Source organism: Streptomyces canus (assembly GCF_030816965.1).
In the GTDB taxonomy this organism is placed as follows: domain Bacteria; phylum Actinomycetota; class Actinomycetes; order Streptomycetales; family Streptomycetaceae; genus Streptomyces; species Streptomyces canus_E.
The window spans coordinates 3,121,532-3,236,612 of the sequence record NZ_JAUSYQ010000002.1 but is presented as its reverse complement, the minus strand read 5'-3'; the positions used below and the strand labels follow the sequence as shown (position 1 = coordinate 3,236,612).

At 70.3% G+C, this 115,081-nt stretch carries 102 protein-coding genes and 3 pseudogenes (2 of these 105 cut by a window edge); 50 read left to right on the top strand and 55 right to left on the bottom strand.

Annotated features, from left to right (window positions below; all coding sequences use genetic code 11):
• On the top strand, positions 1-81 hold the final stretch of the coding sequence (locus QF027_RS15845; protein WP_307075200.1) for a MerR family transcriptional regulator. It extends 987 nt beyond the left edge of the window; only the last 81 of its 1,068 coding nucleotides appear in the window; the start codon falls outside the window, past its left edge; it ends in the stop codon at positions 79-81.
• A gap of 190 nt (positions 82-271) precedes the next feature.
• Positions 272-700: an O-methyltransferase gene (locus QF027_RS15840; protein WP_307075198.1), complete on the top strand. Its 429-nt coding sequence runs from the start codon at positions 272-274 to the stop codon at positions 698-700.
• Between the two features lie 7 nt (positions 701-707).
• Here the strand turns inward: QF027_RS15840 and QF027_RS15835 are convergent, their stop codons facing one another.
• The 10 genes from QF027_RS15835 to QF027_RS15790 form a co-directional block, all read right to left on the bottom strand.
• Positions 708-1,346 (bottom strand): hypothetical protein, encoded by a 639-nt coding sequence (locus QF027_RS15835; protein ID WP_306981776.1) that lies wholly within the window; start codon positions 1,344-1,346, stop codon positions 708-710.
• Positions 1,312-2,145 (bottom strand): FkbM family methyltransferase, encoded by an 834-nt coding sequence (locus QF027_RS15830; RefSeq protein WP_307075195.1) that lies wholly within the window; start codon positions 2,143-2,145, stop codon positions 1,312-1,314. Before QF027_RS15830 ends, QF027_RS15835 begins: the two co-directional genes overlap by 35 nt.
• Entirely contained in the window at positions 2,142-2,351 is a 210-nt protein-coding gene (locus tag QF027_RS15825) for a Trm112 family protein (protein WP_306981780.1), read from the bottom strand. Before QF027_RS15825 ends, QF027_RS15830 begins: the two co-directional genes overlap by 4 nt.
• On the bottom strand, positions 2,348-3,253 hold the full coding sequence (locus tag QF027_RS15820; RefSeq protein WP_307082377.1) for a hypothetical protein: 906 nt from the start codon (positions 3,251-3,253) through the stop codon (positions 2,348-2,350). Before QF027_RS15820 ends, QF027_RS15825 begins: the two co-directional genes overlap by 4 nt.
• 23 nt (positions 3,254-3,276) lie before the next feature.
• Positions 3,277-4,014 carry a class I SAM-dependent methyltransferase gene (locus QF027_RS15815; RefSeq protein WP_307075193.1) on the bottom strand — a complete coding sequence of 246 codons (738 nt, stop codon included), beginning with the start codon at positions 4,012-4,014 and terminating at the stop codon, positions 3,277-3,279.
• Positions 4,011-5,399 carry a condensation protein gene (locus QF027_RS15810; protein WP_307075191.1) on the bottom strand — a complete coding sequence of 463 codons (1,389 nt, stop codon included), beginning with the start codon at positions 5,397-5,399 and terminating at the stop codon, positions 4,011-4,013. The genes QF027_RS15815 and QF027_RS15810 overlap by 4 nt, the downstream gene beginning before the upstream one ends.
• Entirely contained in the window at positions 5,396-9,589 is a 4,194-nt protein-coding gene (locus QF027_RS15805; protein WP_307082376.1) for an alpha-(1->3)-arabinofuranosyltransferase domain-containing protein, read from the bottom strand. Before QF027_RS15805 ends, QF027_RS15810 begins: the two co-directional genes overlap by 4 nt.
• The gene (locus QF027_RS15800) at positions 9,586-10,326 is read right to left on the bottom strand and encodes a class I SAM-dependent methyltransferase (RefSeq protein ID WP_306981786.1); all 741 of its coding nucleotides are present in this window, start codon (positions 10,324-10,326) and stop codon (positions 9,586-9,588) included. Before QF027_RS15800 ends, QF027_RS15805 begins: the two co-directional genes overlap by 4 nt.
• Positions 10,323-11,504 (bottom strand): glycosyltransferase family 4 protein, encoded by a 1,182-nt coding sequence (locus QF027_RS15795; protein ID WP_307075189.1) that lies wholly within the window; start codon positions 11,502-11,504, stop codon positions 10,323-10,325. Before QF027_RS15795 ends, QF027_RS15800 begins: the two co-directional genes overlap by 4 nt.
• A gap of 193 nt (positions 11,505-11,697) precedes the next feature.
• A complete protein-coding gene (locus QF027_RS15790) occupies positions 11,698-12,687 on the bottom strand; it encodes a DUF3068 domain-containing protein (RefSeq protein ID WP_306981791.1) in 990 nt (329 codons plus the stop codon).
• A 204-nt stretch (positions 12,688-12,891) separates the two neighbouring features.
• On the opposite strand from QF027_RS15790, the gene QF027_RS15785 reads away from it, so the two are divergent.
• The 4 genes from QF027_RS15785 to QF027_RS15770 all read left to right on the top strand — a co-directional run bounded on the left by QF027_RS15785 (position 12,892) and on the right by QF027_RS15770 (position 16,130).
• Positions 12,892-13,044, top strand: coding sequence for a hypothetical protein (locus QF027_RS15785; RefSeq protein WP_306981792.1), 153 nt, complete (start codon positions 12,892-12,894; stop codon positions 13,042-13,044).
• A 3-nt stretch (positions 13,045-13,047) separates the two neighbouring features.
• Positions 13,048-14,271: a PucR family transcriptional regulator gene (locus QF027_RS15780; RefSeq protein ID WP_306981795.1), complete on the top strand. Its 1,224-nt coding sequence runs from the start codon at positions 13,048-13,050 to the stop codon at positions 14,269-14,271.
• Between the two features lie 240 nt (positions 14,272-14,511).
• Complete coding sequence (locus QF027_RS15775) at positions 14,512-15,285, top strand: IclR family transcriptional regulator (RefSeq protein WP_306981797.1); 774 nt, start codon at positions 14,512-14,514, stop codon at positions 15,283-15,285.
• The gene (locus tag QF027_RS15770) at positions 15,282-16,130 is read left to right on the top strand and encodes an SMP-30/gluconolactonase/LRE family protein (protein ID WP_306981799.1); all 849 of its coding nucleotides are present in this window, start codon (positions 15,282-15,284) and stop codon (positions 16,128-16,130) included. Before QF027_RS15775 ends, QF027_RS15770 begins: the two co-directional genes overlap by 4 nt.
• On the opposite strand, the gene QF027_RS15765 is transcribed toward QF027_RS15770, so the two are convergent.
• The 3 genes from QF027_RS15765 to QF027_RS15755 are packed head-to-tail and all read right to left on the bottom strand — an operon-like array spanning position 16,131 to position 19,439.
• The gene (locus QF027_RS15765) at positions 16,131-17,534 is read right to left on the bottom strand and encodes an NAD(P)/FAD-dependent oxidoreductase (protein WP_307082374.1); all 1,404 of its coding nucleotides are present in this window, start codon (positions 17,532-17,534) and stop codon (positions 16,131-16,133) included.
• A 25-nt stretch (positions 17,535-17,559) separates the two neighbouring features.
• The gene (locus tag QF027_RS15760; protein ID WP_306981802.1) at positions 17,560-18,852 is read right to left on the bottom strand and encodes an MAB_1171c family putative transporter; all 1,293 of its coding nucleotides are present in this window, start codon (positions 18,850-18,852) and stop codon (positions 17,560-17,562) included.
• Positions 18,849-19,439: a toxin-antitoxin system, toxin component family protein gene (locus QF027_RS15755; protein WP_307075186.1), complete on the bottom strand. Its 591-nt coding sequence runs from the start codon at positions 19,437-19,439 to the stop codon at positions 18,849-18,851. The genes QF027_RS15760 and QF027_RS15755 overlap by 4 nt, the downstream gene beginning before the upstream one ends.
• Before the next feature lie 179 nt (positions 19,440-19,618).
• Here QF027_RS15755 and QF027_RS15750 point away from each other — a divergent pair, with 179 nt between their 5' ends.
• The 5 genes from QF027_RS15750 (at position 19,619) to arfA (ending at position 25,725) form a co-directional block, all read left to right on the top strand.
• The gene (locus QF027_RS15750) at positions 19,619-20,968 is read left to right on the top strand and encodes an extracellular solute-binding protein (RefSeq protein ID WP_307075184.1); all 1,350 of its coding nucleotides are present in this window, start codon (positions 19,619-19,621) and stop codon (positions 20,966-20,968) included.
• Positions 20,965-21,915, top strand: coding sequence for a carbohydrate ABC transporter permease (locus tag QF027_RS15745; RefSeq protein ID WP_306981807.1), 951 nt, complete (start codon positions 20,965-20,967; stop codon positions 21,913-21,915). The genes QF027_RS15750 and QF027_RS15745 overlap by 4 nt, the downstream gene beginning before the upstream one ends.
• Positions 21,912-22,772 (top strand): carbohydrate ABC transporter permease, encoded by an 861-nt coding sequence (locus tag QF027_RS15740; protein WP_306981809.1) that lies wholly within the window; start codon positions 21,912-21,914, stop codon positions 22,770-22,772. Before QF027_RS15745 ends, QF027_RS15740 begins: the two co-directional genes overlap by 4 nt.
• A gap of 448 nt (positions 22,773-23,220) precedes the next feature.
• The gene (locus tag QF027_RS15735) at positions 23,221-24,186 is read left to right on the top strand and encodes an arabinan endo-1,5-alpha-L-arabinosidase (protein ID WP_307075182.1); all 966 of its coding nucleotides are present in this window, start codon (positions 23,221-23,223) and stop codon (positions 24,184-24,186) included.
• A gap of 21 nt (positions 24,187-24,207) precedes the next feature.
• A complete protein-coding gene (arfA, locus tag QF027_RS15730) occupies positions 24,208-25,725 on the top strand; it encodes an arabinosylfuranosidase ArfA (RefSeq protein ID WP_307075180.1) in 1,518 nt (505 codons plus the stop codon).
• Between the two features lie 4 nt (positions 25,726-25,729).
• On the opposite strand, the gene QF027_RS15725 is transcribed toward arfA, so the two are convergent.
• Positions 25,730-28,717: a glycoside hydrolase family 35 protein gene (locus QF027_RS15725; protein ID WP_307075178.1), complete on the bottom strand. Its 2,988-nt coding sequence runs from the start codon at positions 28,715-28,717 to the stop codon at positions 25,730-25,732.
• 112 nt (positions 28,718-28,829) lie between these two features.
• On the opposite strand from QF027_RS15725, the gene QF027_RS15720 reads away from it, so the two are divergent.
• Positions 28,830-29,288 (top strand): RrF2 family transcriptional regulator, encoded by a 459-nt coding sequence (locus tag QF027_RS15720; protein ID WP_306981818.1) that lies wholly within the window; start codon positions 28,830-28,832, stop codon positions 29,286-29,288.
• 172 nt (positions 29,289-29,460) lie between these two features.
• Entirely contained in the window at positions 29,461-30,111 is a 651-nt protein-coding gene (locus tag QF027_RS15715; protein WP_306981820.1) for a DUF4360 domain-containing protein, read from the top strand.
• Between the two features lie 44 nt (positions 30,112-30,155).
• On the opposite strand, the gene QF027_RS15710 is transcribed toward QF027_RS15715, so the two are convergent.
• The gene (locus QF027_RS15710; RefSeq protein ID WP_307075176.1) at positions 30,156-30,956 is read right to left on the bottom strand and encodes an intradiol ring-cleavage dioxygenase; all 801 of its coding nucleotides are present in this window, start codon (positions 30,954-30,956) and stop codon (positions 30,156-30,158) included.
• A 176-nt stretch (positions 30,957-31,132) separates the two neighbouring features.
• On the opposite strand from QF027_RS15710, the gene QF027_RS15705 reads away from it, so the two are divergent.
• Positions 31,133-31,438: a hypothetical protein gene (locus QF027_RS15705; RefSeq protein ID WP_057615412.1), complete on the top strand. Its 306-nt coding sequence runs from the start codon at positions 31,133-31,135 to the stop codon at positions 31,436-31,438.
• A 518-nt stretch (positions 31,439-31,956) separates the two neighbouring features.
• Positions 31,957-35,301: an AfsR/SARP family transcriptional regulator gene (locus QF027_RS15700; RefSeq protein ID WP_307075174.1), complete on the top strand. Its 3,345-nt coding sequence runs from the start codon at positions 31,957-31,959 to the stop codon at positions 35,299-35,301.
• Between the two features lie 35 nt (positions 35,302-35,336).
• Here QF027_RS15700 and QF027_RS15695 read toward each other — a convergent pair whose 3' ends face one another.
• From QF027_RS15695 to QF027_RS15685, 3 genes are read right to left on the bottom strand one after another with little or no spacing between them, the layout of a single operon-like run.
• Positions 35,337-38,084, bottom strand: coding sequence for a M48 family metalloprotease (locus tag QF027_RS15695; protein ID WP_307075171.1), 2,748 nt, complete (start codon positions 38,082-38,084; stop codon positions 35,337-35,339).
• Entirely contained in the window at positions 38,081-38,605 is a 525-nt protein-coding gene (locus tag QF027_RS15690; RefSeq protein WP_306981828.1) for a hypothetical protein, read from the bottom strand. Before QF027_RS15690 ends, QF027_RS15695 begins: the two co-directional genes overlap by 4 nt.
• Positions 38,606-38,620: 15 nt before the next feature.
• Positions 38,621-40,738 (bottom strand): serine/threonine-protein kinase, encoded by a 2,118-nt coding sequence (locus QF027_RS15685; protein WP_307075170.1) that lies wholly within the window; start codon positions 40,736-40,738, stop codon positions 38,621-38,623.
• Between the two features lie 211 nt (positions 40,739-40,949).
• Here QF027_RS15685 and QF027_RS15680 point away from each other — a divergent pair.
• Positions 40,950-41,360 (top strand): annotated as a pseudogene (locus tag QF027_RS15680) (putative immunity protein); the annotation flags it as partial.
• 62 nt (positions 41,361-41,422) lie between these two features.
• Here the strand turns inward: QF027_RS15680 and QF027_RS15675 are convergent.
• From QF027_RS15675 to QF027_RS15660, 4 genes are read right to left on the bottom strand one after another with little or no spacing between them, the layout of a single operon-like run.
• Entirely contained in the window at positions 41,423-41,836 is a 414-nt protein-coding gene (locus tag QF027_RS15675) for a PIN domain-containing protein (RefSeq protein ID WP_307075168.1), read from the bottom strand.
• Entirely contained in the window at positions 41,833-42,096 is a 264-nt protein-coding gene (locus QF027_RS15670) for a CopG family transcriptional regulator (protein ID WP_307075166.1), read from the bottom strand. Before QF027_RS15670 ends, QF027_RS15675 begins: the two co-directional genes overlap by 4 nt.
• A 5-nt stretch (positions 42,097-42,101) precedes the next feature.
• Positions 42,102-42,308 (bottom strand): DUF397 domain-containing protein, encoded by a 207-nt coding sequence (locus QF027_RS15665; protein ID WP_307075164.1) that lies wholly within the window; start codon positions 42,306-42,308, stop codon positions 42,102-42,104.
• Positions 42,305-43,090, bottom strand: coding sequence for a helix-turn-helix domain-containing protein (locus tag QF027_RS15660; RefSeq protein ID WP_307075162.1), 786 nt, complete (start codon positions 43,088-43,090; stop codon positions 42,305-42,307). The genes QF027_RS15665 and QF027_RS15660 overlap by 4 nt, the downstream gene beginning before the upstream one ends.
• 169 nt (positions 43,091-43,259) lie before the next feature.
• On the opposite strand from QF027_RS15660, the gene QF027_RS15655 reads away from it, so the two are divergent.
• Positions 43,260-43,733, top strand: a complete 474-nt coding sequence (locus QF027_RS15655) for an ATP-binding protein (protein WP_307075160.1) — start codon at positions 43,260-43,262, stop codon at positions 43,731-43,733.
• Between the two features lie 147 nt (positions 43,734-43,880).
• On the opposite strand, the gene QF027_RS15650 is transcribed toward QF027_RS15655, so the two are convergent.
• The 3 genes from QF027_RS15650 to QF027_RS15640 are packed head-to-tail and all read right to left on the bottom strand — an operon-like array spanning position 43,881 to position 46,249.
• Complete coding sequence (locus QF027_RS15650; protein WP_307075158.1) at positions 43,881-44,861, bottom strand: aldo/keto reductase; 981 nt, start codon at positions 44,859-44,861, stop codon at positions 43,881-43,883.
• A 49-nt stretch (positions 44,862-44,910) separates the two neighbouring features.
• Positions 44,911-45,393, bottom strand: coding sequence for a nitroreductase family deazaflavin-dependent oxidoreductase (locus tag QF027_RS15645; RefSeq protein ID WP_307075156.1), 483 nt, complete (start codon positions 45,391-45,393; stop codon positions 44,911-44,913).
• Between the two features lie 10 nt (positions 45,394-45,403).
• The gene (locus QF027_RS15640; RefSeq protein WP_307075154.1) at positions 45,404-46,249 is read right to left on the bottom strand and encodes an SDR family oxidoreductase; all 846 of its coding nucleotides are present in this window, start codon (positions 46,247-46,249) and stop codon (positions 45,404-45,406) included.
• A 155-nt stretch (positions 46,250-46,404) separates the two neighbouring features.
• Between QF027_RS15640 and QF027_RS15635 the strand changes: the two genes are divergently transcribed.
• From QF027_RS15635 to QF027_RS15615, 5 genes are all read left to right on the top strand, one after another.
• Positions 46,405-47,364: a helix-turn-helix domain-containing protein gene (locus QF027_RS15635; RefSeq protein WP_307075152.1), complete on the top strand. Its 960-nt coding sequence runs from the start codon at positions 46,405-46,407 to the stop codon at positions 47,362-47,364.
• 152 nt (positions 47,365-47,516) lie between these two features.
• Complete coding sequence (locus tag QF027_RS15630) at positions 47,517-47,861, top strand: DUF1330 domain-containing protein (protein WP_306981855.1); 345 nt, start codon at positions 47,517-47,519, stop codon at positions 47,859-47,861.
• A 76-nt stretch (positions 47,862-47,937) separates the two neighbouring features.
• On the top strand, positions 47,938-48,099 hold the full coding sequence (locus QF027_RS15625) for a hypothetical protein (protein ID WP_307075150.1): 162 nt from the start codon (positions 47,938-47,940) through the stop codon (positions 48,097-48,099).
• A 332-nt stretch (positions 48,100-48,431) separates the two neighbouring features.
• Positions 48,432-48,986 carry a hypothetical protein gene (locus QF027_RS15620; protein ID WP_306981859.1) on the top strand — a complete coding sequence of 185 codons (555 nt, stop codon included), beginning with the start codon at positions 48,432-48,434 and terminating at the stop codon, positions 48,984-48,986.
• Positions 48,987-49,014: 28 nt separating this feature from the next.
• Positions 49,015-49,350, top strand: a complete 336-nt coding sequence (locus QF027_RS15615) for an SUKH-4 family immunity protein (RefSeq protein WP_307075148.1) — start codon at positions 49,015-49,017, stop codon at positions 49,348-49,350.
• Positions 49,351-49,413: 63 nt separating this feature from the next.
• Here the strand turns inward: QF027_RS15615 and QF027_RS15610 are convergent, their stop codons facing one another.
• Complete coding sequence (locus tag QF027_RS15610) at positions 49,414-49,629, bottom strand: hypothetical protein (protein ID WP_307075145.1); 216 nt, start codon at positions 49,627-49,629, stop codon at positions 49,414-49,416.
• 313 nt (positions 49,630-49,942) lie between these two features.
• On the opposite strand from QF027_RS15610, the gene QF027_RS15605 reads away from it, so the two are divergent.
• Both QF027_RS15605 and QF027_RS15600 read left to right on the top strand, forming a co-directional pair.
• Positions 49,943-50,932: an arabinan endo-1,5-alpha-L-arabinosidase gene (locus tag QF027_RS15605; protein ID WP_307075144.1), complete on the top strand. Its 990-nt coding sequence runs from the start codon at positions 49,943-49,945 to the stop codon at positions 50,930-50,932.
• Positions 50,914-52,350 carry a family 43 glycosylhydrolase gene (locus tag QF027_RS15600; RefSeq protein WP_307075142.1) on the top strand — a complete coding sequence of 479 codons (1,437 nt, stop codon included), beginning with the start codon at positions 50,914-50,916 and terminating at the stop codon, positions 52,348-52,350. Before QF027_RS15605 ends, QF027_RS15600 begins: the two co-directional genes overlap by 19 nt.
• Positions 52,351-52,380: 30 nt before the next feature.
• Here QF027_RS15600 and QF027_RS15595 read toward each other — a convergent pair whose 3' ends face one another.
• The 8 genes and pseudogenes from QF027_RS15595 to QF027_RS15560 form a co-directional block, all read right to left on the bottom strand.
• Entirely contained in the window at positions 52,381-54,015 is a 1,635-nt protein-coding gene (locus QF027_RS15595) for a pyridoxal phosphate-dependent aminotransferase (RefSeq protein WP_306981869.1), read from the bottom strand.
• A 175-nt stretch (positions 54,016-54,190) separates the two neighbouring features.
• Positions 54,191-55,252, bottom strand: a pseudogene (locus QF027_RS15590) (aldose epimerase family protein); the annotation flags it as partial.
• 70 nt (positions 55,253-55,322) lie between these two features.
• A complete protein-coding gene (mmsB, locus tag QF027_RS15585; RefSeq protein WP_306981872.1) occupies positions 55,323-56,567 on the bottom strand; it encodes a multiple monosaccharide ABC transporter permease in 1,245 nt (414 codons plus the stop codon).
• Positions 56,564-58,114, bottom strand: coding sequence for a multiple monosaccharide ABC transporter ATP-binding protein (gene mmsA, locus QF027_RS15580; protein WP_306981873.1), 1,551 nt, complete (start codon positions 58,112-58,114; stop codon positions 56,564-56,566). Before mmsA ends, mmsB begins: the two co-directional genes overlap by 4 nt.
• 58 nt (positions 58,115-58,172) lie before the next feature.
• On the bottom strand, positions 58,173-59,279 hold the full coding sequence (chvE, locus tag QF027_RS15575; RefSeq protein WP_306981874.1) for a multiple monosaccharide ABC transporter substrate-binding protein: 1,107 nt from the start codon (positions 59,277-59,279) through the stop codon (positions 58,173-58,175).
• Positions 59,280-59,421: 142 nt separating this feature from the next.
• Positions 59,422-60,390 (bottom strand): hypothetical protein, encoded by a 969-nt coding sequence (locus QF027_RS15570; protein ID WP_307075139.1) that lies wholly within the window; start codon positions 60,388-60,390, stop codon positions 59,422-59,424.
• Positions 60,391-60,526: 136 nt separating this feature from the next.
• Positions 60,527-61,531 carry a zinc-dependent alcohol dehydrogenase gene (locus tag QF027_RS15565; protein ID WP_306981878.1) on the bottom strand — a complete coding sequence of 335 codons (1,005 nt, stop codon included), beginning with the start codon at positions 61,529-61,531 and terminating at the stop codon, positions 60,527-60,529.
• Positions 61,528-62,688: a mandelate racemase/muconate lactonizing enzyme family protein gene (locus QF027_RS15560; protein ID WP_307075137.1), complete on the bottom strand. Its 1,161-nt coding sequence runs from the start codon at positions 62,686-62,688 to the stop codon at positions 61,528-61,530. The genes QF027_RS15565 and QF027_RS15560 overlap by 4 nt, the downstream gene beginning before the upstream one ends.
• Positions 62,689-63,487: 799 nt before the next feature.
• Between QF027_RS15560 and QF027_RS15555 the strand changes: the two genes are divergently transcribed.
• From QF027_RS15555 to QF027_RS15530, 6 genes are all read left to right on the top strand, one after another.
• Entirely contained in the window at positions 63,488-64,534 is a 1,047-nt protein-coding gene (locus QF027_RS15555) for a LacI family DNA-binding transcriptional regulator (protein ID WP_306981881.1), read from the top strand.
• 171 nt (positions 64,535-64,705) lie between these two features.
• Positions 64,706-65,710, top strand: coding sequence for an ABC transporter substrate-binding protein (locus tag QF027_RS15550; protein WP_306981883.1), 1,005 nt, complete (start codon positions 64,706-64,708; stop codon positions 65,708-65,710).
• Between the two features lie 115 nt (positions 65,711-65,825).
• A complete protein-coding gene (locus QF027_RS15545; protein WP_307075135.1) occupies positions 65,826-67,364 on the top strand; it encodes a sugar ABC transporter ATP-binding protein in 1,539 nt (512 codons plus the stop codon).
• The gene (locus tag QF027_RS15540; protein WP_306981888.1) at positions 67,361-68,446 is read left to right on the top strand and encodes an ABC transporter permease; all 1,086 of its coding nucleotides are present in this window, start codon (positions 67,361-67,363) and stop codon (positions 68,444-68,446) included. The genes QF027_RS15545 and QF027_RS15540 overlap by 4 nt, the downstream gene beginning before the upstream one ends.
• The gene (yjfF, locus tag QF027_RS15535; protein WP_307075132.1) at positions 68,446-69,468 is read left to right on the top strand and encodes a galactofuranose ABC transporter, permease protein YjfF; all 1,023 of its coding nucleotides are present in this window, start codon (positions 68,446-68,448) and stop codon (positions 69,466-69,468) included. Before QF027_RS15540 ends, yjfF begins: the two co-directional genes overlap by 1 nt.
• A gap of 161 nt (positions 69,469-69,629) precedes the next feature.
• Positions 69,630-70,748 (top strand): SCO2400 family protein, encoded by a 1,119-nt coding sequence (locus tag QF027_RS15530; RefSeq protein ID WP_307075130.1) that lies wholly within the window; start codon positions 69,630-69,632, stop codon positions 70,746-70,748.
• A 61-nt stretch (positions 70,749-70,809) separates the two neighbouring features.
• Here QF027_RS15530 and QF027_RS15525 read toward each other — a convergent pair whose 3' ends face one another.
• Complete coding sequence (locus tag QF027_RS15525; RefSeq protein WP_307075127.1) at positions 70,810-75,201, bottom strand: CHAT domain-containing tetratricopeptide repeat protein; 4,392 nt, start codon at positions 75,199-75,201, stop codon at positions 70,810-70,812.
• Between the two features lie 43 nt (positions 75,202-75,244).
• Here QF027_RS15525 and QF027_RS15520 point away from each other — a divergent pair, with 43 nt between their 5' ends.
• Entirely contained in the window at positions 75,245-75,589 is a 345-nt protein-coding gene (locus QF027_RS15520) for a hypothetical protein (RefSeq protein WP_306981897.1), read from the top strand.
• 5 nt (positions 75,590-75,594) lie between these two features.
• Positions 75,595-76,506 (top strand): hypothetical protein, encoded by a 912-nt coding sequence (locus QF027_RS15515; RefSeq protein ID WP_307075125.1) that lies wholly within the window; start codon positions 75,595-75,597, stop codon positions 76,504-76,506.
• Positions 76,507-76,599: 93 nt separating this feature from the next.
• Here QF027_RS15515 and QF027_RS15510 read toward each other — a convergent pair whose 3' ends face one another.
• Positions 76,600-77,034 carry a MarR family winged helix-turn-helix transcriptional regulator gene (locus QF027_RS15510; protein WP_306981902.1) on the bottom strand — a complete coding sequence of 145 codons (435 nt, stop codon included), beginning with the start codon at positions 77,032-77,034 and terminating at the stop codon, positions 76,600-76,602.
• Positions 77,035-77,125: 91 nt separating this feature from the next.
• Here QF027_RS15510 and QF027_RS15505 point away from each other — a divergent pair, with 91 nt between their 5' ends.
• Positions 77,126-78,124, top strand: coding sequence for an NADP-dependent oxidoreductase (locus tag QF027_RS15505; RefSeq protein ID WP_306981904.1), 999 nt, complete (start codon positions 77,126-77,128; stop codon positions 78,122-78,124).
• A gap of 102 nt (positions 78,125-78,226) precedes the next feature.
• Positions 78,227-78,616 (top strand): annotated as a pseudogene (locus QF027_RS15500) (organic hydroperoxide resistance protein); the annotation flags it as partial.
• Positions 78,617-78,691: 75 nt separating this feature from the next.
• Here the strand turns inward: QF027_RS15500 and QF027_RS15495 are convergent.
• A complete protein-coding gene (locus QF027_RS15495; RefSeq protein ID WP_306981906.1) occupies positions 78,692-79,843 on the bottom strand; it encodes a serine hydrolase domain-containing protein in 1,152 nt (383 codons plus the stop codon).
• 15 nt (positions 79,844-79,858) lie between these two features.
• A complete protein-coding gene (locus tag QF027_RS15490; protein WP_307075123.1) occupies positions 79,859-82,384 on the bottom strand; it encodes a M14 family zinc carboxypeptidase in 2,526 nt (841 codons plus the stop codon).
• Between the two features lie 175 nt (positions 82,385-82,559).
• On the opposite strand from QF027_RS15490, the gene QF027_RS15485 reads away from it, so the two are divergent.
• Genes QF027_RS15485 through QF027_RS15475 form a run of 3 tightly spaced genes read left to right on the top strand, consistent with a single transcriptional unit; the run spans position 82,560 to position 84,726 of the window.
• Complete coding sequence (locus QF027_RS15485) at positions 82,560-83,423, top strand: hypothetical protein (RefSeq protein WP_307075121.1); 864 nt, start codon at positions 82,560-82,562, stop codon at positions 83,421-83,423.
• A gap of 24 nt (positions 83,424-83,447) precedes the next feature.
• Positions 83,448-84,260, top strand: a complete 813-nt coding sequence (locus tag QF027_RS15480) for an EI24 domain-containing protein (protein ID WP_306981914.1) — start codon at positions 83,448-83,450, stop codon at positions 84,258-84,260.
• Positions 84,244-84,726, top strand: a complete 483-nt coding sequence (locus QF027_RS15475; RefSeq protein WP_306981916.1) for a GNAT family N-acetyltransferase — start codon at positions 84,244-84,246, stop codon at positions 84,724-84,726. The genes QF027_RS15480 and QF027_RS15475 overlap by 17 nt, the downstream gene beginning before the upstream one ends.
• Here QF027_RS15475 and QF027_RS15470 read toward each other — a convergent pair.
• Positions 84,674-85,921, bottom strand: a complete 1,248-nt coding sequence (locus QF027_RS15470) for a pyroglutamyl peptidase (protein ID WP_307075120.1) — start codon at positions 85,919-85,921, stop codon at positions 84,674-84,676. The two genes, QF027_RS15475 and QF027_RS15470, sit on opposite strands and share 53 nt — an antisense overlap.
• A gap of 147 nt (positions 85,922-86,068) precedes the next feature.
• Positions 86,069-86,650, bottom strand: coding sequence for a TetR/AcrR family transcriptional regulator (locus QF027_RS15465; protein WP_307075118.1), 582 nt, complete (start codon positions 86,648-86,650; stop codon positions 86,069-86,071).
• A 104-nt stretch (positions 86,651-86,754) separates the two neighbouring features.
• Between QF027_RS15465 and QF027_RS15460 the strand changes: the two genes are divergently transcribed.
• A complete protein-coding gene (locus QF027_RS15460) occupies positions 86,755-89,184 on the top strand; it encodes a beta-glucosidase (protein WP_307075116.1) in 2,430 nt (809 codons plus the stop codon).
• A 73-nt stretch (positions 89,185-89,257) separates the two neighbouring features.
• Here the strand turns inward: QF027_RS15460 and QF027_RS15455 are convergent, their stop codons facing one another.
• Together QF027_RS15455 and QF027_RS15450 are read right to left on the bottom strand one after the other, a co-directional pair.
• Entirely contained in the window at positions 89,258-90,229 is a 972-nt protein-coding gene (locus QF027_RS15455) for an aldose epimerase family protein (RefSeq protein ID WP_307075115.1), read from the bottom strand.
• 10 nt (positions 90,230-90,239) lie between these two features.
• The gene (locus tag QF027_RS15450; RefSeq protein ID WP_306981928.1) at positions 90,240-91,124 is read right to left on the bottom strand and encodes an SGNH/GDSL hydrolase family protein; all 885 of its coding nucleotides are present in this window, start codon (positions 91,122-91,124) and stop codon (positions 90,240-90,242) included.
• A 251-nt stretch (positions 91,125-91,375) separates the two neighbouring features.
• Here QF027_RS15450 and QF027_RS15445 point away from each other — a divergent pair, with 251 nt between their 5' ends.
• A complete protein-coding gene (locus QF027_RS15445) occupies positions 91,376-91,870 on the top strand; it encodes a DUF3145 domain-containing protein (protein ID WP_037721013.1) in 495 nt (164 codons plus the stop codon).
• Between the two features lie 65 nt (positions 91,871-91,935).
• Here the strand turns inward: QF027_RS15445 and fabF are convergent, their stop codons facing one another.
• From fabF to QF027_RS15420, 5 genes are all read right to left on the bottom strand, one after another.
• The gene (fabF, locus tag QF027_RS15440) at positions 91,936-93,207 is read right to left on the bottom strand and encodes a beta-ketoacyl-ACP synthase II (RefSeq protein WP_306981931.1); all 1,272 of its coding nucleotides are present in this window, start codon (positions 93,205-93,207) and stop codon (positions 91,936-91,938) included.
• 101 nt (positions 93,208-93,308) lie between these two features.
• A complete protein-coding gene (locus QF027_RS15435) occupies positions 93,309-93,557 on the bottom strand; it encodes an acyl carrier protein (protein WP_159767134.1) in 249 nt (82 codons plus the stop codon).
• Positions 93,558-93,634: 77 nt separating this feature from the next.
• The gene (locus QF027_RS15430; protein ID WP_306981934.1) at positions 93,635-94,630 is read right to left on the bottom strand and encodes a ketoacyl-ACP synthase III; all 996 of its coding nucleotides are present in this window, start codon (positions 94,628-94,630) and stop codon (positions 93,635-93,637) included.
• Between the two features lie 16 nt (positions 94,631-94,646).
• The gene (locus QF027_RS15425) at positions 94,647-95,570 is read right to left on the bottom strand and encodes an ACP S-malonyltransferase (RefSeq protein WP_306981935.1); all 924 of its coding nucleotides are present in this window, start codon (positions 95,568-95,570) and stop codon (positions 94,647-94,649) included.
• Between the two features lie 89 nt (positions 95,571-95,659).
• Positions 95,660-96,865, bottom strand: a complete 1,206-nt coding sequence (locus QF027_RS15420; RefSeq protein WP_306981937.1) for a PucR family transcriptional regulator — start codon at positions 96,863-96,865, stop codon at positions 95,660-95,662.
• A gap of 81 nt (positions 96,866-96,946) precedes the next feature.
• Here QF027_RS15420 and QF027_RS15415 point away from each other — a divergent pair, with 81 nt between their 5' ends.
• Positions 96,947-97,600, top strand: a complete 654-nt coding sequence (locus tag QF027_RS15415; protein ID WP_307075113.1) for a pirin family protein — start codon at positions 96,947-96,949, stop codon at positions 97,598-97,600.
• Here QF027_RS15415 and QF027_RS15410 read toward each other — a convergent pair.
• Both QF027_RS15410 and QF027_RS15405 read right to left on the bottom strand, forming a co-directional pair.
• Entirely contained in the window at positions 97,597-98,412 is an 816-nt protein-coding gene (locus QF027_RS15410) for a serine hydrolase domain-containing protein (protein ID WP_307075111.1), read from the bottom strand. The genes QF027_RS15415 and QF027_RS15410 overlap by 4 nt on opposite strands.
• A 19-nt stretch (positions 98,413-98,431) precedes the next feature.
• On the bottom strand, positions 98,432-98,902 hold the full coding sequence (locus QF027_RS15405; RefSeq protein ID WP_307075109.1) for a GNAT family N-acetyltransferase: 471 nt from the start codon (positions 98,900-98,902) through the stop codon (positions 98,432-98,434).
• A gap of 97 nt (positions 98,903-98,999) precedes the next feature.
• On the opposite strand from QF027_RS15405, the gene QF027_RS15400 reads away from it, so the two are divergent.
• Positions 99,000-99,464, top strand: a complete 465-nt coding sequence (locus QF027_RS15400) for a MerR family transcriptional regulator (protein ID WP_057615289.1) — start codon at positions 99,000-99,002, stop codon at positions 99,462-99,464.
• Positions 99,461-100,477, top strand: a complete 1,017-nt coding sequence (locus tag QF027_RS15395; RefSeq protein ID WP_307075107.1) for an aldo/keto reductase — start codon at positions 99,461-99,463, stop codon at positions 100,475-100,477. The genes QF027_RS15400 and QF027_RS15395 overlap by 4 nt, the downstream gene beginning before the upstream one ends.
• A 1-nt stretch (position 100,478) precedes the next feature.
• Here QF027_RS15395 and QF027_RS15390 read toward each other — a convergent pair whose 3' ends face one another.
• The 3 genes from QF027_RS15390 to QF027_RS15380 are packed head-to-tail and all read right to left on the bottom strand — an operon-like array spanning position 100,479 to position 103,302.
• A complete protein-coding gene (locus QF027_RS15390; protein ID WP_306986705.1) occupies positions 100,479-101,336 on the bottom strand; it encodes a DUF4429 domain-containing protein in 858 nt (285 codons plus the stop codon).
• A 58-nt stretch (positions 101,337-101,394) separates the two neighbouring features.
• The gene (locus QF027_RS15385) at positions 101,395-102,612 is read right to left on the bottom strand and encodes an alpha/beta hydrolase (RefSeq protein ID WP_306981948.1); all 1,218 of its coding nucleotides are present in this window, start codon (positions 102,610-102,612) and stop codon (positions 101,395-101,397) included.
• Between the two features lie 54 nt (positions 102,613-102,666).
• A complete protein-coding gene (locus tag QF027_RS15380) occupies positions 102,667-103,302 on the bottom strand; it encodes a TetR family transcriptional regulator (protein WP_306981950.1) in 636 nt (211 codons plus the stop codon).
• A gap of 66 nt (positions 103,303-103,368) precedes the next feature.
• On the opposite strand from QF027_RS15380, the gene QF027_RS15375 reads away from it, so the two are divergent.
• Both QF027_RS15375 and QF027_RS15370 read left to right on the top strand, forming a co-directional pair.
• Positions 103,369-104,985: an MFS transporter gene (locus QF027_RS15375; RefSeq protein WP_307075105.1), complete on the top strand. Its 1,617-nt coding sequence runs from the start codon at positions 103,369-103,371 to the stop codon at positions 104,983-104,985.
• A gap of 261 nt (positions 104,986-105,246) precedes the next feature.
• Positions 105,247-105,558 carry a hypothetical protein gene (locus tag QF027_RS15370; protein WP_057615275.1) on the top strand — a complete coding sequence of 104 codons (312 nt, stop codon included), beginning with the start codon at positions 105,247-105,249 and terminating at the stop codon, positions 105,556-105,558.
• A 425-nt stretch (positions 105,559-105,983) separates the two neighbouring features.
• Here the strand turns inward: QF027_RS15370 and QF027_RS15365 are convergent, their stop codons facing one another.
• On the bottom strand, positions 105,984-106,721 hold the full coding sequence (locus tag QF027_RS15365; protein ID WP_307075104.1) for a potassium channel family protein: 738 nt from the start codon (positions 106,719-106,721) through the stop codon (positions 105,984-105,986).
• A gap of 80 nt (positions 106,722-106,801) precedes the next feature.
• A complete protein-coding gene (gene aceE, locus QF027_RS15360) occupies positions 106,802-109,534 on the bottom strand; it encodes a pyruvate dehydrogenase (acetyl-transferring), homodimeric type (RefSeq protein WP_307075101.1) in 2,733 nt (910 codons plus the stop codon).
• Between the two features lie 343 nt (positions 109,535-109,877).
• On the opposite strand from aceE, the gene QF027_RS15355 reads away from it, so the two are divergent.
• The 6 genes from QF027_RS15355 to QF027_RS15330 all read left to right on the top strand — a co-directional run bounded on the left by QF027_RS15355 (position 109,878) and on the right by QF027_RS15330 (position 114,350).
• The gene (locus QF027_RS15355) at positions 109,878-110,309 is read left to right on the top strand and encodes a DUF3052 domain-containing protein (protein ID WP_020116104.1); all 432 of its coding nucleotides are present in this window, start codon (positions 109,878-109,880) and stop codon (positions 110,307-110,309) included.
• A gap of 110 nt (positions 110,310-110,419) precedes the next feature.
• A complete protein-coding gene (locus QF027_RS15350; protein WP_306981961.1) occupies positions 110,420-110,878 on the top strand; it encodes a peroxiredoxin in 459 nt (152 codons plus the stop codon).
• A gap of 96 nt (positions 110,879-110,974) precedes the next feature.
• Positions 110,975-111,550, top strand: coding sequence for a calcium homeostasis/redox stress adaptation protein (locus QF027_RS15345; protein WP_030323468.1), 576 nt, complete (start codon positions 110,975-110,977; stop codon positions 111,548-111,550).
• Positions 111,551-111,675: 125 nt separating this feature from the next.
• Positions 111,676-112,251 carry a TerD family protein gene (locus QF027_RS15340; protein WP_306981964.1) on the top strand — a complete coding sequence of 192 codons (576 nt, stop codon included), beginning with the start codon at positions 111,676-111,678 and terminating at the stop codon, positions 112,249-112,251.
• A gap of 125 nt (positions 112,252-112,376) precedes the next feature.
• Positions 112,377-113,525, top strand: coding sequence for a DUF475 domain-containing protein (locus QF027_RS15335; RefSeq protein WP_306981965.1), 1,149 nt, complete (start codon positions 112,377-112,379; stop codon positions 113,523-113,525).
• Between the two features lie 87 nt (positions 113,526-113,612).
• Positions 113,613-114,350, top strand: coding sequence for a TerD family protein (locus tag QF027_RS15330; RefSeq protein ID WP_062042516.1), 738 nt, complete (start codon positions 113,613-113,615; stop codon positions 114,348-114,350).
• A 6-nt stretch (positions 114,351-114,356) separates the two neighbouring features.
• Here QF027_RS15330 and QF027_RS15325 read toward each other — a convergent pair whose 3' ends face one another.
• Positions 114,357-115,081 carry the 3' portion of a TerD family protein gene (locus QF027_RS15325; protein WP_306981971.1) on the bottom strand. Its footprint extends 73 nt past the window's final position, so the window shows 725 of its 798 coding nt (coding positions 74-798); the start codon falls outside the window, past its right edge — the gene reads right to left on this strand; the stop codon is at positions 114,357-114,359.

Below are 115,081 nucleotides of genomic sequence, written 5' to 3'. Positions count from 1 at the left end.
AACACCGCGGGCGGCCCGGACAACGTCAGCTGTGTGGTGGCGGACGTGGTGGAGAAGGTGGGCCGACCCACGCCATCATGACGGCCATGTCGATGTCCGGAACCGACGCGTACGACAGGGAACCCCACCTCCCCCCGCTCGTCGAACGAGCCCTCGCCGCTGCCCGCGCCCATGGCTTCCCCTACTCCTGCCGCCCCGAACAGGGCCGTCTGCTGCAGGTCCTGGCAGGCGGCGCCCGGACCCTCATCGGGGAGACCGGCACGGGCTGCGGGTGGGCCTGGCCTGGCTGGCCTCGGGGGCGCGGGACGGCGTACGGCTCCTCAGCGTCGAGCGCGACCCGGAGCGCGCCCGTGTCGCCGCCGAGGTGTTCGCCGACCGTCCCGGCGTGCGGATCCTCCATGGCGACTGGCGGCGCGTCGAGGCCCACGGCCCCTACGACCTTCTCGTCCTGGACGGCGGCGGCACCGGCAAGACCCCTGACGACACCCCGGCCGACCCGACCCGTCTCCTCGCTCCGGGCGGCAGAATCGTGATCGACGACTTCACCCCGGCGTCGGACTGGCCGCCCCGGCACGGCGGTTCCGTGGACCGCCCCCGCGTCTTCTGGCTGGAGCACCCCGCCCTGGACACGATCGAACTCCCCCTGGCCGAGGACCTGGCCACGCTGGTGGGGACGCGACGCCGGAGCGCCGCGCGGTAGGGCGCGATCAGCGCACCGCAAGCCGTTGCAGCAGGCCCCACGTGAACTCGGCCACCACCTCCTGGCGCACGCCCTTCTCGTCCGGGGCCGTGAACGTCAGGCCCCAGCGCGTCGGGGCCGTGCCCTCCAGGGGGCGGGCCGGGGGGAAGGCCCGGGCCGCCTCGTCCACGGTGCAGGACCATGGGGTGAGGTCCTCGAGGGTGCGCAGGTCAGGGCCCTTGGCTTCCGGTGCCCTGACCAGCCACTCGTTCCACACCGTCGAGCCGTTCGGGGCCAAAAGCGCCTCGAAGCGGAGGTCGGGCCAGAGGGGGACGGGCCAGAGCCAGGCCTCGCACTCCAGGTCGCCGACCTTGCGGGTCAGGACGGTCTCGGGGGTACCGAGGACGGAGCGGTAGCGGGACGCGGGAGTGCGGGCCCGATGGGGGTGCCCCCGCGCGAGCTCATTCGAGCGTGGGGGAGAACGGACCATCGCCTGCCAGCGTTTGTTGGCCTCCCGCATGTCCGCGATCGAGACACCCAGCGCGTGCCGGGCGTCCTCCACCAGGCCGGGGTTGTGGTCGGCCATGCGGCGCAGCAGGACCAATTGGAAGTCGAGCGGGGTGAAGGGCGCGCTAGCCGCCTGCTTTCCGGAGGGCATGTCCCCCATCGTCCCCCACAGCACTGACACCGGGACGGCGCCCGTCGGGCAGGAAGAGGACCGAGTTGATGTACCGGGGACGGTGGACGAAGGGCAGGACACGACGGAGGAGACCCTGGTTGACGACGTACGACGCCGTCTCCTGGTGGGCCTCCAGGGGGAAGCCGGACAGCGGGACCCAGGTGGCGCGGGGCAGTACCCAGCCGTCGTAGCCGAGGAGGGACAGGTACGTCACCACCGGGGCGATCGGCTGGATCCGGGACTCCAGTTCGACGAAGAGCGCGGGCCGGTCGCGCGCGAGGATTCCCGTGGCCCCGCGCAGCACCGCCAGCTCGCTGCCGTCCACGTCGATCTTGATGAAGTCGACGTCCTTGAGGTCCAGTTCGTCCAGCGTGACGCAGCGGACGTCCACCGCCCGGCCGTGGATGTCCCGCCGGACCAGGGAGGACACCCCCCGGTCGCCCTCGTCGCCGGGCGGCAGCCACAGCCGGGCGGTGCCCGGCCGGTCCGTGGCGGCGGCCTGCACGACCTGGACGTTCGCCGGGGCCGCCGAGGTCAGCAGCCGGGCCAGGCGGGGTACCGGCTCGACGGTCACCACCCGCCGCGCCCGCCCGGCCAGCCGCCGCGTCCACGGCCCGTACCAGCCGCCCACGTCCACCGCCGTCCGGCAGTGCGCCGGGCACAGGTCGGCAAGGCGCGCCAGCTCCGGTTCGAAGCGCGGGTACACGGCCCGGGCGGCCGCCGCGACCAGCCGGGTGGGCAGAAGGGGGGCCACTCTGGCAGCCCAGGTACGAGCCGGTCCGGTCATGGAGTCATCCGTTTCAGGAAGTTCTCGTGCTCGTCGTCCGTCACCTGCTCGCCGGAGGCAGGCAGCAACTGCGGGATGCCGTCCACGATCGGATAGCGGCGGCGCAGCCGCGGGTTGTACAGGGCCTCGTCCGGCGGTACGAGGTGCAGGGGGCCCTTGTCGAGCGGGCAGGCCAGGATCTGCAGCAGCGGGTCGTCGGGGTTCATGGGGGCGTCAACTCCTTGGCACCGATGGGGGGTTTGGGCGCCGGATCGTGCTTGGGCATGCTCAGCAGTACGGCGACGGCGAGCACCGTGCCCGCGAGGCGCAGCGCGAGTCGCAACGGGTCGTGGGGCAGGGACTCGCCGAACGAGAGCGTGCCGAGCACCGCCGTGTAGAGGCAGGTCACCGTCGTGCACACCGGCACGATCAGCGAGGCCCGGCAGCGTTGCAGCGCCGCCTGCGACATCACCAGGCCGAACGCCCCGGTGAACAACAGGAGATACGGATACGGGGAGCCCAACAGCTCAACTACCGCGCTGCCGAGTCTGCTTGACGTCAGATAGCTCGACACGCCCTTGATCGCGAGCGAGCTGACCCCGTACAGCAGACCCACCGCCACGCCGTACTCGACGCCGGTCGTCGGCATACGGTGCCGGTGCCTCGTGCGCCGCTCGGCGGACCCGTACAGCCACACGCCCGCCGCCAGCGACGGCACGCACACCAGCAGGATCAGCTGGTACGGGGCGTCCTGGCTGACGTGCTCCGAACCCTCCTTCAGCGACAGCACGACCATGAGGAGCGCGGCGAGGATGGCGCCCAGCGCGTACCGCTCCCGGCCGGTCGTCTCCTCGCCCAGCAGCCGGGCCGACAGCAGGACGAGCAGCACCAGACCGGAGACGAAGATGCCCTGCGCGGCCGCGATCGGCAGCGTCCGGTAGACCGCGAGCTGCGCCCCGAACCCGGCCGCCAGCGAGAGCGAACCACCGATCCACAGCGGACTTCTGAGGACCAGCCCGAGCAGCCGTGCCGGTTGCCGGATCGACACCTCGGGCAGGGCGGTGAGCGCCCGTTTCTCCAGGACGAATCCGACGCTGTACAGGGTGTTCGCCAACAGGGCCGCCGCCACTCCCCACCACATCGTCCCGCCCCCTAGGTCTTGCGCGCGTGCAGCAGCAGGATCGACGCGAGCGACGGTCTGGCACACGCCAGCCGGTCCAGTGCGCGCAGGGGACGCGGCACACCGTGGAAGGGCGCCCCCTCCAGTCGTACGACCTCGAAACCGGCCGACGCGACGAACTCCCGCAGCGCACGGGCCGTGTACAGCCGCAGATGCCCCACGACCTCCCGCCCCGGCCTGCCGTGGATCGCCCGCAGGCTCACCTCCGAGAACACCGGCTGGACTCCGGCCAGCAGCAGTCCGCGGTTGTACCAGGCGGCCAGGTTGGGTGTGGACAGCATGAGATGACCTCCCGGGCGCAGGATGCGGCGGATCTCGTCGAGCGCGGCGTCCGGGTCGACGAGATGCTCGACGACCTCGCTGAACAGCACGGCGTCGACGGACGCGGACCCGAACGGCAGTCCAGTGCCGGTGAGTTCGCCCCGGACGGCGTAGGGCAGCCGGGTGCGGGCGCGTTTCAGGGCGTCCTGGGACCAGTCGACGCCGACGATCGTGTGGCCGGTGAGGAGCGGTGCCGCCGTGGCGGCCGCGGTGCCGTCGCCGCAGCCGATGTCGAGGACGGTCCGCCGGGCCTCTCCGGGGGCTCCGAGGGCCGTGGCCAGCATGCGGGCCTGGCGCAGTGAGCGGGGGGTGCCGGAGGCGACGGGGACGGCGGGGTCCTCGTAGAAGTCTCTGAGGCCGCCGCGGCGCGGGGGTGCGGTGGTGTTCACGGGGCCACCTCCGTGGTGTGCAGGTAGTGCTCGAACAGGTCCCGCAGGTGGGTGCCGTCGCCGTGGCTGAGCAGGGCACGTGACCAGCGCAGCGCGAGGTGGAGCCGGCCCGCGGTGGAGGCGGTCGTGACCGTGAGGCCGCGGGGCATCCTCGCGGGCGCCGAGAACCACACGGCGTGCGCGCGGCCGGCCTCCTCACCGAAGTCCAAGGGGTACGGGACGCGGCCGATGTTGCTGAGCAGCGTGGTCGAGGTCCAGGGGGCGGCGGCTCTGCGCAGGCCGCGGGTGAGGGCCGCACGCCAGGTCACCGGGGTGACCGGGGCGGTGAGCAGGCTCGCACCGTGGCCCAGTTGGGGGCGGGTGAGGGATTTGAGGGCGCGTGTGCGTTGTGCCGTGCGGCGCAGGAACGTCGGCATGTCTTCGAAGGTGTGTTTCAACTCGTCCGGCGAGAAGGGGACTTCTACCAGGCGGGTGCCGTTCCCTATCGGCATCGTGGTGTCCCTCGGGCGGTCGTCGACGGGCATCGTGATGCGGAGGGGGCGGGGGTGGGCGCCGTGTTCCCTGTTCCAGTGGGCGATCGTCAGGGCTGTGGTGACCATGAGCTGGTCGTTGACCGTGTAGGGGGAGCCCTTGGGGCGGTGGGGGAGGGGGAGTTCGGTGACGAGGAGGCCGTTGCCGGGGGAGGGTTCGGGGGCGCCTGGCGCTACGCGGGCGGGGCGGGTCCAGTTGGAGGGGGTCTCCGGTTGCTGGGGGGTGTCCGGGGCGCGGAGGGGTGGGGCTGCGGGGGAGTTGTCCTTGCCGCCGTAGATTTCTGCCGCCGTGGCGAGGATGCGGAGGCAGGCGGGGCCGTCGAGGGCGGTGTGGTTGATGGTGAGGAAGAGGACGGTCGTATTTCGGGTGCGGCTCGGTGGGGTCTGGTCGCGCCCCGCGGCGGAGCCGCTTGTCGATACAGCCCCGCGCCCCTTAAGAGGTGGGTGCAGGCCGACCATGTCTGTTGCCTCGCTGCCCTCTGCCGGGCCCGCACCCTCCACCACCTCCAGTCGTATCGGTGGGGACAGTGACAGTGGGGGTGCCTCGACCAGTGCCCTCGTCCTCGCGTTCCGCAATGCGTTCGGACCCGGCTCCGGAAAGGTCACCACCTCCACATCCGGCTCCGCCGTCAGCTCCCACTCGTAGCGGCGGCGGTACCGACCCCCCGGGGCCTCCCGCATCAGGATCCGCGGGTGGCGGTGCAGGGCCTCCAGGAACGCCTTCCGGAGCCGGGACTGGTCCAGCCGTCCCGGCAGATGCACCTCGATGTGGACCGTCTCCGGTTCCTCCTCCTGGAGGCAGTGGCGGGAGACCTCGTCGACCACCGGGAACGGGATGCGTGTCGGTGGGGTCATGTCGGTTCCGTCCTCCCCTTGCTCACCTCGACCGGCGGCAGTTGCTGTGTCGGTGCCTCGGACTCGGGGGGTGTCTCCCGCTCACCCACACTCACCAAGGCCGCGAACAGCCCCATCAGTGCGAGGAGTTGGGCCACGTGACCGAATGCCCCGTCCGATGCGCCCACCGGCTCACCGGCTCCGACCGCCGCGGCGATCCCCGCCCCGGCCAGTGCCACGAAGGCGATCGGCACCAGGAGTGCATGGCGCCGGGACGCGAGCAGTGCCAACGCCGGGACCAGCAGGGCGAACCAGCCCGCGATGACCACGCCCACCACCGTGAGCGCCACCACCCCGAGCCACACCCCCGGCGCCGGAGGCACCTGCTGCGGTTCGTCGGGGTTCGGGGAGCGCCTGCGCCACAGCACCAGGCCCACCAGCACCGCCAGGGCGACCCCGCTGCCGATCAGCGCGCCGTCGTAGGTCGTCGCGGGCTCGTACGACAGCTTCACCGTGCCGCCCGCGCCCGCGGGGATGCGCCAGCCCTGCTGCCAGCCGTCGAGCCGCAACGGGGACAGCGACTTCCCGTTCAGGGTGGCCTTCCAGCCGTCGTTGTAGTTCTCGTACGTCGTGAGGTACGAGGCGGCGCCCGACCCCACGGTCACCTCGCGTTTGTCGCCCAGCCAGTCCTGTATCCGCAATTCCCTTGTGAGGGAGGTCGGTTCGGCGACGGTGCCGCGGGTCAGCGTGATGCCGGTCAGGGCGAGCGGCCCGGCGTCCCCGCCCTCGACGACGTGCTCACCGGAGGCGAGGGACAACTCGGCGTCCGAGCGGCCCGACTGACAGAGCGTCACCGTCAGCTCGCGCCGCTCGGTCAGGTCCCGGATCCGGCCCGACACGCCGGTCTGGTACAGCTTCCCGTCGACCGCCAGCACCGGCCCCTTGCCGCACGGCAGGGAGAACGTCCGCGTGGCCTTCGGCTGCGGAGTCCGGTACTGGTCGAGGGCCGGGATGTAGGCCTCCGTGAGCCCCACCGGGAGTTGGAGATCCTCGTCCGCGACCGGGTTGTGCAGGGTCAGCGGGGCCGTCTTGGTGATCGTGATGTCGAGGCGGTCGGTCGTGATCGCCGGGAAGCGCACCGCGCCGTTCTCGTCGACACCGGCGACCGTGGCGCCGTCGGGCGAGGTGATGTCGACCTCGGTGGGACGGGCGGAGAGTCCGCCGGCGGGCGCCAGTACCACTTCCCCGATGGGCTGTTTGCCGTTCCAGCTGAGGTGGACGGTGGGCCGGTCGCCCGCGATCCAGGCCGTGGTGAGGTCGCCGTCGGTGAGGTTGCGGGCGGACAGGCCCGTGCCGAGGGTGGCCGTGGAGTCGGCGGTCGCGGTGATGCGGTTGCGCTGGTCGGGAGCGACCTCGTACAGCAGCCTGTCGAGTTCCTCCCCGGACACCGGCACCGCGCTCGCCTTCACCGAGTACGTTCCGGAGGCCGCCGTGTCGAAGCGGCGGTGCAGGCCGGCCTCGGTGCCGGTCGGGGAGATCCCGGCCGGGTCGGGGACGCGGTGCAGGGAGACGATCTCGGCGGGCGCGTCGGAGGAGTCCGCGTCGGCCGGCAGCCGCAGCAGCCGGGTCACCTGCACGTCCGGCAGGTCGATCTCGGAGAACCCGGCCCCGGCGAGACCGGTCCGGCGCGCCACCGAGTCGACGATCGTCAGTTTCATCCAACCCGTCGTACCGGGAGGGGACTTGATGCTCTGTGTCGATCCGTCGGCCCGCAGGAAACTGGTGCGCGAGCCGTTCTCCGTCTCCACCCGCACCTTGGTCGCCGCCGACCGCACGCTCTCCTGCGGCAACGGCGTGACCTTGAACGACGAGGGCATGTCGTACGCGGGGTCGGCGAACCCGATCCGCAGCCACTGCCCGTCCGGCGAGCCCGCCACGCCTTCCGCCCAGGCGGTGTCCGGGTTGCCGTCGAAGGCGTTGACCGGGTCGAACTGCGGGAGGTGGAACAGCCAGTTGCCGTACGACGACGCTGTCACCGTGCGGGCGCCGCGCAGTTCGGCCACCGTCTGGTGCGAGAGTCCCTTGGTCGGCAGGATCTGGTGCGGTTTCTCGCCGGCGTCCTGGGCGGCCCCGGAGGCGTTCCGCTCGTCGGCGGTGTACGTGTACGAGGTGTTCGCGTTGACGAGCCCGAACCGGGTGTCCGCGCGCCGTAGCCCGTCGCCGACGATCTGGACCGGCGGGGTGCCGAGCCCCGGGTGGTTGTCGCCGGTCAACACGGTTGCCCGACCCCGCAGTTCGGTCGCCAGTGGCAGCAGCGACTCGGGTCCGCCGGACACCTGGACGGTGTCGGCGACCGGCAGCAGCCCCGCCTGACCGGGCCGTGGCACGTCCTCGCTCGCCGGACGGAAGATCTCCACCGCCCGCTGCCTCGGGTACAGCCCTTCGATCTGGAGCGGGGTGTCGTTCGCGATCTTCCCGCCCGTCATGAGCGGTCCGAGGCCCGTCACCCGCTCGTAGCCGGACTGTTCGAGGGCCCGCTTGACGACCGAGGACGACACGGTGCCGATCTGGTCCGGGTCGAGGTCGTTGCGGACGACGACGTAATAGACCCCGGCTCGGCTCAAGTAGTCGGCGAGCCCAGGGATCTCACCGCCGGTCAGCAGCGCCTGCTCGACCGCGTCCGTCGCGCGCCGGTTGCCGGGGGTGCCGAAGGGGACGTAGTCCCGTTGCGCCCACCGGGACTCGGCGAGCACGTCGAGCGGCTGGTCGATGGGGGAGCCCCAGGTGTAGATGCCGTGCGCGGTCGCGGGGACGACGAGGGCGCGCGAGTCGGGGGAGTACTTCTCCAGCCAGTCGGCCGTGGACTGCCAGTACTTGGGCAGTTGCTGGAAGGAGCCCGGGTTCAGGATCGTGCCGTTGAGATACGGCCACATCAGCCCGGGCAGGACGAGGACCGCCGCGATCAGCGGGGCGTACCGGCGTCCTCTCATCTCACGTGCCCCGCGCGGTTCGGCGGCCGTGCCCACCAGATGGGCGAGGCCCAGCACCAGCGCGAGCGCCAGCCCCGGCTGGAACTTGTAGATGTTGCGGAAGGGGGCGAGGCCGCCGTTCAGCCAGTCCTGCACGAGCCCGTGGAAGGGTGCGCCGAACGCGCCGCCGTATCCCGCGAGCAGCACCAGGACCGCCGTCAGCACGGTCAGCACCAGCCACCGGCGCTCCGGCATGTCCCGCCGCGCCAGGCCCGCGAGTCCGAGACCGGCCGCGAGCGCCGAGCAGAGGATCACGATCACCGAGGAGGCCACGGTCCAGCCGGCCGGCAGCCACGCCTCCCCCAGGTGCAGATAGGCGACCCAGTTCCCGGCCCCGCGCAGGGCCTCCGTCGCCGACATCGTCTCGGTCGTGGTCCGCGCGCTCTCGACGTACGGCAGGAAGTTCTCGCCGTAGAGGCCGAGCAGCAGCAGGGGGATCACCCACCAGGCCGTCGCCAGGATCACGCCCGGTACCCACCAGGCGATCAGCTTGCGCTGCCGGGGCCCGGGTGGCCGGGAGAGGAGATACAGGCCGACGGGCAGCAGACAGGCCAGCGTGGAGGCCGCGTTCACCCCGCCCATGAAGGGGATGATCAGCGCCGAGCGCAGGGCGGCGATCCGGGCGCTGTGGCGCTCGTTCGTCAGCGGCAGCAGCACCCACGGCAGGAAGGCACCGGGCAGCGCGGCGGCGGAGGTCGAGCCGATCACGATGGTGAAGGTCGGCCACAGCGCGTACGCGACGGCGGCGAGCAGCCGGGACGCCCCGTTGCCCACGCGCAGCCGCTCGGCCAGCCGCAGCGCGCCCCAGAAGGCGACCGACACGACCACCGACAGCCACAGCCGCTCCACCAGCCACACCGGCAGCTGGATTGCGTGGCCCAGCCAGTAGAACGGCAGCATCGGCCACAGATAGCCGACGTACTGGTCCTGGATGCCGCCGAAGGAGCCCTGGTCGTGCCACAACTGCCCGAGATCGGCGAGGAAGCGCCCCGGGTCTGTGGTGACGCCCAGCTTGGTGTCGAAGGTCTGCCGGCCCGGGTGCACCACGAGGAACAGCACGAAGACCACGGCCCAGAAGCCCAGCAGCCAGCGCCGCGACCGCGGGCCCTCCGGGGGGCCCGACATGCTCGCGGTGGTGGGAACGGCCGCCGGAGGAGGGGCCTGGACCGTGGACGTCGTCATGGTGGACACCGCCGGAGGATGAGGAGGAGGTTCCAGGTGGCCACCTCGCGGATCCCGGGAGCCCTGACGACGGTCTCCGCGAGGAAGGGCCAGTAGCGGGAGCGCGCCGAGACGACCGTGACGTCGTCCCGGGCACGCACCTGCCGCAGGGTCGGGCCGATGTGCACGGCGAACAGGTTCTCGCCGAGGGTGTGCTTCGCGGCCTTTCCGGTACGGCGCCGATAGCGGGCACGGGCCCGTTCGGCGCCCAGGTAGTGCCAGGGCGCCCACTCGTGACCGCCCCACGGCGACAGCCAGTTGGTGAACGACACGTAGATCAGCCCACCGGGCCGGGTGACCCGCACGAGCTCACTGAGGAAGGTCTCCGGATCGGCCACGTGCTCCAGCACGTTGGAGGAGAAGGTGACGTCGGCGGCCGCGTCCCGCAGGGGGAGCAGATAGCCGTCGGCGATCACGGTGGAGTCGGGTGGCTTCGCTCCCAGTTCGCTCGGATCGGGCTCGAAGAGGAACGCGTCGGCACCGCGTCTGCGGAACTCCTCGGTGAAGTAACCGCTGCCGCCGCCGACGTCCACGACGGTACGGCCGGCGACGGGACCGTCGTAGGCCTCGACCTGGTCCACGGCGTCGCGGGCGAGCAGCGCGTAGCAGGACTCGGGGTCGTCCTGCTCATGGAGGAAGGCCCGGAAGAGGGTGAGGGAACGCCGAAGGGAGGGGTCCTTCGCCCGAGGCCGTGTCACGGTCCCCAGCCCCTCACCGCCTCGGCGGCGACAGCCCGGAACTGTCTGACGGTCCGGTGCCAGCGATACCGGGCCGCCCGGTCCTGGGCGGCCTTGCCCATCAGCTCACGGCGATGCCCCGACAGGGCGAGCGTGCACCAGGCGGCGGCGAACGAGGACTCGCCCCGCGCCAGCACTCCCGTCTTCCCGTCCACGACGGAGTCCCGCAGTCCGGGCACATCGAAGGCGATGGTCGGCGTCTTTCGGGTCGCGGCCTCGGTGACGACCAGCCCCCAGCCCTCCACGGCCGAGGGATGAAGCAGCAGCCACGCCTCGCACAGCAGCCGGTGCTTCTCGGCCTCGGAGACATGTCCGGTGAACTCCACGCCGGGACCGGCGAGTCGCTCCAGACGGGACCGCTCGGGCCCGTCGCCGACGATCACCAGCCGGCCACCGGTCACCGGCCGCACCCGCTCCCAGAGCCTCAGCAGCAGATCGATCCGCTTGTACTCGACCAGCCGGCCCACGGCGACGAAGAGCGGTTCGGGCGAGCGGCGGACGAGTGGCTCCGGCTCCTCGACGCCGTTGTGCACGACACGGATACGGTCCCGCTCGACTCCGATCGCCCGCAGGGCGTGAGCCGTCGACGGAGACACGGCGACCAGCAGGCTCCGGTGTCTGGCCGCCGCACCGGCCAGGGCCCAGTGTTCGAGTCTTCGGCCGATCCGGGCGGCCGGGGCCAGGGGCCCGCCGAACCGCATCTTCCACAGGTCGGTGTGCACATGGTTGACCAGACACAGGGTCGGGCCGTGGTGCCACAGGGGCGCGAGGTACGGCATGCCGTTGCACACCTCGACCAGCAGGTCGGTCTCGCCGATCTGGCGGGCGAAGGCCGTACGGGCGCGCAGGTAGTGGCCGAACTCGCCGCCCGCCGACACGACGCGGTAGTCCCGGTAGGAGGCCGGGCCGCCGCACAGGAGGGTCACCTGGTGGCCGAGCCGGGTCAGTCCGTCGGCGAGCCGGTCGACCAGCAGTTCGGAGCCGCCGGCCGCGGGATTGTCCAGGTCACGATGGGCGAGGAAAACGATTCGGCGCGGAGGTGGGGGGAGCGCCGAGGAGTGGTGCGGGCTGTGCGATGAGGGTTGCCGCTGCGACGCCTGGGGAGGCGTGTGCAGCGGATGGGGCACGTGCTGGGGCATGGGTGCTCCAACTCGTCTCAGGGTGCGGAACTCAGCAGTGTCTTTCCGGCTGGTTGTGGGGGGACTGAGTGCTTCTCAGGGGGAGGGTGTGGACGGGCTGTGTTCAGGTGGGGTGGCACAGTTTTCGCCCACCCGTACGCCGTGGCTACTCACCCACGTGACAATTTCCGGGCTTATTAGAGCTGACGTCCAGTCACATTGTGAGAACGGGCTCGGGTGTATCGCTCATATCGGTGGACTCGGGGCGCCTGCGTCCCCGTACCACCAAAACGCCCCCCACGGCAGCCAGCACGAATCCAGCCACAGCCGCCCCGATCGGCAACGTCTCGCCCACCGCGCGCAGTTGGCCGCTGTCCCGTTTCGCCAGCCGCACCGCTTCCTTCTGGGTCGCGGTGGTGAACGCGATCTTCCGGCTGTCCAGCAGGACCACGGCGTCCTTCTTCGCGCCGGGCGCCCGCAGGGTGCGCTTCGGGCCCACCTGTGCGTAGACCACCCGGCCGGTGCGCTGGTCGACGACCAGCTCGATGCCGTGGTTGGAGTACCACTCCTCGGCCAGCACCTGCGGCCGTCCGGGCTCGTCCACGATCGTGCCCGGCACCAGCCGTGTTCCGACCTTCGCCGGGGCGACCGTGCCGGTGAACCGGTAACCCGTGTACCCCTGAACCTTCTTCGTACCCTGGTAACGCAAAGTCACCGTCGAACCCAGGGAGTTGTCCCACCACTGGTAGGAGCGCCGCTGCACGTCGAAGGGGAACTTCAGATAGGCCTCGCCCTCGATGTACGGCTTCTCGCCGCAGCAGTGCACCGGCTTGGTGGTCTTGCGGTCCATCACCCAGCGGTGCGGGACGAACTCCAGCGCGTCGTGCGGGTCGGAGGCCGGCAGCGACTTGTCGGTGTCGACGGTCGTGGTGACGTCCCACACCGCGGCTCCGTCGCTGCGCTCACTGTCCTCGACGTTGCCGCGCACCCGCTGGGTGACGGTGATCCGCTGGTCGGGGACGGTCTTCACCTGCTCGGTGTCGAAGACGCTGCCCGTGCCGCGGTAGACGGCGGTCTGGTCGATGTTGATCGGATTCAGGGCGGCCCGTGGAGTCACGTACCACGCGAGCAGTGGCGCCAGTACCAGCAGAAACGTGCCGAGTCCCAGCAGAATCAGGGAGATTGGAGAGGCTGTACGGCGCATCCGGACACTCCAGTGGCGTGAGTTGACGGAGTTCGGGCCGCTCTATGGGCCGGAGACCGTAAGGCGTCTGAGCGAGGGGTGTCAATGTCTTGACGGATTGTCAATGTCCTGTCGACACTGGGGCGACAGGCAGGGTGGGTACCGGACGGGTTCCGGGTGGGGACGTACGCCGGATCGAGCCGCTCGAGAGAGGCTGCCCCTGCGATGTCCAGACTGCTCGCCGCCGCACTGACCGTCGTGGCCTCCGCTTTGCTCGCCCTCGGTGCCGCGCTCGGCATCGTCGCGCTGCTGGAGGCGACGCCCGAGCAGCCCAACACCCCCTTGATCACCTACGAGCAGACGGACCAGGGGAGTTGACCCGTGCCCGCCCGCCCGGCAACTGTGAACGCCCGCTCGGCCTGGCACGACGTCCCCCGCCTCCAGGTCCGCCGTTTCGCGGCCATCGCCATGGCCGAGGCGCCGGCCCTCGCGGAGGAGATCCTGCGCGAGATCCGCCGCGAGTACCCCCACCTGCCGGTGATCCTCGACGAGTCCGGCGAACCGATGGCGCTGGTCGGCATCCGCCGCGCGATCGAGGTCTTCGTCCAGCACCTGGAAACGGCTGAGGGTCGCCCGACGGTCCCCCCGGGTGTCTTCCAGGAGTTCGGCCGGGGCGAGGGCCTGAACGGACGCAGCCTGGACTCCCTCCAGGCGATCTACCGCATGGGCGTCCGCCTGGCCTGGCGCCGGTTCGCCGACATCGGCCAGCGCGTGGAGATCCCGCCGCCGGCGATGTACGAGCTGGTGGACGCGGGCTACGAGTACCTGGACGGCCTGGTCGACCAGTCGGTCCGGGGCTACGCGGAGGCGGCGGCACGCCAGGCGGGCGAGCGTCTGCGCCTCCAGCGCCGCCTGATGGAGTTACTCCTGGCCGAACGCCACCGGGGCGATCCGGCGGACGCGCTGACGGAACGCGCGGCCCGCATCGGCTGGCCCCTCCCGAAGAAGGTGGCGGTCGGCGTCCTGCTCCGTCCGGCCCGTGAGGCGGTGCCCCCCGCGGTGGGCCAGGGCGTCCTCCTGGACATGGACTACGAACAGCCCCGCATGGTCGTCCCGGAACCGGGCGCGGCGGGCCGCCCCGAACTCCTGCACCGGGCCCTGACCGGCTGGGCGGGCGCGATAGGACCCCCGGTCCCGCTCGCCGACGCGGCGAAGTCCCTCCGCTGGGCCGAGGCCGCCGTACGGCTGATGGAACGCGATCTGCTCCCCGCCGGGGACGTCCTGTACTGCACCGAACACACCGAGGCCCTGGTCCTGCTCCAGCCGGAGGAGCTGATCGACGATCTGGCCCTGCGCTGCCTGGCCCCCCTGCGGCACTGCGGCCCCACCCACGGCCGCCGCCTCGCGGAGACGTTGCTGGCCTGGCTGGAGACGAGGGGCGGGGCCCCGGAAGTAGCGGCCCGCCTGGGCGTCCACCCCCAGACCGTCCGCTACCGCCTCCGCCAGATCCGGGAGCTGTGGGGCGACGAGATCGACGACCCGGACCGGCGGTTCGAGCTGGAGCTGGTCCTGCGGGCTCGGCGGTTACGGGGAGAGCTGCCGTGAGAGGCGGTCGCCCCGAGCCACCTGTGAGTACACACGCAATGTGACGTGTCGCACACGAACACACCGGAACCGGCAGCTCGCACCCCTGCCCTTCCTGCGGAAACGGGCCGGATGGGGAGTTCGTGACCCGCATGACCATTGCCGGAGGAAACAGCCTGTCGCTAGCCTGTGTTCGTCATGCCGATCGTCTGTTGAAATTTCGAACGCAGACGCCTTAGACACAAAGAGAGGGGGCCGGTTGTGGGACGCCTCGTACCTGCCGTGACCCGGGCTCTCGATATTCTGGAGCTCTTCCTCGACGGAGACGGGACGCTCTCCGCCCCCGACATCGTGCGCCGGTTGCAGCTGCCGCGCACCACCGTGCACGAGCTGGTGACCACTCTCGCCGCCCGGTCGTACATCGTCCAGGTCCCGGGCCAGCCGGGACGCTACCGGCTCGGCGTGCGGCCCTACCAGCTCGGCAGCCGGTACGCCGAGCAGCTCGACCTCGCCGCCGAGGGCCAGCAGGTCGCCCGGTCCGTCGCCGAGACCTGCGACGAGACCGTACACGTGGCGATCCTCGAGGGCACCGACGTCATCTACATCGCCAAGGTCGACTCGACGCACGCGGTGCGGATGGTGTCGGCCGCCGGCCGGCGGCTGCCCGCGCACTGCACCTCCGTCGGCAAGATGCTCCTCGCCTCCCTCTCGGAGCCGCAGCTCGCCTCCCGCATCCCGGACGACACTCCGCTCGCCGGTATGACGCCCAACAGCATCACCGACCCCGCGGCCCTGCGCGAGGCCCTCGACGAGATCCGGCAGCGCGGAGTCGCCGTCGAGAACCGTGAGTCCAACCCGGACGTGTCCTGCGTGGCCGCCCCGGTCCGCGACCGCACCGGGCAGGTCGTCGCCGCGCTCTCCATCTCCGTGCCGATGATCCGCTGGAGCGACGACCGCCGCGTCGAGCTGGAGCAGCTCGCCGCCAAGGGCGCCGCCGAGCTGTCCGAGCGCCTCGGCCACCGGAGCGTGGGATGACCCGCTTCACGACGTACGAGGTCGCCGTACGCGCCGAGGCCACCCTTGGTGAGGGGCCCACGTGGGACGGTGAGCGGCTCCTGTGGATCGACATCCTCGGCGCCCGGCTCCACACCTACGACCCCCTCTCCGGCCACCGCACGGTCCGCGTCCTGGACCAGCACATCGGCGCCGTCAAGCCGCGCGCGGGCGGCGGACTCGTCCTCAACCTCCGCGACGGCGTGGCCCTGCTGGACCCCGACGACTCCTTCCGCTGGCTCCACCACGAGCCCGTCCCCGGCCGCCGGGCCAACGACGCCGCCGTCGCCCCCGACGGCTCTCTGTGGGCGGGCACCATGCGCTACGACGAGGCACCGGGCGGCGGCACCCTGTCCCGGATCACGGGTGACGGCACCCACCGCACCGTCCTCGACGACGTGGCCGTCAGCAACGGCACCGGGTGGAGCCCGGACGGCCGGCTCATGTACTACATCGACTCGCCCACCCGCCGCGTCGACGTCTTCGACCACGAGAGCGGGCGGCTCTCCGACCGCCGGTCCTTCGTCGAGATCGAGGACGGCGCCGGTTTCCCCGACGGGCTCACGGTCGACGCCGACGGATGCGTCTGGGTCGCCCTGTGGGACGGGGGAGCGGTCCGCCGCTACACCCCCGACGGCACCCTCGACCACGTGATCACCCTCCCGATCCCGCGCGTCACCGCGTGCGCGTTCGGCGGCCCGGACCTGACCGACCTGTACATCACGACCGCACGGGTGGGGCTGGACGCCCCGCACCCGGTGGCGGGCTCACTGCTGGTGGTACCGGGGGCCGGGAAGGGCGTGGCGCAACAGCCGTTCGCGGGCTGACTACCGAAGCTCCGCCCTCTTCAACTCCTCCGCGGTCAGGGGCGGTTCGGTCAGTGTCGGCTTCAACGGACCCACCGCCGCCGCCAACAGGACACCCGGCGTCAGCAACACCTCCGCCCGCCGCTCCAGCGACGTCACGTCGGTGACGCGGCGGGCGATGCGCCCGTTGCCCGTGGCCGTGTACATGAGTCGGGAGACGTACGCGGCCACGGCCCGGTCCCGTGCCGTCGGGCCGTTCTCCGAGGCCCCCGGATAGAACACGTCCTGCCCGGTCGCCAGCTCCCACGCCGCCCCGACCGGCCGGGCCACCGCCTTCTGCACCCGACGCGACAACCCGGCGCTCCCCCACCCGTACCGCCGCGTCAGGTCCCGCAGGACGAGCGCGCTCTGGGCGCCGACGGCCAGGCCGTGCCCGTAGACCGGGTTGTACGCGGCCAGCGCGTCGCCGAGGACCGTGAAGTTCTCCGGCCAGGCCGGCATCCGCTCGTAGAAGTACCGCCGGTTGACGGTCGTCCGCGTGAAGGAGACGCCGGACAGCGGCTCGGCCCGGGAGATCAGGTCGCCGATCAGCGGATGCCGCAGCTCCTCGCGGGCGAACCGTACGAAGTCGTCGTCGGCGGGCGACGGTTCGCCTCCGCGCGTGCCGTTGAGGGTGACGATCCACCGGCCGTCCTCGATCGGCAGCAGAAAGCCCGCCCGGCCCGGTCCGGCCGCCCGCGTGTCCGGCTGCACATTGATGACGGGGAAGCCGTCGCGGGCCTGCTCGGGCGCGAGATAGAGGCGGCTCGCGTACGCCAGGCCGGAGTCGACCTCGCGCCGCTCCGGCGCCGGCAGCCCGAGGTCCGTCAGCCAGCGGGGTGTCCCGGAGGCCCGCCCGGTCGCGTCCACGACCATGCCCGCGTCGATGGTCCGTTCGCGGCCGTCGCGCTCCCGCACCCGGACCCCGGTGACCGCCCGCGCATCGCCCGTCAGCCCCAGCACCTCCGTGCCGCCGAGCACCTCGACCCGGTCGTCCGCGAGGACCCGTGTCCGGACCGTCGCGTCCAGCAGGTCCCGCCCGGCCAGGATCACGTGGTGGGACTCGGGCCAGCGCCGGAACCAGCCGTGTGCCGAGAGGACGACCATGTCGGTGGTGACCGGCGCCCGGCGGGCCCCGGCGTCCGTCAGCGTGCCGGTGACGCCCGGCAGGAGGTCCTCCATGGCCCGTACCCCGCCCGACCAGAGCATGTGGGCGTGCCGGGCCTGCGGCAGGCCCTTGCGGGGCGCGGGCGTCCCGGGCAGCTCGTCCCGCTCCACCACGACGACCCGGTCGGCGAGGCCCGCCAGCGCGGCCGCCGCGAGCATGCCCGTATGGGATCCGCCGAGGACGACGGCGACCTTGGCGGGGGAGGGGCGCCCGCTCAGGTCCGCCTCGCGACGTCCACGCCGGTCACCCTCGCCGACCTGCTTTTCTGCCGGGGACCCGGAGGTCGTCCCCCGGGAAGACGGAGTGCTCATGCGTGGACTTGCTCTCTGCCGGGACGGCCGCGCGGGCGCGTACCGCCTTGATCTCGTCGGGGCTGTGCAGGACGTCGGACACGGCCGCGATCTCCTGCAACAGGTATGTGGTGTCGGGGTCCCCGTCGCCGTCGGCGTCCGGGGAGTGCCGACGGGTCTCGACGGCGTCCAGGATCGTCACGGCGGCGGCGAGGGCCTGGGCGCGGCCGCGCTCGAAGCCGAGGGCGACGGCCGCGTCGTAGGAACGGGTCCGCAGGTCCTCGTCGAGGAACCGGGACAGCTGGAGCAGCGCGTCGCGGATGAAGGTCTCGCGGCGGATGAGGCGCATCTCGGGGGTGGTGCGCAGGGCGAGCGGCTCGCGGCCGCCCGCGACGGTCCGCATCAGCCGGGCGAGGGGCCCCAGTTCCCGGTGGCGGCGGCGGACCAGCCAGCGCTCGTGCAGGTACTGGCCGGCGTGCGGGACGATGAAGCCGATCGCGACCAGCGTCGCCGCGATGCAGGCGGCCGACGGCGCGATGTTGGTGTTCAGCCAGTCCAGGTCGTGCCCGGTCCACCGGGCCACCACGGCCGTGAGCTTGGCCGCGCTGAAGAGCAGGTTCGTCGCGAAACCGATGCCCAGGAACCGCAGCCCCCAGCGCAACCACGCGTTGAGGCCGTCGGTGCGGATCCAGTTCCACACGAGCCGGGTCGTGATCGAGCAGGCCAGGGCCTGTGCGAACAGGTAGAGCAGGATCTCCTCGCGCATGAACGGCGTACTGGCGTAGTACGTGTCCAGGTCCTCGATCCGCTCCACGGGGACGTCGGCGAGCGCGAAGAGCGTCCACAGCGCGACCACCACCGTCGCGTACGCGTAGACCACCCATCGCGTCGCGCGCCGCGTCTCGGCCGACCGCTCGGTGAGGCCGTTGCGCCAGTGCACGACCAGCAGCAGCCAGGACGCGGACAGCGCGGTGATCAGGGAGTAGACCCAGGGCGCCGCGATGTTCGGGACGCCGGTGACCCGGTTGGTCCAGGCGATGGTGCTGGGGGCCGCGAAGACGAACACCGCGCAGGCGAACAGCAGCAGACCGCCCACGGCACGCAGCAGCGGGTCCCGCCACAGCTTGAGGATGCTGGGCAGTTTGATCACCAGGGCGGCGGTGAGGACCAGACCCGGGAGCCAGAAGGAGACGTACAGGCCGGTGATGGAGGCGGCCAGTTGGGGTGCCGGTTCGGGGTGGGTCACCGCCCTCGGCCTCCGCGGTAGCCGAGGGACCTCTGGACGGGGTCGGGCCGTACGCCGGAGCCGCGTGCGCAGACGAACGGCCGGAAGGCGGCCGCCAGCCGGTGCCCGAAGTCGTCGGCCTCGGCCTCGTCCGCTGCGCGGGAGCCGTTGCGGGCCGCCACGGTCAGCGCGACGGAGTCCCAGCCGGGCCGGCCGGCCAGCGCGTCCGCCGCGGCCGCGTGATGGTGGGAGTGGCCCGCGTGCAGGTGCCACAACTCATGGCCCAGGATGACCAGTTGCTGCATCTCCTCGGCCCGCTCCTCCACGATGACGAGGTCGAAGTCCTGGAACTCCACCCACAGTCCGGTCACCGCGATCTCGTCGGGGAACCGCTCGAAGCGCAGGTCCACGGGCCGGCCGCCGCGGCGCGCGCTCATCTCCTGGCACAGGGCCCGGCACAGCTCGGGCACGTCGGCCGGGGGACGGGGTCTGGCCCGGACCGCGGCGGTGAGGTGGGAGACCAGATCGCGCATGGCCGAGGTCGCACGGGTGCGTCGTAGCGCCGAGGCGATCCGGGCCGCACTCCTGCGCGCGCCCGCGATGTCCATCCCACCCCCTGAGCTCTCCCGCCGCCGTAGGACGGGCTGTTCGAGACTACGCGCACGGAACTGTCCCGTCACGCGATCCGATTTTGCTGCGCAGGCCATTGACTGGAAAGCGCTTCCTGCCTACGGTCCCGTTCGAAGTTACGAGCGCAATTCGAGATCTCGAACAGATGGGGCAGGGAATGGGACGACCTGACCTGAGCCGCAGGCAACTTCTCGCCGCGGCGGGCGGACTGAGCGTCGCCGCGAGCTTCGGCTTCGCGGCTCTCGGCACCGGCGCCGACGCGCTCGCCTCCGGCGCGGACACCCGGGTGCGCTACTGGAACCTCTTCAGCGGCGGCGACGGCGCCAACATGATCACGATGCTGGACGCCTTCCGAAAGGCCCACCCGGACATCGACGTGAAGGACTCCACCCTCCAGTGGGGCAACCCCTTCTACACCAAACTCGCCATGGCGGCCGCGGGCAACCGCGCACCCGACCTCGGCGTCATGCACATGGGCCGGGTCACCGGCTTCTCGCCCGGCCGCCTCCTCGACCCGTGGGACGTCGACCTGCTCGCCAAGTACGGCGTACGGGAGCAGGACTACAACCCCGCGCTGTGGAAACGCGGGGTCATCGACGGCAAGCTCTACGCCCTCCCGCTCGACATCCACGTCCAGCTCTGCTTCTACCGCAAGGACGTACTGGGCAAGGCGGGCCTGCTCGGCGACGACGGCCGGATGATCCCGGTCACCTCCACCGACGAGTGGTTCGACGTCCTGAAGAAGGCCAAGGCCGCCCAGAAGAAGGGGCTCCAGACGATCGGCCTGTGGACCAACGACCAGAACTTCCAGTGGTGGTTCTTCGTCGCCTTCTACACCCAGCTCGGCGGCAAGTGGTTCAACGACGCCAACACCGAGGTCCTCTTCGACCCCGACAAGGCCACCCAGGTACTGGAGTTCCTCCGCAGGCACGTCACCGACGGGTACGTCATTCCCGGCGCCCCCACCGGTGAACAGTTCATCAACGGCGCCCCCTTCACCTGGGAGGGCAACTGGTCCGTGCCGGTCTTCTCCGGCGCGAAGCTGGACTACGGAGCGACCCCCCTGCCGCCCGTCTTCGGCAGGCCGGCCACGCACGCCGAGTCGCACGCCTTCGTCCTGCCGCACCAGGCGGGCCGCGGCGGCGCCACCAACGAGGGCGCGCACGAACTCGCCGCGTACGTCGTCACGCACGCCCTCCAGTGGGCGGCCGGCGGTCACATCCCCGCGTACACACCGACGCTCTCCACGGCCGCGTACAAGAAGCTCACCCCGCAGAACGAGTACGTCAGCGCCATGGACCACCAGGCCACCGAGCCCAAGGTGTGGTTCGCGGGCTCCACCGGCGTGCTCGCCCAGGACCTCGGCCCGGTCGTCGTCTCCTCGACGATGGGCTCCGCCAAGCCGGACAAGGTCGCGCAGACGATGAAGAGCCATCTCACCAAGCTCCTCGCCTCGAAGAACCCGATGGACGGCAGGACCGCCGCGCAGGGAGGTGCGGTCGCATGACGACCAGCGCTCACATGACGACCGGAGCCGTCGCCGCACCGGCCCGCGCCAGGACCGCGGCCGCGACGGCGACCGTCCGCCGCAAGCAGGGCTTCCAGCACGGCGGCTGGTTCGTCGCCCCGTTCCTCGCGCTCTTCGTGCTGTTCGTGATCTGGCCGCTGCTGCGCGGCGTCTACCTCAGCTTCACGGACGCCAACATCTCCGGCGACGGCGCGAGTTTCGTCGGCCTCGACAACTACCGCGAGGCCCTGGGCGACTCGGCGATGTGGGACGCGCTCGGCCACAGCGCGTACTTCACGCTGCTGGTCGTCCCGTGCATCACGGTCCTCGCCTTCCTGCTCGCGATGCTCGCCCACCACATCGAGCGCGGCAAGTGGCTGTGGCGGCTGTGCTTCTTCGTGCCGTTCCTGCTGCCCTCGACGGTCGCCGCCAACATGTTCCAGTGGCTGTTCACCCAGGGCATCGGCCTGGTCAACGAGACCTTCGGGCTCGACACACCCTGGCTGACCGACAAGTCGTACGCGATGCTCGCCATCGTCATCGAGACCCTGTGGTGGACCGTCGGCTTCAGCTTCCTGCTCTACCTCGCCGCCCTCCAGGGCATCCCCGACCACCTCTACGAGGCCGCGAAACTGGACGGCGCGAACGCCTGGCACCGCATGGTCCACATCACGCTGCCGATGCTGCGCCACATCACCGGTCTGGTGATCGCTCTCCAGATCCTCGCCTCGCTCCAGCTCTTCGACCAGGCCGTCGTGATGATGGACTTCGGGCCGGGGCCGGAGGTCAGCACCCGCTCCTTCGTCCAGTACACCCTCGAACAGGGCTTCACCAGCTACCGCGTGGGCTACGCCTCCGCGATGTCCATCATCTTCTTCGTGATCATCGCAGTCGTCGCCCTGGCTCGGATGTGGCTGCTGCGCACCCGTGAGGAGGGCGGCCGATGACCACCGCCGTACAGGCCCGCAAGAGCCCCCGCAAGCCCTGGACGCCCAGCCAGATCATCCTCACGCTGATCGGGGTCGCCGTCTCCGCCGTCTTCGTGGCACCGATCGCCGCCGCCCTGTTCACCTCCCTCAAGTCCGAGGCGGAGGCGGCCGAGATCCCGCCGCACTGGCTGCCCGAGGTCTGGACGGTCCAGGCGTGGAAGGCGCTGTGGGAGACCGGCAACATCACCAACTGGTTCATCAACTCGCTGGTGGTGTCGGTATGCGTCACCTCCGTCGTGCTGACGGTCAGCGCCCTCGCCGGATACGGCTTCGCCCGCACGGAGTTCCGCGGCAAGAGCGTCCTGATGGGCATCGTGATGTCGGGCCTGATGATCTCTCCGGCCGTCCTCGGCGTCCCTCTCTTCACCACGGTCCAGCAGATGGGGATGGTGGACACGTACTGGGGCATGATCCTCCCCCAGTGCGCGCCGGCCGCGATGGTCTACATCCTCTACAAGTTCTTCCAGGGCGTCCCGCGCGAACTGGAGGAGGCGGCCTTCATCGACGGCGCGGGGCGCTGGCGGGTCTTCTTCACGATCGTCGTCCCGCTCGCGAGGCCGTCTCTGGCGGCGGTCGGCATCTTCACCTTCATCGCCTCCTGGAACAACTTCCTGTGGCCCTACATGGTGACCAACAACCCCGACCTGATGACCATGCCGAACGGCATCGCGACCGTCATGAACTCCTACGGCATCCAGTGGGCCCAGCTCATGGCCGGCGGCCTCATGGCGGGCCTGCCGCTGATCATCGTGTTCGTCTTCTTCCAACGCCAGATCGTGGCGGGCGTGGCCCACACGGGGCTGGCGGGCCAGTGACACGTCCACGGGGCGGGTGCCCGGACGCCGGGCGCGACGCGGAGGTGGCCCCGCCGGGGCCGGCCGCGGGGCGGTGGGGTCTTGGCGTCTGCCGGGAGGGTGGTGCGGTGTGTGGCGCCGGGGGTCCGGTCGCGGTGTGGTGCGGGGCCGGCCGGCGGCCGGGACCGGGTGGTGGTTCTGCCGGGGCCGGCGGTGCGGTCGCTGCTTCGCAGCGGCCGCACCAGCCGTATGCGGTTCCCGTGGACCGGGGGGCCGACCACGGCGTGGCGCCGGGCTCCCCAGCGGACGGGACCCGGCGGTCTGTCGGGGTGGGAGGCCTTCGCGGACGCCGAGAGGGCGGTGACCTCGGTGGCGATCGGGCTGTCATCTCCTCGCAGTCGCCCGGACGGCAGCGCCGCACCGACGTCGTCCGGCCCCTGCGGGCCACCATCACTGTAAGGAGCCACAGTTGAAGCGACTCAGACTTGTCACCGTCCTGGCCGCCGCCCTCGTCGCACTCCTGCCGACCACGGCCCAGGCGGACACCACCTACCCCGACCCGCTCCCGATCACCGGCCAGCAGATCATTCACGACCCGACGGTCATCCAGCTCAAGTCCGGTGGCTACGCGGCCTATTCGACCGGCGGTGTGATCGGCGCCCGGCTGTCCAAGGACCTCAGGCACTGGACGGACGCGGGCAACGCCTTCGCCGATCCGCCGAGTTGGTGGTACGAGTACAACGACACCGGCGACCCCTGGGCCCCCGACATCTCCCACCGCGCGGGCAGATACTGGCTCTACTACGCCGTCTCGTCCTGGGGCACCAACCACTCCGCGATCGGCGTGGCCACCTCCCCGTCCGGACTCCCCGGCACCTGGACCGACCACGGCAAGGTCTTCACCTCCGAGACCACCGACTCCTGGAACGCCATCGACCCGGCGGTCGTCCGGGCGGACGGCAGGCTGTGGATGTCGTTCGGCTCGTACTGGACGGGCATCCGCATGGTCGAGCTCAGCCCGGCCACCGGCAAGGCCCTCCCCGGGGCCGGCGTCCACCACCTGGCCACCCGCCCCGACGCCCCGTACGCGGTCGAGGGCCCGGCCCTCGTGAAGCACGGCCGCTTCTACTACCTCTTCGCGTCCTACGACGCCTGTTGTGCGGGAGTGGACTCCACGTACAAGATCAGGGTCGGAAGGTCCACCAAGGTCACGGGCCCGTACGTCGACAGCACGGGCAAGCCGCTCCTCGAGGGCGGCGGCGACCTGCTGCTGGCAGGGCACGGGAGGTACATCGGCACGGGAGGCGAGTCGGTCTTCCGCACCCGCGGCCAGGACTGGCTGGCGTACCACTACTACGACGCAGAGGACAACGGCACACCGAAGCTGGGCCTGAACAGGCTCGGTTGGGTGCGTGACTGGCCCGTTGTCAAGTAACTCCGTTCCTGAAAGGTCCCCATGAGCAAGCCCACCGCCCGCTTCACGCTCGACCCCGCCTTCAAGGTCGGCGAAGTGAACCCCCGCCTCTTCGGCTCCTTCGTGGAACACCTGGGCCGCTGCGTCTACACCGGCATCTTCGAACCCGGTCACCCCTCCGCGGACGAGGACGGCATCCGCACCGACGTCCTGGAACTCGTCCGCGAACTCGGCGTCACCGCCATCCGCTACCCCGGCGGCAACTTCGTCTCGGGCTACAAGTGGGAGGACAGCGTCGGCCCGGTGGAGGACCGCCCCCGCCGCCTCGACCTCGCCTGGCGCTCCACCGAGACCAACCGCTTCGGCCTCTCCGAGTACATCGCCTTCCTGAAGAAGGTCGGCCCCCAGGCCGAGCCGATGATGGCCCTCAACCTCGGCACTCGCGGTGTCGCCGAGGCCCTCGAACTCCAGGAGTACGCCAACCACCCGGCCGGCACCGCCCTCTCCGACCTCCGCGGGGCCCACGGCGACAAGGACCCCTTCGGCATCAACCTCTGGTGCCTCGGCAACGAGATGGACGGCCCCTGGCAGACCGGCCACAAGACGGCGACGGAGTACGGCCGGATCGCCGCCGAGACGGCCCGCGCGATGCGCCAGATCGACCCGGGCGTCGAACTCGTCGCCTGCGGCTCCTCCAGCCAGGCCATGCCCACGTTCGCCGAGTGGGAGGCAACGGTCCTCGCCGAGACGTACGACCTCGTCGACTACATCTCCCTGCACGCCTACTACCAGCCCGAGAACGGCGACGTCGACTCCTTCCTGGCCTCCGCCGTCGACACGGAGTCCTTCATCGAGAACGTGGTCGCCACCGCCGACCACATCGGCGCGAAGCTGAAGTCGAAGAAGAAGATCAACCTCTCCTTCGACGAGTGGAACGTCTGGTACATCTCGGAGTGGCACGAGATCGAGAACTCCGGCGCGCGGGACTGGGCGGAGGCCCCCCGCCTCCTGGAGGACAACTACAGCGTCCTCGACGCGGTCGTCTTCGGCTCGCTCCTCATCGCCCTGCTGCGGCACGCCGACCGCGTCACCGTCGCCTGTCTCGCCCAGCTCGTCAACGTGATCGCCCCGATCATGACCGAGCCGGGCGGCCCGGCCTGGCGTCAGACGACGTTCTTCCCGTTCGCGCAGGCCTCGAAGTACGGCCGCGGTGAGGTCCTCGACGTACGGGTCGACTCACCGACGTACGAGACGAAGAAGTACGGCGAGACGGACCTTCTGCACGCCACCGCCGTGCGGGCCGAGGACGGCACGGTCACCGTCTTCGCCGTCAACCGCAGCCAGAACGCCCCGCTGCCGCTCGAAGTCGCCCTGAGTGGGCTGAACTTGACGAGCGTCGTCGAGCACAGCGTCCTCGCGGACACCGACCCGGACGCCCGCAACACCCTCGACGCCCCCGAGCGGGTCGCCCCGCACGCGGCCGAGGGCACCGCGCTGAAGGACGGCACGCTTGCCGCCGTACTGGAGCCGCTGTCCTGGAACGTGATCCGGCTGGCCTGACGGTTCAGCGGCCGGGGGAGTCCACCGGTGTCACCGGCACTCCTCCGGCCGAGGCCCCCAGCGCCGTCAGCCGTACGTCCCCCGGTCCCGACTCCGTCGTCCCGTCGGACAGCACCGCCAGCGCCAGGGTGTTGGTGCCGCGGGTGCGCAGGATGCCGTTCGGCAGGACGAAGGTGTGCTGCGGGCCCACGTCGTTGACGTACTGGCCCATGTTCCAGCCGTTGAGGAAGATCTGGACGCGGTAGGCGCGCTTCGGATCGTCGTCGAGGGTGAGGCCGACCGAGGCGTCGATGCCGGGGGCGACGGCGAGCCGGAACGTCGTCCGGTACCAGGTGACCCCCTGGCGCCGGTCGGCACGCGGCAACTCCGTGTCCTCCCAGTGCTCTTCGGCGAAGCCCGGCAGATGCCAGCCCTTGCGCTCCCCGTACAGTCCGCCGTTGTTGAGCGGACCGCGCACCGGGTCGGGTGTCGTCTCGCCCCGGATGCGCCAACTCACCTTCGGCGAACCGCCCTTGAAGGTGACCTCCGTCAACCCCCGGGCCACCTTGTGGGAGTCGGCGGATCCGCCGTCCATGTCGTGCGCCATCCGCCGTACGAGGACGGACAGGACGCGCGGCGAGTGACCGGAGGGCGGCGGCACGTCAAAGGTGGCCGTCGCCCTCCAACTCCCCTTGCGCGCGGTGCTCTTGTCCGGCACCGGCATCCGGTGCGTGCCCAGTGGCTCGCCGTCCAGCCACGCCATCAGCAGCCCCTGCGTGCCGGTGCTGTAGGACAGGGACACCGACTCCAGCTCGTCCGCGCCCGTAAGGCGTCCCCGGTACCAGACGTCGCCGTAGTGGAAGCCGTAGTCGTCGGCGAACAGGACCGGCTGCCCCTTCGGGACCGGGGTGGTGCTGTACGAGCTCGTGCGGTCCACCGTCGTCCAGACGGAGTCGTCGTAGTCCGGGAGGGACTCGAAGTTCTCGGTACGGCGCCGCCAGCCGCCCAGCGCGGGCAGCCGCACCGCGCCCACGGCGGGGATCGGGAGCTGCCCCGGCGTGGCCGGCATGTCGGCCCGCAGGCTGCCCATGGTGGTGGCGGAGGTGGGCAGCGGGCGTCCGTTCCAGGTGATCCGGCTCATGCCGCGCGGCCCCCACACCTCCATGCCCGTGCCCGCGACGGTGTCGCCGGTGAGATGGACGGTCGGGCCGTCCAGGGTGGCCCCGCGCACCAGCGAGGGCCCGTACACCAGCACCGGTCCGGTCGGGGTGTCCACCGGGAACAGCCGCAGCGACCAGGGGTCGTCGGCGAAGATCAGCAGGAGCGGGGTGTCGCTGCCCCCGGCCTCGACCCGCACCCGGGCCGGGCCGCCGACGCCCACCGGCACGGTGATCCTGAGGACGCCGAGGTCGTAGTTCCACGCGGGTTCCGCGTCGCCCCGGGTGACCAGCGGCTCCTCCGGGCACTCCAGCAGGACCTGTGCCATCTCGCCGTGCGGGGCCGTGAAGATGGCGACGTCCATCCGCCCGACCCTGCGGCACATCATGGGCTGGGCGGTGGCGAACTTGAGGGTGCGCCCGCCCAACTGCAGGTTGGTGGTGAGCAGCCGGGCGTCATGGGCGGCGACGGTGAACGCCACGTCGATCCCGGCGGCCGGGATGGTCGTCGTGATCGGTGCGTCGGTGTCGTTGCGCACGACGTACACATGGGAGCCGGTGTCCGGGTTGGTCAGGTGGTACACCTTCAGCCGCTCGTCCTCGGCCCGCACCGCGTCCGCCCGGTCCAGCTTGGCGAAGTCCGGCACGGTCCCCAGGAGATGGCCGAGCTGGTGGAGCGGAGCGAGTTTCGGGGTCTGCCGGCGTGCCTCGTCGATCGCCGCCCCGTAGTCGTACGACGTGTAGACCTGCGGCGCGGGCAGCCAGCCCCACGAGGTGCCGCCGAAGGTCATGTAGACGTTGTGCACGGTGATGCCGTTGGCCAGGTTGGTGAGCTGGAAACGCCGCTCGTAGGCCGCGTCCCGGGTGTACCGCGCCTCGGCGTACCCCTTGCCGTCGAAGGTGGCCCCGCCCCACGGGTCGAACCAGCCGCCGCCGAACTCCGGGATGAACCCGGGTGTCCTGGGGCTGGCCGTCGCCCCGCCCTTGAGGCCGCCCTCCCCGAAGTCCCCCCAGTCCGGCGGCACCTGGGCCGGGTCGGGATACCCGTCGAAGCCGTACAGCCAACCGCGCTCCTCGCCCCTGGTGTTGAAGGAACCGGGGGCCCAGTAGCCGTTCCTGCCCTTGTCGTTGTGGAACAGCGGTACGTCGATCCCGTCGGCGCGCACCTTCTTGTACAGGTGGGACATGTAGTCGCGGCCGAGGCTCTTGTCGACGAAGGCGTCGTACTCGTTCTCGATCTGGTAGAGCAGGACCGTGCCCGTGCCCTGGGTGAACAGGTGCCGGGCGGCGATCGAGTCGACCTCGGTCAGCCACTCGTCGACGTAGGACAGATACGTCGGGTCGGAGGTGCGGGCCCGGCCCGCGGTCGCCGTGAGCCAGCCCGGGAAGCCGCCGCCGTCGACCTCGGCGTTGATGTACGGGCCGGGGCGCAGGATCACGTAGAGGCCGGTCTCGGTGGCCGTGCGCAGGAACAGGTCGAGGTCGCGGACGCCGGTGAAGTCGTACTGGCCGGGGCCGGGGGAGTGGTAGTTCCAGGCCACGTACACACTCACCGCGTTGAAGCCGTGGGCGCGCATCTTCTGCAGGACGTCCCGCCACAGCGACGGACTCGGCAGTCGGAAGGGGTGCATCTCGCCCGACCGCAGCACCAGACGCCGGCCGTCGACCAGCAGCGAGTACTTGTCGTAGCCGACCTTGTGCCGTACCCGGTCGGCCGCGGGCGCGCCCGGTGCGGGCCCGGTGGGCACGCTGTGGGAGGCGTACACCGGGGTGGTCTCCCCACCACTGCCGCTCAGCGCGAAGCCGAGCGCCGTGGTGCCGGCGAGGGCGCTGAATGTACGTCTGCTCAGCTCCAAGGGAGCGCCTCCTGGTCGTGCCGCAAGCTAGCGCCAGTCCGTCCGTGGGTGTGTGTGGTGTGCCTATTGTGGCGTGGCCGTCGTCCACGCCCTAACGCCGCACAATTGTCGTATGAGGATCTCTGCACGGGCGGACTACGCGGTACGGGCGGTGCTGGAGCTTGCCGTGAGGCAGGACGCGGAGCCGGTGAAGGCCGAGGCCATCGCCCTGGTCCAGGACATTCCGCACAAGTTCCTGGAGGGGATTCTCGGCGACCTGAGGCGCGGTGGGATCGTCGACAGCAGGCGTGGCGGGGGCGGCGGTTACCGGCTCGCCCGGGAGGCCTCGGCCATCACCGTCGCGGACGTCATCCGCGCGGTCGACGGGCCGATCGTGTCGGTGCGCGGCGAGCGTCCCACCGGTCTGGAGTACACCGGCTCCGCACAGCCGCTGCTCCCGCTGTGGATCGCCCTGCGGGCCAATGTCCGCAAGATCCTCGAGGGCGTCACCATCGCCGACATCGCGGGCGACGCGCTCCCGGAGCCGGTCCAGCAGCTCGCGGCCGAACCGGCGGCGTGGGAGAACCCCTGATTCCTGGGGCCCAACTTCCTCTGCTTGCATGTGAGTTCGGACATCACTGGAATGGCTGGAGTTCGCTCTGGCGGTGCCACAGGGCGCTCCCTACGATTCCCTCGCCGCGGTGCTTCACAGAAAACACACAGGTTCTCCATGCTTCAACTTCAGCGCAGAGGAGAGACCCCCCATGGCAAGTGGACTGCTTCTGGGTGGCGCCGTCGCCGCCCTCGTGACCGCGGCGGTGCCCGCGCACAACCCGTCCGGCGGGTTCGTCGACCCGCCCCCGGACAAGATCGTCATCAATGTCGCCACGGTGAACGGCTCCGGCTGTCCCGCGGGCACGGCGGCCGTCGCCGTCTCCGAGGACAACACCGCGTTCACGGTCACCTACAGCGACTACCTCGCCCAGGTCGGCGGCAACTCCGACCCCACGGCGTTCCGCAAGAACTGCCAGCTCAACCTGATCGTCCATGTCCCCCAGGGCTTCACGTACGCCATCGCCGAGGCGGACTACCGGGGCTTCGCCTCGCTCCAGGCCGGCGCGAGCGGCGTCCAGCGGGCCTCGTACTACTTCCAGGGCTCCTCGCAGACGGCCTTCAAGACCCACACCTTCCCCGGCGCCTACAACGACAACTGGCAGGCGACCGACACCACGGACTGGGCCCAACTGGTGTGGGCGCCCTGCGGAGTCCAGCGCAACTTCAACATCAACACCGAGGTCCGGGTGAACGCGGGCACCTCCTCGCCGTCCAAGGTCAGCTTCATGACGATGGACTCGACCGACGGCGACATCAGCACCGTGTACCACATGGCGTGGAAGGAGTGCCCCGGCAACTGAACGGACGTCGCCCGCCGCTCTTGTGGGCGGCGGGCGACGCGTGATCAGCGTTCGACGCCGAGCGTCAGGGTGCCGGAGTAGCCGGCGGAGGGGGTGCTGCCCAGGGCGGTCAGGGTCAGGAGGCCGGACGCGGCGCCGCCGTCGTCGTAGATCCCGTCCTGGGCGAGGGTGGTGCGGGTGACCGTGTTGGCCGAGTACGGCGAGAGCGCGCCGACCTTGGCGGTGACCGTCTCGTCGAAGAAGAGCTGGCCGGTGTGGAGTTCGGTGCCGCCGGTGAAGGAGCCGTCGGAGGTGAGCGTGACGCCGACGTGCACCTTCACGTGGATGTGGACACAGCGGCCCCGGTACCAGCCCGGGTAGACCGTGGTGATCCGGGCGACGCCGCTGGAGTCGGTGAGGACGCCGCCGCGCAGGAAGGTGCCGCTGTCGGGCTCGTCGTGGCCGTTGTTGCCGACGTAGCCGGAGTACTCACCGAGCGCGTCGCAGTGCCAGATCTCGACGAGGGCGTTGCTGATCGTGGCGCAGGTGTCGTCGTCGACGACCGTGAGGGCGAGTTCGAGCGGGAAGCCGGTCTTGCCCTCGGTGATGTCGGCCCGGACGTACTGGCCGTCGAGGTAGTAGGGGCCTTCGGTCATCTCCTTGGTGAGGGTGCAGACCGCCGCGGCCGCCACGGGGGCGGTGTCGGTGGTGCCGGCCGTCCGGGCGGTGGGGGTGCCGGGGGCTGCGGCGCCGAGGGCGAGGGCGGCGGCGGTGGCGCCCGTGGCGACCAGGACGGTGCGGCGGGCGAGGATGTCTCTCGTCGGGGGGTCGGTCAGGGAGGTCTCGTTCATGGGGGCCTCGTTCATGGGAGCCTCATTCATGGGGGTGTCTGTCATGAACACGGCACCGTAAGAGCGGTCGCTGTTGATGGGCTGTCAGTTCGGCAAAATGGGGGGTCGTCAAGTTTTCTGCGAGACAGGTTGCGGTCTCGGGAGGGGCGGGCGCGATACCGTACCGGGGCGTATGCCGACAAGGAGGGTAAATGGGGCTTACCGTGCGGGTCGAACGGCGCATCGCGGAGGACTTCCCCGGCCGGGACGGCGAGGTGGTGGGAGATCTCCTCACCGAACTGGTCAACCACCTGACCGACCGGGGCGACCGGGAGGACAAGGAACGGATCGCCGCAGCGACGCTGCTGTGCGGACAGGGCCGGGTGGACCGGCTCCTCGACGCCGTCCAGCTGGCCAAGGAGGACTGGCGGGACGTGCTGGTGGGGGCGGGACTGGCGGACGCCGGGTGGAGGGAGCGGCTGGAGGCGGACTTCGGGCCGGCGGTGGCCTCCGGCTGACGGATGGCTTCGGGCCCCACTGTCGCTGCCGCACCGCTGGTGCCGGGGCAACCGTGGGGTCGCCTGCTCCTCCGCTCCTGGAATGTGGGGGTTGATAACTGCTCGCCAGGGAGTGCGCACGAGGTCGAGTTAGCTCGATCGGGTGATCGCCTGCTGGCGGGCTTGCGGAGTTATGGGCCGATCGGGTTAACGTCGTCGTGCGACCTGGGACACCGGGTACGGTGTCAGCGTGCGGGGCCCCTGCTCCACCAGAGGATGGGTCAGGGCCTCCCCGCCGCCTCTGGCCGTATCCATTTGGCCAGGTCGCGGAGGGCGGTGTCCATCAGCGGCCTCCGGCCGCGGGTGCCTCCCGGGCCCGGACCACGCACAGGATGCGTGTCGCCGCCCCGGGGTCGAGTACGCCGGGGACCAGCTCGCCCAAGACCGTTCGGGGCGCGCGGCTGAACGGACTCACTCCCGCTCAGCCCACAGGAACGGTTGTGCGATGGTCCGTCCCTGAGCACGGCCGGGGTGCTGCAATGCTGGTGAACCTGCCGGTGATCTACGGGACGGAAGGCACGGCTGTGGACGGGGGATCTCCTGACCTGCTCCGATTAGAGGTGCTCGGACCGTTACGGGCCTGGCGCGGCGCGACACCGCTGCAGCTGGGCCCGGTCAAACGGCAGGCAGTGCTGGCCGCGCTGCTGCTGAGCCAGGGAGCCGTGGTCAGTCATGAGCGGCTGCTCGACGCGGTTTGGGGACCGGAGCCGCCCGCCGGCGGCACCAAGGTGCTCCCCACCCACATCAACTCCCTGCGCAGGACGCTCGATCCGCGAGGAACACCGCCCGCGGAGTCGGTGATCCGCAGCGGCAAGGGCTGGTACCGCTTCGTCGTCGAGGATGTCCGGCTCGACGACGTGGAGCTGGAGGAGCGGGGCGGCGAGGCACTGCGCACCGTCGCGGCCGGTGATCTGGCCACCGGCGTGGACCAACTGGCGTCCGCCATCGGGCTGTTCAGGGGAGAGCCACTGGCCGGCCTGCCGGGACCGTTCGCGCGGGACGAGCGGCAGCGGCTGGAGGAACGCCGGCGGACGCTCCGGCTGGAACGGGTCAAGTGCCTTGTCCTGCTGGGCCGTTTCGGCGACGCCCTCGACGCCGTCGGCGGGGCGTCCGCGTCCTCGGAGGCCGACCGTTACGACGAGTCGCTGACGGCCCTGCGGATACGGGCCCTGTACGGCCGTGGACGCCAGGCGGAGGCGCTCAAGGCCTACGAGGGCCTGCGCATACTCCTGCGCGACGAGCTCGGCGCGGACCCTGGTGAGGAACTGCGCCGGGTGTACGAGGCGGTGCTGCGACAGGACGACGCGTTCCTGCTGCCTCCCCCGCCGGCTCCCCTCGGGACGCGTGACGGCATCGTCCCCGCCGAACTCCCGCACGACACACCGGGGTTCGCGGGCCGCGGCAGCGAACTGGCCCGGCTCCACGCACTGCTGCCCATCGATCGGGGCCCGGCGAACACCGTCGTCATCTCAGCCATCGGCGGAGCCGCAGGCATCGGCAAGACCGCGCTGGCCGTGCACTGGGCCCACCAGGTCCGCGACCGCTTCCCGGACGGCCAGCTCTACGTCAACCTGCACGGCTTCGACCACGACCGCCGCCCCCTGGAACCGCGCGAGGCCCTCGAACTGCTGCTGACCGGCCTGGGCCTCGCGGCCTCGGAGATCCCCCCGGACCACGAGGCCCAGGCCCGCGTCCTGCGCACCCTGCTGGCCGGCCGACGGGTCCTCGTCCTCCTGGACAACGCGGCCTCCGCCGATCAGGTACGACCGCTGCTCCCGGCCGGCCCCACCTGCTGCGTCCTCGTCACCAGCCGCAACCGCCTCGGCGACCTCGTCGCCCGCGACGGCGCCCACGCCCTGCCCCTGGACATCCTCCAGCCGGACGCGGCCCGCGCCCTGCTCAGCCGGACCCTCGGCGCGCACCGGGTCGACGAGGACAAGCCCGCGGTCGACGAACTGATCCGCCTGTGCGGCAGCCTCCCCCTGGCCCTGCGCGTGGCCGCCGCGAGGCTCGCGGGCGATCCGGCGCTGCGGACGGCCGACCTGGTCGCGGAGATGACCGAGGGCAACCGACTGGACGCCCTGGAGCCGGACGGCGACGTCGGCTCTCCGCTGCGTACGGCCTTCTCTGTGTCGTACGGCGCCCTGGCACCCGGCGCGCGCCGGCTGTTCCGGCTGCTCGGCCTGTTCCCGGGAGCGGACTTCACCGCCGAGGCCGCAGCGGCCTTCCTGGACACCCCGCTGTCGCGGGCCCGCCGGCTGCTCGGCGCGCTGGCCGCGGCGCATCTGATCGAGCCGGTGACGGCGGGCCGGTACCGGTTCCACGATCTTCTGCGCGAGTACGCGGGGGAGCGGGCGCTGGCCGAGGAGACGGCGCCGGAGCGCGAGGCCGCGCTGGAAAGGGTGCTGCTCTGGTATCTGCACGCCGTTCGTGCCACCGCGGGGACGGGCCTGTTCCCGGAGCTGCCCGCCGACCTGCGGCCCGGCGAGCATCCGGGCGTACCGCCGGCCGCCGAGCCCGGACGATGGCTGGACGCGGAACGGGCGAACCTCCTCGCCGTCATCGACCACGCCGGCCGGCACGGACCTCGTCCCGTGGCCTGGTGCCTGGCCTCCGCGTTGTTCAACCAGTTCTGGATCCATCTGTCCCGGAATACCTGGCAGACCATCGCGCAGGCGGCACTGGAGGCGGCCGAGGCCGAAGGCGACCTGTTCGGACAGTCCGCGATGCACTCCAGCCTCTCGGCGACCCGCTGGGACCGGGGGCACATCCGCCAGGCGATGGAGCACGCCACCCGCGCGCTGGACATCAGCCGGGAGCTCGGCTGGGTGGCGGGCGAGGCGTCGGCACTCGGCCTCCGGGCCTTCTCGAAGTGGAGCATGTCGCGCCTCAGCAGCGCGTACGACGACCTCACCACCGGGCTGCGTCTCTTCCACGCGGTCGGCAATCCCCACTTCGAGGGGTTCGGGCTGGTCGGCCTCGGTATGGTCTGCCGGGAACTGGGCCGGTTGCGCGAGGCCGCCGGCCACCTGGAGAGTGCCCTCGGCCTCGACGAGGAGCGCACCCGCTGGGACGACGGCCCGGCCATCCAGGTGCTGGGCGGGGTGTACTGGGAACTCGGCCGTCTCACCGACGGGCTCGACCTCCTCGGCCCGGCCGTTGTCTCGGACAAGAGGGCCGGTTACCGCGACGGCCGCATGATGATGCTCAACTGCCTCGCGAAGATCAGTGTCGAACTCGGCCGCCACGAGGAGGGGTTGGAACAGGCCGAGCGAACCCTGGCCATGGTCGGGGACACGAAGCGGTACTGGATCATGCCCGGCATCCTCAACACGGTCGCCGCCGCCCACCGGGGGCTGGCGCGCCCGGACCGGGCCCTCAGGGCCGACCAGGAGGCCCTCGCCCTGGCCCGCGAGGCGGCCTTCAACCGCGGCGAGGCCGACACCCTCGTGAGCCTCGCCGTCACCCACCAGCACCTCGGTCGGCACGACAAGGCCCGCGCCCACGCCGAACAGGCCCTGCGCCTGGCCCGCGACCACTCCTTCCGCGTGGTGGAGGGCCAGGCCCTGACCGCTCTGTCCAGGACAGCCGAGGCCGAGCGGGACCGCGCCACCGCCGCCGAACTTGCCGAGCAGGCGCTGACCATCCACCGCGAGACCGGCCACCGCCTCGGCGAGGCCCGCACCCTCATGGCACTCGCCCGCCTCCACCGGACGACCGACGGCACCGCCGCCGAACTGCTGGGCCAACAGGCGCGGGCCGTCTTCGCGGACGTCGGAGTACCCGAGGAGCCGGACTTCGGGCCGCTGCGTCCCGCGGGCTGACCGGTGGGACCGGGACCCCGTCGTACGGGTGGCGGTCACCCCTTCCCCAGCTTCATCCCGCTCGGCTTCGCCAGTTCGACCAGCTGGTGGAAGAGGGCGACCACCGGGGGCGCGGGTGGATTGAGTGCTGTGAGCACGGGGCGGAGTTTCGTCCAGTCCGTCACCGGGAGGGTGTTGAGGCAGGTCTGTGCGGACTTGCGGGAGCTGGTCAGGACACCGGCCCAGACAGACTGCTGGGCGGCGGCGGGGATCGGGAAGTAGGCCTCGGCCCGGTCGACGGTGTGGAGCATGTCGGTGCAGCCGCGCCTCATCGCCGTGGCGTTGACGCTGCCGTCCAGGTTGACGCTGTGGTCGATGTCCGCCAGGGCCTGTTCGTAGTCGCTCATGAGGTCCGCCCCGCCGAAGGACACCCAGGCCCAGACCTGGAGGCCCAGGTTCCGGTTGGACAGCGGTGGCCTCTGGAGTTGCGTGATGAGGGGGTCGAAACCGGCCTGGTCGGAGCGCCCGTCCGCGGCGCGCGTCTCCGGGTAGGCCGCCGCGCACAGGGTCACCAGCATCCCGCAGGCCGCGGCCGTGCAGACCAGGCGGAGGTGGGGGAGGCGGCGACCGCGTGGTGGGTGCGGGCGGTCGGGGGCGGCGCGGAAGCGTAGGGCAGGCCTGGTGATGACGGCGGCGCCGCAAAGACGCAGGGCGAGCCTGGTGGCGACGGCGGCGGGAAGCGCCGCCGCCAGCGTCGCCATCCCGGCGAACGCGAGGAGTTGCGGGAGGAAGAGTGTGAGCACCCGCCAGTCGCCGTCGGCGGCGATCTCGCATCCGGAGTGCACGGTGTTCAGCGGCCGTACGCAGCCGTCGGTGCCGACGACCGCGAGCAGGACGGCCAGCTGGACCGCCATGGCGGAACCCGCCGCGGCCATCGTCGCTCCCGCGTTGCCGCGGCTCACCACCGCGACGGCCAGCGCGGCCCCGACGACACCGCAGAAGCAGACGGCGAAGAACCAGGCGGTGTAGATGCTGAGGCTCGGGACGAACGGCTCGCGGGCGCGCCAGATCCACTGATGGGCTCGGAGCGTGACGGAGACGACGCCGACGCCCCCCGCGGCGCCGAAGAACAGGCCGAGGGCCGTCCCCGCCGGTGACGGACGCCGGGCCAGGCCGGCCAGGGGGAGGATCCACAGCCCGGCCGTCAGCCACAGGCTCCAGCCGTGGCTCGACAAGGACACGACGACCACCGTCAGGACCGCGATGACATGTGTGGTGGTCGACGGCACCAGCTGGTCCGCGGGCGCGTAACCGGTGTTGAGCAACGCAAGCGCCGTGGAGGCCGAGTACGGCAGGCCGCCGCTGAAGATCGTGCCGGCGGACTGCCACCAGCCGTACCACCAGGCGAACGCCGTGCCGGTGACGGCGAGCGTCACCACCGCGGCCACCCGGCGTGGGACGCGCGGCAGACCGGCGAAGAGCGCGGCGCATCCGGCGGTCCACCACAGCACCGCCGCCGGCACGACGACCAGCAACAGCAGCAGAAACCCCTCGGGGAACGCGGGAGCCCACTGGATGCCCAGGAACGAACTGGCGGCGAGTTCCCCGCCCAACTGACCCACCCCGAGCCAGAGTCCGGCGGACAGCCCGGACGGCCTGGGCCCCTCCGGACCCGCCCGCACCACATCGCGCCATACGGCGAAGCCGCCCACGGCGGTGGCCAGCGCTGCCGCGGGCCATACCCCGGTCAGGACCAGCCAGGCCGGCAGGTAGTTGACGAACCCGGGCGCGAACGTGACCAGATGGCCGAGGAGTTGGACCGACACCCCGGTGAGGACCATGGGCAGGGCGCCGACCGCGACGGGCACGGCGGAGCGGGTCAGCGCGGCGACCCGCTCCTCCCAGTCGGGGTGCGTGAGCAGGAGGGAGACCGCCCTACGGCGCACCGGGCGCTGTCGCTCATGCCGCGTCCAGTAGGCCACGTCGGCGCCCTGCGCGACCGCGTCGAGGTCGGCGTGGATCTCCCGGGTGCGCAGCACATCTGCTGTGGTCAGATACATCAGTACGACCATGAAGGCGGCCAGGACGAGGTTGCGCGCCAGGTGGGGTGCCGGGTCGGAGCTGACCAGCTTCCAGCCGTTCACCGCGACGAACGGCAGCAGCACCCCGATCAGGAAGACCCGCCAGAGCGCGACCGTCAGATACGTGATGTCGACGTCCCGGTTGCGGATGTGCGCGAACTCGTGCAGCAGTGTCGCCTCGAACGCGCTGCGGTCCTGGTGGAACAGCTTCACCAGACCCAGGTCCAGCCGCACCGTGTAGCGCCCCGGCCGGCCGAAGACGACGGCGTTCGCGCTGAACAGGGCGTTCGGGTCCATCACGAAACGAGGGGTCCGGCGCAGCTCGCTCGTGGCGGCCAGGTCGGCCAACCAGCCGATGACGTCGGGCTGTTCCAGCGGCGCCACCCGGGCCCGCCGCCCCTTCCAGCGAGGGATGCACACGTACAGCACGAGTGCGAGGACGATCACCGCGGCCGTGGCGGTCATCGGCAGCCAGAGCAGTTTCCACCGGCCGACGAAGTGGTCGATGCAGGCGTGATAGGCCGGTGTGGCCTGGGACAGCACGTTTGCGGGGGTGTTGCGCTCGGGGTTGCCGCCCCCGGCCAGCGCGCAGCCGGACATCCAGTTGTGCGGATCGGTGAGCGAGGACAGCAGATCCGACAGCATGGACAGGGAGCCGGCGATGAACAGGACGACGAGGAGGACGAAACGCTGGGTGGTACCCGCGCCGGGCTTCGCGGTCACGCATCGTCTCCCGTCGGCAACTCCTGCTGCCCGCCTGCCGGTTGGGCCAGTGCCAGCCGCCTGACCACCGCGTCGGCGATCCGCTCGCCGCGCTCGTTCGACAGCCGTGCCTGCTGGGCCGCGGCGAGCACGGCCTGCTGCACGGTCTCCAGCTGTTCGCGGGTGAGCACGGGGACGCTGACGGGCACGGGTTCCTGGCGGCGGCCGAACGGCCAGAGCCGCAGCCGCACCATCCTGGTCCGCGCCTCCTGCTCGACGGACGAGACGACCCGGCGCACCGCCTCGTCCACGGCGATCCACAGGACCGGCGTCAGCAGCGCGGCGGCGACCTCGACCCCGAAACCCAGGGGTTCGTCCCGGCGGGGCCGCCTGGTCAGCCGTTTGCGTGCCGTCTCGTCGTCGAGCCCGCGCAGCGACTCGACCATGCGCAGTTCCTCGGGGGCGAGTTCCGTGACGACGGCGGTGACGATGCTGTTCCGCAAGTCGCCCCGATTCGGGGTGAATTCCCCTGTGGTGGTCATGCTGGGGCCTGCCCCTCAGTCGCGGGATCGGAGTTCGTTCTGCGCCTTGGCGACCAGGCGGTCGATCTCGGCGCTGCTCAGCGGATGGACTACGAGATCGAGGTCGTCCGCGTAGTCCCAGAAGCTGCTGTGGCCGGTGGCATCGGCCCGTTCCTGGCTCTGGGCCGAGACGGCGTCGTAGGTGGCGCCGGCGTCCGGGTTGTCGCAGGTCAGCTTGGAGCTGAGGGTCTTTCCGGTCAGTTCGTAGGGCTGTCGGCCGCTGGAGCAGCCGCCCACCTGCTGACCTCCGGTGCTGATCGATCCGACGGTCAGTTCGATGTAGACGGTATCCAGGGCGTAGGCCTTCGAGGTCGCGTTGTACACCGGCCCGGAGAACGCCACATGGACGTGGCAGCCGGAGGAACTGCAACGGACGCCGCTGGCCCCGCCGTTCTGCTGGAGAATCTGGACCGACCCGCCGGTCGTGGCGTCGGAGAGGGCTTTGGTGTTCTTGATGACGGCGGCGTACAGCGGCCCGGCGTCGGCGATGGGGGTGATGTCCATGCCCCGGGAGTCGGCCAGCGGAACCTTGGCCTCCACGGAGCGCGGCAGCTGCCCGTCCGCGGTGTATCCCTTCACCGCGTCGTGCACGGTGTCCACGCCCGGCGGTTCCCAACGCAGCACCCGGTAGGGCGCGTTCTGGGTGACGTAGAGGTACCCGTTGACCGTGTCGGCCTTCCACGCGGGCGTGCCGCCGACGGTGACGGCCGCCGCCATCTTGTCGCCGACTTCCGGGAGGCGGGGCTTGTCGGCCAGGGCCTTCTTCAGGGTCGCGGCCAGCTTCGCCGGTGTCAGGTAGGGCTTGAGGGCGGGGCCGGTGTTCTTCTCGTCGTCGCCGGGATCGTACGTCCAGCCGCGCGTGACGGGGTCGTTCTCGAAGCTGGTGTAGTCACGGCCGCCGATGGTCATGAAGGCCTGGTCGCTGGCCCCCGAGCCGTCCTTCTTGCTGCCCATCGTGCCGTGCCGCTCGCCGGTGGCGGTGACCGTGACGTCGAAGTACGTGAAGTAGGTCTTCTGGTCCTGGTACCGGACCCCCGGGGACTTCGCGAGCGCGGCCAGTGCCTGGTCGAACGGTGCCCGCACCACCTGCCGTTCGCCGCTTCCGCCGTCCATGAGCAGCAGCGCGACAAGGAGCACGACGACCGCGCCCGCCACGGCCGCCAGCACTTTCCTGCGCCGGGTGCGGAGGTGCGCCCACTCGGGCCTACGGGACGCGGGAGCCCCTTCGGCGTCGAGGAGGGGACTGGTCATCACGACGGCCGCGTCCGTCAGGGCCAGCACACCCTGCTCCAGCCAGCCGGGCCCGTACGTGGCCGTGGCGGCGGTCTCCAGGTCGGCCACGAAGGCCCGCGCGTCGGAGTACCGCTCGCGCGGGTCCTTGTCCAACGCGCGTTCCAGCACCGGCCGTAGGGGCCCCGGTACGTCGTCCAGCGGCGGCGATGCGCTCTCGTGCAGGGCGCGCAGTCCCGCCGTGCTGTCGGTGCGGAACGGGGCGACGCCGGTCAGGCACTCGACGAACGTGACCGCGGCGGCGTAGGTGTCCGAGGCCGGTGAGGCGGGGCGGCCGTGCCACAGTTCCGGTGCCCGGTAGGCAGCGGTGCCCTCGGCGAGGTCCTCACCGGCCGGCACCGTGATGCCGATGTTGATGAGCTTGCCCTGCCGCGCGGCATCGATGAGCACGTTCTCCGGCTTGACGTCCCGATGCATCACGCCCTGGTCGTGGAGAACGGCCAGCCCGAGCAGCGAACCACGCAGCAGTGCCAGCGCGGCCTCCGGCAGGGGGCGCCGAGCGGCCAGAAGCGCGCGCAGGGTGGGACCGTCGACGGCCTCCATGATCAGGGCGACATCCCCGCCGTCCGGCGAGTCGAGCACCGCGTCGATCCGTACGACGTTGGGGTCCCGTACGCCGGTCACCCGGGCCGTGTCCCGCCGGATGCGCTCGGCGACGGTGGTGTCGTCGGTGAGCCGCGCGGAGAGGTACTTGATCGCGACGAGGTCCCCGGTGCCGTCGTCCCGTGCCAACGTCGTCCGCCCGGTGGTTCCCGCGCCCAACTCCCGGATCTCGGTGAACCCGGGCACCAGCCAGTTCGTCATGGACCCCTTGCCTTCCCGTCATGGCGGTGTGCTGTGAGGGGGAAGGTAGGAGAGGACGATGGAGCAACGATGAAATGGCTGTCAGGGTGGGGTGGGGGGGGAAGTTGAGGACGCACTCACGCTGATCCACACGACCTCGCGCGGCTGCCCTCGAGCGGTCAGCAATCTGTTTGCAGGCTTCGCTTCGTACCAGCAGGAAGGAATGCCGCGCGCGGAGCACGTCCTTGGCCTCTTCGAGTCGGCTCGGCCCGAGGACCCACGGCCGCGCCAGGCGATCGAGCAGGCCCGCGCCTGGGTGCGTGGCGAGGTGAGGATGATGCAGGCCCGCGCGGTGGGCGGCCATGCGATGGGCGCGGCCCGAGACCTGCGTGGCGCAGCACGGCACGCGGCCTACGCCGCCGGCCAGGCCGCAGTCGTCGCACACGTCGCCGCGCACGAACTCGGTGCGGCCGCCTATGCGATCAAGGCCGCACGCGCTGCCGCACCAAAGGACGAGAGCGAGGCCGCAGGGCGCCTTGAGTGCCAGTGGCAGCGCGACCAGCTCCCGCGGGCGATTCGCGAGCTCGTACTTGACGACCAGCGGTTGCGCAACGACATCTGCTGGTCGGTGTTCGACTGCTGAGGGCGCGCCGGGCGCCGGCGCCTCTCGGTCTCCGAGTCAAACATGGCGGCCTGGGCGGAGGGTCAGACCTTGATCACGGTGACGTGCGGGCCGCACAGCGCGGTGAGGTCCTCGGGGTCGGAGGTGAGGATCGTTGCCGGTCCGGGTGCGGCGAGCGCGGTGGCGCCGAGCATGGCGTCGATGGCGTGCTTGTGGCCGTGCAGTCCGGCATCGGCGAGGAGAGCGGCGGCATGGCGGGCGATCGGTTCGGTGACCGGTTCCACGACGAGGCGAGACAGCGTCCATTCGAGGGCCGGGCGGTTGATCCGTGGGTGGGCCACCTCCACGAGGGTGGCCGCTGAGGTGATCACGCGCAGGTCGTCGGCACGGGCCAGGGCCAGCCAGCCGGTGACGGCACGGTCGCGCAGCACGGCCTTGGCCAGGCCCTCGCTGTCGAGGACCAGGGTGCCGCCGGGGACGGCCGGGGATCGGGTCACGCGGCGCTCGTCCCGCTCTGTGCCTGCTGTCGTCGGGCCTGATGGAGCTGGTCGCGCAGGGCCTGGACCTCCTCGTCCGTGACCGGGCCGTGCTCGGCCTCGGCGACCTGGATGAGTTCGTTCAGGTTGTCCCGTTCGATCTGGCGGGCGACGGCCGCGGCGACGTAGGCGGACAGCCCGGAGGGGCCGCTGCGGGCCTTGGCCGCCTCGGCGATGTCGCGGGGCATGGTGATCGAGTACTTGCCGGTAGGATCGCTCATGCTACCTATCCTACTTCGCGTCGCCCTTCGGCAGACGCGAGGTGGGTGAGGAAGTCGGTCCAGGGGGCGGGGGCGGTGGTGAGGTGGGGGCCTTGTGGGTTCTTGGAGTCGCGGATGTGGATGGTGGTGGGGGTGAGGGCGATCTCTACGCAGTCTCCGTCGCCACCGCTGCTGTAGCTCGACTTGAACCAGTCCAGTTCGGTGCTGCTCATACGTCCCCTCGCATCCGCTGCAACAGGCTCACCGAGTCCTTGAGAGTGAGAGCCTGTGAGCGCATCCTGGCATATCGCCGTTGGAGGACGCTGACCTCTTTCGGGTCGGAGATGAGCAGTCCGGCTCGCTGCCCCTCGCAGTAGGCGAACCACTGGGTCTCCGCCGTCTCCAACAACTGCATGGGGCCGTCCAACCCGGCGTGGTTCTCCTGCTCGGTCAGCATGATCTGGATCTCGACGTTCCGCAGCTCGGCCACCTTCAGCACGTGGTCGATGAGTTCCGCCGTGACCTCGACTCCGCCCGTGTGCCGCCGGAACAGGTGCTCTTCCAGGATGAAGCCGAAGGCCGTGTTCGGCCTCTCCCGCAGCAGCCGTTGACGCTCCGCCCGCGCGACCCACTGCGCCTCGATCTGCTCGTCGTCCAGCGGGGGGAGTTGGTTCGTGAACAGCTGCCGCGCGTACGCCTCCGTCTGCAACAGCCCCGGAATCAACCGGCATTCGTACGTGTACAGGGTGATCGCGCTCGCCTCCAGCCCCGCCCACTGCCGGAACCACGCCGCCAACCCCGGCTGTCGAGCCAGCTTCGGGAACGACTTCCGCAACGCCCCGGTGTTCCCCGTTGCCTCCTCCCCGCGCTCCACCAGCACCAGATCCGGCATCCGGCGCCCCAACTCCACACTCGCCACCGTGTGCTTGGAGAACCCCACCAGGTCGCCGAACTCCTCCCGGCTCAACCCCGAGTGCTCCCGCAGGGCTTGCAGCACCGCCCCGAACGTCCGCATGCTGTCCGACGACTCCGGCTCACCGCCACCATCGACCACAGTCGGTCACCTCCCGCGCCCATGGTCACGTTCCGTCACGCGTACTGTCCAGTCCGTGACCGCGTACTCTGCCGTGGCGTACGTGGTGTCGACCTGGAGAAGCCGGCCTCGGGGGTGTCAGATTGGGCCCATGACAGCACCTTTCGCCCCCCAACCCACGGTCACCGTACGTGTGTTCACCCAGCGCCTTAGTGCGACCCCGCGCGGAGCCCGCCTCGCCCGCCACCTCGCGTTGAACCAGCTGCACGACTGGGGCATCCCGCATGACACCCCGACCGCTGAGAACATCGAGGTGATCGTCGCCGAACTCGCCGCCAACGCCGTCACCCATGGCCGTGTCCCGGGCCGGGACTTCGAGCTACGGCTCTCCCTCGTCACCGGCAGCGTGCGCGTGGAGGTCGCCGACACCCGAGGTGAGCCCTTTGCCGCCGTACGGCCATCAGGTCCCCTGGAGGACGGCGGCCGCGGTCTCCTTCTGGTCGACGCCCTCGCCGACCGTTGGGAGGTGCTGGACCGGGAGCCGCCGCCGGGCAAGACGGTCCGGGCCGAGGTGGATGTGCCGGGGTGGCCGGCCCTGGTTGGACGGGTGGGATCGGACGGCTGAACGCCCGCTTGGTGCTGTGCTGTGGGGCCGTCCGCTTTGAGCTGTAGGCGAGGGCGGCGGCCGCGTGGTCGCGTCTCGCCGGCACGCCGGGCGGCTCAAGTCCAGGAGCGCGCGGCTGCCGAACGTGGCGGCGTAGGCGGTCAACGGTCAGTGGTCGATGCTGGCCATGTTGGCCTCGTCGTGGCGCTCGCCCGCGGCGGGTGTGAGGCTGTTGAGGCGGTCGAGCTGAGCGGCGCTGAGTTCGACGGCGTCGGCGGCGGTGTTCTCCTCGACGCGTGAGACCCGGCGGGTTCCGGGGATGGGGGCGATGTCGTCGCCGCGGGTGAGCAGCCAGGCCAGTGCGGTCTGTGCCGGAGTGGCTCCGATCTCGGCGCCGATGGCCTGTACTTCGTCGACGATGCGCAGGTTGCGCTGGAAGTTCTCGCCGGTGAAGCGCGGGTTGGTCTTGCGCCAGTCGTCGTCGGTGAAGTCGTCGACGGTGCGGATCTGTCCGGTCAGCAGGCCGTGGCCGAGCGGGGAGTAGGGAACGAATCCGATGCCGAGCTCGCGCAGCAGCGGGAGGATTTCGGCCTCCACGTCGCGGGTCCACAGCGAGTACTCGGTCTGCAGCGCGGCCACCGGATGTACGGCGTGGGCGCGGCGGATCGTCTCGGGGCCGGCCTCGGAGAGGCCGATGTGGCGCACCTTGCCCTCGGCGACCAGCTCGGCCAGGACGCCGACGGTCTCCTCGATGGGCGTGTTCGGGTCGACGCGGTGCTGGTAGTAGAGGTCGATGTGGTCGGTGCCGAGCCGCTTGAGGGAGCCTTCGACGGCGGTCTTCACGTTGGCGGGGCTGCTGTCGATGACGCCGGGGCCGCCGCCGGCGTGGGAGACGAGGCCGAACTTGGTCGCGACGACGACGTCGTCGCGCCGGCCCTTGATGGCCTTGCCGACGAGTTCCTCGCTGTGGAAGGGGCCGTAGATCTCGGCGGTGTCGATGTGGGTGACCCCGAGGTCCAGGGCCCGGTGGATGGTGCGGATCGACTCGGCGTCGTCGAGCCCTCCGCCCGTCGTGTAGACGCCGGCCATGGTCATGGCTCCCAGGCCGATGCGGGAGACATCGAGCCCGCCCAGTGATACGTGCTTCATCAGGTACTCCGTAAGTTGTCAGGCGGCCCGGGAGGGCCGGATGTGCGTGTCAGTGCGCCTCGGCAGCCGGCTCCAGGACGAGGACCGGGATCTCGCGGTCCGTCTTCTCCTGGTACTCCGCGTAGTCCGGGAAGGCCTCGACGGCTCGGGCCCACCACACGGCCTTCTCGTCCCCGGTCACCTCGCGTGCCAGCATGTCCTGGCGCACCGGGCCGTCCTGCAGCTCGACCCGGGGGTCGGCCACCGCGTTGTGGTACCAGACCGGGTGCTTGGGGGCTCCTGCCATGGAGGCGACCACGGCGTAGACGCCGTCGTGCTCCACGCGCATGACCGGGGTCTTGCGGATCTTGCCGCTCCGGGCCCCCAGGGTGGTCAGGATGACGACGGGCAGGTCCCGTAGCCTCTCGTCCTCTTCCCGTGCGACCAGGACACTCAGCGTCGTTCCTTCCGTGCCGCCGGAGCTTTCGTACAGCTCCACCTGGTCACGTACGAACTGCGCCTTGCTCGGCTCGTACTCACCTTTCAGTGGCATGCTGCCCCTCTCAGGCGTGGGTGTCGTCGTAGGCGAGGTCGTCCCCCAGCTCGCGTGAGGCGTCGGCCTGGGCGAGGAGCTCCCGGGCCTTGGCCTCGGCGGCCTCGATGGCGTCCGCGCCGGCGACGAAGCGCTCCAGGGGCTTGTCCTGGCCGGCGATGGTGAGCAGGGCGCGGGCGAGCTTGGCGGGGTCGCCGGGCTGCCGGCCGTTCATGCTCTTCATGCCCTCGATCCTCGGGGCGGTGCGCGGGGCGTAGTCCTCGATGGACAGCTCGGGCCAGGTGGTGGAGCCGTCCACGAGGAGTTCGGTGCGGAAGTAGCCGGGCTCCACGATTGTGGTGTGGATGTTGTACGGCTCGACGTCGTAGCGCAGGGACTCCATCCAGCCCTCTTCCGCGAACTTGGATGCCGCGTAGGCGGAGGTGAATTCCATGCCGACCAGGCCTGCGGTCGAGGTGATGGTGATGATGTGGCCGGCGCGCTGCTCGCGCAGGACGGGCAGGACGGCGCGGGTGACGTTCATCGGGCCGAAGAGGTTCGTCTCGAACTGCCGGCGCATCTGCGCGGGCGAGATCTCCTCGAAGTAGCCGGTGAAGAGATTCCCGGCGTTGTTGATCAGTACGTCGATGCGGCCGAAGCGGTCGACGGCGGCCTGCGCGGCGGCCTCGGCGTCTTCGAGGCTGGTGACGTCGAGCTTGGTGACCAGCAGGTTGTCCTGCGGTCCGCCCAGGGTCTTCTCGACCTCTTCGGGGCGGCGGCCGGTGGCGACGACCTGGTGACCGGCGGTGAGGGCCTCGCGGGCGATGTCGGTGCCCAGGCCGCGTCCGGCACCGGTGACGAGAATGACCTTGCTCATGCGGAGTTTCCTTTCAGGCGCCGTGATCCGGCACCTGGTGTGTGCGGGGGTGTACGTGCAACAAAACCCGCTGTCACACGCGGGTGGGAGTCCCTGATGAGGGGGTCACTGACAGGGACCCCCTCCGCGGCGGAAGCGCTCGTAGAGTGAAGCGCATGGCAGGCAGAAACGACCCACAAGGCGGCAACCGCGACATCCGTGATGATTTCCGCGCGGAGATCCGGGAATTCCTCGGTACGCGACGGGCCAGGGTCACCCCCGAGCAGGCCGGACTGCCCGTGTACGGCGGAGAGCGCCGACGGGTCACCGGGCTGCGCCGCGAGGAGGTCGCCCTGCTCGCGGGCATTTCCAGCGAGTACTACACCCGGCTGGAGCGCGGCAACGCCACCGGCGTCTCCGAGAGCGTCATCGAGGGCATCGCGCAAGCACTCCAGCTCGACGAGGCCGAACGCATCCACCTGGTCGACCTTCTGCGCGGCGCGGGCACGACCCGTCCGCCACGCCGCCGACCCGCTCAGCAGCGTGTCCGGCCGACGGTGCGGCGCGTCCTCGACTCGATGGCCGGCACACCCGCGTTCGTCCTCAGCGGACGCGGGGACATCCTGGCCGCCAACCACCTCGGGCGCGCCCTGTTCTCCCCCGTCTACGCCGACCCGGTACGGCCGCCGAACAACGCCCGGTTCGTCTTCCTCAGCCCGCACGCGACCGAGTTCTTCCGCCACTGGGACGAAGTCGCCAACGACACCGTCGCCATGCTGCGCGCCGAGGCCGGCCGCGACCTCTACGACCGGCGGCTCACGGACCTGATCGGGGAGCTGTCCACCCGCAGCGAGGAGTTCCGGCGCCGCTGGGCGGCCCACAACGTCCGGATGCACACCACCGGCGTGAAACTCCTGCACCACCCGGTCGTCGGCGACCTCGACCTGCCCTTCGAGACCTTCCCGCTCGGCGACGGCCCCAGCCAGTTCCTCCTCACCTACACCGCCGAGCCCGCGTCCCCCTCGCAGGACGCCCTGAACCTGCTGGCCAGCTGGGCCGCGACCAACGACGGCATCGAGCGGTCCGCCCTGGACGACGACTCCGAGCCGGCCGGTCCGGCCGAGACACCCGACTGAACGAACTCGCCGTCCGCACCGCATCGGACCCGGAGGTGCCCGGATGAGTCGACGTGGCTTCCCCGACGGCTTACCTCCCGGGTAATCGACCTGGGTTCGCCCCGCGTGCCAGGCTCGCCGGCGTACGGAGCCCTACCGACCCGGAGGACACCATGACCGCCTACGCCATAGCCCACCTGCGGGAAGCCGCGCCGCATCCGGAGATCGCCGAGTACATCGAGCGCATCCCCGCCACCTTCGAGCCGTACGGCGGACACTTCCTCGTGCACGGCGCGGGGCACGAGGTGAAGGAGGGCGGCTGGCCGGGACACGTCGTGGTGATCGGCTTCCCGGGGATCGCCGAGGCGCGGGCCTGGTGGGACTCCGCCGCGTACCAGGAGATCGCGCCGCTGCGTTCGCGGCACATCGAGGGCGACATCATCCTCGTCGAGGGCGTTCCCGACGGTTACGACCCTGCGGTCACCGCGAAGGCGATGCGGGACGCGCTCGCTTCCTGAGGACGTGCGTCCGACTCCCGTGACCCAGGAGGCTTTGGATACTGGGGCGACTGGCGTACGGAAGGGGGAGGTTCGCGTGCCGGACGGACGTGAGGTGGACCAGGCGGAGTTGCTGGATGTCGGCAAGAACGAGGACTGCGCACGTAGCCTGCTCCGCGCGCTGCGCACCCTGAGCACCGGGCCCGATCCGAAGCTGCGGGAGATGGCGCGCGGGGTGCTGCGCGGCCACCTCGCTTGACGCTGCTGCTCTCGCCTCCTGTCTCGAGCGGGATGCCGGCGGTGATGCCTCCGCGCTCAGCCGCTGGGACCCGGTTGCCCAACAACTGGGTGCTGATTCGCCGGTGGGCCTGACCCTGCGCACGCCGCTCATGCTGTTTCTGGCCCGGACTGTCTACAACCCTCGCCCGACCACATCCACGAGCTCCAGACCGGTGGTCCGGACGCGTGGCGTAACGTGCGGATGCTCGACCGGTTCACGAACCAGGACATCGGCTGGAACCAGATGCGCCCACAGATCAAGGATCTCCCGGACGGCAATCCCCTCAAGATCGACATAAGGGTGGTGGCCAGATGACCAGCGCGAGGCATGCACGGTCCCGTCTGATCGTGACGGTGGACGCCCTGCGGTTGGCGCTGGCGGAGAGCTCGGATCTGCTCGGGTTCACGCTCGGCGGGACGATCGACGAGGAGACGGCGGCAGCTGCGGAGGCCGACGGGGTGCCGCGGAAGTTCCTGGACTTCTGCCGGGTGCTGAACGGCGTGGGCTGCGGGCCTTCCGTGCAGCTCTTCAGCCTGTGGGAGGCCGAGGAGCACCAGTTCTACTGCGAGCCGGTGGTCGATTCCCCGCTGCCGCTGTCCCCCGAAAAGCTCTACTGCGTCGGGATGATCCAGGAAGCCCCGGTCTACCTCGACCGTGCGGGCGGCGACGTCCTCGGAGCCCTGGAAGAAGGCCCCGACTGGCCCGACGCGGAGCGCTTCGACCAGTTGGCGCCCAGCGTGGAGGCGTTCTTCCTGGAGCGGCTGGTCGACCCCGCCGAGTACCAGCGGCTCGCCCTGATCGACGACGAACTGGTCGAGTACGACGACTGGTTGAAGCTGCTGCGACGAGCCGGCCTCAGCGGCTGAGGCAGGATGAAAGGGAAGCAGAGGACGCATGGCCACCCATGACGAGATGACGGAGCTGTTCGGCGCGGACCGCGTGGTCACGCTGGATCGTGCCGTCGCCGAGGAGCGCGGACTGTCCGGGGCAGACGCCGAGGTGCTGTGCGAGGTCGGGGTGCCCGTCTTCGTCGACGTGCTGTTCACCCTCGACACCGCCGAGGAGGGACCCGATCCCTTCACCGTGGTGCCGGTGGCCGCGGGTGGCGACGAGACGCACATCCTCGTGCGCGGCGGCCCCACCGACGACCCCGCGATGCGGTACTGCCTCGACATGGACCGCGGCTACCGGGATTCATTTGCAGTGCCCCGGCGTTCACGCCGGGGGTGAAGCGAATCATGTCGTTGCCACGCGGAGCGTCGCCGCGTCTGGCCCGGCGGAGCCGTGCAGTGCTCACACCGGCCGGTTCTGCTGCTCGATGTACTTCCTGACCACGGAGAGCGGGGCGCCACCCACCGTCCCGGCGAAGTAGGACCCCGACGTCGTTGTCCTCGCCGTTGAACTCAAATCCGTGAACACCTTGTGCCGGAACTTGGTCACAAAGACCAAGTGGACATGCATCACGAAGGCACAGTGCCGACCAGTTCTGATCTTCTGTATCTCGCCCATCACCAAGGTGCTGGGTGCCGGCGCGCACCTCGTCGGACACGGGAACGGTGGTGACGCACGCTCTTCTGGAAGGGCGACTCCTCCGCGCCCCCCAGCGCGAGCGCGAGCTCCGACGCCGGAGGGCCGGGCGGTGGCATGGGCATGGGCGGCTGGACCCCGTCCCAGGAGGAAGCTGCGCTCGGAGCACGACCACTGACGCCCGATGAGGTGTGTGCGGACCATTGACGCGCAAGGGGTTCGATTCTACGGTCCCGTCCGAAGCTCTGATCGATGATCGGTATATCGAACATCCCCCCACTCAAGGAGCGTCAGCGTGAGCCGCACCTCCCGCACCCCGCGCACTCTTCGGCGCAGGACCGCACTCCTCGCCGTCCCCGCAGCCGCCCTGCTCGCCCTCATCCCGAGCACGGCGTCGGCGTACCCCAACCCCGGGACCGTCACCGGCGCCATCACCATCCACGACCCCACGATGATCCGCACGTCGGCCGGCCGTTACCTGCTGTACGGCACCGGCGGCGGCCTCGGCTACCGCACCTCCACCGACCGGACCGCCTTCACCGCCGGCAACGACGCCTTCTCCACCAAGCCGGGCTGGTGGTCGTCGTACGCCACCGAGGCCTGGGCGCCCGACATCTCCTACCAGGGCGGCAAGTACCTCATGTACTACGCCGTCTCGACCTTCGGCTCCAACAAGTCCGCCATCGGCCTCGCCACGTCGAGCACCGGCCTGCCCGGCTCCTGGACCGACCAGGGCACCGTGTACACCTCCACCACCTCCAGCGACTACAACGCCATCGACCCGAACCTGTTCGTCGACAGCGACGGCAAGTGGTGGCTGTCCTTCGGCAGTTGGTGGACCGGCCTGAAGATGATCCAGATCAACCCCGCCACCGGCAAGCAGCTGTCCACCAACACGACCCGGTACTCGATCGCCTCCCGCCCGACCGGGACCAAGGCCGTCGAGGCGCCGTACATCGTCAAGCGGAACGGCTACTACTACCTCTTCGCGTCCTACGACACCTGCTGCGCCGGCACCAGTTCGACCTACAAGGTCAAGGTCGGCCGCGCCACCAGCGTCACCGGGCCGTACGTCGACAAGAACGGCGTCTCGATGATGAACAACGGCGGCACCCCGGTCCTGGAGTCGCACGGCCGGTACATCGGCCCCGGCGGCCAGTCGATCATGAACGACTCCGACGGCGACCTGATCGTCTACCACTACTACGACGGCAACGACAACGGGACGCCCAAGCTCGGCATCAACCTCCTGAACTGGAGCAGCGGATGGCCCGTCGCCTACTGACCCTGCTGGCCGCGCTGCTCCTCGCCCTCGCGCTCGGGCAGTCCTCCGCGAGCGCGGCCTCGTTCTCGAACCCCGTCAAGGCGCAGAAGGGCGCCGACCCCTGGATCTCGTACCACGACGGCAACTACTACCTGGTGACGACGAGTTGGACCAACGCCATCACCATGCGCAGGTCGGCCACCCTGGCCGGCCTCGCGACCGCGCCCAGCGTGCAGGTGTGGACCGGGGACGCGGCGAACCGGTGCTGCAACATCTGGGCTCCCGAGATCCACTTCATCAACGGCCACTGGTACCTGTACTACGTCGCCGGGCAGAACGTCTCCGACTACAACCCGACCCAGCGCACGCACGTGCTGGAGAGTGCCGGGACCGATCCCATGGGGCCGTACACCTACAAGAACCAGCTCAACTCCTCCTGGATGCTGGACCCGACGGTCGCGACCATCAACGATCAGCTGTACCTGTTCGGCAGCGCGAGCGGCGGCACCCAGAACCTCGTCGCGGCCCGTCTGTCCAACCCGTACACCCTCGCCACCGGCTTCTCGACGATCTCAACACCGACCAACTCATGGGAGAAATCGGGGGGTTCGGTCAACGAAGGCCCGGAGATCCTCCAGCGGGGCGGCAAGACCTTCCTGGTCTACTCGGCGAGCGGCTGCTGGACCCCCGACTACAAACTCGGCCAGCTCACCCTCACCGGCTCGGACCCCCTCTCCGCGTCCTCCTGGACGAAGAAGTCCACGCCGGTCTTCCAGCGCAACGACTCCGCCGGCGTCTACGGCCCCGGACACAACGGCTTCTTCACCTCGCCCGACGGCACCGAGAACTGGATCGTCTATCACGCCAACGACTCGGCGTCCGACGGCTGCGACAACGGCCGTACGACCAGGGCCCAGAAGTTCACGTGGAACTCCGACGGCACCCCGAACCTCGGCACGCCGGTCGCCCTGGGAGCATCCCTGACGGGCCCCGCGGGCGAACCCTCCGCGGCCTCGACGACGTACACCCTCACGAACCGCAACAGCGGCAAGTGCCTTGAGGTAGCCGGGGGTTCGACGGCCGACGGTGCCAACGTCCAGCAGTACGCGTGCAACGGCGGCAGCAACCAGCGCTGGCGCGTCGAGGACCAGGGCGACGACACCAGCCGCCTGGTCAACGTGGCCGGTGGGAAGGTCCTCGACACCGCCGACTGCTCCACGGCCGACGGCGCGGACCTCCGCCAGTGGACCTGGCTCAACAACACCTGCCAGCGGTTCAGGTTCCTGGTGACCGACAGCGGCTACGTGCGGATCGTCAACCAGGCCACGGGCAAGGTGGCGGACGTGGCGAACTGTTCGACGGCCGACGCGGCGGACGTACGGCAGTGGACGTGGTTGAACAACACTTGCCAACAGTGGAGGCTGACTCCGGTGCAGTGAACCCGCTCAGGGGCGTGGGGAAGACGCCACTCAGCCGGTCTGCCCCATCCCTGCAGCGTTCGGCCAGCTCTGTGCGTTGGGCCACCCGGTGGCGGGCGCCTGGGACAGCTCCTGCGGGGCCCCGGGCGCCGGTGCGGTCATTCCCCGGACCTGTGCAGCCGTAAGCCCCCCACGGGCCGGCACCCCCGGCGGAGTCGGCCCGCTGGGCGGCGCGAAGGGCGCCGGAGGCGCCGCAGGTGCCGGCATCGGGGCGGGGGCCGGCATCGGGGCCGGCGCCGGCATCTGAGCCGGCATCGGCATCCCCGCCCCCATGGAAGCGGCCGTCCCCATGGAAGCAGCCGCCCCCATGGGCGCCGCCGCGGCCACCGCCACCGGCTGGGCGACCGGCATCGGCATGCCGACGCCTCCGCCCATCCCCCCACCGCCGACAGCCATCGCGGCCAGGTCCTGCATGCCCGCCCCGTTGGTCTGGCCGACCAACCGATCCACTGCCGCCGTACCCGAGCTGTAGCTGGTCCCTTGAGCGAGCTCGGGCACGGCGGCTCCCCTCCTGGTCCCGTAGAGCACCTGTTCCAGGCCGGACACCAGGCGACGCACGTCCACCTGGGGGCGCACCACGAGTCGCAGGAAGCGGCTTGAAGAGCCGATCTTGTTGCCGCACTCGCGGACGAGGATCCGGTGCTCGGTGAGCATCCGGTCCCGGACCACGGTGCCTTCGGCGCCCACGGGCAGGCGCACGAAGAGGAAGTTCCCCTGGGAGGGGTAGACGGTCAGGCCGGGCAGCGCGGCGAGCTGGCTCGCCATGTCGAGGCGGTCCCGGCGGACCTGGTGGAGGCTCTGCGCGTACTCGGCGCCGTGCTCCTTGAGCATGAACACCACGTACTCGGCGAAGGCGTTGAGGTTCCACTTCGGCAGCATCGAGCGGACCCGGCCCGCGAGGGAGGGGTTGGCGACCATGTAGCCGAAGCGGATGCCGTGCAGGCCGAAGTTCTTGCCGAGGCTGCGCAGGACGATGACGTTCGGCCGGATCATCGCCTCCTGGACGACGCTCGGCTCGGCCTCCGCGTCCGCGAACTCCAGGAACGACTCGTCGATGACGATGAGGTCGAGGTCGGCCATGGCGTCCATGAACTGCACGAGCGCGTGCTTGTGGAGGAAGCCGCCGTCGGGGTTGTTCGGGTTGCAGATGACCGCGACCCGCGTGCCCCGGGTGCGTATGAACTCGGCGTACTGCGCGAGGTCCAGGGCGAATCCGCTGGACTCCTGGAGCGGGAACATGTCGACCCGCTTGCCGGTCTCCATCGGCTGGTCGGTCCAGCGGCCGAAGGTGGGGACGGGGATGGCGAGGGACTCACGGACCAGCAGGTGGTCGATCCAGGTGATCAGTTCCGTCGAGCCGTTGCCCATCGCCACGGCCTGCGGCGGGAGTTGGAGCAGGTTGCACAGCTCGGCGGTGATCGTGTCGGCGCTGCTGGGGTAGTACGTGATGATGTCCTTCAGCCGCGAGGCCATGGTGTCCATCATCGCCGGAGTGGGAAAATACGGATTGCAGGGGATGCAGAAGTCCACCGGCCCCGTCCCGTCGCCGCCCTCGCGCGCCAGCGCCGCCATGGACGGGCTGTGCGCAGCCGTGCTGCGGAACAACGAGGTGACGTTGTCGGCCATCGAACCTCCGTATGGGGCGGACCCGGCGGGGACGACCGGGTCCGTCGTCATTGGGTGGCCCGCGCGGGGGAGCACGGGCCGCCCTTACATACGGACGCCTGAGTGGCGCTGTTCAACGGGTATGAAAGAAGTGTGAGTTCGGGAACCCCGGGCCCGAACCCGGCATCAGGCCAGGTCAGGCACCGAACGAGTGAATCGTCGTGGACCGGTATGTCTGGCCCGGACGCAGCACCGTCGACGGGAACGACGGGTGGTTCGGCGCGTCCGGGAAGTGCTGTGTCTCCAGGCACAGCGCGTCGCCCTGGCGGTAGGTGTGACCGCCGGTGCCGGTGAGGGTGCCGTCGAGGAAGTTGCCCGAGTAGAACTGCAGACCCGGCTCGACGGTGGAGATCTTCAGCGTGCGGCCCGACGACGGGTCGCGCAGGGTCGCCACGTGCTCGGGCTCGGCCGTGATGCCCTTGTCGAGGACCCAGTTGTGGTCGTAGCCCTTGGCGAAGACCTGCTGCTCGTGACCGGCGCGGATGTCCCGGCCGATCTGCTTGCCCTTGCGGAAGTCGAAGGGGGTGCCCGCGACCGTCGCCGGCTCACCGGTGGGGATCAGACCCGAGTCGGTGGGCGTGTAGCGGGAGGCGGCGATCCTCAGCTCGTGGTCCTCGATGGTGCCGGTGCCCTCGCCGCCGAGGTTCCAGTACACGTGGTTGGTCAGGTTGACCACGGTGGCCTTGTCGGTGGTGGCCTCGTAGTCGATCCGCCACTCGCCGTGCCGGGTGAGGGTGTACGTCACCTTCACCTTGAGGGTGCCGGGGTAGCCCATCTCGCCGTCGACGGACGTGCAGTGCAGGTGCAGGCCGACGTCCGAGCCCTTGGTGAACGGCTCGACGTCCCACACCCGCTTGTCGAAGCCCTGGGTGCCGCCGTGCAGGCTGTTGACCCCGTCGTTGACGGAGAGCTGGTGGCTCTTGCCGTCCAGGGTGAACCGGCCCTCGGCGATGCGGTTGCCGTACCGGCCGATCAGCGCGCCGAAGTACGGGCTGGAGTCGACGTACTCCTCGACGCGGTCGAAGCCGAGGCAGACGTTGGCCTGCCGGCCGTCCCGGTCGGGCACCTCCAGGGACTGCACGATCCCGCCGTAGGACAGGACCTTCAGACGTGTGCCGCCGTTCTCCAGCGACCAGCGGTGGACCTTCGTCCCGTCGGCGAGCGTGCCGAAGAGTTCCTTCACCGGGTTCCTGCCTCCGTGGCGTAGTGGTGGGACGTCGAAGGGTCCCGCGGACGTGCTGCCCGCGGGACCCTTCGGGACGAGGTGTCTAGGAACCGACCTTGCGCTTGTTCCACACGTCGAACCCGACCGCGGCCAGCAGGGCGAGGCCCTTGATGACCTGTTGCCAGTCGGTGCCGACACTGAGGAGGTTCATGCCGTTGTTCAGCACACCGAGGACGAGACCACCGATGATCGCGCCGAGGACGGTTCCCACACCGCCGCTCATGGACGCGCCACCGATGAACGACGAGGCGATCGCCTCGAGTTCGAAGTTCAGGCCCGCCTTCGGGGAGGCCGCGTTCAGGCGGGCTGCGACCACCAGACCCGCCAGGGCCGCGAGCACGCCCATGTTCAGGAAGACAAGGAAGGTGACCTTCTTGTCCTTGACGCCGGACAGCTTCGCGGCCGGCAGGTTGCCGCCGATCGCGTAGATGTGCCGGCCGAAGACCGCGTTGCGCATGACGTAGCCGTAGCCGACCACCAGCACACCGAGGACGAGCAGGATGATCGGCGCGCCCTGGTAGCTGGCGAGCAGCATCGTGACCGCGAGGACCGCGGCGGCGATCGCGACGAGCTTGAGCAGGAAGGCGTTCCTGGGCAGCACGTCGAGCGCGAACTCCTGCTGGCGCTTGCGGTCGCGGACCTCCTGGTAGACCACGAAGGCCAGCAGCGCGAAGCCCAGCAGCAGGGTGAGGTTGTGGTAGTTGGTGTCCGGGCCGACCGCGGGCAGGAAGCCGTTGCCGAGCTTCTGCAGACCGTTCGGGAACGGGCCGAGGGTCTGGCCCTCCAGCAGGATCTCCGTCAGACCGCGGAAGAGCAGCATGCCCGCCAGGGTGACGATGAACGACGGTATGCCGAGATACGCGATCAGATAGCCCTGGACCGAGCCCGCGACCGCGCCCACCACGAGGGTCAGCACCAGCGCGACCGGCCAGGCCACGTCGTGCTGCACGGTCAGCACGGCCGCGAAGGCGCCCACGAACGCGGTCAGGGAACCGACCGACAGGTCGATGTGCCCCGCGATGATCACCAGCATCATGCCGATCGCGAGGATCAGGATGTAGCTGTTCTGGAGCACCAGGTTGGAGACGTTGCGCGGCAGCAGCAGGTCGCCGTCGGTCCACACCGCGAACAGGGCGACGATCAGGCCGAGCGCGATCAGCATGCCGTACTGCCGCATGTTGCGGCGCAGCCCGTTCAGCATCAGCTGGAGCAGGCCCCCACCGGAGGACGACCCCCCGCTGTTGCCCGGCGGCGCCGCGGCCGGAACCTTCGTCACATCGGTGCTCATCGCGTTACCTCTTTGTCCTTCGTCATCTGGCGCATCAGCACTTCCTGCGTGGCCTCGGCCCGCGGAACCTCACCCGTGAGCCGTCCGGCGGCCATGGTGTAGATGCGGTCGCACATACCGAGCAGCTCCGGCAGCTCGGAGGAGATGAAAACGACCGCCTTGCCCTCGGCGGCCAGTTGGTCGATGACCGTGTAGATCTCGTACTTGGCGCCCACGTCGATACCGCGCGTGGGCTCGTCCAGGATCAGCACCTCGGGACCCGCGAAGATCCACTTGCTGAGGACGACCTTCTGCTGGTTGCCGCCGGACAGCCTGCCCACCGTCTCGAAGACGGTCGGCGCCTTGATGTTCATCGACTTGCGGAAGCGCTCGGCGACCTTCCGCTCCTCGTGCTCGTCGACCACACCGCGCCTCGCGACCTTGTTCAGGGCGGTCAGCGAGATGTTCCGGTTGATGTTGTCGATGAGGTTGAGGCCGTAGTGCTTGCGGTCCTCGGTCACGTACGCGATGCCGTGCTCGACCGCCTCGGCGACGGTCTTCGTACGGATCTCCTCGCCGTACTTGAAGACCTGGCCGCCCGCGTGCCGGCCGTAGCTGCGCCCGAACACGCTCATCGCGAGCTCGGTGCGCCCTGCGCCCATCAGGCCCGCGATACCGACGATCTCCCCGCGCCGCACATGGATCGACACGTCGTCGACGACCTTGCGCTGCTGGTCGATCGGGTGGTGGACGGTCCAGTTGCGGATCTCCAGCGCCGGTGCCGCGTCCGCCTCGCCCTCGTAGAGCGTGCGCTCGGGGAAGCGGTGGTCGAGGTCGCGGCCGACCATGCCCGAGATGATCCGGTCCTCGGTGGTCTCCGGGGCCTTCACGTCCAGGGTCTCGATCGACTTCCCGTCGCGGATGATCGTCACCGAGTCGGCGACCTTGCGGATCTCGTTGAGCTTGTGGGAAATGATGATCGAGGTGATGCCCTGCTTCTTCAACTCCAGGATGAGGTCCAGGAGTTTGCCGCTGTCCTCGTCGTTGAGAGCCGCGGTCGGCTCGTCGAGGATGAGCAGCTTCACCTTCTTCGAGAGCGCCTTGGCGATCTCCACCAGCTGCTGCTTGCCCACACCGATGTCGGTGATCCGGGTCTCCGGGTGGTCGCTCAGACCCACCCGGCGCAGCAGCTCGGTGGCGTGCTTCAGCGTCTCGTTCCAGTTGATGAACCCGCCCGAGGCGTGTTCGTTGCCGAGAAAGATGTTCTCCGCGATCGACAGGAACGGCACCAGGGCCAGTTCCTGATGGATGATCACGATGCCGTGCTGCTCGCTCGCGCGGATGTCCTTGAAGGAGACGACCTCTCCCTCGAACAGGATGTCGCCCTCGTACGTGCCGTGCGGATGGACGCCGGAGAGCACCTTCATCAAGGTGGACTTCCCGGCGCCGTTCTCACCGCAGATGGCATGGACCTCGCCCTGACGGACGGTCAGCGTGACGTCCGACAGCGCTTTGACGCCGGGAAAGGTCTTGACGATCGAGCGCATTTCCAGGACGGGTCCCGCCATGGTCGTGCCTTTCAATCAGGGAGGATTCAGGGGGAATCGACCGACAGGGAGGGACTGACTAGTTGAGCTCGCTCGCCTTGTAGTAGCCCGTGTCGACCAGTTCCTTGGTGTAGTTGCTCTTGTCGACGCTCACCGGCTGCAGCAGGTAGGCGGGGACGACCTTGGAACCGTTGTCGTACGTCTTGGTGTCGTTGACCTCGGGCTTCTTGCCGTTGAGGACGTCGTCCACCATGGTCGAGGCGACCTCGGCGAGCTTGCGGGTGTCCTTGTAGACCGTCTGCGTCTGCTGGCCGGCGATGATCGACTTCACCGAGGCGAGCTCGGCGTCCTGTCCGGTGATGACCGGCAGCGGCTTGCTGGCGGAGCCGTAGCCGTCCGACTTCAGCGCGGCGAGGATACCGATGGAGATGCCGTCGTACGGCGACAGGACCGCGTCGACCTTGCCGCTGCCGTACGTGGACGTGAGGATGTCCTCCATGCGCTTCTGCGCGGTGGCGCCGTCCCAGCGCAGGGTGGTGACCTGGGTGATCTTGGTCTGGCCGGACTTGACGACGAGCTTCTTGCTGTCGATGTACGGCTGGAGCACGCTCATCGCGCCGCCGAAGAAGTACTTGGTGTTGTTGTCGTCGTTGGAGCCGGCGAAGAGCTCGATGTTGAAGGGGCCCTTGCCGCTCTTCAGACCCAGCTTGTCGACGATGTAGCTGGCCTGGAGCTCACCGACCTTGGTGTTGTCGAACGACGCGTAGTAGTCGACGTTCGGCGTGCCGAGGATCAGGCGGTCGTAGGCGATGACCGGGATCTTGGCGTCCTTGGCCTGCTGGAGCACGTTGTTCAGCGACTTGTTGTCGATCGCCGCGACGATGAGGCCCTTGACGCCCTGGGTGATCAGGTTCTCGATCTGCGAGACCTGCTGGTCGGGGTCGTCCTCGCCGTAGACCAGCTTGGTCTTGTAGCCCTTGGACTGGAGGTTCTTGACGACGTTGTTGCCGTCGGCGATCCAGCGCTCGGAGGACTTGGTCGGCATCGCGATGCCGATCGTGCCTCCCTTGGCGCTGCCGGTCGACTCCTCGCTGCCGCCTTTGCTGTCCTGGCCGCAGGCGGAGAGGGTCAGGGCGAGGGAGGCGGCGCCGGCTATGGCGGTGAGTGCGGCACGACGAGTACGCATGATCATGATCCTTGATGTCGGGGCGGGTTCGGTCTGGCGGTGCGGGGGCTCTGGCAAGGAGGTGCGGGCCCTGACCGAGGAAGGTGTGTGTGGGATTGTGTGTGACTGCGTCTGCTTTTGTGAAGGGAGTCTGTCCGAAACGTTATGAGGGTGTTTCGAAACGCTTCAGCGCCCCCGGCAGCCGCGAACCGAGCGGCGCCATGTCGCCGTCCGCCCCGTGCCGCGCCAGCAGGTCCAGGGCGAGCCGGCCGCGCCGCACTCTCTCCTTGGCGGTGGACAGTGTGAGATCGCGCATGTGGTGCCCGTAGGGGTAGATCCCGGGGGCCTTCGACAGGCCGAACTTCAGATAGATCGGTGCGCCACGCCGGATCAGCTCGGCGACCTCGTACATCCGCACATAGCCGCCGAGATCGTCGGGGGCCTCGATGTACATGTCCATGGGAGCGGCGGACACCCGGCGGATCTCGGTGAGGTGATCGAGGGTCAGATCGCTGGGTACGTTGATCGAGTCGCCGCCGAGGTTCTCGTACACGGCGTACGCGGTCGGGTTCACCGGCCCGATCAGCGCCGACACCTTGAGCGTCGTGTCGGCCGGGATGATCCCGGCGACCCGTGCCCGGTGCAGGGTCCACAGCACACCCTCGTCGGCGACGAGCAGGCACTTCACCCCCAGCTCGGTGGCGCGGACGGCGTCCTCGACGCAGCCGGCGACCGCGTCGTGCCCCCGGGCGCGCAGCCCGCCGCCTCTGGAGTCGGTGCGGGTGGAGCCGCCGATGTCCCAGGTGCCACGGGGCCCGGTGAACAGGCAGAGCTCGATGTCACGCTCGGCGGTCGCCTCCACCATCTCGGTGATCTCGGCGTCGGTGAGCATCCACACGCCCGAGCCCTGGCTGATCCGGTGCACCGGCACGTCGAGCCGCGAGGACTCCTTGAGGACCACGCCGAGGGCCTCGGGGCCCTCCACGGAGGGCACTTCGGTGCGCCAGCGTCCGCCACCGGGGAAGGTGTGCGGGGACGCGTCGGAGGGGTCGAGGACGGGCGCGTTCAGGCCGAGCGCAGCGAGCGCCTGCTCACCGGGTCGTCGGGCCGCGCTGGCGGTGGTCTCGGTCACTGTCTGTCCTTCGGGTTCGATATTTCGGACGAAAGTCGCGGCTCTGGATACACGAGGGCTCTGGATGCACAAGGCGTTGGTGGTGCGCCGGTACGAAGTCGTCAGGTACCCCGTACCGGCGCACGGCTCAGGGGTGTCACGGCCGCAGGAGGACCTTCCCGACCTTCGGGTCGCCGGACCCCACCAGGTCGATGGCCTGCGAGAACTGGTCCAGCGGCAGCTCGTGTGTGACGAGCGGCACCGGATCGAGCAGCCCGGCCCCGAAGACCCGCACCGTGTGCGCCCAGGCCGCGGGCGGCGCCCCGAACACGGTGTGCACCTCCAGCTGCCGTACGACGAGATCGGTGGGGTCGAGTCCGTCGGCGCCCGGGGCCGGGATGCCGGTGAGGACGAGCCGGCCGCCGCGTCTGAGCAGGGCGGCGGCGGTGGTGGCTGCGGACGCCGATCCGGCGGTCTCGATGACGACGTCGAAGTCGTCCGGCAGCTCCTGGCCCCTGGTGCGGAAGTCGGTGGCGCCGAAGGTCGTGGAGAGCTCCGCGCGGTCGGAGCGGGTGCCCACCACCAGCAGCTCCGAGGGCGAGCTCGCCTTCAGGAACTGGACGGCGAACATCCCGAGCGTGCCCGTGCCCACCACGGCGACCCGCTCGCCGGGCCGCGCGTTCGCCTTGAGCGCGGCGGCGGCGATGCAGGCCGCGGGTTCCAGGAGCGCCGCCGCCGTCAGGTCGGCATCGTCCGGGAGGGCGTGCAGCAGCCGGGCCGGCAGGGTGAGCGTGGTGGCCATGGCGCCGGGCTGGGTGAAGCCCGTCTCCTCGTAGCCGGCCGTGCACAGCGTGGTCTCGCCCGCGTGGCAGCGGTCGCAGACCTGGCAGTTCCTGAAGCCCTCGCCCACCACCTTGCGGCCGACGAGGGACGCCGGCACCCCGGAGCCCACCGCCTCGACCGTGCCGGACCACTCGTGGCCGGGCGTGAGCGGGTAACGGACGTACCCCTCGGGCCGGTTGCCCTGGTAGACCTCGCGGTCGCTGCCGCAGATCCCGACGGCGTGGACGCGGACGAGCGCCTCCCCGGAGGCGGGCTCACGGGGGGTGTGCCCGACCAGCCTGTGCTCGCCGGGCGCCTCGACGACGACGGCAGTGGTCACTGCTGGGTGCCCTTCGGCTTGCGCTGCTCCCAGCCCTCGGCCCACAGGTCGAACCGGGCCTGCTGCTGCGGGAACTCGGCGGCGGCGTCGACGTCCAGCTCGACTCCGAGGCCGGGGGCGTCGGAGAGGTGGAAGTACCCGTCCACGACCTGCGGGGCGCCCTTGACGACCTTCTTGATCTCGGCGTCGGCGAAGTCGTTGAAGTGTTCCAGGATCTTGAAGTTCGGCGAGGTGAAGCCGACCTGGAGAGAGGCGGCGGTCAGGACCGGTCCGCCCACGTTGTGGGGTGCCACGAGCATGTAGTGGGTCTCGGCGGTCGCGGCCAGCTTCCGGGTCTCCCAGATACCGCCGATGTGGCCGACGTCGGGCTGGATGATGTCCACGGCCTGGCTCTCGAAGAGCTCGCGGAACTCGATGCGGTCGTGGATCCGCTCACCGGTGGCGACCGGGATGTCGACCTTGGCGGCGACCTTCTCCAGTGCCTTGAGGTTCTCGGGCGGGCACGGCTCCTCCAGCCAGGCGGGCTTGAAGGGAGCGAGGTCCTTGGCCAGCCGTACGGCGGTGGAGGGGGAGAAGCGGCCGTGCATCTCCAGCATCAGCTCGGCGTCCGGCCCGATGGCGTCCCGCACGGCCTCGATGAGGGAGACGGCGTACAGGGACTGCTCGTGGTCGAGCTCGAAGTGCCCGGTGCCGAAGGGGTCGATCTTGAGCGCCCGGTACCCGCGCTCCATGACCCCCTGGGCGGCCTTGTGGTACGCCTCGGGCGTCCGCTCGGTGGTGTACCAGCCGTTGGCGTACGCCTTGACCTTGTCGGTGACCTTGCCGCCGAGCAGCTGCCACACCGGTACGCCGAGTGCCTTGCCCTTGATGTCCCAGCAGGCCATCTCGATCACCGCGATGCCGGACATCACGATCTCGCCGGCCCGTCCGTAGTCGCCGTACTTCATGCGACGGGTCAGGTCTTCCACGGCGAACGGGTCCGACCCGAGAATGTGGTTGGCCTCCGCCTCGTGCAGATAGCCGAGCAGTGCGTCGGTGTGGCCCAGCATGCGCGTCTCGCCGACGCCGGTGAGCCCCTCGTCCGTGTGCACCTGGACGTAGGTCAGGTTGCGCCATGGCGTTCCGACCACATGCGTGCTGATTCCGGTGATACGCACGTCAGCTACTCCCTAGGCTTTCTACTTGTTCGAAATTTCGGCCTACGTTCGAAATGCTGGCTCGACGGTAAGGACGACGTGGTCGGAGTGTCAATGGGTCGGGTGGTCGAACACGAAACGTTTTCGAAACGACAGTCGGACGGTACTCGCCCCGCCCCGTAGACGGCACGGACCGAGGCTCGCGATCGTCGCCTCGGGCGGCGCGCGGGAGAGCGTGCCGGGCCCGCGGCCTGCGCCTTGCCCGCCTCTGACGGGTGAGCGCGTGCGGTGGATCTGGTGACGCTCACCGGACGCGGTGTGGCCCGGGGCGGGTTGGGCGCCGGAGCCTTCTCGTCGGCGAACTCGTGCGCGACGAGAGGTTCCCGCGGCGTCGCCCCGCCGGGCGGGCGGCGTGCGGGGGGATTGTGGACCGTCGGGCGGTGTCCCCGAAGGGATGTGCGGCCGTCCCGAACCGCGCGTCGGCGCCGCCGGACCGGACCCGTGGCGGGAGCGGGACGACCGCCATGATCCGCCGTCTCCCCACCCCCTGCCGCCGGTCGCGTTATTCAACCGTGACGACTTCCCGCTGCAGAACTCTTGACCGCCATGAATTGTTAGCGCTCACAATGACCTCCGCATCCACCGATCGATGCCTGTCGGCATCCAGGGGGGTTTCGAGCGTCGTGCCGGCAGTGCTTCCACTCGTTCTGCCTGCCGTTGTCGCGGAAATGTCCGGAATTCCGGCGTGCCCCGGGCAGCGCGCAACCGTCCGTCCGCAACACAGGTCCCGTCGTCCAACGATCGCCAAGGAGGTACGGCCGTGAACCACCTGCAGCTTCGGCCGCCCACCATGGCCGACGTGGCCCGTCTGGCCGGGGTGTCCCACCAGACGGTCTCCCGTGTCCTGGGGGATCACCCCAACGTGCGGGACGAGACGCGGGCCAAGGTGCTGCACGCGATCGAGGAGATGGGCTACCGCCGCAACTCCTCTGCGCGGGCCTTGGTGACCAGACGCACCCGGACCCTGGGCGTGGTCTCGTCCAACACCACGCTCTACGGGCCGGCCAGCACGCTGTTCGCGCTGGAGGAGGCGGCGCGTGCCCAGGGGTACACCGTCTCGACGGTCAGTCTGCGCAAGCTCGTGGTGGAGACGCTGTCCGAAGCCCTGGACCACCTCAGCGAGGGTGGGGTGGAGGGGGTCATCGCCCTCGCCCCGCAGCGGTCGGCGGCCGAGGCGCTCGCCGAACTCCGGCGCCCCTTCCCGGTGGTGGCCGTGGGGACCGGGTCCGGCGCCGAGATCCCCAGCGTCAACGTGGACCAGCAGCTGGGCGCCCGGCTGGCCACCGGTCATCTGCTGGCCGCCGGCCACCGCACGGTCTGGCATCTCGCCGGGCCCGAGGACTGGCAGGAGGCGGTCGACCGGACCGTCGGCTGGCGGGCGGCCCTCGAAGCGGCGGGCATCGAGCCGCCGGTGCCGCTGCGGGGGGACTGGAGTCCGCTGTCGGGCTACCGTGCGGGCCAGGAACTGGCCGGCTGGGTGGGCCGTGGACTGACCGCCGTCTTCGTCGCCAACGACCAGATGGCACTGGGGGTGTTGCGGGCGCTGCGCGAAGCGGGCGTGCGCACCCCCGAGGACGTCGCGGTGGTCGGCTTCGACGACATCCCGGAATCGGAGTTCTTCGCCCCGCCGCTCACGACCGTCCGGCAGGATTTCGCGGCGGTGGGCAAGCGGAGCATCTCCTTGCTGCTGGATCTGATCGAGGGCCGGTCCACCTCCGGCGCCCAGGGGGTCTTCATCGAACCCCAGCTCGTCGTCCGTGCCAGCACGTTTCCGCACGTGCCTCCACCGGCGGACGGTTCCGACTGACGCGCACCGGCCCTGCCGTATTCGCGCATCAGTACGACCGATATTTCGAATAATGATCGACAGGCTGGACACAGCGGGGTCGGTCCCACCGAGTACAAGGGTCCATCGAGTTACGAGGGCCCAACGAGTACCCGGTCCGACCTCGGGCCGGCTCTTCAAAGGAGAAGAAACATGCTCAACAGGAGAAACTTCCTCACCGCGGCGATCGGTGTGGCGGCCGCGGGCACCCTGGCGGCCTGCGCCAAGGAGGACGACAGTTCCACCGGCACGTCCTCCAGCGGCAGCAAGACGATCACCCTCGGTTTCTCCCAGGTCGGCTCCGAGAGTGGCTGGCGCAGCGCCAACACCGACTCGGTGAAGTCCGCGGCCAAGGAGGCCGGGTACAACCTGAAGTTCTCCGACGCCCAGCAGAAGCAGGAGAACCAGATCTCCGCCATCCGCAGCTACATCGCGCAGAAGGTGGACGTCATCGCCTTCTCCCCGGTGGTCGTCACCGGCTGGGACGCGGTGCTCAAGGAGGCCAAGGCGGCGAAGATCCCGGTGGTCCTCACCGACCGCTCCGTGGAGACCTCCGACGAGTCCCTGTACGTGACCCTGGTCGGCTCCGACTTCACCGACGAGGGCCGCCGCGCCGGCAAGATCCTGGAGAAGGTCCTGACGAAGGCCGGCCACAAGGGCGCGGTGAAGATCGCCCAGCTGGAGGGCACCACCGGCGCCGCCCCGGCGATCGAGCGCGCCAAGGGCTTCAAGGAGGTCATGGACGCGGACCACGCCGACGACTGGAAGATCGTCGTCAGCCAGACCGGTGACTTCACCCGCGCCGGCGGCAAGCAGGTCATGGCGGCCTTCCTCCAGTCCAACCCGGACATCAACGTCCTCTTCGCGCACAACGACGACATGGCCATCGGCGCCATCCAGTCCATCGAGGCGGCGGGCAAGAAGCCCGGCAAGGACATCCTGATCGTCTCGATCGACGGCGTGAAGGACGGCTTCGTCGCGATGTCCGAGGGCAAGATCAACGCCATCGTGGAGTGCAACCCGCTGCTCGGCCCCCAGCTGATGGAGGTCGTGAAGACGGTCCACGACGGCGGCACGGTCGAGCGCTGGATCAAGACCAAGGAGGGCGACTTCATGCAGGACCAGGCCAAGGCCGCGCTCCCGACCCGCAAGTACTGACCGACCGCACCCACCGGCGGGGAGCCTTCCGCCGGCCGAGAACCTCTCGGCCGGTCAGGCTCCCCGCGGGCCGGGCCCGTATCGGGCCTGAACCGATTCCACGAGGAGCGCTGCCATGGCAGAGCCGCAGCCCGTCCTGGAGATGACGGGCATAGTCAAAGAGTTTCCGGGGGTAAGGGCTCTGTCGGGCGTCGACTTCCGGCTCTTCCCCGGCGAGATACACGCCCTGATGGGCGAGAACGGGGCGGGGAAGTCCACTCTGATCAAGGTGCTGACCGGGGTCTACACCCTGGACGGCGGCACCATCACCCTCGACGGCAAGACCGTGCGGATCGGCAGCCCGCTCCAGGCGCAGCACGCCGGCATCAGCACGGTCTACCAGGAGGTCAACCTCTGCCCCAACCTGTCGGTGGCGGAGAACATCTTCATCGGCCGTGAACCCACCCGCGCCGGCCGCATCCAGTGGAAGCGCATGCGCAAGGAGGCCGCGGAGCTCGTCGACCGGCTCGGCCTCGACATCGACGTCACCGCGCCCCTGTCCTCGTACCCCCTCGCGGTGCAGCAACTGGTCGCGATCGTACGGTCGGTGGGCACCGGTGACAGCGACGGCTCGGGCTCCGGCACCAAGGTGCTGGTCCTGGACGAACCGACCTCCAGCCTCGACCGCGACGAGGTCCTCGAACTGTTCCGTCTGATGCGGCAGTTGCGGGACGAGGGCGTCGCGATCCTCTTCGTCTCGCACTTCCTCGACCAGATCTACGAGATCTGCGACCGCATGACCGTCCTGCGCAACGGCACCCTCGTCGGCGAGCACCTGGTGCGCGACCTCGACCAGGTCGGGCTGATCGAGCTGATGATCGGCAAGGCCCTGGACCAGCTGGAGGAGCTCCACGACCACCAACTGCGCGCGGATGTCGGCGAGTCGCTGCTGAAGGCCGAGGGCCTCGGCCGGAGCGGCGGTATCGCCCCCTTCGACCTGGACATCAAGAAGGGCGAAGTCGTGGGCCTCGCGGGCCTGCTGGGCTCCGGCCGCACCGAACTGGCCCGGCTGCTCTTCGGCGCCGACCAGCCCGACAGCGGCAAGGTCACCATCGGCGGCAAGCAGGTGGCGATGAGCGCCCCGAACGACGCCATCGGCGCCGGGGTCGCGTTCTGCTCGGAGAACCGCAAGGCCGAGGGCCTGGTCCCCGACCTGACGGTCCGCGAGAACATCATCCTCGCCCTCCAGGCGTCCCGCGGCTGGACCCGGCCCATCCCCACCGCCCAGCGCGACGAACTCGTCGCCAAGTACATCAAGGCGCTGGACATCCGCCCCGCCAACCCGGAGGCCAGGGTCGGCCAGTTGAGCGGCGGAAACCAGCAGAAGGTGCTCCTCGCCCGCTGGCTGATCACCCAGCCGAAGCTGCTGATCCTGGACGAGCCGACGCGCGGCATCGACATCGGCGCCAAGACGGAGATCCAGAAGCTGGTGGTCTCCCTCTCCGAGGACGGCATGTCCGTGCTCTACATCGCGGCCGAGCTGGAGGAGGTCCTCCGTCTCAGCCACACCATCGGCGTCCTGCGCGACCGCAAGCTGGTCGCGCAGCTCACCAACGGGCCCGAGATCACCACCAGCAAGATCCTCGAGACCATCGCGAGCGGAGAACAGCAGTGACCACCACCTCCCGCTGGCGAGCACTGACGCGCCACAACCTCTTCTGGCCGATCGTGGTCCTGGTGGCCCTGCTGCTCGTCAACGTCCCCTTCACACCCGACTTCTTCGCCATCCGCATGACGGACGGCCACCTCTACGGCAGCCTCGTCTCGATCGTGCTGTTCGGCTCGCCCCTCATCCTGGTGGCCGTCGGCATGACCCTCGTCATCGCGACCGGCGGCATCGACCTCTCGGTCGGCGCGGTCGTCGCCATCACGGGCGCCCTGACGTGCTCGTACATCAGCGACCAGTCCGACCAGGACGCCCTGGCCGGAGTGCTGCTGGCGATGGGCGTGGGCCTGATAGCGGCGGTCGTCTGCGGCCTCTGGAACGGCTTCCTCGTCGCCCGTATGGGCATCCAGCCGATCATCGCGACGCTGATCATCATGGTCGCCGGCCGCGGCGTGGCCCAGCTGATCACCGACGGCCAGATCATCACCATCAACAGCGAGCCGTACAAGCTGATCGGCGGCGGCTACTGGCTGACCCTGCCCTTCTCCATCTTCGTGGTGGCCGCGGTGGTCGCCGTCACGGTGGCGCTGACCCGCCGCACGGCCCTCGGCCTGCTCGTCGAGTCCGTCGGCGGCAACGCCGAGGCCAGCCGCCTGGTCGGCATCCGCTCCCGCCGCATCAAGATCATGGTGTACGTCTTCTGCGCCCTGTGCGCGGGCATCGCGGGCCTGATGATCAGCTCCAACACCTCGGCCGCGGACGGCAACAACGCCGGCCTGTGGATCGAGCTCGACGCGATCCTCGCCGTGGTGATCGGCGGCACCTCGCTGCTGGGCGGCCGGTTCTCGATCGGCGGCACGGTGGTGGGAGCCCTGGTCATCCAGACCCTGACCACCACGATCTACACGATCGGCGTCCCGACCCAGACCAACCTGGTCTTCAAGGCCGCCGTCGTCATCGTCGTCTGCCTCCTCCAGTCCCCGAAGTTCCGCGCCAAGGTCTTCGGCGCCCGCGCGAAGACCGCCGCCCCGGCGGCGCCCGCCGCGGTCGCCGAGCCCGCCGACTCCGCTCCCAAGATGGAGGTGTCGTGATGAGTACGACCACCAAGACCCCCACGACGCCGCAGACCCGTACGCCGTCCAAGGCCGCGCGCCTGCTCGGTGACCGGCGGCTGCCCGTCCTGGTCACGGCGGCGTTGTTCCTCGTGATGTACATCGGCGGACTGAGCCGCTATGTGAACTACGGCTTCGGCGACTCGCAGGTGTTCCTCAACCTGTTCATCGACAACAGCTACCTCCTGGTCGCCGCCGTCGGGGCCACCTTCGTCATCATGTCCGGCGGCATCGACCTGTCCGTGGGCTCGGTGATCGGCTTCACGACGATGCTCACGGCGTGGCTGGTGCAGGACGTGGGACTGCCGCTGCTGGTCGTCATCCCCATATCCCTGGGCGTGGGGGCGTTCGGCGGCTTCCTCATGGGCTATGTGATCCACAACTTCGAGATCCAGCCGTTCATCGTGACACTCGCAGGCCTCTTCCTCTTCCGGGGCCTGTGCCTGGTCATCAGCAAGGAGTCGATCGCCATCACCGACTCGGCCGTGAGCAGTCTGGCCGAGACGCGGGTGTCGCTGGGCGTGGGGGACCTGTCGATCGGTGCCGTCGTGGCCCTGCTCGTCCTTGCCGGGGCGTTCTACCTCCTTCACTACACCCGCTTCGGACGTCGGATCTACGCCATCGGCGGCAACGAGCAGTCGGCCCTGCTGATGGGCCTGCCGCTGGGCGGCACGAAGATCGCGGTCTACACGCTGAGCGGCTTCTGCTCGGCTCTGGCGGGCCTGCTCTTCATGCTCTACATCCAGTCCGGCGACCCGCTGCACGCCGTGGGCATGGAACTCGACGCGATCGCCGCGGTGGTCATCGGCGGCACCCTGCTGACGGGCGGCTCCGGTTACGTCCTGGGCACCCTCTTCGGTGTGCTCGTCCTGGGCCTGATCAAGAGCATCATCCAGTTCGAGGGCACGCTCAGCTCCTGGTGGACGAAGATCGCCACCGGTGTGCTGCTCTGCGCGTTCATCCTGATCCAACGGGTCATGACGACCCGTAAGAAAACCTGAGCCGAGGGGGACGCGGGCCGCTCCGGCGTTCTTCGGAAGCCGGTTTGGGCGCGATGGGGCGGATCATCCTCAATCCGCCGCGCCGGAACGGCCGGTCCCCACACAACCTTCACCACAGGCCCTGGGAATTCCGCCCGCAGGGCACTTAATCTTCCCGCGACATGGACTACTGCGACCCGTGCCGACGGCACCTCAACGGCGCCTTCGCCTGCCCGGGGTGCGGCGCCTCGACGGAAGCGCTGCGCGCGCACACGGCCCAGCCGTACATACCCTCCCAGGGCCGGCCCCACTCCCAGCCGCAGCAGACCGCGGCACCGGCGTACGCGATGTACGGAGTCGAGGAGCAGTACGGCGGGGTTCTCGACGGGGGTGACGCCCACGTGGGCGGGACGGGCGGGTACGCGGGCCTTGATGCGTCCGGGGCGTACGCCGGGAACGGCCACGAGAGCACGCCGTACGGCGCTGAGGGCCAGGGTGTCGCGGGCTACGCCGGAGACGGTCAAGCGTCTGTCCCGTACGGGAGTGACGGTGTCGCGGCGACCGGGGCGGACCACGGCCCGACGGGCAACGGCGCCGACGCGGACCACGACTCCGCCGATGCGGTGGCGGAGCCGACCGGCGGCCGGGCGGCGCGGCGACGCGCCCGCGGCCGTGGCGGTCGGGCCGGCGAGGAATCCGACTCCGGGACTCCCCACGACGGCCGGGGTGGCGACGGCGGTCAGGGCGGTCAGGGCGGTCATGGCGACGATGACGACGACTACGGCGAGGACGACGAGGACGGTTCCGAAGGCGGTGCGAGCCGCCGCGATCGCAAAGCCGCGGCCCACCGTCGGCGCCGCCGCCGGACCCTGCTGATCGCCGCCGGCTTCGTGCTCGCGGCCGGCGGTCTGAGCCTCGCGGAGCTGGGCATGGACGCCCCGGGAACCTCCCCCAAGCCGGCCGCGGCGGGCGGGGAGTCGGCCGAGGGTGGTGCTTCCCCGGAGGCGAGCGAGTCGGCATCGGCGGAGGCCGACTCCGGTGTGACCGTCCCCTCCGGCTCGCCGTCCCCGTCGATCTCCGAGTCCCCTTCGCCCTCCGCGTCCAAGAGCGGGGACGCCGACGCGAGCAGGAGCCCCGACGCCCAGCCGGCGACCGCCAAGCCTCCCGGTGCGGCGACCCCCACCGCCACGCCCACGTCCACGAGCGGTGGCTCGGCCCCCACGGTCACCCCCACCACCGCGGCCCCGAGCCCGGACCCGTCCCCGACGGAGTGCGAACGCTTCCTGTGGTGGTGCACGTAGGGGCTCCGCGTGTGTGAAGTCGGGATGGTCGCCGATCGGTCGTGCCCGGTGGAGGACTCCGCTATGGCCCGCTGTGGATCAGCGACGCCCACAGGTGCGGTCGGCCGGGATGCTCGGCGCGCAGGTCCTGAATGACGCGATGGAGCACGATCGCCGCGTCGTCGGCGGACGGTGTGTCCGGCATCAGCCGGTAGAAGTGCTCGGCCGCCCCGGCCGCGACGCGGTCGTCCAGCGGCCAGAGACTCGCGACGACATGCCGGAACCCGGCCAGTTGGAACGCGGAGGCAAGGTGGATGGACTCGTCCGCGTGCCGTCGGCCGACGTGTCCGGTGGAGCACGCGGACAGGTATGCCAGTTCGGCCTCATGGAGGTCGCGGCGGCCGATCTCCGCGATGGACAGCACGCCGTCGTGGAGATGAAGCCCGCCCTCGGACGGCGCGTCGGGGTCGGTGCCGGCGTGGCAGGCGAAGTGCGCCCAGCTCGCCTCGGGGAGCGCTGCGGTCACCCGGGCGGCGGTGGCCTGCTCGTTGGTCAGCAGCGGCATGTCGGGATGGACCGCGTGCAGGCTCGCCGCCTCGGCGGCGGTGGCCGGCAGGTCCGGTAGCCCCGGGGTCCGGTCGAGGGCGACGGTGAGCCGGCGCAGGACTGTCGCCGCCGGACGCCCGTGGACACGGGCCAGGGTCCGCAGAGTGGGTGTGTACGACGCGACCACCCGGTCGAGCGCTCCGGCCCGCCCGGGGTGCCCGGCCGCGTGCAGCGGCAGCAGCCCCAGCGGCCCGGTCGGCATCCACCACACGCGGGGGAGTGCTCCGTCGTCCGGGCGGAGCCGGTGTTCGACCGCGTCGAGGACCGGCTCGACCGCCGTGTCCCACAGCCGGCCGAGCAGCTCCGTCAGCACCCGTTGCCGGCGCAGCTCGCCGGTGAACGACGTGGCGTCGTGTGTCGCTTCGGTCAACTCGGCGGCCCACGCCTCGACTTCGGCCAGTCGCAGGTCGGGTAGCGGTACCAGTAGCGGGGGCCCGTCGGCGGTGATGACGATGCCGTCGCACCTCTGCAGTCCGGCGTTGAGCAGCACGACCGCCCCGCCGGTGGCGGTCGGTCGCAGCTCGCTCCACGTCGGCGGGAGCAGGAACCGGTCCAGGCCCGGCAGTCGGCGGATCTCCGTCAGTACCGCGTCGTGCTCGGTCCACAGCCTTTTACGCCGGTCGACGTGATCGAGTTCCTGGCCGTCGGGCGTGGCCATGGCCGGGGGATCCGGCGCGTTGAGGGCATCGCGGACGCGGCTCAGACGGCGGGCCAGCGCGGGGTGCTCGGCCTCCAGGTCTGCGAGGGGTGTCCGCAGCGCCAGCCGGGATGCCAGCAGGATCGACCGGCCCAGCTCACCGGCCTGGACCGCGCCGCCCGGATCGTCGAGGGCACAGTGCACGGCGATCGTCTCGCCGACCAGTCCATGGTTCGCGCCGAGGCGGTGCTCGTGGTCCGCCGACGAGGTCTCCCGCGCCGCGACCGACGGCAGCAACTCCACCGCCGTGTCGAACAGCAGCCGGGCGGTGCGCGGTTCGTCCAGTACGTAGGCGAGTCGGCCCGCCGCCCAGCAGGCGCGGACCCGGTCGAGCGGGGGCGACGTCGTGGCCGCGAGCGCTTCCTCCGCGAGCCGGGCGATCCGCGACCGGTCGAGGGCGCCGTCGGTGTCCCACCGCCTCCTGTAACAGGCCCCGAGGAAGTAGATGCGTGCGGCCCGCTTGGGATGGTCTCCCGGGGTGGCCGTGACCGCCTGTTCGGCGGCGTCGACGGCGCGGTCGAGGTCGGACGTGGCGCCGGTCCGCTGGAACCGCAGCCGGTAGGCATTGCCGAGGTTGAACAGATGCTGCGGGCGGGCCGGATGGCCGATGGGGACGGCGGCGGCCGCCTCCCGCGCGAGGTCGACTGCGCGGTCGAGGTCGGCCGGATCGCCCGAGTGTTCGTACCGCATCTGATGGGCCCGCCCGAGGTTGTACAGGCGCAGCAGCCGGTCGGGATGGTCGGCGGGGGTGGCCGCGAGCGCCAGGAGCGCGAGATCGACGGCGTTGTCGAAGTCGGGCCGCTTGCGGCTCCGCTGGGAACGCGCTCCGTAGGCGACCCCGAGGTTGGACAGCCATGTGGCCCGGTTCGGGTGGTCGTTCGGCGTGGCGGCCCGGGCCTGTTCGTAATGCGCGACGGCCCGGTCCAGGTCGTGAAGGCTACCGCTGTGCCCGAACCGTTGACTGAGGGCGTTGCCGAGGTTGTTCAGATACATCGCACGGTCCGGATGGTCGTCCGGTGCGGCGGCCACCGCGCGTCTGCCGGCATCGATGGCCGCATCCATGTCGGACAACTCCCCGGTGCGGGCGAACCTGGACCAGTAGGTGAGGCAGAGGTTCGACAGGCAGTACGCGACATCCGGGTGGTCGGTGGGCGTGTCGGCCACGGCCTGTTCCTGATGCGCGACGGCCAGGTCCAGATCGGCCACGTCCCCCATCTGTTCGAACCGCCTCCGCAGGGCCGCCGCGAGGTTGTTCAGGGCGGTTGCGCGGAGGGGGTGATCGGCGGGTATCGCGGCGACGGCTCTTTGCAGGCTCTCGACGGCCCGGTGCATGTCGGCGGGGTGTGCGTTCCGGTCGAAGCGCGCGTCGTACGCGGCACCGAGGTTGGACAGGCGGGGCCCGCGATCCGGGTGGTCGGTGGGCGTGGCGGCGACGGCCTGTTCGTAGTACGCGACGGTACGGTCCAGATCGCCCACGTCCCCTAGCCGTTTGAACCGCGCGTGGTACGCGACACCGAGGTTGGACAGGAACGTCGCGAACTGGCGGTACCCCTGGGGTGCCGTGGCCACGGCACGACCGAGGTGGCCGATGGCCCGGTCCAGGTCGGCCACCTCCCCCAGCCGTTCGAACCGCGCGTGGTACGCCATGCCGAGGTTGGACAGGTAGGTCGCGCCGTCGGGCGCGTCGTCCGGGACGGCTGCCACCGCGTGTTCGTGGTGGCCGATGGCCCGGTCCAGGTCCGCCAGGTTCCCGGTCCGCTCGAAGCGGGCGTGACAGGCGACGGCGAGGTTCGACAAGGCAGTCACTCGATGCGGGCTACCGGTGTCGGCGGCGGCCTGTTCCCCGGACCCGATGGCGCGGTTCAGGTCCGCGAGGTGCCCGGTCCTCTCGAAGCGTGCCCAGTAGGCGACGCCGAGGTTGGTCAGGATGGTCGGCCGGTGGGGGGAGTCGGCGGGGGCGGCGGCCATCGCGCGCTCGCCGGTGTCGATGGCGCGGTTCAGGTCCGCGAGGTGCCCGGTCCTCTCGAAACGTGCCCAGTAGGCGACGCCGAGGTTGGTCAGGATGGTCGGTCGGTGAGGGGAGTCGGCAGGGGCGGCGGCCATCGCGCGCTCGCCGGTGTCGATGGCGCGGTCCAGGTCCGTGAGGTGCCCGCTTCCCTCGAAGCGCCGCAGGTGACCCATGGCGAGGTTGGTCAGGATGGTCGGCCGGTGAGGGGAGTCGGCGGGGGCGGCGGCCATCGCGCGCTCGCCGGTGTCGATGGCGCGGTTCAGGTCGGCGAGGTGCCGGGTCCTCTCGAAGCGGAGCAGGTGGCCTGTGGTGAGGTTGGTCAGGGTCGTCGCCTGGTGGGGGGAGCCGGCGGGGATGACGGCCATCGCGCGCTCGCCGGTGTCCAGGGCGCGGTTCAGGTCGGGGAGGTGTCCGGTCCTCTCGAAGCGGAGCAGGTGGCCTGTGGTGAGGTTGGTCAGGGTCGTCGCCTGGTTGGGGGAGCCGGCGGGGATGACGGCCATCGCGCGCTCGCCGGTGTCGATGGCGCGGTTCAGGTCGGCGAGATGTCCGGTCCTCTCGAGGCGGAGCAGGTAGCCCGAGGCGAGGTCGGTCAGGATGGTCTGCCGGTGCGGGGAGTCGGCGGGGGCGGCGGCCATCGCCCGCTCGTCTGCGTTCACGGCCCGGTCCAGGTCCGCGAGGTGCCCGGTCCTCTGGAACCGCAGCAAGAGGCCCGTGGCGAGAGTGGCCAGGTAGAACGCCATGTTCAGGTCGGCGCCGGTCGCGACGACGGCCCGTTCCCCGAACTCGATGACCTCGTCCAGGTCGTTCGGGTGCCCGACCCGCTGGAACCGAAGGAGATGGGTGACGCTGAGGTTGCCCAGGATCAGCGCGGAGTTCGGGTCGCCGACGTGGAGGGCGGCCACGGCCTGTCGCCCGATGCCGATCGACCGGTCGGCGTCGTCCTCCCGTCCCGTCAGTGCGTACAGCGCCCGGTGGGTCTCGGCGAGGTTGTACAGGCGGGTGGCACGGTGGGGATGGTGCGGCGGTGTCAGGGCGACAATGCTCCGGAACAACGAGACGCAGCGGACCAGCAGGGCCGTGTCACCGGCTCGGGTGGCCGAGTCCAGAAGGTCGACCGCCCGTTGGTTCAGCTGCTCCGGATCGAGCCGGTGGTCGGAGGACATCGCCCATGAGACTATCGGCCGACTGACGGAAGAGGGAGCCCTGTTGGACGCCGAACGATCGGCCCTGACCACGCTGTGCAAGGAGTTCGACGCGCTGATCGGCGAGACCGGGCTGCACTCCGCGGCACGTCAGGAACTGCTGGAACGGATCGTGGCCGAGGCGCGGGCCCGGCGCCCGGTGCTCACCCTGCTGGGCCAGTTGCTGAACACCGACCGTGAGACCACCCTGCGCACGCTCGCCACGGGACTGCCGGGAGCAGGGTCGGGCACCGCCCGTCAGGAGAACTTCCGCTGCCCGGACGGCGCCTGCGACCGGACGGCGGTACCGCCACCGGCGGGTGCGATCCCGCGCTGCGCGGTCATGGGCCGGCCCATGGAGCGGGGGTAGCGCGGGTGGGCGGTTTCTTCCAGCAGTTGGCCAAGACGCTGGCCGACCGGTGGATCAGCCTGCTCGTGCTGCCCGGTGCGTTCTTCCTCGGCGCGGTGTGGCTGTCCATCGGCCTCGGTCATGTCGACGCGTGGAACGTCGCGCTGCTGACCCGGCAGGCCGACGATGCCATGTCCACGGTCGCCGACCTGCCGAGCGGCGCGCAGGCACTCCTCGTCGTGGCCGTACTGGCGGCCGCCTCCGGTGTGGGCTTCGTCGTGCAGGCGCTGGCCGCCGTCACCCGACGCGTCTGGCTGGGACCGTGGCCCCGACCCTTCACCCCGGTCGCGGCGGCGCGTACGGCGCGCCGGCGTGCGCGGTGGCACCGGCTCGTCGAGGAACGCCGGGCGCTCGAAGCCGCGAGCCCGGCCACCCGCACCCGCGAGCAGCAGGACCGGATCGACGCCGTGGCCCACCGCATCACCCGGCTGGCCATGGCCGAACCGGGCAGGCCGACCTGGATGGGCGACCGGATCCACGCCGTCGAGTCCATCGCGTACCACCGCTACGGACTCGACCTGACCTACGGCTGGTCCCGGCTCTGGCTGGTCCTCCCCGACCCCGCACGGACCGAACTCACCGCCGCGCACTCGGCGTTCGCCGCCGCGGTCGCCACCGGAACCTGGGCCGTGCCCTACCTCCTGCTCAGCGTGGTCTGGTGGCCTGCCGTGCTGGTCGCCGCGGGCATCGGGCTGACCGGGTGGACCCGCGCCCGCTCCGCCGTAGCCGATCTCACCACCCTGACCGAGGCCACCCTCGACCTGTACGGCCGTACGCTGGCGGCCGCGCTGGGGATCGGCGACGCCACGGAGGAGACCGGTCCGCTGACGATCAGCGAGGGCGAGCGCATCACCGACCTCGTGCGGAAGGGCCGCTAGGGTCTGCTGCGGCAGCCGGCCGACGCGACTCGGCACCGCGGGCAGGCGCCCCCGGTCACGCCTGCACCCGGCACCGCGGGCAGGCGCCCCCGGTCACGCCTGCAGCATCCGACGCAACAGGTCTCGCAGTGACGTCCGCTCCCCCTCCGACAACCCCGCCAGCGGCTCCCGCGCGAACCGCAGCCCCTCCCGCAGCTCCCGGGCCACCTGGACCCCCGCCTCCGTCGCCGCCGCCACCTTGACGCGCCGGTCCGCAGGGTCGGGCCGCCGCTCCACCAGCCCGCGTGCCTCCAGCCGGTCGACTATCCCGGTGACGTTCGACGGCTCGCACTTCAGTTTCTGGGCCAGCTTGCGCATGGGCAGCGGCCCGAGGGACAGCAGACTCAACAGCCGCGCCTGTGCCCCGGTGAGGAGGTGCTCCGCGGCCGCGTCCTCGTAGTCCGAGTAGAAGCGGGCCACCACGTCCCCGATGAGCTCCACGACTTCCATGGTCAGCGCGTCGGGCCGGGTCTTGTGAGGAGTGGACATGGGATCCAGGGTACCCCTTTACTTGACAACCTGAAATATTCAGAGGCATGGTTGTTTCAGGTACTGAAGTAAATGGAAAGGTCCAGGCATCATGATCAACCGCGAATGGCACCTCCTCTCCCGCCCGGTCGGCTGGCCCAAGCCGGAGGACTTCGCCCTGGTCGAAGCCGAGGTCCCGACCCCCGGTGAGGGCCAGGTGCTGGTCCGAAACAAGTACCTCTCCGTCGACCCGTACATGCGCGGTCGCATGAGCGCCGCGAAGTCGTACGTCGCCCCCTTCGAGCTCGGCAAGGTCATGCAGGGCGGCGCGGTCGGCGAGGTCGTGGAGTCCCACGTGGACGGCATCGCCGTCGGCGACCACGTCCTGCACTTCCTCGGCTGGCGCGAGTACGCGGTCGTACGCGCCGAGAACGCCGTCAAGGTGGACGCGGACGCCGCGCCCCTGTCGACGTACCTCGGCGTCCTCGGCATGACCGGCCTCACCGCCTACGCCGGCCTCCTGCGCACCGCCTCCTTCAAGGAGGGCGACTCGGTCTTCGTCTCCGGCGCCGCGGGTGCCGTGGGCAGCCAGGTCGGCCAGATCGCCAAGCTCAAGGGCGCCTCCCGGGTCATCGGCTCCGCCGGCTCGGACGAGAAGGTCAAGCTGCTCGTCGAGGAGTACGGCTTCGACGCGGCCTTCAACTACAAGAGCGGCAAGGTCAGCGACCAGCTGCGCGAGGCGGCCCCGGACGGCGTCGACGTCTACTTCGACAACGTCGGCGGCGACCACCTGGAGGCCGCCATCGGCTCCCTGAACCAGGGCGGCCGGATCGCGGTCTGCGGCATGATCTCCGTCTACAACAACACCGAGGCCGCCCCCGGCCCGCGCAACCTCGCCCGTCTGATCCAGACCCGCGGCCGTATCGAGGGCTTCCTGGTCGGCGACCACTACGACCTCCAGCAGGAGTTCGTCTCCGAGGTCGGCCCGTGGGTGGCGTCCGGGCAGCTCAAGTACCGCGAGACGGTCGTCGAGGGCATCGAGAACAACCTGGAGGCGTTCCTCGGGGTCCTGCGCGGCGACAACACCGGAAAGATGATCGTCAAGCTTTAGGGCCTGCCCGGCGGATCATGCCGGCGGCCGCGCTGAGAAGGCACCGTTCCTTGGAGCCGACCTGATCCGCCGGACAGGCTCCAGCCCTGTGCTGGATTTCCGACGGCCGTCGCCACCGCCGAGAGCGGCCGCGACGGCCGTGTCGCCCCCGACGACGGCAGGCTCGACGTGGTCGTCGACCCGCCCAGGGAGATGGGCGGCAGCGGCAACGGCACCAACCCGGAGCAGCTCTTCGCCGCCGGGTACAGCGCCTGCTTCCAGGGCGCCCTCGGCGTCGTCGCCCGCCAGGAGAAGGCCGACATCTCCGGCTCGACGGTCACCGCGAAGATCGGCATCGGCAGGAACACCGACGGCTTCGGGCTGATCGTCGAGATCTCGGCGACCCTCCCGCACCTCGACGCGGCCACGGCCCGGGCGCTCCTCGAGAAGGCCCACCAGGTCTGCCCGTACTCGAAGGCGATCCGCGGGAACATCTCCGTGACGCTCGCCTGACGGAGCTCGTTGGTCGTGCAGGGCGGAGGCGGCACTCCTGGACGTGGGGTGCGGCCTCCGCTCATGCCCTACGGCTCATACCGCCAGAGCCGCCTTGTGCACGGCCCGCACGAACCGCTCGTTCTCCGGCGCCGCCCCTCCCGGGAACGCCATCCGGCGGCGGGTGTAGCCGTAGGCCAGGCCACTGCGGGGATCGGCGAAGGCCTGGGAGCCGCCGGCGCCGCTGTGGCCGAAGGCGCCGGCACCGAGGTAGGGGTGCCACATGTCGGCCGTGGCCTGGAAGCCCAGACCGTAGGACTTGTGGGCACGGGCCACCAGGTCGTAGCCGGTCGACTGGATCTGGCCCACTTCGGCGATGATGTCCGGCTTCAGCAGGGGCGGCCGGTCGGCCACTTCGCTGATCGCCGCCGCGTACATCCCGGCCAGCCCGCGGGCGGCCGCCACTCCGCCCGCCGACGCCGGTCCCTTCGCCCGTACGGCACGGGAGTTGGCGTAGCCCACCAGGTCACCGGGGTCCGGCACCTGCTGGTTGAAGGCGATCGCGGCCAGGGTGTGCGGACCTGTCGGTGCCACGTCCAGCAGGGCCTGCTGCTCGGCGGTCGGGGCCATCGGCTGCACGGAGCGGTACCGGGGTTCCAGCGCCTCGGGCAGGCCCAGGTGGAAGTCCAGCCCGTACGGCGCCCGGATCCGCTCCTCGTACACCTCCTGGAGCGAACGGCCGGTCGCCCGGCGCACGATCTCACCGCTGAGCGCGCCGATCACCAGCGCGTGATACCCGAAGGCCGTGCCGGGGCGCCAGAATGGCTTCTGGTCCGCGAGCCGTTCCGCCACCGCCCGGTCGTCCGTCAGCTCCTGCGCGCTGAACCCGGCATCCAGCCCGATCACCCCGGCCCGGTGGGCCAGCAGATCGCGCAGGGTCAGCTGGCCCTTGCCCTCGGCCCCGAACTCCGGCCAGTAGTAGGTCACTTTGCGGTCCAGTTCCAGTGTGCCCTCCTGGACCAGGAGCGCGGCCACCAGATGGGCGGCACCCTTGGTCGACGAGAACACGCCGTAGAGGGAGTCCGGTCCGACGCCCTCGCCCGCCCACAGGTCGACGACCCGCCGACCGTGCACATACGCGCTCAACTGCCCCTCGTAGTCGGGCCGTTCGCTCGCCACGAAAGCGGCGAACTGCTCGCGCACCGCCTCGAAGCCGTCCGCGACGGTGCCGTGGATCTCCTGCGTCATCCGCTCTCCTCAACCTCAGCCGCTGCTCGCGTGTGCCATGGTGAACAATGCCCGCCCGACCTGGGCGAACTCCCCCTTCGGGTGATCCCTGAAGAGAGGCTCGGTGCCGAACAGGACGGCCCTCGGGCCGCTGACGACCGAGGCCTGCCCGGCCGCGGCGGCGGGTCCGCCGGAGCCGTCCGGCAAGGGCCGCCAGTGCCCGGAGACCAGCGGACTGCCGGTGGCGTACGACTGCTCCACCCGCACCCCCGGCCCGAGATCGGTGAACCAGACCGGCGCGTAGACGAACCCGTGGTCCGGGGCCCCGGCCGTCACCGGACCCGAGTTCACCACGCGCACCACGCCGTTGGCGTCCCCGTTGCCCTCCACCGGCTTCGCGGCCAGCAGCCCCGTGGCCGCGCTCAGTCCCGCCCCGGCGACCCCACGGCCGACGAACCCGTGCCCGGCGGCGAGGAAGCCGTCCAGGGCCGTGCGGGCGCCGGTGGTGAGGGCGTCGCGGTCCAGCCCCGCCGACACGAACAGCACGTCCACCGACGACCAGTCGAAACCGGCGTTCAGGACGGCCGTCGAGACCGGGGTGACCTCGAAGTTCATCTCCCGCAGCGCGAACAGCTCGCCGGGCGTCACGGCGGCGGCCACGCGTGTGCGGTGCAGTGCGGCCGTGCCGGTCTGCCGGGTCGCGTCGAGGACGACGTCGTAGGTGCGAGCGGCTTCGGCGGCACGGTTCCGCGCCGACGCGGGCACGATCGCACTGCCGTCGGCGGCCCGCCGTACCGGAACACCCTGCCGGAGCAGCGAGTTGAGCGCCGCGATCTCCTGCGGGTCGGTCAGCCGCAGTCGCAGATCGCCGCGCGGGGCGACGTGACCGACGTGCGCGGCGGCCTGGACGCGCCTCAGTGGCGCACCGGTGAGGCTCCCCGACGTCACGGGTGTGACCGTCGCGCCCCACAGCCGGCCCAGGCTCCAGCCCGAGATGTCGTACATCACCGAGACCTTGTCGCTGATGTCCCGGCCGTCCGCGAGCAGCACGTTCGCCAGACCCCGCTTCGGCTGGCGCATGTCGACGACGTACGAGCCCTTCGGGTACGTCCGTCCGCCGAGCCGCAGGTCGCTGCTCGCGCGGCTGACGCGGACGTCGTTGGCGAGGAGGTGGTCGACGAGCCTGGCGGCGGCCGTCGAGCCCGAGGGAATCACGTACGCGCGGGGGAAGTCGGTGGTGTACACGTCCTCGGGGCCGATGCCCGGCACCCCGGGGACCGTCTCCTCGGACACCGGCACCTGGGCGGCGCCCGCCGCCCCGCGCCGGAAGACCTCGATCTGGTCGGCGATCAGCGACGTGCGCTTCTCCTGCACGAAGTCGAGCGTCGCCGTGATGGCCGCGCCCGCCACGGCCGTGTTGATCGCGGACCGGCGCCGCAGCTCCGCGACGGGCAGGCTCTCGTAGAGGGAGTTGTTGACGGCCAGCGGGATCTCGACCGTGTGCGCGGCGACCGTGCCGTGGAAGGCCGCGTACTGCGGAGTGAAGATCGGCGGCCAGTCGTCCCAGCCCTCCTCCTGGTCCCGGAAGGGGATCTGCGCGGGCTCGACACCGTCCTTGGCGGGTGTGTAGCCGAGGCCGTTGACAGCGGCCTCCATGCCGAGGGCGTTGGCGTAGGTGTTCTTCAGGAAGAGGTCGTACTCGTAGTTCTCGCCGTGCGGGGGAGTGGTGGGCTCGATGAGCGTGCCGTTGACGTACCCGTGCAGGTCGAGCATCACGGCCGGCTGCTTGTCGATCTCGATCTGCCGCATCGCCCGCACCTCGGGCTGGGAGGCGGTCACGAAGTCCCGGTTCAGGTCGAAGCCGCCCGCGTTCGCCCGGGTTCCGGCGATACGGCCGTCGGGGTTCGCGGTGATGTTGAAGTACAGGCGGGAGTGGGCGAGAAGGCTCTTCGTGCGGGTGTCCTCGGCGGTCGCGAGCTGCTCGATGATCTCCAGGGAGGCGTCCGTGCCCTCCCACTCGTTGCCGTGGATGTTGTTGTTGAAGAAGACGGGCGCCTTGTAACCGGCCTTGATCTCGCCGGACTTGGCGGCGGCCGCGGGCGCGTTCTCGATGAGCTCGCGCATCCGCTCCTGGGCGCGTGCCTGTGCGGTGGTCTCCGGAGCGGTCACGGTGACCAGGTAGAGCCGGTGCCCGCCCGCCGAACGCCCGGCGACCTCGACGCTCACCCGGTCGCCCAGCCGCTGGAGGGCGTTCAGCCTGGGGGCGATCGCGTGGTACGGGGTGAGGCCCAGCTTGACGGACCTGTCCACCGGGTTCACGGGGTCGGGGGTGAGGACCTGCTCGCGGGGATAGCCGCGGGTGGTGTCCGTGAAGCCGGTGGTAGGGGCGGTGAGTGCCCGCCGGGTGGCGCTTTCCGGGGCCCGGGCCACGCCGTGGTCGCCGGCGCTCTCGCGGGTGGGGGGCTCGGGGTCGGCGCTCGCGCTGTTCGGGGTGAACAGCAGCGAGCCGGTGAGGGCGAGGAGCAGGACGGGTCTCGCAGGAACGGTTCTCGTGGTGTGCACGCGTACCTCCTGAGGGGCTTCCTGAGATCGGTACGGCGAGATGTACCTGTTCGACTCAACCGCAACAAGAGGGAGTTCGTGGCGCGGATGCCACGGATGGCGCAACTCGGGTGCCCGGACGGGGCATGCTGAGGGCGGCGGAAGCGGGCGGCGAGCGAGTCCACAGGAGAGACCCATGGCGACGATCCCCTCCCTCCCCAGCAGGGACGAAGTACTGCGCATGGCACGGAACACCACCGACATCACCGGCCAGCTCCTGGACACGGCCCAGAACATCACCAGGATCGCGATCAACACCTTCGATCCCAGGGACGGTTCGGGCCCGGAGGTGCTGCGCGTCCTGCGCCAGACGACGGCGGAACTGGCCGAGGCGAGCGCGTCCCCGCAGGCCCAGGAGGCGTTCTACCGGATCGTCGACACCCTCACCCGGCTCGGCACCACCGGCGCCCCGCTGGCCGTGCACCCGGTCAGCGAACCGGCGCGGGCGCTGCTGGCGGCGCTGGGCGACAGTCTGCTGCCCGTCCTGGACGCGGTGGAGCCGGCGGTGGAGGAGTTCGCGACCGCGCTGGGCGAACTGGTGGAGGCGACCTCCCCGTTGCTCCCGGCGGCGGCGGGCGTGGCCGCGGGGACACTCCTGGCCCTGACTCCCCTGATCCGCGCGGCGACCGGGGTCCTGCGCGACTCGACCCCCGAACTCCGGCGGATCGCCGACGCGTTGACGGCGGCACTGGCCCCGCTGATGCCCTTGCAGGTGACCCTGGCCGAACGCGCGGCCGCCGCCGGTGCGGGGGCCGTACAAGCGGCCCTCCCGCCCCTCGCCGATCTCACCGACGCGGCGGCGGCCACGGCGAAGGCGGCCCGGCCGGTGGTGATCGCCGGCGAGGAGCTGTTCGTGTCCGGCCTGGAGCGGCTCCAGCCCGCGCTGATGACCGCGGCCTCCCACGCGGGCGGCGTGGCACGGGCGGTGGCGCTCAGGGTGTCGGCGGCGGTGTCCCCGGCGGCGGAACAGGGCGTGGTGGTGGCCGTATCCCCGGCCTGACGGGCACCCGATAGGGTTCGGGACATGCGTGATCTCGGGGCGGGCTTCCACTATCTCCTGAAGGGCCAGCGGTGGGTGGCCCGGCACGGCAAGCAGTACGGTTTCGGCCTGATCCCGGGCCTGATCACCCTGGTGCTGTATGTGGCGGCACTGGTCGCCCTGGCCACCTGGGGCGAGGACTTCGTGTCCTGGGCGACGCCGTTCGCCGACGACTGGTCGAGCCCGTGGCAGGGCCTGTTCCGGGGCTTCCTCACGGTGGTCCTGTTCGCGCTGGCCCTCCTCCTCGCGGTCCTGACCTTCACGGCGGTCACCCTGCTGATAGGCCAGCCCTTCTACGAGAACCTCTCCGAGAAGGTCGACCGGGACGTCTCCCCGGACGGCACGGCCCCCGAGTCCGGCCTCCCGCTCTGGCGCGAGCTGTGGATCTCGGCGAGGGACAGCCTCCGCATCGTCGTCCGGGCCGTCCTGTGGGCGGTCCTGCTCTTCGCCCTGGGCTTCGTCCCCGTGGTCGGCCAGACCCTGATCCCGGTGATCGGCTTCTTCGTGACGGGGTTCTTCCTCACCGAGGAGCTCACCGCGGTGGCCCTCCAGCGCCGAGGCGTGGACCTCCGGGCCCGCCTCACCCTGCTCCGCTCCCGCAAAACCCTCGTCTGGGGCTTCGGCACCCCCCTCGCCCTGGCCTTCGTGGTCCCCTTCGTCGCGGTGTTCCTGATGCCGGGCGCGGTGGCGGGGGCGACGCTGATGGCACGGGAGCTGCTGGGGGAGGAGACCCGGGACGGGGAGGACGAGTCGGACGAGTCCGACGAGGAGGCGGTGTCCGGTGGGCTCGGCACCTGAGACGACGATCCGCCCGGCGACGGTCACGGACGCGGAGCCCGTCTTCCGCCTTCTCGGCGCCTTCGCCACCACCTACCGCCCCGCCCACGACCGCTTCACGAGCGTCACCTTCCCCGAGGTCCTGCGGGCGGCCACCGAGCACCGCGCCGAGTTCCTGGTGGCCGAGCATGAGGCGCAGGTCGTCGGATACGCCTACGCGGCCCGGATACCGACCCTGTTCGCGGGCGGCACGGTCCTCGAACTCCTCGAACTCGCCGTGGACACGCCCCAGCGCGGCCGCGGTACGGGCTCCCGGCTCGTCCGGGCCATGCAGGACCGCGCGCGGCACGCCCAGGACGTGGAGATCACCGTGCCGACGCGCAGGGCCGCCGACTTCTACCGCCGCCTGGGTTTCACCGAGACGGCGACCTTCCTCAAGTGGCCTTCTCCACCGCCACCAGCAGAATCGCCCGCACCTGCGCGATGATGTCCAGCCGGTTCCGCACGAACCCCGGATCGGTCACCGCCCCCGTCGCGGGATCCGTGTTCCCGGCCCCGAACTCCAGCACAGGCGTGTGCACATGCCCGCCCGGCAGCACGTCGTGCAGTCCGAGCCGGTCCCGCAGCAGCGTGACCCGGTAGGCGATCTCGTTGGAGAGATAGTTCCCGCCGCCCCCGGCCCGCGCCGTGGACCCCGCGGTCGGCCCTTCCGCCCGTACGACAGGCACGGTCCCTCCCGCCGGGATCTCGGTCACGCTCGTGTTGTCGTAGACGGGAAAACGCCCGGTGTCAGCGTCCACGATCGCCTTGTACGGCAGCGTCGTCGTCGTCCACTGCGGTTGTGAAGCCGGATCCGGAACCGGCACCACCCCCGTCACCCCGACGTTGTCGTTGTCCGGAAAGCCGCCCCGCCAGGCCCCGTTGGTCCGCTCGACGTCGAACCGCCCCACCCGACCCTGGCTCACGGTCGTGAAGAGATCCACCTTCTTCAGATACGGCCGCAGCGCCCGCTCCACGGTCTGGTCCGTGAAGTCCTGCCACCGCACGGGAAAGACGACGGTCTCCACCCGCGCAGGACCCTCCGCCGTCTCGATCACCGTCCCGTCGAGCGCGAGCGCACTCGCCCCGGACGGATTCGAGATCCGTATGTCCCGGTCCAGCGTGAACGGATCGAACCCCGTCACAAGGACCCGCTTCAGCCGGTGCCCGCCCGGATACCGCACAGCGGTCTGCCCCCGCGAGGTCCGCTCCAGCTCACCCAGCAGGACGGCGCGTTGTGCCTCGGAGATCCCGAAGGACGGCTCCCAGGTCCGCACTTCACGGGTCATCCCCAACCGCGCCCAGTACAGGGGCCGATCGTCGTCCCGGCTCAAGTCGCCCCCGGCCGGCCCCCGCCCCTGCGCCCGGTCGACGGCCCGCTTCCACAGCGCGGACCCCTGCCGTACGACGACCTTCCGCGCCTCCGCGTAGGAACGCGCCGTTCCCAGCGCCCGCGCGAAGCGGAGCGGCACGGCGTCGAATCCGGACCGTTCGAGGATCTCCCGCGGCACGGCCCGGTCGAGCCGCTGCTCCTCCACCGTGGGCGAGGGCGCGGCCGCGGCCGCCGCCGGGCTCGCGGGGGCCGCCGACCCCGCCAGCAGGGCCAGACCGAGGATGCCGATCCGAACACGTAGGGATGTCAAGGGAGTTCAGGTCCTTCCGTCGCTGTGGGGCGCGAGTGGTGCCGGACGACGGCAGTATCGCGTGACGGAAGTGGTCTACGCCATGGGGTCCGATGTACGCGGAATCCGTCTCGCCGCCTCCCGCAGCGCCCCGAAAGCCAGTGCCCCTCACTCCGCCGTCTCGCCCAGCAGTCGCAGAAAGTCCCGGAACGCCCCGGGCATGTCCACCGACTCGGGGTCCAGCAGCCACTGGTACTGCAGGCCGTCCATGACCGCGACCAGCAGTGGCGCGGTGCGTTCGGGGCTCAGCCCGTTGGGGAGCCGGTCGCCGTACTCGGCGCGGAGGGCCACCGTCATCGACGCGCGCACCCGGGCGTATCGGTCGGTGAAGTACTCCCGTGCCGGATGGCCGTCCGTCACGCTCTCGCCGAGCAGCGCCGAGAAGGTCTGGATGATCCCCGGCCGCATCGCGTTGTACTCGACGAGGGAGACGAGCAGGTCGACCCGCCAGCTGCCGTTCGGCACCGCGTCCCACTTGTCCCGCTCCTCCAGCACCGCGACCAGCAGCGCGTCCTTCGTCGGGAAGTGGTGCAGCAGCCCCTGCTGGGTCAGCCCGACCCGCTCGGCCACCGCGGCCAGGCTCGCGCCCCGGTAGCCGCGCTCGGCGATGACCTCCAGGGCCGCACGGACGATCTCGGCCCGGCGCTCCTCGCTTCTGGTCCTGGCGCTCATGGCGTCACCGTACGACATCCCGAGAACCCCAATGTAACAGCCGTATAACGAAACCTACCACTTGCCAGGTAATCGATGCACGATGAGAGGACCCGCACGGACTTCAACGAGGAGGCACCGTCATGGCGGCACCCACTCCCGCCGACCAGGCCCGCGAGGCGGCCGTCGAGGCGGCGCTGGCCGGACTCGACCTCGATGCCAAGGCAAGGCTCCTGGCAGGCCAGGACATGTGGAGCCTGCCCGCGCTCTCCGAGATCGGCCTGGACTCCCTCGTCATGTCGGACGGCCCGATCGGTGTCCGGGGCGTGCGCTGGAGCGCCGACGACCCGTCGATCGCCCTGCCCTCCCCGACCGCGCTGGCCGCCACCTGGGACCCGGAACTCGCCCGCCGCGCAGGCGTGCTGCTCGCCCAGGAGGCCCGCCGCAAGGGCGTCCACGTCCTCCTCGCCCCCACCGTCAACCTCCACCGCTCCCCGCTCGGCGGCCGCCACTTCGAGGCCTACAGCGAGGACCCGTATCTGACCGGACGGATCGGCGCCGGGTACGTCACCGGGGTACAGGAGGGCGGTGTCGGCACCACCGTCAAGCACTTCGTCGCCAACGACGCCGAGACCGACCGCTTCACGGTGAACAACCTGGTCTCCGAACGCGCCCTGCGCGAGCTGTACCTGGCTCCCTTCGAGCTCATCGTCGAGAACGCCCACCCGTGGGGCATCATGACCGCCTACAACACGGTCAACGGCACGACGATGACCGAGCACCACTACCTGGTCAACGAGGTCCTGCGCGGTGAATGGGGATTCGACGGCTACAACGTCTCCGACTGGATGGCCGCCCGCTCCACCGAGGGCGCCATCGAGGGCGGCCTCGACGTCGCCATGCCCGGTCCGACGACCGTCTACGGCGAGGCCCTCGCCCAGGCCGTCCGGGACGGCCGGGTCGAGGAGAGCGCGGTCGACACGGCCGTACGCAATGTGCTGCGGCTCGCCGCCCGCGTCGGCATCCTGGACGGTGCCGAACCCGTCGTCACCGAGCTTCCGGAGACCGTCGACGGCATCGGACTGGCCCGCGAGATCGCCCGCCGCTCCTTCGTGCTGGTGCGCAACCAGGGCGCGCTCCCGCTGAAGGCCGGCACGGTCGCCCTCATCGGCGCCGCCGCCCGCGACGCCCGCGTCCTCGGCGGCGGCTCCGCCACCGTCTTCCCGGACCGGATCGTCTCCCCGCTCGACGGCCTCGCCGCCGCCCTCCCCGAGGGCACCCTCAGCTACGCCGTCGGCGCCGACCCCAACACCGAACTCGCCGTCGCCGACAAGGGATTCAGCCTCGAAGCGGTCTGCCGGGACGTGAACGGCGAGGTCATCGGAACGGCCCCCGTGCCCAACGGCCAGATCCAGTGGATGGGTTCGGACCTCCCCGAGGGCGTCACCCACGACCGGCTGCACACCGTCGAGTTGACGGGCACCTTCACCCCGCGCGAGAGCGGCACCCACACCTTCGGCATCAAGGGACTCGGCGCCTTCCAGCTGGTCGTCGACGGCACGACGTACTACGACGACGTCCAGCGCACCGACAAGGACGACCCCTTCGTCACCTTCTTCGGCGCCCCCGAGCCCCGCGCCCAGGTCGAACTGACCGCGGGCGAGCCGGTCGAGATCTCCCTCACCCACGTCGTCGTCCTCCCCGAGGACGTCCCGATGAAGGTCGTCACGTTCTCCCTCGCCCACCAGGACCCACGGCGCGACCCCGACGAACTGATCGCCGAGGCCGTCGAGGCGGCGCGGCACGCCGACACGGCCGTCGTCGTGGTCGCCACCACCGAGCGCGTCGAGTCCGAAGGCTACGACCGGAAGGACCTCGCGCTCCCGGGCCGCCAGGACGAGCTGGTCCGCGCGGTCGCCGCCGCCAACCCGAACACCGTTGTGGTCGTCAACTCCGGCTCCCCGGTGGAGCTGCCGTGGCGCGAGGACGTCGCCGCCGTCCTGTTCAGCTGGTTCCCAGGGCAGGAAGGGGGCGCGGCCCTCGCCGACGTGCTGACCGGCGCCCACGAGCCCGGCGGCCGCCTCCCCACCACCTGGGGCTCCCTGGCCGACGCCCCGGTCACCCGGGTCGCTCCGGAGGCCGGTGAACTCCCTTACGACGAGGGCGCGTTCATCGGATACGCGGCCTGGGAGAAGGAGCGCCGCACCCCGGCCTACCCCTTCGGCCACGGCCTCGGCTACACCGACTGGACCTACGAGTCCGTCGAGGTCCGCGGCACCACCGTCCGGGTCCGGCTGCGCAACTCCGGTTCCCGCGCGGGCCGTGAGGTCGTCCAGGTCTACCTGGCGCCCGCCGGACCCGACGCCGAGCGCCCGGCCCGTCGGCTCGCAGGATTCGCGGGGACCGCGGCCGGTCCCGGCGAGAGCGTCGAGGTCACCGTGGAGATCCCGCGCCGGGCCTTCGAGATCTGGGACGAGAAGACCTCATCGTGGTCGTATGTGAAGGGTTCGTACGAAATCCAGGTGGGGCGCTCGATCGGCGACCGCCGGGTCACCGCGACGATTAACGTCTGATCCGAGAGGGCACAGCCCTCACACAAGCAGCCCCGGCCCGGGACCTGACCCCTGGGCCGGGGCTCGTGCGTGTCTACCGGCTCGTGAATCCGTAGACCGTCTCCGAGCGGTAGGTCTCTCCCGGCCGCAGCACCGTGCTCGGGAACTCCGGCCGGTTCGGGGAGTCGGGGAAGTGCTGGGTCTCCAGCGCGATGCCGTCGCCGGGCGCGAAGGGCTCGGGCAGATGGTCCGCGGTGTACAGCTGGAGCCCCGGCTCGGTGGTCGCCACCGTCAGCACCCGGCCGGATGCGGGGTCGGACAACTCGGCGACCTCGACGGCCCCTTCGGTGATCCCCTTGTCGAGCACGAAGTTGTGGTCGTAGTCCGCGCCGACCTTGCGCGTCCGACGGAAGTCGAAGCGGGTGTCCGCGACCTCCTCGATCCCGGTCGGGATCAGATCGGCGTCGACCGGGGTGAACCGCGAGGCGGCGATGCGCAGTTCGTGCCCGCCCGCGTTCCCGGAGCCGGCCAGGTTGAAGTAGCTGTGGTTGGTCAGGTTGACGATCGTCGGCGCGTCGGTGACCGCCTCGTACGAGATCCGCAGCGCGCCCGACTCGTCCAGGCTGTACGTCCCCGAGACCTCCAGGCGCCCCGGGAAGCCCTCCTCGCCGTGCGCGCTGACCCGGCTCAGCCGCACCCCGTGCTCGCCGGCCGGCTCCATGTCCCACACCCGTTTGTCGAAGCCGCGCTCGCCGCCGTGCAGGGAGTTGGGCGCGTTGTTGGGGGCGAGGGCGTAGGTCAGCCCGTCGAGCTCGAAGCGGCCGCCCGCGATCCGGTTCGCGTACCGCCCGATGAAGGCGCCGAGATACGGACCGGAGTGCTCCAGATATCCGTCCAGCTCGGCGAACCCCAGCACCACGTCCGCCGTCCGCCCGTCCCGGTCCGGAACCTCGACCGACTGCACGATCCCGCCGTACGACAGGATCCGCACGCGGACGCCCGCGCGCTCCAGGGTCCAGCGGTGAACCGGGGTGCCGTCGGGAAGTGTGGCGAAGAGTTCGTTCATGTGCGGAACTTTAGGTCACGGACCTGACCTTGCGGTACGCGATCTCCGCCAGACGCGCCTGTCCGTTCACACTCGGGTGGAACCAGTCCCAGTGGCTGAGCTGATCGGTGCCGAACCGGTAGTCGTACACCGCCCCTCCGTCGTACCGGCAGTGCTCGTCCTTGGCGCACACCTCCTTCAGTACGGAGTTGTAGGCCTCCACCCGCTCCTGCACGGTGTCCCGCCGCTCGGTCGCCGCCGCGTCCAGGGCGTCCGCGTCGGCCAGCATCGACGGACACACGCCCAGCTTCCACACCTGCTTGCCCAGCGGATTGGCGCGGCCCTCGGACCACAGCCGCTTGAGGTTCGGCACGCTCGCCACGTACACCTGCGCCTTGGGCGCCTGCTTGCGCAGCACGCTCAGCGCGTCCTCGAAGCCGGACCGGAACTCCGACACCGAGGTCATCGCCGCCGTGGAGTCCCGGCAGGCGTCGTTGGCGCCCACCATCACCGTCACCAGAGCGGGCGTCCGCGCCGCCGCCTGTGCCATCTGCGTGGACAGATCGGCCATCCGCGCCCCGGACACCGCGTAGTTCCAGCTGCGCTCGGCCGCCTTCGCCCGCCCCAGCAGCCGTACGGCGAGAGAGTCGACCTGGGTGCTGGCGCCGGTGGCCCAGGACACGTCGGGGCAGTCCTTCAGGATCCCGCAGGCGTCGAAACCGCGCGTGATGGAGTCGCCGACAGCGGCTACCGAAGCCGGGCTGCTGTCCCACGCCGGAGTGGGCTTCGGTGAGGGTTTGGCCTTCTGGGTGGGTCCCGCCGAGTCGCCCCCCACCGCGTCACACCCGGCGACGCCCAGGAGAGCCGCCGTCAGGACGGCGACGACGGCCCGTGAACGGGGGCCCTGCTTGCGCATCCGTGGTGTTCCCCTCGTGAAAATGATGGTCCTCTCATAACAACGCATGAGAGTTCCCGGTGACCGCGAGGGAACGATCGACACCCGTACTAGCGTCCTGCCGGGTGAATGGCGGGCGTTTCGGGGCACTGGGACCGACGGTACGTCACACTCCTTGCGCTGCCGCACGGTAGCCTCGCCATCAACGTGGCTGGCCGGCATCGCCGCCATGCCGGCCAGCAAGACTTGTCCCGCTCTGCCCGGAGGTCCCGGTGACGACACGTGGAGTTCTGTACGTGCACTCCGCGCCGCGCGCGCTGTGCCCGCACGTCGAGTGGGCCGTCGCCGGGGTGCTCGGCACGCGCGTCAACCTCGACTGGATCCGGCAGCCGGCCGCACCGGGCACCTGGCGCTCGGAGTTCTCCTGGAAGGGCGAGGCGGGCACGGCGTCCAAGCTCGCGTCGGCCCTCAGAGGCTGGCACCTGCTGCGCTTCGAGGTCACGGCCGAGCCCTGCCCCACCGCCGAGGGCGAGCGCTACAGCTGCACCCCGGAACTGGGCATCTTCCACGCCGTCACCGGCATCCACGGCGACATCCTGATCCCGGAGGACCGCCTGCGCGCGGCCCTGACCCGCTCGCAGCGCGGGGAGACGGACCTGGAAGCCGAGCTGGCCAAGCTCCTCGGCAAGCCCTGGGACGACGAACTGGAGCCCTTCAGGTACGCCGGTGAGGGCGCCCCGGTCCGCTGGCTGCACCAGGTCGTCTGAGTCCTCCGCACACGTGAAGGGCCCCCACCGGCCGGTGGGGGCCTTCAGCTACGTACCAGCGATTCTCAGACGGTACGGAACGCCAGTACCACGTTGTGCCCACCGAACCCGAACGAGTCGTTCAGCGCGGCGATACGGCCGTCCACGGGCAGCTTGCGGGCCTCGCCGCGGACGACGTCGGCGTTGGCCTCCGCCTCCGGGTCGAGGTTCTCGACGTTGATGGTCGGCGGAGCCACCCGGTGGTACAGGGCGAGCACCGTCGCGACCGTCTCCACGCCGCCCGCGCCACCCAGCAGGTGACCGGTCATCGACTTGGTGGCGGACACGGCCATGTGGTCGGCGTCGTCGCCGAACACCTTCCGCAGCGCCTTGAGCTCGGCGATGTCACCGGCCGGAGTCGACGTCGCGTGCGCGTTCACGTGCACGATCTCCGCCGGGTTCAGGTCGGTGTTCTCGAGCAGGTGCTGAAGGGCGGCCGAGATGCCCCGCCCTTCCGGCTCGGGCTGCACGATGTCGTGGCTGTCGGCGGAGATGCCCTGACCGACCGCCTCGGCGTAGACCCGCGCCCCGCGCTTGGCCGCGTGCTCCGCGGACTCGAGGACGATCACCCCCGCGCCCTCGCCGAGGACGAAGCCGTCACGGCCGATGTCGTAGGGACGCGAGGCGCCCTGCGGATCGTCGTTGTTCTTGGACATCGCCATCATGTTGCCGAACGCGGCGATGGGCAGCGGGTGGATCGCCGCCTCCGTGCCCCCCGCGACGACGATGTCGGCGCGGCCGGTGCGGATCATCTCGATGGCGTAGCCGATGGCCTCGGCACCCGAGGCGCACGCGGAGACCGGCGTGTGCACGCCCGCACGGGCGCCCACGAGCAGGCCCACGTTGGCCGAGGGGCCGTTCGGCATCAGCATGGGAACGGTGTGCGGGGAGACGCGCCGGACGCCCTTCTCCTTCAGCACGTCGTACTGGTCGAGGAGGGTCGTCACCCCGCCGATGCCGGAGGCGATGACGGCGCCGAGGCGGTCCGGGTCGACGTTGCGGTCCTCCCCGGCCTTGCCCTCGAAGCCCGCGTCGGCCCACGCCTCCTTGGCGGCGACCAGCGCGAACTGCGCCGAACGGTCGAGGCGCCGGGCCTGCGGCCGCGGAATGACCTCGGTCGGCTCCACGGCGACGGGCGCCGCGATACGGACCGCCTGGTCGGCGGCCCACTCCTGCTCCAGGGGCTTGACGCCGGACTTGCCGGCGACCAGACCCTCCCAGGTAGAGGCTGCGTCGCCACCCAGCGGTGTGGTTGCGCCGATACCGGTGACGACCACGGTGCGATTGGTCGGGCTCACGGGAAATCTTTCTCCAACGTTACGAGGATTAAGCGGCGCCACCGCCGGGTGGCGGGGCCGGCACGTCCGGCCTGGAGGGCTCCGGACGGAGCCCGGGAGACTCAGGCCTGGTGCTTGAGGATGTAGTTGGTCGCGTCGCCGACCGTCTTGAGGTTCTTGACGTCGTCGTCCGGGATCTTGACGTCGAAGCGCTCTTCAGCGGCGACGACGACCTCGACCATGGACAGCGAGTCGACGTCCAGGTCGTCGGTGAAGGACTTGTCCAGCTGGACGTCCTCAACCGGGATGCCGGCGATCTCGTTCACGATGTCGGCAAGACCGGCGACGATCTCTTCCTGAGTGGCGGCCATTGGGCGCTCCTTCGTTTTCTTATCCAGAGGGTTGGCAGTGCTTCCCGTCCCGGACCGAGTGATCCGGCACGGAGTGCCTAGGGGAGGGTAACGACAGTGGCGGCGTAGACGAGACCCGCCCCGAATCCGATGACGAGCGCGGTGTCGCCGCTCTTCGCCTCGCCGGTCGCCAAAAGCCGCTCCATGGCGAGCGGGATCGAGGCGGCCGAGGTGTTGCCGGTGGTGCGCACGTCACGCGCGACCGTGACGGACTGCGGCAGCTTGAGAGTCTTCACCATCGAGTCGATGATCCGCTCGTTGGCCTGGTGGGGAATGAAGACGTCCAGGTCGTCCGAGCTGATCCCGGCCGCGTCCAGCGCCTGCTGGGCGACCTTCGCCATCTCGAACACGGCCCAGCGGAACACCGCCTGGCCTTCCTGCGTGATCGCAGGGAACTTGCCCGTGGAGTCGTACTCGGTCCACGGCACGGTCTGCTTGATCGTCTCGGACTTGTCGCCCTCGGAGCCCCAGACGGTGGGGCCGATGGCCGGCTCCTGGGAGGGGCCCACGACGACCGCGCCGGCACCGTCGCCGAACAGGAAGGCCGTGGCGCGGTCCTCCAGGTCGGTCAGGTCGGACAGCCGCTCGACACCGATGACGAGTACGTACTTTGCCGAGCCCTCGACGATCATGCCCTTGGCGAGGGTGAGGCCGTACCCGAAGCCCGCGCAGCCCGCCGAGATGTCGAAGGCGGCGGCCTTGTTCGTGCCCAGCTTGTCGGCGATCTCCGTCGCCACGGCCGGGGTCTGCTTGAAGTGCGAGACGGTCGAGACGATCACGCCGCCGATCTGCTCGGCGGAGATCCCGGCGTCGGCGATCGCCTTGCCGGACGCCTCGATCGACATGGCGGCGACGGTCTCCTCGGCGTTCGCCCAGTGCCGGGTCTCGATGCCGGAGCGCGAGCGGATCCACTCGTCGGACGAGTCGATCGTCTCGAGGATCACCTCGTTCGGCACGACCCGGATCGGGCGGTAGCCGCCGACACCGAGGATGCGCGCGTACGGGGCGCCCTTGCTGGGCTTGATCTTCGACATGCTCTCGTGCTCCTTCTCAGGCACTGTGCTCGGCGATGAGCTCGCGAGCAGCGTCGAGGTCCTCGGGGGTCTTCAGTGCCAGCGTCCTGACGCCGGGCAGCGCGCGCTTGGCGAGGCCGACCAGCGTGCCGCCGGGGGAGACCTCGATGAACGCGGTGGCGCCGAGCTGCTGGAACGTCTCCATGCACAGGTCCCAGCGCACCGGGTTGGCGACCTGCCCGACCAGTCGCTCCAGCACCTCGGCGCCGGTGGCGACGGCCTGGCCGTCCTTGTTGGAGACGTAGGTGACCGTCGGGTCGGCCGGCGTCAGGTCGGCGGCGGCCTTGGCGAGCGCGTCGACCGCGGGGGCCATGTGGTGCGTGTGGAAGGCGCCGGCGACCTTGAGCGGGACGACCTTGCGGACGCCCTCGGGCTTGTCGTCGTTCAGGACGGCGAGCTGCTCCAGCGTGCCCGCGGCGACGATCTGCCCCGCGCCGTTGACGTTCGCCGGGGTCAGACCCAGCTTCTCCAGGTGCGCGACGGAGACCTCGGGGTCGCCACCGAGCAGCGCCGACATGCCCGTCTCGGTGATCGCGGCGGCGTCGGCCATGGCCAGACCCCGCCTGCGTACGAGGGTGAGCGCGGCGGTGTCGTCCAGAACCCCCGCGAAGGCGGCGGCGGTGATCTCACCGACACTGTGCCCGGCGACCGCGCCGGGGGCGATGTCGGTGATGGCACCGAGTGCCGAGGCGGACAGTATCCCGGCCGCGACCAGCAGCGGCTGGGCCACCGCGGTGTCACGGATGGCGTCCGCGTCGGCCTGTGTGCCGTAGTGGGCAAGGTCCAGGCCGATGGCGTCGGACCACGCGGCGACGCGGTCCGCGGCACCGGGGAGTTCGAGCCAGGGGGTCAGGAAGCCGGGCGTCTGGGCGCCCTGGCCGGGAGCGACGAGTACGAGCACTCTCACACTCTCTCTTGAGGGCGGCCCAAGCCGCCCGTGGGGACAGGGACGAAGAACATGGAGGGGTTTTGTGGATCCCCGACAAAAGCCTAGGGCTGGGGATCTCCGTCGGCCAGACGCCCCAGGATGAGCGCGATCCGCAACGTGAACGCCGAACGTACATCAGAGGGCGACCAGCCGGTGACGTCAGTCACACGTCGAAGCCGGTAGCGCACGGTGTTGGGATGCACGAAGAGCATCCGGGCCGCGCCCTCCAGACTGGACGCCTGTTCGAGGTAGACGGAGAGAGTCTCCAGGAGCGCGGAACCGGCCTCCTCCAGCGGTCTGTAGATCTCCTCCACCAATTGCTGGCGCGCACTGGGATCCCCGGCCATCGCGCGTTCCGGAAGCAGGTCGTCCGCCAGGACCGGGCGCGGGGCGTCCTGCCAGGCGGAACACGCCTTGAGCCCCGCGGCGGCGGCCTGCGCGGACCGGGTGGCGGCGAGCAGATCGGGTACGACGGGCCCCGCGACCACAGGTCCGGCCGCATAGGGCCCGATCAGCGACTTGGCCACGGCAAGGGGGTTGTCACTGCCACCCGCGATGACGACCAGCCGGGAGCCGAGCACCCCGGTCAGCACCTGGAGCTTGGCGTGCCGGGCGGCCCGCCGGATGGCCTCGACGGTCAGCTCGGAGTCACCGTCGGGAGCGGTGCCGAGGAGGACGCACACATGCTCGGGAGCATTCCAGCCCAGCGCGGCGGCCCTGCTCACGGCCCCTTCGTCGGCCTCACCGCTCAGCACGGCGTTCACGACCAGGGACTCCAGCCGGGCGTCCCAGGCACCGCGTGCCTCGGCGGCCTGAGCGTAGACCTGGGCGGTGGCGAAGGCGATCTCGCGGGCGTACACGAGCAGGGCCTCACGCAGCACGGACTCGTCACCGGGGGCGGCGACCTCGTCGATCGCGCTCTCCATGACCTCGATGGTGGTGCGCACCATCTCCACGGTCTGCCGGAGCGTGATGGCCCGCGTCAGCTCACGGGGAGCGGTCCCGAACACGTCGGTGGAGATGGCCTGCGGGGCGTCGGGATGCCGGAACCACTCGGTGAAGGCCGCGATGCCGGCCTGGGCGACCAGCCCGATCCAGGAACGGTTCTCCGGGGGCATGGCCCGGTACCACGGCAGCGTCTCGTCCATGCGCGCGATGGCCTGCTGCGCGAGAGACCCGGACGACTTCTCCAGCCGCTTCAGGGTCGCGACATGGGCGTGGACGCCGGGCGCGTCGGGGTCGGACTTGCGGTGTTCGGGTTCGGGCACGGGGACAAGACTGCCTTATCCGGACGTCAACGCGCGCCGCCGGGTACCGACTGCGGCCCACCCGGGGACTACCGTGGTCCCGTGACGGACGTACGGCGCGCGACGGAGCGCTACCCAGGCGGGGACCCGGGGACCGGGATCGAGTCGTGGCACGCCTTCTCGTTCGGGCCGCACTACGACCCCGACAACCTCCGCTTCGGCGCGCTGATCGCCTGCAACGAGGAGCGGCTCGTGCCCGGCGCCGGGTTCGACGAGCATCCGCACAGCCACACCGAGATCGTGACGTGGGTGGTCGAGGGGGAGCTGACGCACCGGGACTCGACGGGGCACGAGACGGTCGTACGCGCCGGTGACGTCCAGCGGCTCAGCGCCGCGGCCGGCGTCCGGCACGTCGAGCGCAATGACGCCGAGACCCCGCTGACCTTCGTGCAGACCTGGCTGGCGCCCCTGGAGCCGGGCGGTGAGCCGTCGTACGAGATCGTCCGAGGGATCGCCGACTCGACGCCGTACGCCGTCCCGGAGGCGGGCGCGATGCTCCACGTGCGGCGGCTGGCCGCGGGGGAGCGGACCGCGGTGCCGGACGGGCCGTATCTGTACGTCCATGTCGTGCGGGGCGAAGTGCGGCTGGACGGCGACGATATGGGGCCGGGCGACGCGGCCCGGGTCACCGACGCCAAGGAGCTGGACGTGGTGGCGGCGACCCCGGCCGAGCTGCTGGTGTGGGAGATGTCCTAGAACTCGGCCAGGACGGCGTCGGTGAACGCCGGCCACGCCTCGACCGCCCACGGTCCGAACGCGCGGTCCGTCAACGCCACACAGGCCGCCCCCGCGTCCGGGTCGATCCACAGGAACGTGCCGGACTGGCCGAAGTGCCCGAAGGTGCGCGGCGAGGACGAAGAGCCCGTCCAGTGGGGGGACTTGCCGTCGCGGATCTCGAAGCCGAGGCCCCAGTCGTTGGGGTTCTGGTGCCCGTAGCCGGGGAGCACGCCCTTGGTGCCCGGGTACTGGACCGTCATCGCCTCCGCGACCGTGCGCGGGTCCAGCAGCCGTGGCGCCTGCACCTCCGCCGCGAACCGGAGAAGATCCTCGACCGTCGACACGCCGTCCTTCGCGGGGGAGCCCTCCAGGGACGTCGACGCCATGCCCAGCGGCTCCAGCACCGCCTGCCGCAGATACTCCGCGAACGGAATGTCCGTCGCCTTGGCGACATGGTCGCCGAGCTGCTCGAAACCCGCGTTCGAGTACAGCCGCCGCTCCCCGGGATCAGCCGTCACCCGGTGCTCGTCGAAGGCCAGCCCCGAGGTGTGCGCGAGAAGGTGACGCACCGTCGATCCGCTCGGCCCGGCCGGCTCGTCCAGCTCGATCGCCCCCTCCTCGTACGCGACCAGGACGGCGTACGCGGCGAGCGGCTTGGTGACCGAGGCCAGCGGGAAGCGCCGGTCGACAGGACCGTGGGCACCGAGGACCGTGCCGTCGCCGCGCACCACCCCCGCCGCAGCGGTGGGAACCGGCCAGTTTTCGATCAACGCGAGGCTCTGCAAGGACATGCCGTCGAGACTAAGCCGCTCAGAGCTTGAGAATCATCGTGGGGTCCGGCTTGTGGACGAAGCCGAGGGAGACGTAGAGCGGCTCGGCCTCCGGGGACGCGGTCAGCATGACCTGACCGGCGCCCCGCTCACGGAACCACGCCAGCAGTTCGTCCATGCACGCGCGCGCGTAGCCGCGCCGACGCGCGTCCGGGTCGGTGGCGACGCTGAAGACGTACCCGGCCACGCCGTGCGGATTGACCGCCTTCCCGATCCGGTAGTCGACCGTCCCGACCACCAGTGCCGCCAGCGTCCCCGGCCGGTCCGGGTGGTCGACGACGAAGGCCGCGAAGTCCCCGTCGGCCTCGGCCAGCCTCCCCCGCAGCGACGGCAGCGCCTCCGTGTGCCACGCTGTGGAGCCGTCCCCGCCCGGCAGCGCGTCGATCATCACCTGGCGCAGCCGCAGTACTTCTTCGGCGTCCTCGGTCGTGGCACGGCGTACGAGACTCATGCACCGCACGTTAGCGATCGCACCCGAGAGCCGTCCCGCCGATTTCTTACCGGTTCCGCTTGCTTAGAGTGCACTCCAAGGCCATAGCGTTGGGGTCATGACGGTGATGGAGACCACAGGTACCAGGACCGACAGCTGCGCGGCTCCGCCGCACCCCCACCGGCGCCCGGCGGGACAGGACAGCTACACGATCAGCGAGGTCGTCGACTTCACCGGCCTGACCGCGCACACCCTGCGTTGGTACGAGCGCATCGGGCTGATGCCGCACATCGACCGCTCGCACACCGGCCAGCGTCGCTACAGCAACCGCGACCTCGACTGGCTCGACCTCGTCGGCAAGCTCCGGCTCACCGGCATGCCGGTCGCCGACATGGTGCGCTACGCGGAACTGGTGCGGGAGGGCGACCACACGTTCACCGAACGGTTCGAGCTCCTGGAGACGACCCGCCGGGATGTTCTGTCCCGGATCGCGGAGCTCCAGGACACGCTCGCCGTGCTCGACCGGAAGATCAGCTTCTACGCCGATGCCGGTCGCACCTATGAAACGGAGAAGGCAGGATGACGGACAGCACGATCCCGACCGCACGGCTCGGCGACACCGGTCCCGAGGTCGGCGCCCAGGGACTCGGCTGCATGGGCATGAGTTTCGCGTACGGCCCCACGGACGCGAAGGAGTCCCGGGCCACCCTGGAGCGGGCCCTGGAACTCGGCATCACGCTCTACGACACGGCGGACGCCTACGGCAACGGGGAGAACGAGAAGTTCCTGTCCCCGTTCTTCAAGGCCCACCGCGACGAGGTCGTGATCGCCACCAAGTTCGCCCTGTCGATCCCTCCGGAGGACCCGACCCGGCGGATCATCCGCAACGACCCGCCGTACATCCGCCAGGCCGTCGAGGCGAGCCTGAAGCGCCTCGACGTCGACGCGATCGACCTCTACTACATGCACCGGCGCGATGTGCACGTGCCGATCGTGGAGTCCGTCGGCACCATGGCCGAGCTGGTGCGCGAGGGCAAGGTCAAGCACCTGGGCCTGAGCGAGGTCACCGCCGCGGAGCTGCGTGCGGCGCAGGCGGTGCACCCCATCGCCGCCGTGCAGTCGGAGTGGTCCCTGTTCAGCCGTGACATCGAGGCCAAGGTGGTCCCGGCGGCCCGCGAGCTGGGCGTGGCGCTCGTGCCGTACTCGCCGCTCGGCCGTGGCTTCCTCACGGGGTCCTTCACCAACGCCGACAAGGACCTCACCGCCGACGACTTCCGCCGCCAGCAGCCCCGCTTCACGGGCGAGAACGCGGCGGCGAACGCGGCCCTGCTGGAGCCGATCCGTACCGTCGCCGAGGCCCACGGCGTCTCCCTGGGCCAGATCGCCCTGGCCTGGGTCCAGCAACAGACGACGGTGCACGACCTCCCGGTGATCCCGATCCCGGGCACCCGTAAGCCCGCCAGGGTGGAGGAGAACGCGGCGGCGACGGGCATCGAGCTCACCAAGGAGGAGCTGGAGCTCCTGGAGCCGATCGCGGCACAGGTGGCGGGCGACCGGTACGCGGACATGCGGTTCTCGTCCGCGGGCCGGGAGTGAGCTAGAGCTCCGCCAGCAACTCCGCCTTCTTCACGGAGAACTCCTCGTCGGTGACCAGGCCTGCCTGGTGCAGTTCTCCGAGGTGGCGGATGCGCTCGGCGATGTCGGCGGGGTCCCGGCGCGGTGCGGTCACGGCCGGGACCGCCGCCGCGGGCCCTCGTTGGCGTACGGCCGCCAGGACCGCCGCCGCGAACGGCAGCGACTCATGGACCGGCCCGTACCCGAGCCCGAACACCACCGCCGCCGGATCCTGATCCGCCTGCACCGGCCCCGGCTCCCCGCGCAGCAGCCGCAGATGCCCCTCGAAGACCTCCGGCGACCGCCACTCCACCCCGGTCAGCTCGGACACCGGGAAACTCTGGTCGCCGGCTTTCCACTTCGCCGAGGACGCTCCCGTCCAGAACCACCGGAAGTGCACGGTACGGCCGTCGAAGGACGCCTTCCCGTCGTACGCCTTGAACTGCAACGGCACCTCGGGCGCCGGCACGAGGAATCGTTCGGCCGGCTCGTCGTCCTCCTTCAGGAGCGTGCGCAACTCGTCCGCGTAGTACTCGGCGAGCGTCTCCTTGTCGCCCGGCAGCACCAGCCGGTACGGATCGCACCCTTCCTTCAGCTGCCCCGCCGCCGCCTCCATGAGCGGATCCGCCCCCGGTCGCGGCTCGGCGTGCAACACCACCGTGCCCCGCTTGCCGGGAGTCAGCGTCACCCCGGAGATCGCCTCCAGGGGGATGCGCCGCTCTCCCAGCGCCTGGAAGAGCTTCGGTGTTCGAATCCCCCGTTCGTAGCGGATGAGCACGGAGTCGGACTCGAACTCCCAGGCGGCATGAAATCCGGCCAGTACGTCACCCATGCGGGTCATCGTATTCGGCACGAGCTCCTTCGTCCCCTCCTCGCGCAGACCGCACTTCCTGCAGTCTCTACGCGCGTCCGGCCGTGGCCGTGCCGGACAAACCGGCGCGGCAGGCTTCGTCCTCGTGGGCGCAGTACACCGAGCGGTATGCGCCAATGCCGATCTCGGCGAAGTTGAGCAGGCTCTCCGTTCCGGGCTCGAAGTAACCGGCGTGACCGTCCGCACCTCGCGCGGACAGCACACGCGCGCCGAACGCGGAGGACACCGGGTCGGCGCCGTGGCCGAGCCCGCCGACCTCCATGTACGGCACGTCCTGGATCCAGTCGTCGGCGTCCCGCATCGCCCACACATGCGCGGTGGTGCGCAGATGGGAGGCGTTGGCGACCCGCATCCCGGGGCTGCCGGCCACCGCGATGTCGGCCACCCGGTCGGGCAGCGTGTGCGCGGCCACCCCGCACACCACGGAGCCGTAGCTGTGGCAGAACAGGGAGACCGGCGAGCTGCCGGGCAGTGCGCGCACCAGCGCGTTCAGCCGGACGGCGCCGGTCTCGGCGCGCATCGCGGTGGCCGAGTCGATGCCGAGTCCGGCGGGTGCCGTGTAGTCGGCCCAGGCGATCACCGCCGTACGCGTGGCGGGGCTCGCCTCACGTTCGGCCTGGTAAAGGGCCTTGGCCATGCCGACCGGAGCGGAGTAACCGCGGCTGGTGCGCTGGAAGGTGAGCAGGTTGGTGTCGACGCCGGGCACGACGAGGGAGATCCGCTCCGCCGTGCCGAGATCGCCGAAGACCTCGGCGACCCGGCCGGAGCCCTCGGGGTCGAAGGCGAGGATGTGGCGCTCCGGGGCCGTCAGCGACTCGAAGCGGTGCATACGGCGGCCCGCCTCCTGCTGACCTGACGGCGTGAGCCGGGTGTCGTGCATGCGGGTGCGCTCGACGGCACGGGCCTGCAGGAGCGCGAGGCGGTTGGCCTGGTAGCGCAGCTTGACGGGGGCGCCGTTCATGTTGCCGACCGCGAGCGGGTAGCGCTGGGCGAGGCGGACCCGCTCCTGGGAGGTGAGCGACGCGAAGAAGCGCGTGAGCTGGGCGGGGGCGGTGTCGGGGTCGGGCAGCGGGTATCCGTGCAGGCGACCGTGCGCCCAGGACTCGAGCGAGGCCTGGAGCGGCGTGGCCTCCCTCTGGTTGCGCAGCGCGGTCCAGCCGGTGGTCGCCAGCATCACGAACACCACGGCCAGCGCGAGCAGTGCGCGCCAGACGTTGAGTTGCGGGGAGGTGTCGAAGGAAGTCACTGAAAGGACACACTAGGAGAACGGGACGGTCTCGGGTTAATCCAGTGACGGGGATCACGTTTTGGTGTAAGGGAACCACTTGCCGGTCAGCGCGGGACCGAGCAGTTCCAGGTGCGAGACCGTCAACGCGCGCATGGCCTCCAGACTGCACTCCCCGTCGGTCAGCCACTGCCGTTCCGTCACCCGCATCACACCGCTGAAGACGGCCACCAGCAGCCTGGGTCGCGGGTCGGTGGCCGCGTCGAGGCCCTCGCGTTCGGCGAGCACGCGCGTGAGCACCTCCTCGACCTCCGCCGAGCGCCGCAGATGGGCGGCGAGCAGGACGGGCGTCGACTCGATCACCTGGTACATGGCCAGGAACCGTGCCACCGGCACGACCGACTCGACGACCTCGTGCAGGGTGTCCCAGCCTTCCAGCACGGCCTGCCGCAGCGCCTCCAGCGGGGGTTCGTGCGACGGACGCGCGCGTACGGCGTCGACGAAGCGCGTCACCGTCATCTCGTCGAGCGCCAGCGCCGCATCCTCCTTGCCGGCGAAGTACCGGAAGAAGGTGCGCTGCGAGACCCCGACGGCGTCGGCGATGTCGTCGACGGTCGTCCGCTCGTAGCCCTCGGTGGTGAAGAGCTCGATGGCGACCCGCAGCAATGCCTCTCGGGTGCGCTGCTTCTTGCGTTCGCGGAGTGATTCCATTGATGTCAGTTACCGACTTGTGAACTGGTTTGTCAATTGTCAGTGGCTGTCATTAGCCTCGATCGCATGACTAGTCAGACGATCGACACGACGGGACCGGGGGACGGGGCGTCATCGGCCTCGTCGGATCAGCCGCCCGCCTCGGGGCTGCGCGGCCACCCTTGGCTCACCCTGCTGACCGTGGCCGTCGGGGTCATGATGGTGGCCCTCGACGGCACCATCGTGGCCATCGCCAACCCGGCCATCCAGGCCGACCTCAAGGCGAGCTTCGCGGACGTCCAGTGGATCACCAACGGCTACTTCCTCGCGCTGGCGGTCGCCCTGATCACCGCGGGCAAGCTCGGTGACCGCTTCGGCCACCGCCAGACCTTCCTGATCGGTGTCGTTGGCTTCGCCGCCGCCTCGGGTGCGATCGGTCTGTCCGGCAGCATCGCCGCGGTCGTCCTCTTCCGCGTCTTCCAGGGACTGTTCGGCGCCCTGCTGATGCCGGCCGCGCTCGGTCTGCTGCGGGCCACCTTCCCGGCCGAGAAGCTCAACATGGCCATCGGCATCTGGGGCATGGTCATCGGCGCCTCCACCGCCGGCGGCCCGATCCTCGGCGGTGTCCTGGTCGAACATGTCAACTGGCAGTCGGTGTTCTTCATCAACGTGCCGGTGGGTGTCCTCGCCCTCGTCCTCGGCGTGCTGATCCTGCTCGACCACCGCGCCGAGAACGCCCCGCGCTCCTTCGACATCCTGGGCATAGCCCTGCTGTCCGGCGCCATGTTCTGCCTGGTGTGGGCGCTCATCAAGGCCCCGACCTGGGGCTGGGGCGACGGACTGACCTGGACCTTCATCGCCGTGTCCCTCGTGGGATTCGTCCTGTTCGCCGTCTGGGAGACGAAGGTCAAGGAGCCGCTGATCCCACTCGCGCTGTTCCGCTCGGTGGCACTGTCGGCGGGTGTGGTCCTCATGGTCCTGATGGCGATCGCGTTCATGGGCGGCCTGTTCTTCGTGACCTTCTATCTGCAGAACGTGCACGGTATGAGCCCGATCGACGCCGGTCTCCACCTGCTCCCGCTCACCGGGATGATGATCGTGGGCTCCCCGCTCGCGGGCGCCATGATCACCAAGTTCGGCCCGCGGGTGCCCCTGGCCGGCGGCATGGCGTCCGTCGCGATCGCCATGTTCGGGATGTCGACGCTGGAGACGGACACCGGCAGCGCCGTGATGTCGCTCTGGTTCGCCCTGCTGGGTCTCGGCCTCGCGCCCGTGATGGTGGGCGCCACCGAGGTCATCGTGGGCAACGCGCCGATGGAGCTCTCCGGCGTGGCCGGCGGTCTCCAGCAGGCCGCGATGCAGATCGGCGGCAGCCTCGGTACGGCCGTCCTCGGCGCCGTGATGGCCTCCAAGGTGGACGGCGACCTCGCGGCCAACTGGAAGGACGCGGGTCTGCCGGCGCTCACGCCGACCCAGCTGGACCAGGCGTCCGAGGCGGTCCAGGTGGGCGTGGCCCCGGTCGCCAAGGGGACCCCGGAGGCGATCGTCGCGAAGATCACCGACGTCGCCCACGACACCTTCATCTCCGGCATGAGCCTGGCGTCCCTGGTCGCCGCCGGGGTCGCGGTGGTGGCGGTGTTCGTCGCCCTGCTCACCAAGCGCGGCGAGAACGCGGAGGCGGGCGCGGGCGTGGGCCACATCTGACGCCCGCCATCCGGGAACTGACGGGGCTTCAGTGTTCTTCGCCTATCAGGGTGAAGAGGCTAAAGATTTCTCGCCCTCGGTACGCGCCGCAGGTCACAGTGGGTCAAGTCCTCCGCACGGCATGGGAGGACGGACGGCGCTGCGGCGCGCTGCCGGAGGGGGGTGGCGCGCCGCAAGGCCGGAGGATTAACCGCTGCGCCGGGGGTACTCGCATCGTTGAACCCGAGACGAACCCAACCAATCAAGGGTGTCAGGGAGTTGATGATGGCGGGCTTCGGACACGGAACGCGCAGGTACCCCCGATCACGTGGCCGGACGTGGTCACGGACCGGGCCGGATCGCGCGACGCTCGGAATCATCGGAGTCATCTGCGCGATCGCCGGATTCTTCGTGCTGGGGATCATCCTCGGCCCCGTGGCGATCGTCTGCGGCTGGCTCGCCATGGGCCGCACCTGGTCGGGCGGCAACCGTGCCTGGCCTGCTCTGGTCGCCTTCGTACTGGGCGCCATCGACACGCTCCTGGCGATCATCTGGCTCGTCGGAGCGGCCACCCCGGGCAGCGGGTTGTTCTGACCCGGGGCGCGTGAGGGAAGGGCCCCCGGTGGGACGACCGGGGGCCCGCTCTCGCTCTGCCGATGCAGGTGCGCGGCGCTGAGAAGCATCGCCGGCGTCCGCGGGCGAGACGCCCCACGCTCGGGCGGCCTCGCGCGGCTCCGTGCTTCGGGCCGGTGGTCCGCGGCCGTGGTTGCGGTGGCCCAGGTCTGCGCGCTCGTTCACGCCGACCGGGGTTCGGACGTCGTGTCGTGGCGGTGGGGCAGCCCGTCGGGATGCGCCGGGACGATGTCGCGCGCTCGGGTGGTCTCAGGCGGCTCTGTGGTTCGGGGCGGTGGGCCGTGGCCGGGGTGGCGGGGAATCCCCGCCTGGATGTCCCCGGAGCGTGCCGGTCTGCCACGGCGACAACCCGGTGCCCCACCTGCGTCTGCGAGCCAGGGCCTCCGTCAGCCGCCGACGGATGTCTTCCGCAGGGCCTGGACCTCCGCGCGCAGTGCCCGTACTTCCTCCGTCAGGGCCTGGATCGCCTCCGTCTGCCGGCGTTCCTCCACGTCGTCCTTCTCGAACCGCTCGATGAACCAGGCGGCGATGTTCGCGGTCACCACACCCAGCAGGGCGATCCCGGAGAGCATCAGCCCGACCGCGACCATCCGGCCCAGTCCGGTGGTCGGGGCGTGGTCGCCGTAGCCCACGGTCGTCATGGTCGTGAAGGACCACCACACCGCGTCACCCAACGTGCGGATGTTCCCGTTCGGCGCGTCCCGTTCCACCGACAGCACCGCCAGCGACCCGAACATCAGCAGCCCCACGACCGCCCCGGCCACATACGTCGTCACCCGGATCTGCGAGGCCATCCGCGCCCGCTGCCCCACCAGCAGCAGGGTGGAGACGAGGCGCAGCAGCCGCAGCGGCTGTATGAGCGGCAGCACCACGGCACACAGGTCCATCCAGTGCTGCCGTACGAATCCGCGCCGGTCCCGCGAGAGCGACAACCGCACGAGGTAGTCGACGGCGAAGACCCCCCACACCACCCACTCGACCGCCGTGCACACCGCCGTCAACGACCGTCCCGCCGAGGCGTCCACGATCGGCACGGCATAGGCGACGGCGAACAGCACCGCGAGCGCCAGTAGGGGCCGCTGGGTGTGCTGTTCCCAACGGACCTGCGCCGACTGTTCCTTCATGACCGCATCGTAAGGAAACGGTGAAGGGCGGTGGAGCCGCAGCTCCACCGCCCTTCACCCGTTCCGGCCGAGCGCAGCGGTTACGCGTCGCCGCCCGCGGCCCCCGGGTCCGCCGCCGAGACGTCCAGCAGCTGGTACCGGTCGATCGCCTGCTTCAGCACCGAACGGTCCACCTTCCCCTCCCGCGCCAGCTCCGTCAGCACACCCACCACGATCGACTGGGCGTCGATGTGGAAGAACCGCCGCGCCGCACCCCGGGTGTCCGCGAAGCCGAACCCGTCCGCTCCCAGCGACTGGTACGTGCCCGGTACCCACCGCGCGATCTGGTCGGGAACCGCGCGCATCCAGTCGGACACCGCCACGAACGGCCCCTGCGCCCCGGCCAGCTTCCGCGTCACGTACGGCACCCGCTGCTCCTCCTCCGGGTGCAGCAGGTTGTGCTCCTCGCAGGCCACGGCCTCGCGCCGCAGTTCGTTCCAGGAGGTGGCCGACCAGACGTCCGCCTTGACGTTCCAGTCCTCGGCGAGGAGCTTCTGCGCCTCGACCGCCCAGGGCACGGCCACACCCGACGCCATGATCTGCGCCGGAATCGACCCCGAGGTGGCCTCGGAGAAGCGGTAGACGCCCTTGAGGATGCCCTCGACGTCGACGTTCTCCGGCTCGGCCGGGTGCTGGATGGGCTCGTTGTAGACGGTGAGGTAGTAGAAGACGTCCTCGCTGTCCGGGCCGTACATCCGGCGCAGACCGTCCTGCACGATGTGCGCGATCTCGAACCCGAACGCCGGGTCGTACGCCACACAGCCCGGGTTGGTCGAGGCGAGCAGCTGCGAGTGCCCGTCCGCGTGCTGCAGCCCCTCACCGGTCAGAGTCGTACGGCCCGCGGTCGCACCCAGCACGAAACCGCGCGCCAGCTGGTCCGACATCTGCCAGAACTGGTCACCGGTGCGCTGGAAACCGAACATCGAGTAGAAGACGTACACCGGGATCAGCGGCTCGCCGTGCGTGGCGTACGCCGAACCCGCCGCGATCAGCGACGCCGTGCAGCCCGCCTCCGAGATGCCGTCGTGCAGCATCTGCCCGGTCGGGGACTCCTTGTACGCGAGCAGCAGTTCACGGTCGACCGACTCGTACTGCTGCCCGAGCGGGTTGTAGATCTTCGCGCTCGGGAAGAACGAGTCCATGCCGAAGGTGCGGTACTCGTCCGGCGCGATCAGCACGAACCGCTTGCCGAGTTCCTTGTCCCGCATGAGGTCCTTGAGCAGTCGTACGAACGCCATGGTCGTGGCGATCGACTGCTGACCCGAGCCCTTCTTCACGGTCGCGTACGTCTTGTCGTCCGGCAGCGCGAGCGGCTTGGAGCGCACGACTCGCGTGGGGACGTAACCGCCGAGACCCAGCCGGCGGTCGTGCATGTACTGGATCTCCTCCGAGTCCCGGCCCGGGTGGTAGTAGGGCGGCGGGCCCGACTCCAGCTCCTTGTCGGAGATCGGCAGGTGCAGCCGGTCGCGGAAGCCCTTGAGGTCGGCGACCGTCAGCTTCTTCATCTGGTGCGTGGCGTTGCGGCCCTCGAAGTTGGGTCCCAGCGTCCAGCCCTTGACGGTCTTGGCGAGGATGACCGTCGGCTGGCCCTTGTGCTCGACGGCCGCCTTGAACGCCGCGTAGATCTTCTTGTGGTCGTGACCGCCGCGGCCCAGGTGCAGGATCTGGTCGTCGGTCATGCCCTCGACCATCGCGCGCAGGCGCTGGTCGTCGCCGAAGAAGTGATCGCGGATGTAGGCGCCGGACTCGGTGGCGTAGGTCTGGAACTGGCCGTCCGGGGTGGTGTTCATCCGGTTGACGAGGATGCCGTCGCGGTCCTGCGCGAGCAGCGGGTCCCAGGTGCGGTCCCAGATCAGCTTGATCACGTTCCAGCCGGCGCCCCGGAAGACCGACTCCAGCTCCTGGATGACCTTGCCGTTGCCGCGCACCGGGCCGTCGAGGCGCTGGAGGTTGCAGTTGACGACGAAGGTCAGGTTGTCCAGGCCCTCGCGCGCGGCGATGGTCAGTTGGCCGAGCGACTCCGGCTCGTCCATCTCACCGTCGCCGAGGAACGCCCAGACATGGGACTTGGACGTGTCGGCGATCTCGCGCGCCTGCATGTAACGGTTCATCCGCGCCTGGTAGATCGCGCCGATCGGGCCGAGGCCCATCGACACGGTCGGGAACTCCCAGAAGTCCGGCATCAGCCGCGGGTGCGGGTACGAGGACAGGCCGTGCGGGGCCTTCGACTTCTCCTGGCGGAACCCGTCGAGGTTGTCCTCGGTGAGGCGGTCCAGCAGGAACGCGCGCGCGTAGATGCCCGGGGAGGCGTGGCCCTGGAAGAAGACCTGGTCGCCGCCGTCGCCCTCGTCCTTGCCACGGAAGAAGTGGTTGAAGCCGACGTCGTAGAGGGACGCGGAGGAGGCGAAGGTGGCGATGTGGCCGCCGACGCCGATACCGGGACGCTGGGCACGCGAGACCATCACGGCCGCGTTCCACCGGGTGGCGTTCAGGATCTTCCGCTCGATCTCCTCATTGCCCGGGAAGAACGGCTCCGCCCTGGTGGGGATCGTGTTGACGTAGTCCGTGCTGCGCATCTCCGGCACGGCCACGCGCTTCTCGCGGGCCCGCTCGATGAGCCGCAGCATCAGATAGCGGGCTCGCTCCCGGCCGCGCTGGTCCACGGCGGCGTCGAGGGAGTCGAGCCACTCCTGGGTTTCCTCGGGATCGAAGTCAGGAACCTGACTCGGAAGGCCGCCAATGATGATCGGGTTGCGATCGGATCCGGAAGCCACGCTGTTCCTTACCTGTCAGAGGGCCGTATTTCTGTATGTCTGCACCGCTCCCCATCGTGTACCTCGGGGGGCCAAACGTCATCTCTACTCCGTGGTAACCCGGGGTTCCTCGCCCGGGTATGGTTCCCAAACACGCAAAGAGGGCAGAAAGGTGTGGCATGTGTCACGACGCGACCGCGATGATGTGCCTTAAGTTGCGTCGACACGTTCCGGAACGTCACCGTTTCGGCGGTCTGAAACGCCGGGTACTTGCGCGATCCGTCCCGCCCGTGTGGACTACGGCCAATGCTTCGCGCACGCGCGTGGCTGAGACAATCATCAAGACATGATCAGGAGGCAACCCGTGAGCGCGACCGCGGACCACGCGGAGACGAGCCCTGCCGTGAGGCTGGGGTTCCAGCCCGAGCAGGTGGTCCAGGAGATCGGCTACGACGACGACGTAGACCAGGAACTCCGCGAGGCCATCGAGCAAGTCATCGGCAGCGACCTTGTGGACGAGGATTACGACGACGTCGCCGATGCCGTGGTGCTCTGGTTCCGTGACGAGGACGGCGACCTGACCGATGTGCTGGTGGACGCCACCACGTACATCGAGGAGGGCGGCTCGATCCTGCTGCTGACGCCGAAGACCGGCCGGGACGGCTACGTGGAGCCGAGCGACATCTCCGAAGCCGCGACGACGGCAGGCCTGTCCGCCTCCAAGAGCGTCAGTGTGGGCAAGGACTGGAGCGGCAGCCGGCTGGTGACGCCCAAGGCGGCCAAGTCCAAGAAGTAGCCCTGTGGGACCGGACGGGCCGGCGTGACCGGCCCGTCCGCATACCCGTGATGATCGCTGCGTAGGGTGGCTGCGTCACTCGAACAGCCTCCCGAAGGGACATCCACGCGATGGCGATCCAGGTCGGCGAAAAGGCCCCCGACTTCGAGCTCAAGGACAACCACGGCCGGGCCGTGAAGCTGTCCGACTTCCGCGGCAGCAAGAACGTCGTGCTGCTCTTCTACCCCTTCGCCTTCACCGGCGTGTGCACCGGTGAGCTGTGCGAACTGCGTGACAACCTGCCGCAGTTCTCCGACCGCGACACCCAGCTGCTCGCCGTCTCCAACGACTCCATCCACACCCTGCGCGTCTTCGCCGAGCAGGAGAGCCTGGAGTATCCGCTGCTGAGCGACTTCTGGCCGCACGGCGAGGTCTCCCGCGCCTACGGTGTCTTCGCCGAGGACAAGGGCTGCGCGGTGCGCGGCACCTTCGTCATCGACAAGGAGGGCGTGGTCCGCTGGACCGTCGTCAACGCCCTGCCGGACGCCCGTGACCTGAACGAGTACGTCAAGGCGCTCGACACCCTGTGATTGTCCGCCTCCAGGGACTGCGTGGTTCGGGAACCCGTCACTAGGATCGAATCGTTGATCCGGCAGCATCACAACCAGCAAACCTATGGAGGACTCGTGGGAGTCAGCCTCAGCAAGGGCGGCAACGTATCGCTGACCAAGGAGGCCCCGGGCCTGACCGCGGTCATCGTCGGTCTGGGGTGGGACGTCCGCACCACGACCGGCACCGACTTCGACCTGGACGCCAGCGCACTGCTGCTGAACTCGGCAGGCAAGGTCGCCAGCGACGCCAACTTCGTCTTCTTCAACAACCTCAAGAGCGCGGACGGCTCCGTCGAGCACACCGGCGACAACATCACCGGTGAGGGCGAGGGCGACGACGAGCAGATCAAGGTCAACCTCGCCGCGGTCCCGGCCGACGTCGACAAGATCGTCTTCCCGGTCTCGATCTACGACGCCGAGAACCGCCAGCAGTCCTTCGGCCAGGTGCGCAACGCGTTCATCCGCGTCGTGAACCAGGCCGGCGAGGCGGAGATCGCCCGCTACGACCTCTCCGAGGACGCCTCCACCGAGACCGCCATGGTCTTCGGCGAGCTCTACCGCAACGGCGCCGAGTGGAAGTTCCGCGCCATCGGCCAGGGCTACGCCTCGGGTCTGCGCGGGATCGCCCAGGACTTCGGCGTCAACGTCTAGTACCTGTCCCATGGGCAGGCCCTCGGACCGGCCCCGGCTCTCTTCGTCCGGCGCCGCACCGTTTGCGTGCGGCGCCGGACGTGCAGGACAAGCACAGAAGCACACTCTCGGGGAGGGAACAGCACATGGGCGTCACGCTCGCCAAGGGAGGGAACGTCTCCCTGTCCAAGGCCGCCCCCAACCTCACCCAGGTGATGGTCGGACTCGGCTGGGACGCGCGCTCCACCACCGGAGCCGACTTCGACCTCGACGCCAGCGCCCTGATGTGCAGCAACGGGCGGGTCCTGGGTGACGAGTACTTCGTCTTCTACAACCAGCTCAAGAGCCCGGACGGCTCGGTCGAGCACACCGGCGACAACCTCACCGGTGAGGGCGAGGGCGACGACGAGTCGATCCTGGTCGACCTCTCCAAGGTGCCGGACCGGTGCGACAAGATCGTCTTCCCGGTGTCGATTCATGACGCCGACAACCGCGGCCAGACCTTCGGCCAGGTCAGCAACGCCTTCATCCGTGTGGTCAACCAGGCCGACGGCCAGGAACTGGCCCGCTACGACCTCTCCGAGGACGCCTCCACCGAGACCGCGATGATCTTCGGCGAGCTCTACCGCTACCAGGGCGAGTGGAAGTTCAGGGCGGTGGGGCAGGGGTACGCGTCGGGCCTCAGGGGCATCGCTCTCGACTTCGGAGTCAACGTCTCGTAACGCGATATGAGCAAAAGCCGGGGCAGGGTGGGGCCTCGAGGGCGCCCGACTACACTTCGCTTCAAAGTTTCGTAAAGCCGAGTGCGGCACGGGGGAATCCCGTACACGTACGGATTGGGTAGCCAGTGGTTCTCAAAACCTTCGGCTGGTCGTTCGCGGTCACCGCGCTCGGCTTGGTCGCTGCGGTCCTCTACGGGGGGTGGGAGGGCTTCGGTGTCGTGGCGATCCTCTCCATCCTCGAGATCTCCCTGTCGTTCGACAACGCGGTGGTCAACGCCGGAATCCTGAAGAAGATGAACGCCTTCTGGCAGCGCATCTTCCTCACGGTCGGTGTCCTGATCGCCGTGTTCGGCATGCGGCTGGTCTTCCCCGTCGTGATCGTCGCGATCAGCGCCAAGATGGGGCCCATCGAGGCGGTCGACCTCGCCCTCAACAACAAGGACCACTACCAGGAGCTGGTGACCGACGCGCACCCGGCGATCGCCGCGTTCGGTGGCATGTTCCTGCTGATGATCTTCCTTGACTTCATCTTCGAGGACCGGGACATCAAGTGGCTGGCCTGGCTGGAGCGGCCGCTGGCCAAGCTCGGCAAGGTCGACATGCTGTCGGTCTGCATCGCGCTGGTCGTCCTGCTGGTCACCGCGTTCACCTTCGCGACCCACGCCCACCAGCACGGCGGCGCGCATGTCGACAAGGCGCAGACCGTCCTGATCTCCGGTATCGCGGGTCTGATCACCTACATGGTCGTCGGGGGCCTGTCCGGCTACTTCGAGGACAAGCTCGAAGAGGACGAGGAACGCGAGCACGAGGAGGAGGAACAGGCCGAGCGCGAGGGCAAGCCCAAGTCGGCGGTCCTGATGGCCGGCAAGGCCGCGTTCTTCATGTTCCTCTACCTGGAGGTTCTCGACGCCTCGTTCTCGTTCGACGGCGTGATCGGCGCGTTCGCCATCACCAACGACATCGTCCTGATGGCGCTGGGCCTCGGCATCGGCGCGATGTACGTCCGGTCCCTGACCGTGTACCTGGTCCGCCAGGGCACCCTCGACGACTACGTCTACCTGGAGCACGGAGCCCACTACGCGATCGGCGCCCTCGCGGTGATCCTCATGGTCACCATCCAGTACGAGATCCACGAGATCATCACCGGTCTCGTCGGTGTCCTCCTGATCGGCTGGTCCTTCCTGTCCTCCGTACGCCGCAACAGGGCACTGGCGGCCGCCGAGGGAAAAGCCGAGGGCTCGGACGAGAAGACTGAGGTCTCGTCCGGGGTGTGACACCCTTCCTGGTGAGGAACGCTCTGAGCGGGGCGGCCGGCCTCCGGCCGCCCCGCCGGTTTCTCCAAAGTGAACATGGGGGCGGGAATGGGCTTCTTGGACGGACTCCGGGGCGGCCGCGAGGTCGACTTCGACTCGGGCAGCGCGGCCAGCAACGCGATCGAACTGACCAAGCGGCACAACCGGGTCTCGCTCACCAAGCAGGGCGCGGCGACCGGGAACCTCCGTGTCAACCTGACCTGGCGGATGCGGACCTCCGACATCGGGGGCTCACAGCGGGAGTCGCTGCTGCGGCACCCCTTCAAGGCGCTCAAGCCGCCGGAGGTCCTCGGGCACAGCCAGAGCATGGTCAACGTCGACCTCGACCTGGGGTGCCTGTACGAGCTGGCCGACGGCACGAAGGGCGTCGTCCAGCCGCTCGGCGGCCTGCTGGGGGACGTCAACGCGCCGCCGTACGTGAAACTCAGCGGGGACGACCGGTTCGGGTCGGCGTCCGGCGAGACGATGTACGTCAACCTCGATCACCGCGACCAGATCAAGCGGCTGCTGGTCTTCGTGTACATCTACGACCAGACGCCGGCGTTCGACCGTACGCACGCCATCGTGACGCTGTACCCGAGCAATGGGCCGCGGATCGAGATAGGTCTCGACGAGCGGCACCCTCAGGCCCGGTCCTGTGCGGTGGTGATGATCGAGAACGTCAAGGGCGAGCTCATCGTGCGGCGTGAGGTGCAGTTCGTGTACGGGTTCCAGGGCGAGCTGGACCGGCTGTACGGCTGGGGGCTTCAGTGGGGGCGGGGTTACAAGGCGAAGGCGGACCGGTGAGGGCCGTTACCGTCCGATGAACTGCGGCCCCTGGGGAGGCATACGGAACTCCGCCGCAGCAGGTACCGGAGTCACCGGTTGCGGGTAGCCGTACCCCGACGCCGGTACGGGGGCTGTCGCCGGAGTCGCCTGCTGGGGGTAGCCGTAGGCCGGCTGCGTGGGGACCGAGGCGGCCGACTGGGCCGGTTGCTCCGGGGGCAGGGGGAACGACGTGGCCTCGGGCTGGGACGGGGTCTCCGCGGAGTCGGACTCGTCGACCACGATGCCGAAGTCGGTGGCCAGTCCCTGGAGGCCCTCCGCGTAGCCCTCGCCCAGGGCGCGGAACTTCCAGCCCTCGCCGCGGCGGTACAGCTCGCCGCAGATCAGGGCGGTCTCCTCGCCCGTCTCGGGCTTGATGTCGAAGTGGAGCAGCGGCTCGCCGTCGGCGACCGAGGCGTCGTACAACAGGATGCGCAGGCCTTGCACGCGGCCGAAGGTGGCGTTGTCCACCGACGCTTCGTCCACCGACGCGACCAGGAGAATCTGGCTGACCTCGGGCTCGACACCGGCCAGATCTGTCTGGATCGTGTCGGTGGGACCCTCGGCGACGCGCTTCTTGCCGAGGAGCCAGACCTTCCCGGAGGGGTGCCGGGGCTGGTTGTAGAAGACGAAGTCCTCGTCGGATCGCACACGACCGTCGGGGCCGAGGAGGAGCGCCGAGGCATCGACGACCGGGACCCCCTGCCCGGGCG

Coding starts and splice junctions, on each gene's coding strand:
- QF027_RS15835 (WP_306981776.1), bottom strand. CDS start 1,346: ATGGGGGACATGCCCTCCGGAAAGCAGGCGGCTAGCGCGCCCTTCACC.
- QF027_RS15830 (WP_307075195.1), bottom strand. CDS start 2,145: ATGACCGGACCGGCTCGTACCTGGGCTGCCAGAGTGGCCCCCCTTCTG.
- QF027_RS15825 (WP_306981780.1), bottom strand. CDS start 2,351: ATGAACCCCGACGACCCGCTGCTGCAGATCCTGGCCTGCCCGCTCGAC.
- QF027_RS15810 (WP_307075191.1), bottom strand. CDS start 5,399: ATGACCCCACCGACACGCATCCCGTTCCCGGTGGTCGACGAGGTCTCC.
- QF027_RS15805 (WP_307082376.1), bottom strand. CDS start 9,589: ATGACGACGTCCACGGTCCAGGCCCCTCCTCCGGCGGCCGTTCCCACC.
- QF027_RS15795 (WP_307075189.1), bottom strand. CDS start 11,504: ATGCCCCAGCACGTGCCCCATCCGCTGCACACGCCTCCCCAGGCGTCG.
- QF027_RS15790 (WP_306981791.1), bottom strand. CDS start 12,687: ATGCGCCGTACAGCCTCTCCAATCTCCCTGATTCTGCTGGGACTCGGC.
- QF027_RS15785 (WP_306981792.1), top strand. CDS start 12,892: ATGTCCAGACTGCTCGCCGCCGCACTGACCGTCGTGGCCTCCGCTTTG.
- QF027_RS15770 (WP_306981799.1), top strand. CDS start 15,282: ATGACCCGCTTCACGACGTACGAGGTCGCCGTACGCGCCGAGGCCACC.
- QF027_RS15755 (WP_307075186.1), bottom strand. CDS start 19,439: ATGGACATCGCGGGCGCGCGCAGGAGTGCGGCCCGGATCGCCTCGGCG.
- QF027_RS15750 (WP_307075184.1), top strand. CDS start 19,619: ATGGGACGACCTGACCTGAGCCGCAGGCAACTTCTCGCCGCGGCGGGC.
- QF027_RS15745 (WP_306981807.1), top strand. CDS start 20,965: ATGACGACCAGCGCTCACATGACGACCGGAGCCGTCGCCGCACCGGCC.
- QF027_RS15740 (WP_306981809.1), top strand. CDS start 21,912: ATGACCACCGCCGTACAGGCCCGCAAGAGCCCCCGCAAGCCCTGGACG.
- arfA (WP_307075180.1), top strand. CDS start 24,208: ATGAGCAAGCCCACCGCCCGCTTCACGCTCGACCCCGCCTTCAAGGTC.
- QF027_RS15720 (WP_306981818.1), top strand. CDS start 28,830: ATGAGGATCTCTGCACGGGCGGACTACGCGGTACGGGCGGTGCTGGAG.
- QF027_RS15715 (WP_306981820.1), top strand. CDS start 29,461: ATGGCAAGTGGACTGCTTCTGGGTGGCGCCGTCGCCGCCCTCGTGACC.
- QF027_RS15710 (WP_307075176.1), bottom strand. CDS start 30,956: ATGAACGAGGCCCCCATGAACGAGACCTCCCTGACCGACCCCCCGACG.
- QF027_RS15705 (WP_057615412.1), top strand. CDS start 31,133: ATGGGGCTTACCGTGCGGGTCGAACGGCGCATCGCGGAGGACTTCCCC.
- QF027_RS15700 (WP_307075174.1), top strand. CDS start 31,957: ATGCTGGTGAACCTGCCGGTGATCTACGGGACGGAAGGCACGGCTGTG.
- QF027_RS15690 (WP_306981828.1), bottom strand. CDS start 38,605: ATGACCACCACAGGGGAATTCACCCCGAATCGGGGCGACTTGCGGAAC.
- QF027_RS15685 (WP_307075170.1), bottom strand. CDS start 40,738: ATGACGAACTGGCTGGTGCCCGGGTTCACCGAGATCCGGGAGTTGGGC.
- QF027_RS15670 (WP_307075166.1), bottom strand. CDS start 42,096: ATGAGCGATCCTACCGGCAAGTACTCGATCACCATGCCCCGCGACATC.
- QF027_RS15665 (WP_307075164.1), bottom strand. CDS start 42,308: ATGAGCAGCACCGAACTGGACTGGTTCAAGTCGAGCTACAGCAGCGGT.
- QF027_RS15660 (WP_307075162.1), bottom strand. CDS start 43,090: ATGCGGACGTTCGGGGCGGTGCTGCAAGCCCTGCGGGAGCACTCGGGG.
- QF027_RS15655 (WP_307075160.1), top strand. CDS start 43,260: ATGACAGCACCTTTCGCCCCCCAACCCACGGTCACCGTACGTGTGTTC.
- QF027_RS15650 (WP_307075158.1), bottom strand. CDS start 44,861: ATGAAGCACGTATCACTGGGCGGGCTCGATGTCTCCCGCATCGGCCTG.
- QF027_RS15645 (WP_307075156.1), bottom strand. CDS start 45,393: ATGCCACTGAAAGGTGAGTACGAGCCGAGCAAGGCGCAGTTCGTACGT.
- QF027_RS15640 (WP_307075154.1), bottom strand. CDS start 46,249: ATGAGCAAGGTCATTCTCGTCACCGGTGCCGGACGCGGCCTGGGCACC.
- QF027_RS15635 (WP_307075152.1), top strand. CDS start 46,405: ATGGCAGGCAGAAACGACCCACAAGGCGGCAACCGCGACATCCGTGAT.
- QF027_RS15630 (WP_306981855.1), top strand. CDS start 47,517: ATGACCGCCTACGCCATAGCCCACCTGCGGGAAGCCGCGCCGCATCCG.
- QF027_RS15620 (WP_306981859.1), top strand. CDS start 48,432: ATGACCAGCGCGAGGCATGCACGGTCCCGTCTGATCGTGACGGTGGAC.
- QF027_RS15615 (WP_307075148.1), top strand. CDS start 49,015: ATGGCCACCCATGACGAGATGACGGAGCTGTTCGGCGCGGACCGCGTG.
- QF027_RS15610 (WP_307075145.1), bottom strand. CDS start 49,629: ATGGGCGAGATACAGAAGATCAGAACTGGTCGGCACTGTGCCTTCGTG.
- QF027_RS15600 (WP_307075142.1), top strand. CDS start 50,914: ATGGCCCGTCGCCTACTGACCCTGCTGGCCGCGCTGCTCCTCGCCCTC.
- QF027_RS15595 (WP_306981869.1), bottom strand. CDS start 54,015: ATGGCCGACAACGTCACCTCGTTGTTCCGCAGCACGGCTGCGCACAGC.
- mmsB (WP_306981872.1), bottom strand. CDS start 56,567: ATGAGCACCGATGTGACGAAGGTTCCGGCCGCGGCGCCGCCGGGCAAC.
- mmsA (WP_306981873.1), bottom strand. CDS start 58,114: ATGGCGGGACCCGTCCTGGAAATGCGCTCGATCGTCAAGACCTTTCCC.
- chvE (WP_306981874.1), bottom strand. CDS start 59,279: ATGCGTACTCGTCGTGCCGCACTCACCGCCATAGCCGGCGCCGCCTCC.
- QF027_RS15550 (WP_306981883.1), top strand. CDS start 64,706: ATGCTCAACAGGAGAAACTTCCTCACCGCGGCGATCGGTGTGGCGGCC.
- QF027_RS15545 (WP_307075135.1), top strand. CDS start 65,826: ATGGCAGAGCCGCAGCCCGTCCTGGAGATGACGGGCATAGTCAAAGAG.
- yjfF (WP_307075132.1), top strand. CDS start 68,446: ATGAGTACGACCACCAAGACCCCCACGACGCCGCAGACCCGTACGCCG.
- QF027_RS15530 (WP_307075130.1), top strand. CDS start 69,630: ATGGACTACTGCGACCCGTGCCGACGGCACCTCAACGGCGCCTTCGCC.
- QF027_RS15525 (WP_307075127.1), bottom strand. CDS start 75,201: ATGTCCTCCGACCACCGGCTCGATCCGGAGCAGCTGAACCAACGGGCG.
- QF027_RS15510 (WP_306981902.1), bottom strand. CDS start 77,034: ATGTCCACTCCTCACAAGACCCGGCCCGACGCGCTGACCATGGAAGTC.
- QF027_RS15505 (WP_306981904.1), top strand. CDS start 77,126: ATGATCAACCGCGAATGGCACCTCCTCTCCCGCCCGGTCGGCTGGCCC.
- QF027_RS15495 (WP_306981906.1), bottom strand. CDS start 79,843: ATGACGCAGGAGATCCACGGCACCGTCGCGGACGGCTTCGAGGCGGTG.
- QF027_RS15485 (WP_307075121.1), top strand. CDS start 82,560: ATGGCGACGATCCCCTCCCTCCCCAGCAGGGACGAAGTACTGCGCATG.
- QF027_RS15480 (WP_306981914.1), top strand. CDS start 83,448: ATGCGTGATCTCGGGGCGGGCTTCCACTATCTCCTGAAGGGCCAGCGG.
- QF027_RS15465 (WP_307075118.1), bottom strand. CDS start 86,650: ATGTCGTACGGTGACGCCATGAGCGCCAGGACCAGAAGCGAGGAGCGC.
- QF027_RS15460 (WP_307075116.1), top strand. CDS start 86,755: ATGGCGGCACCCACTCCCGCCGACCAGGCCCGCGAGGCGGCCGTCGAG.
- QF027_RS15455 (WP_307075115.1), bottom strand. CDS start 90,229: ATGAACGAACTCTTCGCCACACTTCCCGACGGCACCCCGGTTCACCGC.
- QF027_RS15450 (WP_306981928.1), bottom strand. CDS start 91,124: ATGCGCAAGCAGGGCCCCCGTTCACGGGCCGTCGTCGCCGTCCTGACG.
- QF027_RS15435 (WP_159767134.1), bottom strand. CDS start 93,557: ATGGCCGCCACTCAGGAAGAGATCGTCGCCGGTCTTGCCGACATCGTG.
- QF027_RS15430 (WP_306981934.1), bottom strand. CDS start 94,630: ATGTCGAAGATCAAGCCCAGCAAGGGCGCCCCGTACGCGCGCATCCTC.
- QF027_RS15410 (WP_307075111.1), bottom strand. CDS start 98,412: ATGTCCTTGCAGAGCCTCGCGTTGATCGAAAACTGGCCGGTTCCCACC.
- QF027_RS15405 (WP_307075109.1), bottom strand. CDS start 98,902: ATGAGTCTCGTACGCCGTGCCACGACCGAGGACGCCGAAGAAGTACTG.
- QF027_RS15400 (WP_057615289.1), top strand. CDS start 99,000: ATGACGGTGATGGAGACCACAGGTACCAGGACCGACAGCTGCGCGGCT.
- QF027_RS15395 (WP_307075107.1), top strand. CDS start 99,461: ATGACGGACAGCACGATCCCGACCGCACGGCTCGGCGACACCGGTCCC.
- QF027_RS15390 (WP_306986705.1), bottom strand. CDS start 101,336: ATGACCCGCATGGGTGACGTACTGGCCGGATTTCATGCCGCCTGGGAG.
- QF027_RS15380 (WP_306981950.1), bottom strand. CDS start 103,302: ATGGAATCACTCCGCGAACGCAAGAAGCAGCGCACCCGAGAGGCATTG.
- QF027_RS15375 (WP_307075105.1), top strand. CDS start 103,369: ATGACTAGTCAGACGATCGACACGACGGGACCGGGGGACGGGGCGTCA.
- QF027_RS15370 (WP_057615275.1), top strand. CDS start 105,247: ATGATGGCGGGCTTCGGACACGGAACGCGCAGGTACCCCCGATCACGT.
- QF027_RS15365 (WP_307075104.1), bottom strand. CDS start 106,721: ATGAAGGAACAGTCGGCGCAGGTCCGTTGGGAACAGCACACCCAGCGG.
- QF027_RS15350 (WP_306981961.1), top strand. CDS start 110,420: ATGGCGATCCAGGTCGGCGAAAAGGCCCCCGACTTCGAGCTCAAGGAC.
- QF027_RS15340 (WP_306981964.1), top strand. CDS start 111,676: ATGGGCGTCACGCTCGCCAAGGGAGGGAACGTCTCCCTGTCCAAGGCC.
- QF027_RS15330 (WP_062042516.1), top strand. CDS start 113,613: ATGGGCTTCTTGGACGGACTCCGGGGCGGCCGCGAGGTCGACTTCGAC.